The 92,582-nt window shown below is 53.0% G+C and carries 83 protein-coding genes (1 of these 83 running past the window's edge); 28 read left to right on the top strand and 55 right to left on the bottom strand.

What is annotated here, in order from left to right:
• Both AC27K1_RS08600 and AC27K1_RS08595 read right to left on the bottom strand, forming a co-directional pair.
• On the bottom strand, nt 1-4,493 hold a 4,493-nt coding region (locus tag AC27K1_RS08600), incomplete at its 3' end, for an autotransporter domain-containing protein (protein WP_487149819.1).
• Nucleotides 4,477-4,830, bottom strand: a complete 354-nt coding sequence (locus AC27K1_RS08595; RefSeq protein WP_487149818.1) for a hypothetical protein — start codon at nt 4,828-4,830, stop codon at nt 4,477-4,479. The genes AC27K1_RS08600 and AC27K1_RS08595, both read right to left, overlap by 17 nt.
• Nucleotides 4,831-5,202: 372 nt before the next feature.
• Between AC27K1_RS08595 and AC27K1_RS08590 the strand changes: the two genes are divergently transcribed.
• The 4 genes from AC27K1_RS08590 to AC27K1_RS08575 all read left to right on the top strand — a co-directional run bounded on the left by AC27K1_RS08590 (nt 5,203) and on the right by AC27K1_RS08575 (nt 9,881).
• The gene (locus AC27K1_RS08590; RefSeq protein ID WP_487149817.1) at nt 5,203-6,213 is read left to right on the top strand and encodes a methyltransferase; all 1,011 of its coding nucleotides are present in this window, start codon (nt 5,203-5,205) and stop codon (nt 6,211-6,213) included.
• A gap of 227 nt (nt 6,214-6,440) precedes the next feature.
• Nucleotides 6,441-8,195 carry a formate--tetrahydrofolate ligase gene (locus AC27K1_RS08585; protein ID WP_487149815.1) on the top strand — a complete coding sequence of 585 codons (1,755 nt, stop codon included), beginning with the start codon at nt 6,441-6,443 and terminating at the stop codon, nt 8,193-8,195.
• A 291-nt stretch (nt 8,196-8,486) separates the two neighbouring features.
• Nucleotides 8,487-9,566 (top strand): GIY-YIG nuclease family protein, encoded by a 1,080-nt coding sequence (locus AC27K1_RS08580; protein ID WP_487149814.1) that lies wholly within the window; start codon nt 8,487-8,489, stop codon nt 9,564-9,566.
• Between the two features lie 126 nt (nt 9,567-9,692).
• Nucleotides 9,693-9,881, top strand: coding sequence for a hypothetical protein (locus AC27K1_RS08575; RefSeq protein WP_487149813.1), 189 nt, complete (start codon nt 9,693-9,695; stop codon nt 9,879-9,881).
• Nucleotides 9,882-9,942: 61 nt separating this feature from the next.
• On the opposite strand, the gene gorA is transcribed toward AC27K1_RS08575, so the two are convergent.
• Nucleotides 9,943-11,301 carry a glutathione-disulfide reductase gene (gene gorA, locus AC27K1_RS08570; protein ID WP_487149811.1) on the bottom strand — a complete coding sequence of 453 codons (1,359 nt, stop codon included), beginning with the start codon at nt 11,299-11,301 and terminating at the stop codon, nt 9,943-9,945.
• A 141-nt stretch (nt 11,302-11,442) separates the two neighbouring features.
• Between gorA and AC27K1_RS08565 the strand changes: the two genes are divergently transcribed.
• From AC27K1_RS08565 to AC27K1_RS08555, 3 genes are all read left to right on the top strand, one after another.
• Nucleotides 11,443-12,567 carry a methyltransferase gene (locus tag AC27K1_RS08565; RefSeq protein ID WP_487149809.1) on the top strand — a complete coding sequence of 375 codons (1,125 nt, stop codon included), beginning with the start codon at nt 11,443-11,445 and terminating at the stop codon, nt 12,565-12,567.
• 301 nt (nt 12,568-12,868) lie between these two features.
• On the top strand, nt 12,869-13,738 hold the full coding sequence (locus tag AC27K1_RS08560; RefSeq protein ID WP_487149808.1) for a hypothetical protein: 870 nt from the start codon (nt 12,869-12,871) through the stop codon (nt 13,736-13,738).
• A 205-nt stretch (nt 13,739-13,943) separates the two neighbouring features.
• The gene (locus AC27K1_RS08555) at nt 13,944-15,233 is read left to right on the top strand and encodes an NCS2 family permease (RefSeq protein WP_487149806.1); all 1,290 of its coding nucleotides are present in this window, start codon (nt 13,944-13,946) and stop codon (nt 15,231-15,233) included.
• A gap of 90 nt (nt 15,234-15,323) precedes the next feature.
• On the opposite strand, the gene AC27K1_RS08550 is transcribed toward AC27K1_RS08555, so the two are convergent.
• The 15 genes from AC27K1_RS08550 to AC27K1_RS08480 form a co-directional block, all read right to left on the bottom strand.
• Nucleotides 15,324-16,346 carry a tetratricopeptide repeat protein gene (locus AC27K1_RS08550; protein ID WP_487149805.1) on the bottom strand — a complete coding sequence of 341 codons (1,023 nt, stop codon included), beginning with the start codon at nt 16,344-16,346 and terminating at the stop codon, nt 15,324-15,326.
• A gap of 2 nt (nt 16,347-16,348) precedes the next feature.
• Entirely contained in the window at nt 16,349-17,311 is a 963-nt protein-coding gene (locus tag AC27K1_RS08545) for a type II secretion system F family protein (RefSeq protein ID WP_487149804.1), read from the bottom strand.
• Between the two features lie 10 nt (nt 17,312-17,321).
• Nucleotides 17,322-18,281 carry a type II secretion system F family protein gene (locus AC27K1_RS08540; RefSeq protein WP_487149803.1) on the bottom strand — a complete coding sequence of 320 codons (960 nt, stop codon included), beginning with the start codon at nt 18,279-18,281 and terminating at the stop codon, nt 17,322-17,324.
• 48 nt (nt 18,282-18,329) lie between these two features.
• A complete protein-coding gene (locus AC27K1_RS08535) occupies nt 18,330-19,643 on the bottom strand; it encodes a TadA family conjugal transfer-associated ATPase (RefSeq protein WP_487149802.1) in 1,314 nt (437 codons plus the stop codon).
• Nucleotides 19,643-20,818, bottom strand: coding sequence for a CpaE/TadZ family protein (locus AC27K1_RS08530; protein ID WP_487149800.1), 1,176 nt, complete (start codon nt 20,816-20,818; stop codon nt 19,643-19,645). Before AC27K1_RS08530 ends, AC27K1_RS08535 begins: the two co-directional genes overlap by 1 nt.
• A gap of 10 nt (nt 20,819-20,828) precedes the next feature.
• Complete coding sequence (locus AC27K1_RS08525; protein ID WP_487149798.1) at nt 20,829-21,305, bottom strand: TadE/TadG family type IV pilus assembly protein; 477 nt, start codon at nt 21,303-21,305, stop codon at nt 20,829-20,831.
• On the bottom strand, nt 21,302-21,772 hold the full coding sequence (locus AC27K1_RS08520; protein WP_487149796.1) for a TadE/TadG family type IV pilus assembly protein: 471 nt from the start codon (nt 21,770-21,772) through the stop codon (nt 21,302-21,304). Before AC27K1_RS08520 ends, AC27K1_RS08525 begins: the two co-directional genes overlap by 4 nt.
• Before the next feature lie 10 nt (nt 21,773-21,782).
• A complete protein-coding gene (locus tag AC27K1_RS08515) occupies nt 21,783-22,976 on the bottom strand; it encodes a pilus assembly protein TadG-related protein (RefSeq protein WP_487149794.1) in 1,194 nt (397 codons plus the stop codon).
• A 33-nt stretch (nt 22,977-23,009) separates the two neighbouring features.
• Nucleotides 23,010-23,309 carry a hypothetical protein gene (locus tag AC27K1_RS08510; RefSeq protein ID WP_487149793.1) on the bottom strand — a complete coding sequence of 100 codons (300 nt, stop codon included), beginning with the start codon at nt 23,307-23,309 and terminating at the stop codon, nt 23,010-23,012.
• Nucleotides 23,306-24,826 (bottom strand): type II and III secretion system protein family protein, encoded by a 1,521-nt coding sequence (locus AC27K1_RS08505; RefSeq protein ID WP_487149828.1) that lies wholly within the window; start codon nt 24,824-24,826, stop codon nt 23,306-23,308. The genes AC27K1_RS08510 and AC27K1_RS08505 overlap by 4 nt, the downstream gene beginning before the upstream one ends.
• Nucleotides 24,827-24,891: 65 nt before the next feature.
• Entirely contained in the window at nt 24,892-25,629 is a 738-nt protein-coding gene (cpaB, locus tag AC27K1_RS08500) for a Flp pilus assembly protein CpaB (RefSeq protein WP_487149792.1), read from the bottom strand.
• Between the two features lie 38 nt (nt 25,630-25,667).
• Nucleotides 25,668-26,237 carry a prepilin peptidase gene (locus AC27K1_RS08495; protein WP_487149826.1) on the bottom strand — a complete coding sequence of 190 codons (570 nt, stop codon included), beginning with the start codon at nt 26,235-26,237 and terminating at the stop codon, nt 25,668-25,670.
• 53 nt (nt 26,238-26,290) lie between these two features.
• Entirely contained in the window at nt 26,291-26,482 is a 192-nt protein-coding gene (locus AC27K1_RS08490) for a Flp family type IVb pilin (RefSeq protein ID WP_487149791.1), read from the bottom strand.
• Nucleotides 26,483-26,774: 292 nt separating this feature from the next.
• The gene (locus tag AC27K1_RS08485) at nt 26,775-30,587 is read right to left on the bottom strand and encodes a hypothetical protein (protein WP_487149789.1); all 3,813 of its coding nucleotides are present in this window, start codon (nt 30,585-30,587) and stop codon (nt 26,775-26,777) included.
• 267 nt (nt 30,588-30,854) lie between these two features.
• Entirely contained in the window at nt 30,855-31,553 is a 699-nt protein-coding gene (locus AC27K1_RS08480; protein ID WP_487149787.1) for a helix-turn-helix transcriptional regulator, read from the bottom strand.
• Nucleotides 31,554-31,882: 329 nt separating this feature from the next.
• Here AC27K1_RS08480 and trmA point away from each other — a divergent pair, with 329 nt between their 5' ends.
• On the top strand, nt 31,883-32,971 hold the full coding sequence (trmA, locus tag AC27K1_RS08475) for a tRNA (uridine(54)-C5)-methyltransferase TrmA (protein WP_487149786.1): 1,089 nt from the start codon (nt 31,883-31,885) through the stop codon (nt 32,969-32,971).
• A gap of 607 nt (nt 32,972-33,578) precedes the next feature.
• On the opposite strand, the gene AC27K1_RS08470 is transcribed toward trmA, so the two are convergent.
• Together AC27K1_RS08470 and AC27K1_RS08465 are read right to left on the bottom strand one after the other, a co-directional pair.
• A complete protein-coding gene (locus AC27K1_RS08470) occupies nt 33,579-35,855 on the bottom strand; it encodes a hypothetical protein (protein WP_487149785.1) in 2,277 nt (758 codons plus the stop codon).
• A gap of 466 nt (nt 35,856-36,321) precedes the next feature.
• The gene (locus tag AC27K1_RS08465) at nt 36,322-36,519 is read right to left on the bottom strand and encodes a hypothetical protein (RefSeq protein ID WP_487149784.1); all 198 of its coding nucleotides are present in this window, start codon (nt 36,517-36,519) and stop codon (nt 36,322-36,324) included.
• A gap of 125 nt (nt 36,520-36,644) precedes the next feature.
• Between AC27K1_RS08465 and AC27K1_RS08460 the strand changes: the two genes are divergently transcribed.
• The 10 genes from AC27K1_RS08460 to corA all read left to right on the top strand — a co-directional run bounded on the left by AC27K1_RS08460 (nt 36,645) and on the right by corA (nt 47,086).
• Nucleotides 36,645-36,956 carry a hypothetical protein gene (locus tag AC27K1_RS08460; RefSeq protein WP_487149825.1) on the top strand — a complete coding sequence of 104 codons (312 nt, stop codon included), beginning with the start codon at nt 36,645-36,647 and terminating at the stop codon, nt 36,954-36,956.
• Between the two features lie 88 nt (nt 36,957-37,044).
• Entirely contained in the window at nt 37,045-38,280 is a 1,236-nt protein-coding gene (locus AC27K1_RS08455; RefSeq protein WP_487149782.1) for a hypothetical protein, read from the top strand.
• Nucleotides 38,281-38,416: 136 nt separating this feature from the next.
• Complete coding sequence (locus tag AC27K1_RS08450; protein WP_487149780.1) at nt 38,417-39,343, top strand: universal stress protein; 927 nt, start codon at nt 38,417-38,419, stop codon at nt 39,341-39,343.
• A gap of 71 nt (nt 39,344-39,414) precedes the next feature.
• A complete protein-coding gene (locus tag AC27K1_RS08445; RefSeq protein ID WP_487149779.1) occupies nt 39,415-40,155 on the top strand; it encodes a SanA/YdcF family protein in 741 nt (246 codons plus the stop codon).
• 472 nt (nt 40,156-40,627) lie between these two features.
• Complete coding sequence (locus AC27K1_RS08440) at nt 40,628-42,310, top strand: hypothetical protein (RefSeq protein WP_487149777.1); 1,683 nt, start codon at nt 40,628-40,630, stop codon at nt 42,308-42,310.
• Nucleotides 42,311-42,683: 373 nt separating this feature from the next.
• Complete coding sequence (gene frdA / locus AC27K1_RS08435) at nt 42,684-44,462, top strand: fumarate reductase (quinol) flavoprotein subunit (protein ID WP_487149776.1); 1,779 nt, start codon at nt 42,684-42,686, stop codon at nt 44,460-44,462.
• Complete coding sequence (locus AC27K1_RS08430) at nt 44,459-45,211, top strand: succinate dehydrogenase/fumarate reductase iron-sulfur subunit (protein WP_487149775.1); 753 nt, start codon at nt 44,459-44,461, stop codon at nt 45,209-45,211. Before frdA ends, AC27K1_RS08430 begins: the two co-directional genes overlap by 4 nt.
• Nucleotides 45,208-45,600, top strand: coding sequence for a fumarate reductase subunit C (locus AC27K1_RS08425; RefSeq protein ID WP_487149773.1), 393 nt, complete (start codon nt 45,208-45,210; stop codon nt 45,598-45,600). The genes AC27K1_RS08430 and AC27K1_RS08425 overlap by 4 nt, the downstream gene beginning before the upstream one ends.
• Before the next feature lies 1 nt (nt 45,601).
• On the top strand, nt 45,602-45,955 hold the full coding sequence (gene frdD, locus AC27K1_RS08420) for a fumarate reductase subunit FrdD (RefSeq protein ID WP_487149771.1): 354 nt from the start codon (nt 45,602-45,604) through the stop codon (nt 45,953-45,955).
• Nucleotides 45,956-46,126: 171 nt separating this feature from the next.
• Nucleotides 46,127-47,086 (top strand): magnesium/cobalt transporter CorA, encoded by a 960-nt coding sequence (gene corA / locus AC27K1_RS08415; protein WP_487149769.1) that lies wholly within the window; start codon nt 46,127-46,129, stop codon nt 47,084-47,086.
• A 54-nt stretch (nt 47,087-47,140) separates the two neighbouring features.
• Here corA and AC27K1_RS08410 read toward each other — a convergent pair whose 3' ends face one another.
• Genes AC27K1_RS08410 through AC27K1_RS08400 form a run of 3 tightly spaced genes read right to left on the bottom strand, consistent with a single transcriptional unit; the run spans nt 47,141 to nt 50,884 of the window.
• Entirely contained in the window at nt 47,141-49,192 is a 2,052-nt protein-coding gene (locus AC27K1_RS08410; RefSeq protein ID WP_487149768.1) for a GldG family protein, read from the bottom strand.
• 10 nt (nt 49,193-49,202) lie between these two features.
• Nucleotides 49,203-49,937, bottom strand: coding sequence for an ABC transporter permease subunit (locus AC27K1_RS08405; RefSeq protein ID WP_487149767.1), 735 nt, complete (start codon nt 49,935-49,937; stop codon nt 49,203-49,205).
• Nucleotides 49,937-50,884, bottom strand: a complete 948-nt coding sequence (locus tag AC27K1_RS08400) for an ABC transporter ATP-binding protein (protein ID WP_487149766.1) — start codon at nt 50,882-50,884, stop codon at nt 49,937-49,939. The genes AC27K1_RS08405 and AC27K1_RS08400 overlap by 1 nt, the downstream gene beginning before the upstream one ends.
• A 471-nt stretch (nt 50,885-51,355) precedes the next feature.
• Here AC27K1_RS08400 and AC27K1_RS08395 point away from each other — a divergent pair, with 471 nt between their 5' ends.
• Nucleotides 51,356-53,746: a Lon protease family protein gene (locus AC27K1_RS08395; RefSeq protein WP_487149765.1), complete on the top strand. Its 2,391-nt coding sequence runs from the start codon at nt 51,356-51,358 to the stop codon at nt 53,744-53,746.
• Nucleotides 53,747-53,766: 20 nt separating this feature from the next.
• Here AC27K1_RS08395 and amrS read toward each other — a convergent pair whose 3' ends face one another.
• A complete protein-coding gene (gene amrS / locus AC27K1_RS08390) occupies nt 53,767-54,861 on the bottom strand; it encodes an AmmeMemoRadiSam system radical SAM enzyme (protein ID WP_487149764.1) in 1,095 nt (364 codons plus the stop codon).
• Nucleotides 54,862-55,026: 165 nt separating this feature from the next.
• Between amrS and amrB the strand changes: the two genes are divergently transcribed.
• Both amrB and amrA read left to right on the top strand, forming a co-directional pair.
• Nucleotides 55,027-55,806 carry an AmmeMemoRadiSam system protein B gene (gene amrB, locus AC27K1_RS08385; RefSeq protein WP_487149763.1) on the top strand — a complete coding sequence of 260 codons (780 nt, stop codon included), beginning with the start codon at nt 55,027-55,029 and terminating at the stop codon, nt 55,804-55,806.
• A 55-nt stretch (nt 55,807-55,861) separates the two neighbouring features.
• A complete protein-coding gene (gene amrA / locus AC27K1_RS08380) occupies nt 55,862-56,428 on the top strand; it encodes an AmmeMemoRadiSam system protein A (protein ID WP_487149762.1) in 567 nt (188 codons plus the stop codon).
• Between the two features lie 42 nt (nt 56,429-56,470).
• On the opposite strand, the gene AC27K1_RS08375 is transcribed toward amrA, so the two are convergent.
• The 3 genes from AC27K1_RS08375 to AC27K1_RS08365 all read right to left on the bottom strand — a co-directional run bounded on the left by AC27K1_RS08375 (nt 56,471) and on the right by AC27K1_RS08365 (nt 58,173).
• Nucleotides 56,471-57,172: an anti-sigma factor gene (locus tag AC27K1_RS08375; protein WP_487149761.1), complete on the bottom strand. Its 702-nt coding sequence runs from the start codon at nt 57,170-57,172 to the stop codon at nt 56,471-56,473.
• Nucleotides 57,157-57,723: a sigma-70 family RNA polymerase sigma factor gene (locus tag AC27K1_RS08370; RefSeq protein ID WP_487149760.1), complete on the bottom strand. Its 567-nt coding sequence runs from the start codon at nt 57,721-57,723 to the stop codon at nt 57,157-57,159. Before AC27K1_RS08370 ends, AC27K1_RS08375 begins: the two co-directional genes overlap by 16 nt.
• A 129-nt stretch (nt 57,724-57,852) precedes the next feature.
• Complete coding sequence (locus AC27K1_RS08365) at nt 57,853-58,173, bottom strand: Hpt domain-containing protein (RefSeq protein ID WP_487149758.1); 321 nt, start codon at nt 58,171-58,173, stop codon at nt 57,853-57,855.
• A gap of 350 nt (nt 58,174-58,523) precedes the next feature.
• Here AC27K1_RS08365 and AC27K1_RS08360 point away from each other — a divergent pair, with 350 nt between their 5' ends.
• Nucleotides 58,524-58,910 (top strand): acyl-CoA thioesterase, encoded by a 387-nt coding sequence (locus tag AC27K1_RS08360; protein ID WP_487149757.1) that lies wholly within the window; start codon nt 58,524-58,526, stop codon nt 58,908-58,910.
• On the opposite strand, the gene AC27K1_RS08355 is transcribed toward AC27K1_RS08360, so the two are convergent.
• The gene (locus AC27K1_RS08355) at nt 58,911-59,192 is read right to left on the bottom strand and encodes a hypothetical protein (protein ID WP_487149755.1); all 282 of its coding nucleotides are present in this window, start codon (nt 59,190-59,192) and stop codon (nt 58,911-58,913) included.
• A gap of 255 nt (nt 59,193-59,447) precedes the next feature.
• On the opposite strand from AC27K1_RS08355, the gene AC27K1_RS08350 reads away from it, so the two are divergent.
• Nucleotides 59,448-61,055: a peptide ABC transporter substrate-binding protein gene (locus AC27K1_RS08350; RefSeq protein ID WP_487149754.1), complete on the top strand. Its 1,608-nt coding sequence runs from the start codon at nt 59,448-59,450 to the stop codon at nt 61,053-61,055.
• A gap of 48 nt (nt 61,056-61,103) precedes the next feature.
• On the opposite strand, the gene AC27K1_RS08345 is transcribed toward AC27K1_RS08350, so the two are convergent.
• On the bottom strand, nt 61,104-61,439 hold the full coding sequence (locus AC27K1_RS08345) for a hypothetical protein (RefSeq protein WP_487149753.1): 336 nt from the start codon (nt 61,437-61,439) through the stop codon (nt 61,104-61,106).
• Nucleotides 61,440-61,646: 207 nt separating this feature from the next.
• Here AC27K1_RS08345 and AC27K1_RS08340 point away from each other — a divergent pair, with 207 nt between their 5' ends.
• On the top strand, nt 61,647-61,952 hold the full coding sequence (locus AC27K1_RS08340; protein WP_487149752.1) for a hypothetical protein: 306 nt from the start codon (nt 61,647-61,649) through the stop codon (nt 61,950-61,952).
• 191 nt (nt 61,953-62,143) lie between these two features.
• On the top strand, nt 62,144-63,034 hold the full coding sequence (gene mnmL / locus AC27K1_RS08335; RefSeq protein WP_487149751.1) for a tRNA modification radical SAM protein MnmL/YtqA: 891 nt from the start codon (nt 62,144-62,146) through the stop codon (nt 63,032-63,034).
• Between the two features lie 163 nt (nt 63,035-63,197).
• On the opposite strand, the gene AC27K1_RS08330 is transcribed toward mnmL, so the two are convergent.
• The 8 genes from AC27K1_RS08330 to AC27K1_RS08295 form a co-directional block, all read right to left on the bottom strand.
• Complete coding sequence (locus AC27K1_RS08330; RefSeq protein WP_487149749.1) at nt 63,198-63,848, bottom strand: DUF799 domain-containing protein; 651 nt, start codon at nt 63,846-63,848, stop codon at nt 63,198-63,200.
• Entirely contained in the window at nt 63,849-64,217 is a 369-nt protein-coding gene (locus AC27K1_RS08325) for a DUF4810 domain-containing protein (RefSeq protein ID WP_487149748.1), read from the bottom strand.
• The gene (locus tag AC27K1_RS08320; protein ID WP_487149746.1) at nt 64,217-64,537 is read right to left on the bottom strand and encodes a hypothetical protein; all 321 of its coding nucleotides are present in this window, start codon (nt 64,535-64,537) and stop codon (nt 64,217-64,219) included. The genes AC27K1_RS08325 and AC27K1_RS08320 overlap by 1 nt, the downstream gene beginning before the upstream one ends.
• A 17-nt stretch (nt 64,538-64,554) precedes the next feature.
• Nucleotides 64,555-65,514, bottom strand: a complete 960-nt coding sequence (locus AC27K1_RS08315) for a CsgG/HfaB family protein (protein WP_487149744.1) — start codon at nt 65,512-65,514, stop codon at nt 64,555-64,557.
• 394 nt (nt 65,515-65,908) lie between these two features.
• Complete coding sequence (locus AC27K1_RS08310; protein WP_487149743.1) at nt 65,909-67,234, bottom strand: ATP-binding protein; 1,326 nt, start codon at nt 67,232-67,234, stop codon at nt 65,909-65,911.
• Between the two features lie 554 nt (nt 67,235-67,788).
• Complete coding sequence (locus AC27K1_RS08305) at nt 67,789-68,616, bottom strand: hypothetical protein (RefSeq protein WP_487149742.1); 828 nt, start codon at nt 68,614-68,616, stop codon at nt 67,789-67,791.
• Complete coding sequence (locus AC27K1_RS08300; protein WP_487149740.1) at nt 68,613-70,154, bottom strand: hypothetical protein; 1,542 nt, start codon at nt 70,152-70,154, stop codon at nt 68,613-68,615. The genes AC27K1_RS08305 and AC27K1_RS08300 overlap by 4 nt, the downstream gene beginning before the upstream one ends.
• A gap of 72 nt (nt 70,155-70,226) precedes the next feature.
• Nucleotides 70,227-71,612 carry an OmpA family protein gene (locus AC27K1_RS08295; protein ID WP_487149739.1) on the bottom strand — a complete coding sequence of 462 codons (1,386 nt, stop codon included), beginning with the start codon at nt 71,610-71,612 and terminating at the stop codon, nt 70,227-70,229.
• 193 nt (nt 71,613-71,805) lie between these two features.
• On the opposite strand from AC27K1_RS08295, the gene AC27K1_RS08290 reads away from it, so the two are divergent.
• Nucleotides 71,806-72,261: a hypothetical protein gene (locus tag AC27K1_RS08290; protein ID WP_487149738.1), complete on the top strand. Its 456-nt coding sequence runs from the start codon at nt 71,806-71,808 to the stop codon at nt 72,259-72,261.
• A gap of 98 nt (nt 72,262-72,359) precedes the next feature.
• Here AC27K1_RS08290 and AC27K1_RS08285 read toward each other — a convergent pair whose 3' ends face one another.
• The 4 genes from AC27K1_RS08285 to AC27K1_RS08270 form a co-directional block, all read right to left on the bottom strand.
• Nucleotides 72,360-72,506 (bottom strand): hypothetical protein, encoded by a 147-nt coding sequence (locus AC27K1_RS08285; RefSeq protein WP_487149736.1) that lies wholly within the window; start codon nt 72,504-72,506, stop codon nt 72,360-72,362.
• A 51-nt stretch (nt 72,507-72,557) separates the two neighbouring features.
• A complete protein-coding gene (gene nhaD / locus AC27K1_RS08280) occupies nt 72,558-73,952 on the bottom strand; it encodes a sodium:proton antiporter NhaD (RefSeq protein WP_487149735.1) in 1,395 nt (464 codons plus the stop codon).
• 133 nt (nt 73,953-74,085) lie between these two features.
• Entirely contained in the window at nt 74,086-74,520 is a 435-nt protein-coding gene (locus AC27K1_RS08275) for a hypothetical protein (protein ID WP_487149734.1), read from the bottom strand.
• Between the two features lie 260 nt (nt 74,521-74,780).
• Nucleotides 74,781-76,979: a S8 family serine peptidase gene (locus tag AC27K1_RS08270; protein WP_487149733.1), complete on the bottom strand. Its 2,199-nt coding sequence runs from the start codon at nt 76,977-76,979 to the stop codon at nt 74,781-74,783.
• A 232-nt stretch (nt 76,980-77,211) separates the two neighbouring features.
• Between AC27K1_RS08270 and AC27K1_RS08265 the strand changes: the two genes are divergently transcribed.
• Nucleotides 77,212-77,751, top strand: a complete 540-nt coding sequence (locus AC27K1_RS08265) for a GNAT family N-acetyltransferase (protein WP_487149732.1) — start codon at nt 77,212-77,214, stop codon at nt 77,749-77,751.
• Nucleotides 77,752-77,799: 48 nt separating this feature from the next.
• Here AC27K1_RS08265 and sctV read toward each other — a convergent pair whose 3' ends face one another.
• From sctV to AC27K1_RS08250, 3 genes are read right to left on the bottom strand one after another with little or no spacing between them, the layout of a single operon-like run.
• Entirely contained in the window at nt 77,800-79,896 is a 2,097-nt protein-coding gene (gene sctV, locus AC27K1_RS08260; protein WP_487149731.1) for a type III secretion system export apparatus subunit SctV, read from the bottom strand.
• A gap of 26 nt (nt 79,897-79,922) precedes the next feature.
• A complete protein-coding gene (locus AC27K1_RS08255) occupies nt 79,923-80,249 on the bottom strand; it encodes a hypothetical protein (RefSeq protein ID WP_487149729.1) in 327 nt (108 codons plus the stop codon).
• Nucleotides 80,250-80,252: 3 nt separating this feature from the next.
• A complete protein-coding gene (locus AC27K1_RS08250; RefSeq protein ID WP_487149728.1) occupies nt 80,253-80,645 on the bottom strand; it encodes a hypothetical protein in 393 nt (130 codons plus the stop codon).
• A gap of 452 nt (nt 80,646-81,097) precedes the next feature.
• Between AC27K1_RS08250 and sctC the strand changes: the two genes are divergently transcribed.
• Complete coding sequence (gene sctC, locus AC27K1_RS08245) at nt 81,098-83,080, top strand: type III secretion system outer membrane ring subunit SctC (protein WP_487149726.1); 1,983 nt, start codon at nt 81,098-81,100, stop codon at nt 83,078-83,080.
• Nucleotides 83,081-83,157: 77 nt separating this feature from the next.
• On the opposite strand, the gene AC27K1_RS08240 is transcribed toward sctC, so the two are convergent.
• The 11 genes from AC27K1_RS08240 to sctE all read right to left on the bottom strand — a co-directional run.
• Nucleotides 83,158-85,125, bottom strand: a complete 1,968-nt coding sequence (locus AC27K1_RS08240; protein WP_487149725.1) for a ThiF family adenylyltransferase — start codon at nt 85,123-85,125, stop codon at nt 83,158-83,160.
• A gap of 33 nt (nt 85,126-85,158) precedes the next feature.
• Nucleotides 85,159-85,851: a hypothetical protein gene (locus AC27K1_RS08235; RefSeq protein ID WP_487149724.1), complete on the bottom strand. Its 693-nt coding sequence runs from the start codon at nt 85,849-85,851 to the stop codon at nt 85,159-85,161.
• A 180-nt stretch (nt 85,852-86,031) separates the two neighbouring features.
• Nucleotides 86,032-86,688, bottom strand: coding sequence for an HrpE/YscL family type III secretion apparatus protein (locus tag AC27K1_RS08230; RefSeq protein ID WP_487149723.1), 657 nt, complete (start codon nt 86,686-86,688; stop codon nt 86,032-86,034).
• A complete protein-coding gene (locus AC27K1_RS08225) occupies nt 86,685-87,338 on the bottom strand; it encodes a SctK family type III secretion system sorting platform protein (protein WP_487149721.1) in 654 nt (217 codons plus the stop codon). Before AC27K1_RS08225 ends, AC27K1_RS08230 begins: the two co-directional genes overlap by 4 nt.
• A gap of 6 nt (nt 87,339-87,344) precedes the next feature.
• Complete coding sequence (sctJ, locus tag AC27K1_RS08220) at nt 87,345-88,160, bottom strand: type III secretion system inner membrane ring lipoprotein SctJ (protein WP_487149720.1); 816 nt, start codon at nt 88,158-88,160, stop codon at nt 87,345-87,347.
• Between the two features lie 50 nt (nt 88,161-88,210).
• Nucleotides 88,211-88,642, bottom strand: a complete 432-nt coding sequence (gene sctI, locus AC27K1_RS08215) for a type III secretion system inner rod subunit SctI (RefSeq protein WP_487149718.1) — start codon at nt 88,640-88,642, stop codon at nt 88,211-88,213.
• 122 nt (nt 88,643-88,764) lie between these two features.
• Nucleotides 88,765-89,142 (bottom strand): hypothetical protein, encoded by a 378-nt coding sequence (locus AC27K1_RS08210; protein ID WP_487149716.1) that lies wholly within the window; start codon nt 89,140-89,142, stop codon nt 88,765-88,767.
• 12 nt (nt 89,143-89,154) lie between these two features.
• Nucleotides 89,155-89,622: a TyeA family type III secretion system gatekeeper subunit gene (locus tag AC27K1_RS08205; RefSeq protein ID WP_487149715.1), complete on the bottom strand. Its 468-nt coding sequence runs from the start codon at nt 89,620-89,622 to the stop codon at nt 89,155-89,157.
• A gap of 67 nt (nt 89,623-89,689) precedes the next feature.
• Nucleotides 89,690-90,682 carry a hypothetical protein gene (locus tag AC27K1_RS08200; RefSeq protein WP_487149713.1) on the bottom strand — a complete coding sequence of 331 codons (993 nt, stop codon included), beginning with the start codon at nt 90,680-90,682 and terminating at the stop codon, nt 89,690-89,692.
• A 27-nt stretch (nt 90,683-90,709) separates the two neighbouring features.
• The gene (locus AC27K1_RS08195; RefSeq protein WP_487149711.1) at nt 90,710-92,149 is read right to left on the bottom strand and encodes a hypothetical protein; all 1,440 of its coding nucleotides are present in this window, start codon (nt 92,147-92,149) and stop codon (nt 90,710-90,712) included.
• A gap of 25 nt (nt 92,150-92,174) precedes the next feature.
• Nucleotides 92,175-92,582, bottom strand: partial view of a type III secretion system translocon subunit SseC family protein gene (sctE, locus tag AC27K1_RS08190; RefSeq protein ID WP_487149710.1) — the end only. It continues 1,428 nt past the right edge of the window; the window shows 408 of its 1,836 coding nt (coding positions 1,429-1,836); the start codon falls outside the window, past its right edge; the stop codon is at nt 92,175-92,177.

Here is a 92,582-nt window from a genome sequence, read left to right as displayed (position 1 = left end):
GCCATCAGACTGACTTCTGGAATCAACACCCCGCGTCCGGTATCGATACCCGTCATAAAGCGGATACCAGCCCCCAGTTCAACCGCTTCCAGCCGCTGGCCCGCCACTTTCATATCCAGCGGACGCAGCGTGTAGCTGTCGGTGTCAATACGGCTGTAATTGAACGCCAGCTGAGGCTCTACGAGGGTATCACTGTTGTCAAACGTGAAGTCCCGTCCCGCCACCAGCCGCAGGGCATATTGTGTGGCGTCGCTATCCGCGGTTGACTTGATACCGGAGGTATACTGCTTCACATCGGTGCGACTGACACCCACCGCGACACTGCCATCCAGGAAGTAATCCTGTTTGCGCCAGCTGCCGTAGGCGGTGAGCAGGTAACTGTCGGTTTCGCTGCCATTAGCGCTGCCGTCGACATCGGAGCGCGTTACCCCGTAGGTCGCCGCCAGGCCTGCGGTCAGGGTGTCGCTCAAGTCGGCATCCGCACCCAGGGTGAAACCGGTGGTGCGGTAACTGTAGCCATCATAGTCATTCCCCCTGTAACGCACCGCGTCCTGATCCCCCTCAGAGGACAGCGCCTGCAGCCAGAGTGAACCCGGCTCAATCACATCACCGGCGCCGATACCGCTGGTGCTGCTCCGGAATCCGGCGATCCGCTTGAACACCGCACCAAGCGTTTCACTTTGCGCCGCCTGACTGGCGGCAACGATACCGGAGGAATCAGGCGTCATTTCGTCAGCGATCGCCGCCAGCTCTTCAGCGGTTTCCGCCTGCTCCACGGCCTGACAGATGGCGTTGCACTCACCACCAGAGAGATAAACATCCATAAAGGCGTCAATGGTGCTGACCTGGTTGGCATTTCCGCCAGCACTCTCCACCAGCCCGCCAAAATCCCTGGTCGCCACGGAGACATTCAGCTCACTCCCGGACACCTGCCCCAGGGTAGCGGTGATAATCACGGAACCGGATTCTACGGTCACGCCATTGTCGGTCAGGGTGTTACCGGACAGGGCCAGGTAATCGGTCGCTTCCAAACTGATATTGAGATCGTCTGAAGCAGTAACGATCAGACGACTGCCGTCAGCCAGGGTGACATCACCGCCAGCTGTCACGAGGGCGGTTTCCGGATCCGTACTGTTGCTGATGTTAAGCCCCAGCGTACCGTCGATGGCAAGGTCGCCGTCAACGCCGAGGGACTCACCAGACAATGTCAGGCTACCGGCATCGGCGATGCTGAGATCCCCGCCATACACATTACCGGCAAAACTGACGTCGCCTGTCACCCCGATGGCTTCCACATTATGGAAATCACCGGTCACAGCGCCCCCTGAAAGTTCAGCAATATCGCCGTCACTTTCCTCGCTGCCGAAGATGGAACCGATAATCTGTCCGGCTCTCTGCAACAGGCTGAGTGACGAGGAAGAACCGCTGTAATCAATGGCGGTACGGTTGTTTTCCGGGTCTAGGCCACCCTGCAGGGTGCCGTCGTTGACAAGCTGGCCTTCGTGGGTGGCGCCATTAATCATAACTGCCGCGCCGTTATCGGCAACAAGCGCGCCGGTATTGACCAGGTTTCCGGCAAGAGAGGCGTCAGTGTCAAGATAAACCGCACTGTCTGCAGCAGTGATATCACCACTATTAAACAAGTTACCGGCAACCATCGAGCTTTCGTGCAGGCTGATACCATATTGATCAGACGTGATGTCCCCTGTGTTCTCCAGGTTGCCTTCGACATCGGTCGCTATCAGGCCAATACCGGGTTTCAGGGTTTCCCACTCGACCGGCTCAGCGCCACTGATAACAATGCTACCCGAATTACCAACACTGCCAGCCACAGTACTGTCAACCAGACCAATGCCCGCATAGCCAGCAGAGACAGTACCCGTGTTATAGACATCCGTTGTGATCACTGAGCCTTGTGCGCCAAACGCGACATCATCAGCACTGATCGTTCCCGCATTGGTCAGGCTGTTGGCGACAACGTTGTCCAAGTGAATGCCGGCCACAAAATCGACTTCGACTTCGTCCTTCAGGCTGGCCGTGATAACACCGCCTTGATCATTCAAGACGTCGCCAACACTGGCAGGCTCCTTGTAACCTTCCAGCAAAATACCGACAGACGCATTAATAACACCACTGTTACCGACACCTTCGGTTATAGTGCCGCCACCGGCATAGATACCGGCCTCATAGGCGTTGATTTCACCACGGTTCACCAGGGCATTGGTTTCCACCGCCTCAAGCGTGATGCCGTTGTCGCCTTTGGCATTGATAACGCCTTGAGCATCATTGATAACATTGCCAATCGCCATGTTGCCCTGCTCCCTGACGCCAAGCAGCATGCCCTCGGTTCCGTCGATCAGACCTTTGTTGGTGATATCACCCGCAACGCCGAAGCTGTCAACCACAATGCCGACACCACCTACCTCAATACGCCCCAGGTTGGTGATGCTGCCGACAGTGGATACCAGCACATTAATGCCATCATTATCCGCTTTTATACTACCGGTCTCGTCATTCAGGATGGCGCCTTCGACACTGCTTCCTTCAAGGACAATCCCCGATTCCCCGGCAATGATTGAACCGCTGTTGTAAATATCACCGGAAAACGTACTGCTTTCAGCCAGAACACCGTGGCCTGCCGCATTAATGGCGCCCGCGTTGACCAGGCTTTCAGTGGCCACGTAATCCAGGTCGATGCCGTCATCTCCGGTCGCCGTGATAACACCGTTGACATCATTGATGACAACGCCGATTTCCAGCCGTTCACCAGGTTCCAGATCCAGATCATCAGGAGATAGTTCAATGTCTGACGGCGGTTCTACCGGCACCTCCGGGTCAATCTCCGGCGGCAGAAAGATAAACGGCCCCCTATCCCCAGAAAGGACAATACCCTCAGCGGCATTGATGACACCGTCGTTAAGGATCTCGGTAGCCACTTCGCCACCGTCTACATACATCCCGGCTCCGGTCGCCTCAATGGTTCCCTGGTTAACAATGCTGCCAACATAGGCGTTATCGATATCTATGCCATCATCGGTGGCAACAATACGGCCTGTTTCACCATTTACAATGCTGCCAACCGCTGACTTGACGTCAGTGCAGACGACGGCTTCATCGCCGAAATCGCAGACCTCAGTGGCAGCCACGACGATACCGTTGCCATCGACATATTCTGTCGGAGGAACAGGTGGAGCCTCTTCATAGGCCAACCTTGGAGCAGGCGCGTCATCAACGGCATCATAGTAGGCCACTTCAGCGCCATTGGCTTCGATCAGGCCGTCATTACGCAATTCGCCGGTGACTTCAGCAGCTTCCAGGTAAATACCTGAACCGGCAACCGTCGTGATTGTCCCGCTGTTGCTGATGCTTCCTGCTTCTGAATCCTCGACATAAATCCCTTCCGAGTATTCGGTGATACTGATCGTCCCCTCGTTCACGATGCTGCCGACAAAAGACTCGTCCAGCACCACGATGCCATGCCGGGATGACGTGATCGCACTTTTCTCCCCAACATTACCGACAGATCCTTCAACCAGCGCGTTTTCAACCAGGATGCCGAAGGTTTCTCCTTCACTGGTATTAGTCACCGATACGGTAATGTCGCCGGTGTTGATCACGTCACCCTTTACATGGGCGGCAAGTTCGTCCTGGTTTTCACGCTCGACACCGACAAAAATGCCGCCGACCATGTCATCAAGCATGAAGGATTCTTCCGGATCCCGGTCAGTGATGGTGATTACGCCACTGTTGATGACACTGCCCTCAACCACGGACGTTCCGATGATCTCTTCATCCCTTTCGTCAACATCACCGAAAGGTTCAGAATCCGTGACACGAATACCAAACATGCCGTCCTGGCTGTAATTCTCACCACCGGTATACAGGGTGATACCGTCCGAATTGACCACATCGCCCCCCACCGTGGAGCCGCTGACGAAGATACCGGAATTATCGCCGAAGATGTCTCCGTCATTACGGACGTCCACCCCAATGCTGGATGACTCAACCCAGATGGCGTCATAGACCGGCGTCTCCTCACTGCCAATGACGCCGCCGTTGACAACACTGCCTTCAATCTCTGAATTTGCCACTAGCAGGTAATCGTCGATGAGGCTGCCGTCGTTACGGACATCACCGGAAACCACTACGTCGTACATTCCCAGGTAATACGCTGTCCCTTCATTGATGATGTTGACACCCACATCAACATCAGACATCCACAGCTGATTCACGGTTGCCTTATTGACGATGCTGCCAGCGACATCGACATTTTCTATTTCCAGGTACTCCACTGTCCCTTCATTGAGGATGCTGCCCACCTCAACGTCAGATATCCACATGTCACTCACGGTTCCCTTATTAACAATGTCACTCGCCACATCAACATCGTAAATATCCAGGTAATCCACCACCCCTTCATTGATAATGCTACCGTCCACCTGCAGGGTGGTGATTTCTTCGGATTCTCCATACGTACTAACCGGAAATTTCAAAGATTGCGTCTTCAGCCTCATCAACCAGAGTAATCGCGCCCTGGTTTATGATGTCGCCTGACACAAGACGCTCGCCAAACGCCCCGGCCTTAACCCTGAGTGAATCCTGGTCTTGGGTATTAACCAGGTCACCGTCGATGATGCCTTCCACTGTCACAAAATGGGCCTGGTTATCGTCGCTGATGGTAATGGTGTCGCACGTTTGACCCGACTCGACCAGGATTGCGCCTTCAAAAGGAGAGCATGAATCGTCTATGGCATGGGCGGAAGAAGTGTGTAACGCGGCGAGGATCGCTGAACTGAGCAGCGTCATCCTGAAACGGTCATTCCTGTTCATTGGTTTTCTCTTTATTGGACATCCTTAGTCTTAACACCACCCTGCATGTGAGTCCTTTTACTGCGTTCCTGGGCATGCGACAACGGCGGGTCCCGAAAGGGCGAGCCAATGATACTGAACGATCGTACTATTGATCAACAAATCACTTACGGATTACTGACATATTGCTTACGTATAGAGCGGCATTTATTGATGTAGTCTCCAGGGAGTTGCGAATAATCAGAAGCATCATGCTGACGGCACCAGCCAATTAAAAACTCAGTATGTAAAAGTACATGTGTCTATTCTTCGCTGGCAGATGAACGGCTTGACCCTACCCATTCAGTCATTCGACCAGCAATGGGTACCCACAATCCAAAGCGAGCATAAATCATGTCTACACCGCAACCGGATCGTATCCTGCAAACCGGCCTGGCGTTCTGGTCATCAAAAGTCCTGTTAAGCGCCCTTGAACTGGATCTATTTACCGAACTGGCCAGAGCCCCCGGCAATCTGAATGCTCTGATTGGAAGACTCGAATTACACCCACGCGGCGCCCGGGACTTTCTTGATGCCCTGGTTTCCATGGGGTTCCTGGAACGGAATAAGGGCGACTATCGAAACACGGAGGAAACGGCCTGCTATTTAAACCGTGACAGCGAATCCTACATCGGCGGTATCCTGGAGCACGCGAACCTCCAGCTTTACCCGGTTTGGGGACGCCTGACCGAAGCCCTCAAAACCGGGAAACCGCAGAGTGACATCGGTGATACTGACGACGATCTCTTTGAAACCCTCTATGAGAATGAAGACAAGCTCGCACGGTTCATGCGCGCCATGAGCGGTATCAGCCGGGCAGCCAATCAGGCTATAGCACGCCGGTTTCCCTGGTCAGAGTACAGCACGTTCGTCGATGTCGGTACGGCCGAAGGAGCCCTCGCCATTGAGATCGCCCGGGTGCATCCTCATTTGACCGGCGTGGGCTTCGACCTTGAACGTGTCGGCAAGTGCTTTGAGAAAAAAGTCGATCATAACGGTCTTGGTAACAGACTCTCATTTGTAGCCGGTGACTTCTTTGCCGACCCCCTCCCCAGTGCAGACGTTCTCCTCATGGGACATATCCTCCATGACTGGGATCTCAGCAAAAAGCAAATACTGATTCAAAAAGCCTTTGATGCCCTTCCGAAAGGCGGCGCACTGGTGATTTACGAAGCGCTTATTGATGATGAACGCCGTCAAAATACCTATGGATTACTGATGAGCTTGAATATGCTGGTTGAAACTCAGGGCGGCTTCGATTTTACCGGCGCTGATTGCTGTAGCTGGCTGCGAGCGGCCGGTTTTCGTCAAACCCGTATCGAGCATCTGCATGGACCGGATTCGATGGTATTAGCCATCAAGTAGCGTTAAGGCGAACACCAAGGTTCAGGAAAGGGAAATCACCTGATAATTTATCATTACCTTCGCATTACCATCATTAATATCACCACTTATAGGTAGATGTCCTATCCAGCAGCAAATGAGAAACATTTCATGCGTTAGATCAATTCCTGCGCAGTGAACTTCTGTCACCATCGTGCCCCTCTGCAAGGTAGCGAATAACGACCTTAACCTAGGGGGCTCCCGGTTCCATGAAGTCTGATATCGAGATATCTCGTAGTGCACGCCTGTTACCCATCACTGATGTTGCAGCCCAGCTCGGTCTAGAGCACCAGGACATAGAACCCTATGGCCACTATAAGGCCAAGGTGCGTATCGATTCCCTCAACAAATTACAAGACAGACCCGACGGTAAACTGGTGCTCGTCAGCGCCATCACCCCGACACCGTTTGGTGAAGGCAAGACCGTTAACACCATTGGTCTGACCATGGGTCTGTCCATGCTCGGCCGGAAAGCGATCAGCTGTATCCGCCAGCCCAGCATGGGTCCCGTTTTTGGCATCAAGGGCGGTGCAGCCGGTGGCGGTTACGCCCAGGTCGTCCCCATGGAAGATTTCAACCTGCACCTGACCGGTGACATTCACGCCATCACCAGCGCCCATAACCTGGCATCTGCAGCACTCGACAGCCGCCTGTATCACGAAGAACGTGAAGGTTATGAAGCATTCGAACAGCGCAGCGGCCTGAAAGCCCTCAAGATTGATAAGGACCGTATCGTCTGGAAGCGTGTCGTTGACCACAATGACCGTGCCCTGCGTGCCATCACCGTGGGCCTGCCCGGCAATACCACCGGCGAGAACATGAACGGTGTCCCCCGCGAGGAAGGCTTCGACATTACCGTTGCCTCCGAGCTGATGGCTATCCTGGCCCTGACCGACAGCATTCAGGACATGCGTCAGCGGATCGGTAAAGCGATCCTGGCCTATGACCTGGACGGCAAACCGGTTACCGCCGAAGACCTGAAAGTGGCCGGCGCCATGACCGCCATCATGAAAGACGCCATCAACCCCACGCTGATGCAGAACCTGGAAGGCGGCGCCTGCCTGATTCATGCTGGCCCCTTCGCCAACATTGCCCACGGCAACTCCTCCATCCTGGCCGACCGTCTGGCACTGAAGATGGGCGACTATGTGGTCACCGAAGCCGGCTTTGGTTCTGACATGGGTCTGGAGAAATTCTGCAACATCAAGGCGCATTACTCCGGCAAGACCCCTGATGTCGCGGTATTGGTCTGCTCCCTGCGAGGCCTGAAGTCCCACTCTGGCCTGTTTGACCTGAAACCCGGCAAGCCGCTGGACAAGGGCATGATCGAGCCCAACCAGGATGCGCTGGAAAAAGGCGTATGCAACCTGCAGTGGCACATCAACAACGTGAAGCGCTACGGTCTGCCGGTCGTGGTTGCCGTGAACCGCTTCCCGGATGACTCCACCGAAGAGCTGAACTGGCTGCTGGACAAGGCCCGTGAATTCGGCGCCAGCGGTGCCGCCATCAGCGATACCTTCCGATTCGGCGGCGAAGGCGCCATGGCAGTTGCCAGCGAAGTGGAACAGGCCTGCAGCACTCAGCCCACCAACTTCCAGCGTCTGTACCCGCTGGACGCCGGCCTGCAGGACAAGATCACCACCCTGGCAACCAAAGGCTATGGCGCAGCGACTGTGAACTTCTCCGAGAAGGCTGCCCGGCAAATTGCCGAACTGGAAGCCCAGGGCTATGGCAACCTGCCGGTCTGCATGGCAAAGACACCGCTCTCCATCTCCCACGACCCGATGCTGAAAGGCGCGCCGGCAGGCTTCGACTTCCCGGTTCGTGAGGTTCGCGTGTCTGCGGGCGCAGGATTTGTCTACATCCTCTGTGGCCAGATCATGACCATGCCCGGCCTGGGTTCCAACCCCGGCTACATGAATATCGATATTGACGACAACGGCCATATTACCGGCCTGAGTTAATCGCTATTGCCTGCTCAGTGACGCCCACCCGATACCCGGATGCGGGTTGGCGTCACTGAGTCTCTGGCATGCCACGCCATACCGGAATGATCGCCGGAACCCGGTAAGTCAAGCCCGGAAGCGCACGAACTGCTGCGACAATTACTGACCGCCTGAGACTACCATCACCCGCCCCTGCCGTTATAATTGCCGACCTGTTTCACATCCATGAGCGCACCATTGTTAACCGGCACCTTCGGCATGTCGGATACGTGGTAATTTCAAGGTAAAAAGGCTGTAGCGGAGTCCCCGTTGATTATCTTCACCATTACTAACAAAATCACGAACCAGGTCTATGTCGGCAACACCCGCAACGACCTCGAAGACCAATGGCAGAAGATGGTGGCTGCTGCCGAACAGCAGCTCGACTACCCGCTTTACAAAGACATTCGCGTCCACGGCGCCGACAACTTCTCCGTTGACGTGTACGACTATGTCGAAACCCGTGAAGAGCTGGCCGAGGTGGAACAGGATGCCATTGAACTGTTCAACGCCAAGAGCCTGAAAGGGTACAAAACCACCACGGTTTGCATTTCCCCCAAGAAAAAGCCCCGTAAAAGCCGTTCCATCTCCGCCATCGAAAAGGAACTGATGTCCCTGCTTGGCGGTGACGGCGATTTCAGTGACGATGACGATGAAACCCCCGTTCCTGTCACGGCCAAAAAAGTCGTAACGGAAGAAGAGGAGAAACCTCAGGGTCGCATCATCAAGGCCGCTTCCGCAAAGCAGGAAGCCAAAGAACAGCCTCAGGAAACCAGGCCCAGTCCGCTGGAGCGTACGGTTGCGACGATAGAGGTATCACGCCCTTCGCTCGCGAAACCGCAGGCGACTGAAGTACCGACTCAGGCAGCTGCCAAACCAGAAGCACCGAAGCCAGCCGAACCCGCTCAGCCGGTACGCGCTTCCCGCAGCAGCTCCCTGGTTGACCTGGGTGGCTTTGAACTGGATTCAGCCATTTCAGCACAGCTTGCCGCCATCACCGCCGCGGCTGATGCCGTACTGGCCGGTGATATCTCGGCTACCGATTCGCTGACCGACATAGTAGCCAGGCCTACGGTCACCGAGGAGATAGCTGAAGAGGTTACTGCAGCCACTGATGAAGCCCAGGCAGACACTGCTGCGCCGCAGGCTGCCCATCCATCACTGAGCGAAGTCTCGAAAACCATCTGTGGCAAGGAAAAGCGCATTCGCGAGGCCATTGAACGTCATCGTCAGGCTCGCGCCAGTCGCACCAGCGCCCAGATGAATGAAGAAAAAGAAAAGATCAGCCAGATGCTGGCTGAACTGAACGATCGTGCGCATTCCCTGTCTGTCACCATTGCACACCACTGATTCCAGGTACCCTCCTGCCTGCAACTACCGTTGCAGGCAAACCCTTCTTCCGTGTTCTAGACTCTAAACATCCTTTGCATATTGCCGAAACGTCACGGAAGACAAACAGGTAGAGGGAAATTACCCATGATGATTGATGCTGAACAGCTGGAAAAGCTGTCGAGCCTGCGCTCTAACCTGGCTCGTATGGCCGCCAGCATGGCAGAGCTGGAAGACAGAATGGCGTTGGTAAATCACCAGTGCCGCCAGATAGCTGATGAAATGCGCGCCTTGCGCACACAGATCAAAACACTGCCTGATAAAAAGCAGCAGTGATCGATAAAACAACGGGCAGCCAGAAGGATCTGGCTGCCCGTTGTTCGTTTCAGGCTAATACTCAGGCAGGCGTTCGCATAGTCACGAACTCTTCAGCCGCCGTCGGATGAATGCCGATGGTCTGGTCGAAGATCGCCTTGGTCGCACCGGCCTTCAGGGCAATCGCCAGCCCCTGGGTGATCTCACCGGCATCCGGCCCCACCATGTGACAGCCCAGAACACGGTCACTGTCACCATCCACCACCAGTTTCATGAACACGCGCTCATCACGCCCGCTCAGGGTGTGTTTCATGTGGCGGAAACCCGTTTTAAAGATCACGACATTGCTGAACTGATCCCGGGCCTGCTCTTCGGTCAGGCCAACGGTACCAATATTCGGCTGACTGAATACCGCAGTGGCAATATTGGAATAATCCATTGCCACCGGCTGCCCCTTGTACAGGTGACGCACCAGCGCCATCGCCTCGGCCAGTGCGACAGGGGTTAGCTGGAAACGATCAATGACATCACCCAGGGCATAAATATTGGGCACCGATGTCTGGAAATTATCATCCACCTTGATAGCACCGTTGTCCGTCAGCGCCACACCGGCCTGCTCCAGCCCCAGCCCTTTGGTGTTGGGTACACGACCGGTAGCGTACATTACCGTATCCGCGGTTTCTGTCGTGCCATCCTGCCAGGTAACCTGTAACTGTCCGTCGGACAGTTTTTCAATCTGACTGATTGTGCTGTTGAACTTCAGATCGATCTGCTTTTTCAGCATTTCATCACGCAGGGTTTCCCGTACATCGCCATCGAAGCCACGCAGGAACAGGTCACGGCGATAAGACAACACTGTCTCAGCACCCAGGCCGGCAAAAATACCGGCAAACTCAACGGCAATGTAACCGCCACCCACAACGATGACTTTTTTGGGGAACGTGTCCAGGTAGAAGGCGTCATCCGATGTGATCGCATGCTCTGAACCCGGGAAGTCCGGTACAAAAGCCTTTGAGCCCGGTGCGACCAGGATACGTTCAGCGGTGTATCGCTTGTCACCGACAGCAATGGTGTGCTGATCGATCAGCGCCGCATAGCCGGCAATAAGCTCCACACCGGCGTTTTTCAACAGGTTTTCATAAATACCGTTGAGGCGTTCAATTTCCCGGGTTTTATTGTCCCGCAGTGTCGGCCAGTCAAAACTGACACCGTCTACCGTCCAGCCGTAGCCCCTGGCATCCTCAAAATCCTCATGGTAATGGGCGCCATAGACAAACAGTTTCTTGGGCACACAGCCCACATTCACACAGGTGCCTCCCAGGAAACGACCTTCGGCAACGGCGACTTTCACACCTTCGGCCGCTGCCATTCGACTTGCCCTGACACCACCGGAGCCCGCCCCGATGACAAACAGGTCAAAATCATAGGTTCTATTGTTCATTCAGCCTCTCCTGAAGGTAAAATACGCCTTTTTCTCATCATGCTCCTGCGGAGCCTGGGAAAAGCAGTTTCATTCAGTCGTAAAACTTACCGTCGTACGGCTGGTTTCGTCTGTGATGATACGGATTCATGTCCACTTAAGATGCAGCAGTTCAATACCCCGTTCCAATCACTCACCCTGCAACGCCTTCCCCTTCGAAACCGGGAAACCCTGCGGGCCTGGGATGCCGCCGATGAATACCTGTTGGAACACCTCGGGGAAACCGGCGTTGCAGGCCGGGTTCTGATCCTTAACGACAGCTTTGGGGCATTGACCCTGAATCTCGTCACGCATAAACCGGTACTTTACAGTGATTCATGGCTCGCACACCAGAGCGCCATACACAATGCGCCATTGAATGGCATCACCACAGATGACATCCAGTGCCTTGCCAGCACTGAGCCGCTACAGGGTACCTTTGACCTCGTACTGATACGGTTTCCCAAGAATCTCAGCTGGTTTGAAGAACAGCTGTTGCGTTTGCGCCCGCATGTCCATGAAGGTACGCAGATTATTGCTGCGGGCATGGCCAGGTACATCCATACCTCAACACTGTCATTGCTGGAGAAAACGCTCGGCCCTACCCGCACATCACTGGCACGCAAGAAAGCGCGCCTGGCGTTTGTCACGTTCGACCCACAGCTTTCACCTGCCAGCTCCCGTTTTCCCAGGACGCTCCCAATGCCGGGCAACCTGGTGACAGTGAACCACGCCAATGTATTTTCAAGAGAGAAGCTGGACATCGGCACCCGGTTCTTCCTTGACCACCTGCTCGGTGAGAGGCGCTATCAACACATCATTGACCTGGGTTGCGGCAACGGGATTCTCGGCATGACGGCAGCCCGGCAATACCCGGACAGCACGGTAACCTTTGTGGATGAATCCTATATGGCCGTGCAATCAGCACGGGAAGGTTGGGAAGCTAACGGTCTTCCAGTGGAAAAGGGGCGTTTCATCGCCAATGACTGCCTGACCGGTTTTCCTGCCAATAGTGCCGACCTGGTACTGTGTAACCCTCCTTTCCACCAGGGGGAAACCGTGGGCGACCATATTGCACGCCGCATGTTCAAACAGGCTCACCACGTACTCAAACCCGGCGGCGAACTGCGCATAGTCGGCAACCGGCACCTGAATTACCACACAAGGCTCAAGCAGCTGTTTGGTGGTTACCGCCTGATCGCCAGCGACGCAAAGTTCGTGATTCTCAGCAGTACTCGTCACGCCTGACAAACCAGTAGCGCACCAGTAGTGCAAGAACACAGATACCCACAGCACCTGTGGATATCTGTGTGAGCATAATCTGATTAACACCCTGAAACACCTTCACAACCTGCCCCCAATACGATTGATGCTTTTTTAAACACCAGCTCACACGCCAAAACTATCCATTCATCGTTATTCCGTGCAAACACATAGTGCACGTCTAAACTCAGCCGCCGGAATTTAAACCATCTCGCGCCAGCACAGGGGGTTTGGCGTGCGTATCCACTGGATGACGTGATCATCCAAATCATTGTTGAGGTGTGTTGTGAGATATACAGAGCAAAAAGAACCCTCCGTACTGGCAGTGCTCATATTGCTGAGCAGTATGGCTTTTACCTGCTATCCCCCCCGCAGTCTGGCTACTGACCATTTATCCCAAACGAATGAAGATAAAAATTCTCTTGTCTGCCTGGCGACGGTTGGAGAGCAGCAGTCCGAACTCATATTCAATCCCGCCAGTCATGAACTGAGCCATATCGACGAGCAAGACCTGATGACACTCTCCCCCAAACAGGTACTGCTGATTATCAGGGGGAGCCGCCCTGCCCTGTCTGACCTGACCCAAAAGCTGGCATCGACGGATACGCCTGTAACAGCGTCATTGTCTGCATTAATGGATTCAGTGAGTGATATTAAGCGCGAATGTTACCTGTCATCCGCTGAAAATCGCGCCGCAATCGGACACCTCATCGAAACAGAGGGACTTCCCAAGGGGGATGACAACCTGGTCTTTACAGACAGTGAACTGACAGCCATCTATCTGGATAAAGAAAACGCCATCGCTATCAGTAACACTGACCCACTGGATGCAATGCTTGGCCTGCAGCAGCTGGGTTTTGACAAGACATCAGCCAATGTATGGTTTGGCACAAGCCACTCGGAAGAAGCGCTCAGCCGCATGGATCGTGAAGCATTTGCAAGCTATCTGCATTCATTGGATGCCACCACGCCTTGCAGCAATGACAGACCTGGCACATTGCGCTGCGGCTCCTCAGGAAAAAAGGTCGATCGCACCGAGGGGGTTCACGTGAGTTATGAAGATCCTCACCACGAGGCAACCGAAGCCATTCTCTGGACGTCGGTCGCTGTCACTATATTGCTGGCCGTTCTACTGCCTCTGGCCATTTTTTTATGACGCCTTCCTCGACTGGAAGATTGCCCATTTAGACGACAAAAACCGTATTTGGCTTCGATCAACAAGTGTTCCAGGGGGTGTTGACCTTAGACAAGTTTCGTTTAAAAAATCAGTTTCTATGATCAAAATATTTTAACGGTCCAGGGGATTCGTGTAGACTGCGCGCCTTCTTCACCACCCTTTCTGAAGTTGTCGTACGAATCCCATGCTTGAGCGCTTATTTAAACTCCAGGAACACAATACTACGGTCAAAACGGAAGTGATCGCAGGCCTCACCACCTTCCTGACGATGGCCTACATTATTTTCGTAAACCCCAGCCTGTTGGCCGCTGCCGGCATGGATCCCGGCGCCGTGTTCGTCGCCACCTGTCTTGCCGCCGCCATTGGCTGTTTCATTATGGGCTTTTACGCCAACTACCCGGTTGCCATGGCGCCGGGTATGGGCCTGAACGCTTTCTTCAGCTTTACCGTTGTCGGACAGATGGGATACAGCTGGCAGGTTGCCCTGGGCGCGGTCTTCTTCTCCGGTATCTGCTTCTTCCTGCTGAGCGCCTTCCGTATCCGGGAATGGATCATCAACAGTATTCCGCTGTCACTGCGCGGTGGTATCGGCGCCGGTATCGGTTTCTTCCTGGGTTTCCTGGGTCTGCAAAATGCGGGCATTGTCGTCGACAACCCGGCCACCCTGGTTTCCCTGGGCAATATGACCAGCTGGAACGCGATCATGGCCTGTGTCGGTTTTGTCGTGATTGCGGCGCTCTATTTCCGTGGCGTGACCGGTTCCGTGATGATCGGCATCCTGGCCGTGACCCTGCTCAGCATTGCCACCGGCCATGTCGAATTGAACGGTGTTTTCTCCATGCCGCCCAGCCTGGCGCCTACCTTCATGCAGCTTGACCTTGCCGGCGCCCTGGATATCGGCCTGGTGAGTATCGTGTTCTCCTTCCTGTTCGTGGATATGTTCGATACCTCCGGCACCCTGATCGCCGTGGCCCAGAAAGGGAACCTGCTGGATAAAGACGGCAACATGCCCCGCATCAACCGTGCCCTGATGGCGGACAGCACGGCAACTGTCGCAGGCTCCATGCTCGGTACTTCTACTACCACGAGTTATATCGAAAGTGGTGCGGGTATTGCCGCAGGCGGTCGTACGGGTTTAACAGCCGTTGTCGTTGGTTTGCTGTTTGTCGTCAGCCTGTTCCTGTCACCGCTGGCCAGCGCCATTCCCGCCTACGCGACAGCGCCCGCATTGTTCTTTGTCGCCGTACTGATGACCCACAGCCTGGTCAAGATTGACTGGGACGACATTACCGAAGCGGCGCCCGTTGGCGTTGCGGCGATCACCATGCCGCTGACGTATTCCGTGGCCTCCGGTATTGCCCTGGGCATTGTCGCCTGGACCGGCATCAAGCTGATCAGCGGTCGCCAGAAAGAGATCACCCCGGCCATGGTCGTGCTGACCGCGTTATTTATCCTGAAGTTCATGTTCTTCTAAATGCCAATAGCGCCATCTTCTTTAAAGGGGATGGCGCTATTGGTTTACGACTAGCCTGAAACGTTCTTTCTTTCTTTCTTTCTTCCTTCCTTACTGACTGCTCATCCTGTCTTCCAGCTGCGCCAGGTTGTCCCACGCTTCCCTGTAATAGGTTGGAGAAGCATCTATTGCTTTCCTGAACCACTTTTCCGCTTCTTTTGTGTTGTTATCCAGCATCATCAGGTAGCCGACATCATTGCAGGCCTCGGCATAATCCATCACGCCCTTCAATACACGAACCGCCTCGTCGAGTTTATCCTGCCGCGCAAGCACCAGCGCAAGATTACGCCGCGCACGGGTATAATCATTCCGGATGTCCAGCGATTGCCCAAGGTATGTTTCAGCCTGCCTTAACTGCCCTGCCATTGCGTGGGAGTAGCCCAGGTTATTCAGCAACATGGCCTGTCCCGGCGCCATAACGAGCGCCTGCCGGTAATACTTGATTGCAGCCGTATAATCGCGCTCAAGGTCCGCCATCACGCCCAGGCCGTTGGCTGCCAGCCACGGCGCATACAGCGGTTCTGTCGTTGATTGATCCGGTTGTTTTTCCGGATTTGCCTTACCGGGGGCTTCGTCAACAGATCGTTCTTCAGCCTTTAAAACAGCCTGCTTTTCGTCATAGTTTGAAATCGCATCGGTAAGGAATGTCTTTGCCGATGAATAACGACGCTGTTCAAGCCTGAGCAGCCCCATACCTTCCAGGCCTGCGATATTATCCGGCGCTATGGCCAACACCTCATTCCAGGCGCGCTCAGCCAGCACCGCATTATTTCTCTGCTCATGAACCCGGGCGATACGCATGGCCGCTGCAACGGACTTTTCATCCAGCTCCAGGGCGCGAATAAAATACAGCAACGCTCTGTCGCCATCCCCCCGCCGCCAGTGGTTATCCCCCTTGTTCAACGCGTCCGTTGCCGTCAGCGCATCCGCGACGCCCAGCATATCCGCCGCCAGCGCACCGTCGTACAGGTCATCCCGTGAGGCGTCAGCCGTATCCCTGGCCTGCATCCCCGCGCACCCCGTCATCAGAAGCGTCAACGCCAAACACACAACGGGCCTGAATGGGTATCGCATTATCATCCTCCGAACGCCTCCAGCAGGCGCAATATTGCCGGCCCTACCGCCACGACGAAAAATCCCGGCCATATGAAACAGACCATGGGGAACACCAGTCGTGTACTCATTCGGGCCGCCTGCAGCTCCGCCCGGTGCAGCCGCATGGCGCGGAAGTCGCGGGTATAATCCTGCAGGGTGTCGGTCAGGCTGGAGCCGTACCGGTGGGCTTCCACCAGGGTTCCCACCAGGCCACGGACTTCCCGCAGGCCGGTTCGATCCGAAAAATTGTGCAGCGCCGCGTCCATGGCCATGCCGGCGTTCAGCTCGGCGCTGACCTGCGCCAGCTCATCGGCCAGGACCGGGTAGGCCAGCCTGAGCTCCGACTCCACCCGCTTGATGGCAACGGGCAACCCAAGCCCTGAAGAGAGACAGATCAGTAACATGTCCAGCGCCTGGGGAAACCCCTCGATCACCTGCTGCTGCCGCTGCTTCAACCAGGAATCGAGCGCCATGGAAGGAAGCAACAGCCCCAGCGCGGCGCCGACCATCACCGCCAGCCCGGCATAATCCGCCAGCCACCCGGGCAACCAGGGATGAAACAGGAACACCAGCAGCCCCATTAATACGGCAGCCGCCGCCTTGGCGCCATAAAACAACAGCAGCGCCTGTTCATGGCGAAATCCGGCCTGCTCCAGGCGACGACTGACGCTGACACGCTCTTTTTCATCCGCGGGCATCAGGTATCGCCCTGCCGGAGATAGCCAGCCGGACCAGTCAGGCGACGCGCCCGGTTGCGCGACCGCGCCCCCTTCCGTCATTTTCAGCCGTCGGGACGATAAACGCCTGCGACCGGCTATTCGCATGAACAGGAACGACATCAGCCCCACCGCCACCGCCACCAGGGCAAGCCCGGCAAAGCGGGTTACCAACACCGTGTCCATCATCCGGCCCAGGAAGTCCGGCGATAATACTTCAGCAGACATGACAGCCTCCTTAAACCCGGATTCTGACCAGGCGAATCACCCACACCACCCCCACAACCATCAGAACACCGGCGCATATCACCACCTGCCGGCCAATCTCTTCCTCAAGCAGGGGGGCGAGGTAGCCGGGCGAGGACAGGTTGATCACGAACGCCAGCACAAATGGCATCAGCACCAGGATCCACGCGGACATACTTCCCTCGGCGGACAAGGTTTTAAGACGTCGGTCGAACCCGATGCGCTCGCGTATCTGTCCCCGCAGCCCGGTGAGCACGTCGAGCAGGTTGCCCCCGGTTTCCCGCTGCAGCACGATGGCGGTCACCATCATCAGCAGCGCTTCGCTGGGCACCCGCTCCAGCAGGGCGAGGAAAGCGTGCTTCATATCCCGTCCGTAGTGGATATCCTGCACGGTATGCTTCAGCTCGGAACCGACGGGATCATCCAGCTCCCGCGCCGCCAGTTCCATCGCCTCGGTCAGCGGCAGGCCGGCGCGCAGGCCCTTGACCAGCATGTCCAGCAGGTCAGGCAGCTGCTGATCAAACAACTGAAGACGTTTGTTTTTGAGGTATTGCAGGTACGCCAGCGGCGACAGCGCCAGCACCAGCGCGACCATCACGCCGGACAGCAAGGGCATCCCCAGCCAACCGGTGATGACCAGCCCTGCCACCAGCAACCCCAGGCCGTACAAGGCAACCGACAGCGCCCGTGTACTTTTACCCGCCTGCAGCGTCAGCAGGTCCAGCGCTTCCATGGCGGGAAATTTCTCAAGCTGCTGCAACCAGGGAGGAAGCTGGTCCACGTAGCGTTTCCGCAATACCTGGTGTACCGGCTGGTTGCCCCCGAGCTGCTCCAGGTGCCGGTGCAGCCGTTTCTGCAACCGGTGTCGCTGGCTGAGCAGCATCAACCCCGTGCTGACAAGGAAAATCACCAGGAAGATCACGGCCAGCAGTAAACTGAAAGTATCAGACATAACCTATCTCCCACCCGTTAAAAAAACCTGCAGGCGTGCGCGTCCTTATTACAGCACGCCCTCTGTAAACAGCGCTTCGTCAAACGCCAGCCCCCGGCGGGCCAGCTTGTCTAGGAAGGCTGGCCGGTACCCCGTAGCGACAAAGCGCCCCTCCACGTTGCCCGCTTCGGTCAGGTTGATGCGCTCAAAACGACAGATTTCACGCAGTTCAATGCCCTGCCGATCCGCACCGGCCAGTGCCTGAATACTGGTCACCCGACGTACGCCATCCTCCATGCGCTCAAGCTGGATGATCACGTCCAGCGCCGAGGCGATCAGCTGCGTGACAATTGGGGTTTCAAGGCCAAGGGCGCTCATGGCGGCCATGCTCTCCAGGCGACGAACGGCGTCCACTGGCGTATTGGCGTGAAGGGTGGTCAGGGAGCCGTCATGACCTGTGTTCATGGCGGTCAGCATGTCAATGAATTCCACACCCCGCACCTCCCCCACCACGATCCGGTCAGGCCGCATCCGCAGGCTGTTGCGCACCAGGTCCCGCAGGGTGACCTCCCCCCGGTTCTCGATATTCGCCGGCCGGCTTTCCAGGCGTACGACGTGGGTCTGCTGCAGTTGCAGTTCCGCCGCGTCCTCGATGGTAATGATGCGTTCACGGGCCGGGATCGCCGCAGACAGGGCGTTGAGCAGGGTGGTCTTGCCGCTGCCGGTGCCCCCGGAAATCATGATATTTAATCGCCCCGTTACCATGCCCTGCAGCAGGGGCAGCAGCACGGCGGGAAAGGCGCCATGGTTCGCAAGTCCCGCGAGGGTCAGGCGATCGGCCGGAAAACGACGGATACTGAGTACGGGACCATCCAGCGCCAGCGGCCGGATGATCGCATTGACCCGCGAACCGTCGTCCAGTCGCGCGTCCACCATGGGGCTGGATTCATCCAGCCGACGCCCCGCCCGGCTGACCAGCCGCTCGATGGTCTGGTACAGGTGCGCTTCATCCAGGAACCGGACCGGCACCGGTTCCAGCCGACCCTGCCGTTCCACGTAGACATGGTCGGGGCCGTTGACCAGGATATCCGTTACGACCGGGTCGGCCAGCAGCGGCTCAATGGGACCCAGCCCGAGGATATCGTCGCAAATATCGATCAATATCCGCTGCCGTTCCTGCCGGGACAGGGGCGCATGCAGCTGTTCAAACTGGCTGTCCCCTGCCCGGAACACCTGTTCCCGTACCTGGTCCGGCGCCAATGACGCCAGCGCCTGCAAATCCAGGCGGGACAGGATGCGCTGATGCACCTGCTTCTGCCAGTGCTGGCGGGTTTCGCCAAAATCCGCAGAAGCAAGCACATTGTCGTCCAGTGTCAACGCCATCAGCTGACCCTCCTGAATGCCTGCAACCAGTGCGCCATGCGGGTACGGGGGCGTTCGGCAGCCAGCACCCGGTCAGCCAGCGTCGCCACCGCACGGCTGAAGTCGGAACCCGGCGCCTGCCCCACCGGCAACTGGCCGCTCTCCAGCGCCCGATCCACCACCTTGCGGTTTGACGGCACCATCAGCGGTGTTACGCCCAGCGCCTTGCCGATCGTATGTTTGTCGATCGTCGTATGACGGTTGACCCCGTTCACGACAACGGTCAGCCGGTCCCGGTCAACCGCCGCCAGGGGGCCGGCCAGTAACAGCCCCGCGCGCCGGATGGCGTCTATCTGGGGCCGTAATACCAGCACCACCCGGTCAGCCCCTCCTGACAGCGTGTGCAGCAGCGGGCCGTCCCATCCGGGCAGATCCAGAACCGTGACGTCGGCCCGGGCGCGCATCAGGTTCAACAGCGGGTACCCATGCCCGGCCGGTGCTTCGGAGGCGAGCAGGTCCGGCGCCTGGCAAAGCAACTGCAGTCGTTCATTGACCGGTGTCAGGTAACTTTCCAGCACCGTGCTGTCACTGTCTGAACGCGCCATCAGCGCCCGGAAATCATTGCGCGGCCGGACATCGTGCAGTGTCGCCTGTGAGCCATAGCGCCAGTCGCAGTCCGCCAGCAGTACCTGCTGATGCCGCAGGACTGCCTCGTGGGCCAGGCTCGCGCTCAACAGTGATACGCCACAGCCGCCGACGCCCGTGACGGCGATCACCTGGCCGTCCGACGACGCCCTGCCCTGCGAGCGGCAGAAATCGTCATGTATCCGGTCCAGCGCCTGCAATAACTCGCCCTCGTCAAACGGCGGCTTCAGGTAATCACGGGCGCCGGTTCGCAGGATATCGCCCAGTTGCCGACCTTCAATCTGCTGCGATTCACCACCGATCAGCACCAGGGGCGGCAGGCGGTTTTTCAGGCGCTGCAGGGTTCGCAGCTCCGCTTCAGGCGACGGTGACAGCATATGCACCACAACATCCGCAGGTTCCAGCAACCTGGTTTCCAGGTCAGCCTCCCCTTCCAGCAGGCAGACACTGGCGCTGGCCTCGCGGATGGCGCGCAGTAACCGCTGCACCCGTTCCAGGCCAATCCGGTCGTACCCCGTCAGTCGTACACGCATGAACCGGTCCGCATTCATACTGCTTTCCTCATAATGAATGCCTGTGCCTGTGCTTGTCCGCTTCACGACCCAAGCTTTCCGCCACCTGCGTGGTGGTAAATGACGGCGCTACCACGTCGTCCAGCCCCGGGATCGGTATCATCAATGATAAAGAAACACCGGTAATCGAAGCTTTGACAAAATACGGGGTTTCCTCTCTTTCCGCCCTGTTACCGTCAACGGTCAGGTAACTGATCTCCAGGTTTTCCGACTTCAGGTCCGGTATGAACTGCCGGGCGGCATCGAGAATGGGCGGCGCCACCTTGTCAAAATCGGGTTTCGTAACCACGGCCACACGGGCAGCGCTGCGGGCGCTTTCCTGCAGCAGGTGCCAGGTGAACATCATCCGGCCAAATTCCATCACGCTGAACAGCACCAGGAAAAAGACGGATGCCGCGATGCTGAACTCGACGACTGTTGTCCCCTGCTGCCGACGGGGTTGACGGGGGTTGTCACAACGTTTCATAAACGGTCCTCCGGATCAGCCGCCCCGAAAAACGATCGCTGTATCGCCGATGGCGTCACAACAAGGTCGCCGACCGATGCCGGCAGCAGGCCGGTGAAGATAAATTCCGGTGTATAAGTCGCTGAAACCTGCCAGTGTTTATTGTCGTCGGGACAGGTCCGGGTTTTGATGTCCCCCACCCGGACAAAAGGCGTACCGGAACCGTCCGGCATCGCGTAAAGCACCAGGTTTTCCGCGTTTTCGCAGTAATCCACTACCTTGGAGTGAACCGTTTTCCTGCACTGCCCCGCCGCCGTATTCATGGCCAGGTAACGGGCAGCCGCATTGACCCGCCCCTGCAACAGCGCGCCTTCATAAAAAATACGTCCAAAGTCCACTATTGCGGCCAGCAACAGCAGCAGCACCGGCAACACAATCGTCACTTCCACCAGCGCCAGCCCTTTTTGTCGATGCATTTGCGGAATCATGGCTGGCCTCCTAACTGTCTACGCTGCCGGGTCTGTCCAGGAGGACAAGGGGTTTCGCTCCCCTGGCACAGTACGGCTCAAGGTTGTTTTGCGTGATTTCATCGTCGGTGATATGTCGCAGCCAGATACCGTCTTCGTCATCGTCCCGGGCATCTTTCCGGTAAGCAGCGTTCCTGTCGAAATCATCCCACTCGCCCGGATCATCCACTTCCCACAGCAACAGAAAACAACCGAAGTCTTCTACCTGAATCTTTCTTTTCCAGGCGCCAACCCATGAACCAATACCCACATTCACGATGCGCCTGAAATTTTTTGTCGTTTCCAAATATTGCGTCAGGTCAGTTTTGTCGTTGTTGTCAGGGGGAAACAGATCTCTCCGGTAACTGAATTCATCCTCGTCGTCATCGTCGTCTTCCTTGTTGCACCATACCTTGCCATCCTGCGTTCCCCGGTCATCGCACTCGAAACGACTGTTCAAACCGTCCTCGATGGCATCTTCCATTTCATCGTCATCATCGTCGTCCCTGGCGTCATTCTTCCTTTCCTCGTCATCATCATCGTATTCACGGTAAATCGTATAACGGTTGCCCCGAATTAACGGATACCCCGTACCGGCCAGGGCGGCGGCCAGCTTGCCGGTATCGCTGTCTGGCTTATAGTCATCTCTGCCGGGGTATTTGATTTGCTCAAGGTCATCCGGAATCGCCGCCAATGCCCGCACAGGCGATGACAGATCACTTCCTTCCGGTACGATCAAAGGCACCGTTACGACCGGCACGGCCTCACCGGTCATCCCCGCCCTGGCTTCGGCATGCATACTGAACGTATCCAGCCCGTCACCTGCGATACCGGCAATCAGCGTCGGCATCGCGTCAGACCAGACGTCAACATCCACGTACCGTTTTTCCCTGTGGCATGTGAACATGCTGTTCGTTGTTTCCGGGTTGAGGCCATTGGCAGACAGGTTGAACGCCAGGGTTTCCTGCCCGCAGGTTTTGAAGTCTTCTGTCGTTTCATCCTCCAGCAAACAGCATTGGGCGGCGCTGAGCGCCGCCGCGTCCGCCGCGGTCTGGAACTGTGACTGGCGCCACATCATCAACCCGATATCCAGCGTCAGCGCCATGAACCCGAACAGGACAACCATGGCAATCGCCGTCAGCGGCAGGATGGCGCCTGCCTGTCCCGCACCTCGCTTCGTCGCCATGGCTCTCCCCCCCCTTTTCTTTTACATGCCCGGTCAGTTGTTGCCATCCGGGTTGATGTCGTACTCAATGTCTTCGTTCAGGGCGTCATTGTCCGGTTCCCGTTCCCGCCAGGTTTCGAGCACCCGGCGGACGCGCTCACCGTCCTGCCCGGTCACCACCCGGCCCCGGTTCTCTTCGGACGCGTTCGGGTTGTAACGCTGGGCCACGAAAACATCCCTGACACTGTCCCGGCTGTAACTGACCATCTCCGGATCATGATGAGGTTGCTCATAAAAACCGGCGCACCCTGTCAACCCCAGCAGCAGGACGGCGCCTGTCAGGTAACGGATCATAATGCGTTCCCCCCTTCGTCCGGGCGCAGGTCATGGCCATATACGCCTGTTGTCGTTGATTCGGTGGTGGGCAGCGGGAACCGCCTGCCGGTGTTGCCGCTCAGGTAGAAATCCACGTCGGAGGGTTCCACGAAGGTGTCCGTGGGCAGGGGCCGCCGGGCTTCATCCAGTGGTCGCGCCAGCCGCGGGGTCACCAGGATCACCAGCTCGGTCTGCCCTTTCTGGTATTCCTGGCTGCGGAACAGGTGGCCCAGTACCGGCACATCGCCCAAACCCGGGAATTTCTGGATAGCGTCACGCATGTTCTCGCTGATCAGACCGGCGACACCGATCGTCTGCCCGTCCATCAGCTCCACGGTGGAGCGGGTGCTGCGTTTGCTCAGGTAAGGCACCACGTAGGCGGCGTTGGCGTTTTCCCCGTTGCCCAGTACCAGGCTCTGGGAATTGTTGAGTTCACTGACACTGAGATTCAGGCGAAGGTTGATCCGCCCGGAATCCATCACCACCGGCAGGAATTTCAAACCAATACCGTATTCCTTGAATTCCACCGTGACCGCGCTGTTGTCCTGGGGCACCGGCACCGGGAACTCGCCGCCGGAGACAAAGCTGGCGTCTTCACCACTGAGGGTGGTCAGGGTCGGTTCCGCCAGGATTCTCGCGGTGCCGGTATCCTTGCCGGCGTCAATGTAGAGGTTGAACAGGCTGTCGCCGCTGACAAAACTGGCGAACAGGCCGCTGCCGCTAAAGTCAGTGGGATTCGGGGTGAAATCCCCGCCCGGCCAGCCACCGGTGGGCGGCAGCATCGGCAGTGTACTCGGCACATGGCTGCCTCCCCCCGGCCCGACGCCGCCGAAACTCCACTTGCCGCCGTTGGTGATGCCGTTGAAGTTCATATCCAGCCGCTTCATCAGGCTGCGCTGCATCTCCGCGACTTTCACTTCCAGCATCACCTGCTGGGCGCCGCCGACAGTGAGCATGTTGACCACCTGCTCCTTGCTGGCGACAAACCCTTCGGCAATCCGCAGCACGGTATCCAGCCGGACCAGGTTGCTCACCTCGCCGGACAGCACCAGGTGCTGGCCGCTCATGCGCGCCGCCACCGGTTCCCCCGGCATCACTTCGTGGATGCGGCGCTTGAGCAGGTTCAGGTCAGGCGTGACCTCGATATGCAGGCGGGCCAGCAGACGATCCTGCTTGTCCAGGGCCATGACCGCCGTGGTGCCGGTCTGCTTGCCCAGGATAAAGATGCGCTCGGCATCGAGCACATTGATATCGGCGACCTCCGGATTCGCCACCGTGATACGCCCCGGCGCTTCCGCCAGCGTGACAATCCCGGAACCATTGACCATCAGGCCCAGGTCCCGGTCACCGCCGCGGGTGACCGAGCATTCGCCGGTTTCCTCCAGCGCCATGGCCACCGTCCCGGCCAGCAACAGGCAGGCGCAGGCCAGCGTCTGGAACGCCCGCCTCACGCCATCGGGCATCGAACTGTGTTTCATATCATCCCCCCGGATCATTGACCGCAAAGTGCGTTATAAAAATGTTGTGGGTTAACACTGCCCCGCCGGGCCGGTTTAACCGTTTATTGACTCACCTTGATCCAGCGCCCTTCCACCCCGCGCTGGAGGATCAGGCCCGTTGGCACGGCCTGTGGCGTCGGCTCGACAATGGGTTCAAGGGGGTTGCGCAGCGCCAGGTACAGGGAAGCGCCCTCCAGCGCGCCCGCCAGCGTGGTTGCCTGTGCCGGCGTGACCGCCAGGGTGGCGGTGCTGGCCACCACCGGCTCATCGTTTTCCATGGTCGTGGCCTGGTCGATGGCCAGTACACGACGATCAGTCAGCAATACGCGGCTTTCATCCCGGCGGGTGGCGATGACGTCCACCCGGCTGCCGGGCTGGACAAAACCCGCCACCCCGCTGACATCGTTAATTCTCACGGTCATGGCGCGCATGCCGGGTGCCAGGCGGTCGGCCAGCAGCCCCTCGGGCACCCGGTTGCTGACCCGTCCGCCCAGCAGGATTTCGCCGGCGAACAGGTCCACCTGGGCATACTGTCCGGCCAGGCCCGCCGGCTCACGGACAGCCTGTTCCGGCGCCAGCGCCGTCGGCACGTTCACCGTTTTGATCTGATCGGGACTTAACGCGGTCCAGGCCGAAACATCATCCGTCACCATCACCACCGTGACGGACGGTCCGGTATCAAGGGTCTGTGTCGCCGTGGTCGGCGCACTGCCCAGCCACTGGCCGATCAGCCAGGCGCCGGCCAGCCCCAGGAGGGCAGACAGCGCGATCATCACCGAGGTTCTCTGAAGAATCATCATGCCCTCCTGTCAGCCGGGATGGCTGAAAACATCCGTCATCAGGCAAGGAAAAACGCCGCCAGCCGCGACAATTCACCTGACATATAAAGGGTGGATAACACACCGCTGACAATCGCCAGCGCATAAGGAAAGTACAGGCTGGCAGCGTCGTTTTCCTGCGGCGCCATCCAGCTTCGGCTCAGGACGCAAAGCCAGTAACGGCGCAGGGTTTGCACCAGCCCGCCCTTGAATAACAGAAACAGTAACCCGAGCAGCGCGCCGGAGATGAGGGTCAGCCCGATACAGAGCAACCCGTCCTGCACGCCCAGTACCGCGCCAATGGCGGCCATCATCTTCACATCACCGGCGCCCATCCCTTTTTTCCGCAGGTAAAAGGGCAGCATCAGGGCAAGGCCGAGCAGGCCGCCGCCCAGCGCGTCCAGGAAACCACTGAAACCTGAAATAAAGGTATGGGTCATCAGGCCAATGAGGAGAAGACTTAACGTCAAGGCGTTCGGAATTTTACGAAACCGAAGATCAAACCAGAGCAGGAAAGGCATGGATATCAACAACGGTAAAACCAATATCAGTGTGCTGTTATCAATATCCATGGCACTTCCACCTATCACGTCATCCAATCAGCACCAGAAACCTGTCAACTGAAATTAATCGACTTACTCCCTTAAGGACGCGGCCAGCCACCACCCTCACCGCCGAGATCTTTCGTAATGTCTTCAATAACCTCGACAACCTTTTCCCCCAACTCATCAAACGCAGCGATAGCGCCCGCCGCCACCACACCACCTGCCACGGCATACTCAACAGTAGTCAGACCATCTTCTTCCTTCAGGAAGTCTTTGATTTGCTCTTTCATGGACATTCTCCACTCACGCAATGTGTTTTTGATTACCGCAGCGTCAGGATAAGTCCGTACTGGATACGGGTTAACTGGTAAAAATCCCAGTCCAGGGTGGGTTGTCATGACCGGAATCAAGAAACGCGTCGACACAGGACTTGCCGGATAGACACGGACATTTCCTCCCTGTTGGGTAGCGTCTGGCTATGGTCAGGGGGATCGCCCGGGAGCACATGAATAGCATTGGATCAGCGTTTTACATCCCACCCAAGCGGTTGAAAGAATGGAAACTGTTTCACAAGTAGCTGGATTAAAACGTTTTATCTTTCTTCCATCTTGGCCAGCGAGCATTAATTAATGCCATATTCTGTTCGTGACGTTCAATATGCTCCATTACAACCTTGTCATGCAGGTTAAATCTGTAATCACGATCGCTGCCTCTAACTTTAAATTTAGGCAATATACGCTTAATTTTATCTCCTTGATTTTTACAAGTCCTCTGCTCCAGGAGCATCAAAAATTTATCCTTGCCCGATTCGATTTCCCTTTCTTTGCCATAACGGCTCGCCAACTCATCAACGCCGTCGTAATTAATAGTAAATGTGCCACTATCCCCTCTTTTATTCCAACTTACAAAGTTATGATCATCCTTCGCCAACTCCCCCAAAATGAAATCAAACATCGGGCTTATGGTACCCGGGGGCGTAGTTCTCTTTTTTCGAGTGACCATTGGTGTAACGGCGCCTTCGGCTGGCCGTTTTTTTCCCTGGCGTGAAGGTATTTCAACGGTTCCTGCCGCTGTCTGAGCAGGCTGAGCCGAGACTGGACTCTCCAGGCGATGCGTAAAGGGTTTCACCGATGAGGGTTGACAGGAGGGGACGGTTGCTTCGACCCGTACTGGTTCCAAAAGCCCTTGATCCGTTTCAGTATCCGGTGGTTTTGCAACGGTATGAGGGGCACTGGATTTCCTGCTCTCGACAACGGGTATTTGAACGGCAGATGCCTGTTCTCGAAACAGATCTCCCAAAGACGCTCTTAGTTTAGCCGGGTTCATGGGTGAAGGCGTTTGCCGAATAGTATCGCTGTCACAAGACACAGGATTATCAGCTACCACGCTCGTTTTCGGCTTAACGATTGAACTATCGTCACGACTACCACCGGACGATAACGGCAGAGTGATAACAGGCGTACCGGATGTTATGTCAGAGGTCTCAATATTGATGTTTGGATTCAATGGAGCTTCTTCCCTGGCCACATAGGTCGGCCATGTTGCTTGAACCGTTTGTTCACACGCTTCACTAATATGTTGTTGCACACATTCGTTATTCAGAATAAATCTGTACCGATGCCCCCTGCCAGAATCCAGTAAAACTTTCCCTATGCTTTGAAAGCAATCATTATACTTTTTAGCATTCTCTTTCAGCAGACTTACAAAACTACTAGTAAGCATTTTCGGTTTATCCTTCCCGTAATAACGGGTCGCCAACATTTCATTTTTTTGATTTTCAATAGTAAATGTGCCGACCTGCGCTGTTTTATCCCAAGAGACAAGAGCATCCTCTTTATTTGTCAGCTCCTCCAAAAGGAATCTAAAAAGCGGGATAGCTTTGGGAATTTCTTTTATTTTCCTTTCTTCAGTGCCTGGTACCAAGCCAGCTTTTATCTCTTGCTGCTTTCGTAAGTTGTTTAATGCTAATAGTATCTGATTATTTACATCACTTTCCGGTTTGTTTATATACAGACGTTCGGATGATTCACATTTCTGTTTTGCATTATGCAACTGTTGATCAATGTCAGTGCAAACATTGGGCTGTAATAGTGGCATGGGCGGTAGCTGTAATAGTGGCATGGACTGTGGTGGTGACATGGGCTGTGATGGTGGCATGGGCAGTGATGGTGGCATGGGCAGTGATGGTGGCATGGTCTGTAATGGTGGTAATTTCTGTGCCAGTGATGACATCAATTGTTTCGAATCATCAGAAGAAACGGGTTCCTCTAATGGTTGGTTTCCTGTAACCAGATTTTTTTCTTGCTCTACCCTACTACCAGCGTCAATCTCAACCTCCTGTTCTGCCACCATTATAGTGGGCAGGGTTAGTGCAACGGTATCAATCGGTCGACGCTGTTGAGAGGGGGCAGACGATCCTGGTTGTATATAAGAACCCTCTAATTCCAGGACTGGTTCATTATTTTTTATTTGCAAGGCAGCTTGAACGGCCTCTCTTTGCTTTTCTGTCATCGCTTCCATGTAGCTATTGACCTCAGGCAATTGCTCATAATCCATAGCTTTAATCATATTCGACAGGATACCTGTTGCTTCCAGGTCTTTACGAGCACAGGCAATACCAAAGGGCGTCATGTCCTCAATGTTTTTTAATAAAGCGTTGGCGCCATTGGATAGCAACAAATCGGCGATCTTAACCGTCTCACTAATGGGCATATCGCGTTTCAGCAATAATTCATGAAGCACCGTATTGCCAGAAAACCTGGAATCAGGGTGACCTGTCGAAGACTCTTCACCATCATCTTTCCAAAATTTCTTTTTATTAATAATTACATCCAGCAAATCATACGAAGATACGCTAGTTTCTTTTATTTCTTTAACAATCGTTTCAATAATTTTATAAGGGGTAACTGTATTATCTCGCCCCTTGAATTTCAGCGCCATATGCAATGATGTACTGGCTGCTTCACGAAAAGGTGTTGCGCCACCGCGAATTAATAACTCAACAGCAGGCAGCACCCCATAAAGTGCAGCATATTTCAATGGCGAATTATCAAACCTGTCGCTTTGATTCAGCAAAGATATCAGCCTTTTATTCCACTCCTGCGTTTTTTCTTGTTTTTTATCTACGAGTTTTTCCAGGCCAGGAAGCATTTTGGAATACAAAAATTCTTTATAGTAACAGCATTCAAATCCTTCATCGTCAGGCTGTGATCTTATAATATAATCCGAAAGCTTACAGGTTTTATTCAGGTTATGATCGTGGCCCAGAAAATCCAGTTCTACCACCTGCGCAGGCCCCATCGTAGAGGGTAGGGTAAGTGCAATGGAATGAATCGGTTGACAGGCTTGAGAGGGGTCAGAGGGTACTGGTTGTTTGTAAAAATCCTCCAATCCCAAGACTGGCTCAGCATATTTTATTTTCAAGGCATCATCGACTTCCTTTCTTTGCGTTGCTGTCATCACTGACATATAGCGATAGACTTCAGGCAATTGCTCATAGTCCATACTTTTAATCATATTCGACAGGATATCTGTTTTTTCCAAGTCTTTACGATCACATGCAAGACCAAAAGGCGTCACGCCTTCCCTGTTTCCTGATAAAGTGTTAGCGCCATTTGAGAGCAACAAAGCGGCGATCTGAACCGTCTCATCAATGGGCATATCGCTTTTCAGCAATAAATCATGAAGCACCGTATTGCCAGACAACCCGGAAAAAGGGCAATCTATCGATGTCACTCTATTTCCATCGTTTTCCCATACCCTTTTCTTGTTAATAATGACATCCAGCAAATCATACGACGACCCGTTAGTTTCTTTTATTTTTCCAATTATCGTCTCAAGAATTATATAAGGGGTAACTTTCTCATCTCGTCTCTGGCATTCCAGAGCCATATGCAGTGATGTCCTGACTGTTTCACGCAACGGTGTTGCGCCACCGCAAATTAATAACTCAACCGCATCCAGCACCCCATGGATGACGGCATATTTCAATGGCGTATTTCCAAACCTGTCGCTTTGATTCAGCAAAGACACCAGCCTTTCATTCCACTCTCGCGTTTTTTCTTTTTTTATTTCTACGAGTTTTCTCAGGCGAGGAAGTAAATTTGCATACAAATATTCTTCAAATTTTGAATATTCAACACTCTCACTGGAAGGCTGTGATCTTATAATATAATACGAAAGGGCACAGGTTTTATCTGTGTCCTTATCTTGACCCAGAAAATCCGGCGCAGGAATTCGTTTACGCGGTCGTATGGATACTTCACGTGTCGTTTCCACAACAGACAGGGTTCGACCATATGCACTGGCGTCTATTTGCGATGGAACCGTCACTGGCGCTGCCGATGAATCACCAACAGATTGATTGATGCTAATATTGCCCGGGGCTGTTGCCATTGCATGACTCTCCTTTACTGTATTGGCTTCACTACCCCCTGCAGTCATAAAATATGTCTATCCAATAATGAGATAGCATTTCCCTAGACGAAAGTAATATAAAAAAGAACCACCATAGCAATGCCAGTTTGGGTTTATTGATAACCAGCCAGTTATTATTAACAACAAACGATTATTCCAGTCATGCATTGAGCCAGCGACCGGCGCTGATGACCGTTTTCCTGGTTGTGAGAATGCCGTCATCCAGCAACATGCTTCTCACAGGCCTCAAATGAGCTTCTCGTCCTTGGCACGGGCCACCAGGCTGACCCGGTTCCTGGCGCCAAGCACATCCCGAAGATGTTCCAGGTGATAATTGACTCCTTTCTCACTGAGCCCCGTTTCCTGAGCCACCACCTTGCTGGACAACCCCTCACTGGTCAATTCCAGCACCTGGAGCGATCGGTCAGACAACACACCGGAAGCCAGCCAGGGGTTAAAATAATCCCGATACCCCAGCATCAACAACATGTGATAAAAGAAGCAGGTCTGAAGCAGCGCCTGACTACGCCCTGCCACCACCGTCTCCAGCCGCTTCCGGGCCAACCGGCTGTTGAGCAGGTACAGACAGTGCCAGCCATCCCCTGTCATTTCCACCATATTGACCAGCACCTGGCCATGGATATGGTTATCATCCCAGAACGCCTGGATCCGGGCCTGCTGTCGATCACAGGTTGTGTATGCCGGGCGCAGGAACAACCGACGACCTGACAGGATATCCGGCCAGATCCGGCGATCCGGCCCCACGGAATCGAAATATTCCCGAAACAGGGCCGGATTCATGGTGGTCAGACGATCCGGTTTCTCTGCCCAATGCCGCACGGGAAACAGCGCCCCCGAGCCCGTGTCGCGATCAATGGAGGTTTGGTCCGACACACCGTCATAGCTGTAGCTGTCAAAGCCCAATACCCCGAAGTCTTCCTGCATCTGTTCCCTGAGTTTCGCCAGGGGGGGGAATGGCCATATTGAGACAATGATCAAAACCAATAGCCGGAGAAATAATCATGGTGGCGGCTCTCAATCAGATGGTCAGTTGTCGTAGACAGCTCAATCGAAAAAACCACAAAGAATGCGTCAACATCACACCAGTTTCAGGCCGATGTAAATAGCAGGCCGACGAGCAATCCCGACACGATCCTGCCTACAGGGACACCGCAGGCGCGTCCGGTGATCCCCGACTTTTCTTTATGCCCTGCTGAGGTATCATGCCCGCCCTATACGTTTTACCCCCTGTTTCCTATTCCAGGCGAGGCCCGATGTCGACGGATACCGTACAACCTGAACGCTATGATGACCTGCTCCGGGAGAAAGCTGACCGGATCGAGGCGATGTTTGCTCCCTTTGCGCCGCCCGCACTGGAAGTCTTCCACTCATCCCCGTCCCACTACCGCATGCGGGCGGAGTTCCATATCTGGCACCAGGATGACCGGGCCCATTACGCCATGTTTGCGCCGGGCAACAAGTCGGAACCGTTTTTCCTGACCGATTTCCCGGTCGCCTCTGAGCGTATCAACAGCCTGATGCAGCCACTGCTGGATGCATTGTGCGAACAGGACATCCTGCGTCGCAAACTGTTCCAGGTGGAATTCCTCACCACCCAGACCGGTGAAGCCCTGGTCAGCCTGATCTACCACAAGAAACTGGATGAACAATGGCTGGAGGCCGTTCGCCCCCTGCGCGAACAGTTCAATATCCATATCATTGGCCGCGCCCGTAAACAGAAGCTGGTGCTGGACCAGGACTATGTCACGGAAACCCTCGCGGTCAATGGCAAGCAATGGCGCTATCAGCAGGTGGAAAACAGCTTCACCCAGCCGAATGCCGGTATTAATGAAAAAATGCTGGGATGGGCAGCCAATATTGCCCGGGATAGTTCAGGCGATCTGCTGGAACTCTACTGCGGCAATGCCAATTTCACCTGTGTGCTGTCCGAACAGTTCCGCCGTGTACTGGCGACCGAGATCTCCAAATCCTCGGTCAAATCAGCGCAGCATAATTTTTCCCTGAATGGCGTCGAGAATGCTGACATCGTGCGCATGTCCAGTGAAGAATTCACCCAGGCAATGAACAAGGAACGCCCCTTCCGGCGCCTTCAGGACATCGACCTGGACAGCTACGATTTCTCCACCGTGCTGGTCGATCCGCCCCGTGCCGGCCTGGACAAAGGAACCGAGGCACTGGTCCAGCGATTCGAGCGTATCATTTATATCTCCTGCAACCCTGAAACCCTGCAGGCCAACCTGGACACCCTGGGCCAGACCCACCGGATCGAACGTTTCGCCCTGTTTGACCAGTTCCCCTATACCCATCATGCGGAATGTGGTGTTTACCTGGTGCGCAAATAACATCCGCTGATAACGCAAACCGATGAAACCATCCCCTTCTGGCACAGTCTGATTCTATAATCAGGATTCTGTAGCCGGGGGGGACCACTTCAGAAAGGCGCTTTTGTCTCATTTATCCGCTTATCGTCCTGCCGTAAGCAGATCACTTTATACCCATAAAATTTCCTGGCTACGGTATCCCCCCGACCGGGCACGGCTATCAGGCGATCATGGTCAGAAAACGAAAGCACTCTCGGTCTTACAGCCCCTTCATACTGTCTTCAAGCTGAGCCAAATTGCGCCTGACCTGTTCATAATTACCTGGCTGTAGATATGATCGTCCAGGAACGCCTGGATCCGAGCTGCCGGGCTGACAGACTATCCCGCCAGATCAGGACGTCCGGCCCCTCGGTGTGGAAATAGTCACGGATTAGCGCGGGGTTGATCGTTGTATTAATCCAGACTCTAAAAACTGTCCAACGTATTGATAGACTGCCCTCGGCACTAAGTGCCTATACAAGACTAACCGCCTGTTTTGTTTGCTACAGCCCGCTTTAAGTGGGTTGAGCATCGGATATAACATCAGTCGATGCACTTAAACGGGTAGTAACCAAAATTATCCTGTCTATCATTTATCCAGGCTCATAAACGCTTTCTTATCTATTTGTTCTCTGCAACCCGGGCATGCAACCAATCTTACACCTCTCGAAAAAAACCTATTGACGCACGGCTCACAAATCAGCATGGTTGCATGCCCGTGTAACATCATAAGTTGATCTTGCTGCTTAGGCCTCGGTACAAAGCAGCAGACGAAACACTCAAAGTCTGAATTATTCTGCATATCACGAAACTGTTCTTCGGATTGACCCTGTCGCGCAATGCAATCCGACAGTTCGTAAAACACAATTGGTTGCCTTGAATCCGGATCGGCAGGAGGCATAGCCTGCGCGCCTGCTGGCTCGTCTACGCTTTTTTCCGGGAACGCCGCTTCAACAATGTCCCGGATGTATTTGGAGCGATTATGACACCCCCTTTTCACTTTGCTTCTTACTGGCATATCAAGCACTGCGCTTTGCCTTGACGACGTCTGAATGCTACGACACATATCCAGTTCCTCAAGGGCTTTTTGCAGATCTTCAAGGGTGATTTGGCCGTGATTAAGCTGCCGCTCCATGATATGTCGTGTCAGGGTATGCGCCCGGCGCCTAGAGATCAGCCTCGTATTATCATCCTGGGACCGGACTTCAAGTTCATCACACATCTGTCGCAAGGACGCCCATTCCCGAGCCAGGCTCAGCCTGCCAACTTCTGTATAAAGCGCGCCTATAAAAACCGGACTACCACATTTTACGGGGGCTTCTTCTACCTTATTCTCATTTTCATATCTAGCAATAAAACTATTAAGCCCTGATGTACTGGAAGACGGGTCGTGACCTCCGGAAGCGCCCCGCGATGTACCACGTGAAGAATCGGAAGGGAGCAATGCCTGACGTCTCTTATCCATCTGGGCAACATTGGCGTCAACACACGACTTCAGCGCTGCAGGCTCGTAAGATTGCATGAAAATCTCTACGGGAATCACCATTCTTTTTTTGTCTTCGGAACGCATGCCTTTTAGCAATGCCTCAGCTAAAGACTTATCGAATTCAGGAATGTTCACTGCTTCGGGAAGAAGCCCGATGATCAGTGAGGTAATACCTTTGGCCTCTTCAGCCATCCATAGGAGTTTCCGTGTATTTTTATCATGTGACGCCAGCGTCATACCGGGTTTTGCGAGTATCTTGTCGAGCATTAATTTCTGGAAATAGGCCTGCCGCAAGTGATGCTCGACGACGTTTCCTGCCTCTGTGTGCATGGCTTTTGTTGCCTCATCAAGGCTGGTTATACCCTCCAGTGAAATAGTCGGTATGTGCCTCACTGCCTGCTTGAATTTGCGACATACCCAGTAAGGAATGAAGCCGAGGATGTCTTCATTGTTTTCAAGAAGCAGACTGAAGAAAATCAGGTCGCCGTCATAAAAAACGGTTTCATGATACAGGCTGGATGATTTCAATGGCTGCTCCTGATTATCAAGCACCGGATCTCCTGACTCGTAGTCCAGAACTTCGATTTTGTCAGAGGCAATCAGACGCATTGCTGTGAAAAATACTGAAGGCGGTAGCGTCTTTACCAGGTTCTTCCATTCCATGTCTGCCTCACTGTTGCAATCACGAATGCGTAACAGTTTGGCCATATCAGTGGCAACATTTTCTACCGTTTTTCCGGGGGGCAATGTCTTGCCCTTATAGTCAGGACTATTTATCAAATTGGTGAAGGAATCTCTGACTAAATAGAGTGTTTTTATTGCAGCACTTAATATTTCAGGATCACCCTTGCATGAAAAGATTTCAAAGATTAAATCATTCATTACCGTCATATACTGGGATACTCTATAGATCATTGGCGAGTCAATGATCCTGACCTGGTCATTAGTGCAGATACTAAAAACAGTCTTCCCTTCAATATTTTCTTTATGTGGATACATCAGCCTCGAATATAGCCAGTCATGATAATCCGGCATATAGAGACTCGCTTCATAGTCATCCTCAAAAATAGGAAATGGAAAGGTCATTACCTGTGCAACGGTCGTATCGCCGGAGACTGTAACACAACGCCATCCCTTTCCGCTGAATGTCATTGCTCCCGAATGTGCAAAGGTTTGCAGATTTTTAAGATCGCCTGTGGCAAAGACTTTGTGGGAATTCCAGGCATATAGCGTTAAAGCTTTTTTTACTTTTTTATTAGTTTTGCCGAGTTCATTGAGACTGCGAACACCTTCATGGATATTCGCATTCCTTGCACCTTTTTCAGGCTGCGCCTGTAAGTAACTCTGACTGGCTTGACGTCTTGTATTTGTGGATTGCATTATTTTCCTCCTTTGGGGTACAGGCAGAGTGATTTCGTATTAATCGCCCTGTTAAAAAAAATCTCATGATTTGCCCTGTAATTTGCAGTTCAAAAGATATTTCACGGTAATAACCTTCGCTTCTTTCCAGTTATCTTGGTTTCTGTCCAGTTATATAGAGTGAGATGTTATTTTTCTGGATTCGTTTCCAGAAAGTTAGATGCATTGACATTCATGTTGTGACAGTCCTGTTTTCCACAGCATCTGAAGCTGGCATTATCCTGAGTCAGTTTTTTTAGTGTTTGGTTTGAGCACTCATTCCAGACCGACATTGCAGCGTGTGACAACTTCGAAATTTACCAACAGCTGTCTCTCTGATTAAATTTCAGCCTGTTGCACTTATTTGCATTAATCCAGCGCCCATCATTGTTAACCGGTTTTCTGGCTATAAGACTGCCGTCATCTAACGACTCGCTCCACACAGGGATCAAATGCGTTTCACATCCCTGGCCCGGGCGATCAGGCTGAGCCTGTTACTGCCGCCAAGCAGCCTGCGAAGAGGGTCCAGGTGATAGTTCACCCCTTTCCCACTGTGAGGCCGGTCTCGCGGGCCACCGCCTTGCTGGTCCGTCCTTCCGCCGTCAGGGCCAGCACCCGGAGCGCCTTGTGCGACAGAGGTAATCATGACAGAGGCCTCAGTCCGGTTGTCAGAAAGACGTGACGACAATGCGAGGAAAACAACCTGAACCCCACGATTGCTAATCCACTCTCACGCCGACTGTGCGTATTGGAAATAACACCCTGTGACTAATCCACTGTACCCCGTCCCACTACCGCATGCGGGCAGAGTTCCATATCTGGCACCAGGATGACCGGGCCCATTACGCCATGTTTGCGCCGGGCAACAAGTCGGAACCGTTTTTCCTGACCGATTTCCCGGTCGCCTCTGAACGCATCAACAGCCTGATGCAGCCTCTGCTGGATGCATTGTGCGAACAGGACATCCTGCGTCGCAAACTGTTCCAGGTGGAATTCCTCACCACCCAGACAGGTGAAGCCCTGTTTGACCAGTTCCCCTATACCCATCATGCGGAATGTGGCGTTTACCTGGTGCGCAAATAACATCCGCTGATCACGTAAACCGATGAAACCATCCCCTTCTGGCACAGTCTGATTCTATAATCAGGATTCTGTTGCCGGGGGGTGGCCAATGAAAACACGATTATCGGTCTCATTTTTCGTATTCCTGTCATTTCTGCTGGTGACGGGCTGTAGTTCACTCGCACAGAAAACCGAATCCGACCCGGCTCCCATCGGTGACACCGTCGATATCTTATTGATTGCCAATGACCTGGGAGAAAGCCAGGTATTCAACCTGCTTTTACCTGAACTGTCCCGCCGAAACCTTAGCGCACAGGTACTGACCATGGGGCAGGCAGATACCGTCTTTGCCAATCAGAAAGAGGCCGTCCGACTCAACACCCCCGTTTTTTTGTCAGAAAACGCGACCGACGACAGAACACAACAACTCGATAAAAAAACACTCGAACGTATCGCCACACAATTGCGTCCGGCCATCGTCGTTACTGGCATGTCCCATGCCATACAGGCGCAGCTTGCCAACCGTTTCAAAACCTCTGGCGCAACCACGATGGCGTTTTATGACAATTTCGACCTGATCAGCCAGTCGCACTATGTGGCCCCCTGGCTGGGAACAACGACAGGCGTGGATGAACTGCTCCTGCCCGGCCACTACCAGGCCGTGGATGCCGGGAAACTTCCCGCCTTCATTAACAGCCGAATCTCGATCAGCGGTAATCCAGCCCTGGAACAATGGGACATCGTTTTCCTGGTCACGAATGCCGTACAGGAGAAACAGCGCCTTGCCCTTGACCCAAAGCGCCCGGTGATTCTTTTTACCGGTGGCTATGGCGACGGGTATGAACAATGGTTGCAGCTTTTCCTTCAGGCCATGGCTGAACGCCCCGACCTGCAGGTTCTGATTGCCCCGCATCCCAAAACCGATGGTCAGCCTGAACGGAATGCCGTAGCAGCCCTGAAGCTGACCAACGCCAGCGTCAGGGATGGCGCCACTTCCACCGCACAGCTGGCAACTGTGGCGAACCTGGTTGTCACCCATAAGTCCACCACGGGTTTCCAGGCTGCCTGGCAGGGATTGCCGGTTCTTTTTGTCGCACCGGATGATTACACCAATATTCTGATAGATGCAGGGCTCGCCAGCCGGGCTTCCAGCTGGCAGCAGATTCTCAATAACGTCCATCGCTATATTGACCAGCCCAAACGACGCGAAACCGTCTCATTCAAAATGCTGGGGGTACCGGAACAATCCCTGCAACGGATTGCCGACCATCTGCAAACTACGCGATACGAGGTTGTCGGGGCAGGCTCCCCGATCCTGGAACAGTTACAGGTTGAAGACAATTAACCACCGCCTGTGACCGGATGTAGTCCCTCTTCTGCTGCTGGTCTGAATCTTCCGGCTGGCAGCGGCACACTGGTCTATGTTTATTCCCAAAAAACGTATTGCTATCCCAATCCGTCATCGTGGGAGAAACATTGCCATGCAGCAGATATCAGAAATACTGGTGCCCATTATTCGTGCCGAAGCCGTCTGCGATCCACGCCAGCTGAGTCTTTCGCTGCAACTGGCCAAGGCCTGCAACGCACATTTGACCTTCATGGTGTTTGAAGAAAACATCCCTCAGCTTGTTGGCCCCATCCCTTTTGATACCGGCCTGTTGAAAAAAAGCCGTGCGCAGGAATGCCAGGTCGTGCTCGATGCGTGTCTGGAACAGGCCGAAGAAGCAGGTCTGAATGCAACGGCTGACCTGGTCTGGGGAAACCCTGTCGACTGTCTTATCCGTGAAATACAGCATCGCAAGGTCGACCTGGTGGTAAAATCCGCGGAATACCACCACTTTCTCGGACAACGTCGTTTATCAGGCAATGACCTCAATGTCCTGCGCCTTTCCGTCGCCCCGGTATTGCTGCTGGCAGAGGAACAACCGGATCATCCAGTCACACTCAAAACCCTGCTGGTCGCCGTGGATACCGCCCAGGACAACGAGGCACTGAACATCCGCCTGCTGGAACTGGGCCGGCAACTGGCCGAACTCCAGCAGGCCCAGCTTCATGCGGTGCACACCTGGCGCCTGATCGGTGAAGATTACATGACCCGCGCCCGGCACCATGCGCCCCCGAATCTGCATACCAAGCTGGAAAATGTCCTGAAAGAAGACCATATGAAGCTGTTCCAGCACCTGTTATCAGCGGCGGGCCTGATGCATGGAGAGAACGTGACCGCCCACCTGATCCGCGGTCGCGCATCGGAAGAAATCTGCCGGCTGGATGAAGAACTGGGCGTCGATTTAATGGTCATGGGCACCCATGCCCGTCGCGGGCTGGAAAAATTCATGATCGGCAATACCGCTGAAAATGTTGCAACCAGTGTCAAAAGCTCACTGTTAATTGCAAGGCCCGATCACTAACCCTCAAAAAGTCGCCGCAGGCTCAAGATTCAGGCTTTACGCGCACTAACCGCTTCAAGTAGGCTAACTCCATGGAAGCAGTCAATACCATAAACGCCTCGCAGTCCCTGACAGGGCAAGGATCACAAGCCAAGATGGCGGGTAACGGGAAAAGGACATGGCCGGTCACGCTCTTTGCAGTCGCGGTACTGCTGGGTGTTATTGCCGGCGTTGTTCTTTACGCCTGTGGTCGGCTGGTGTCAGACCGTGCAACCGGTTATCTCTACAGTGATATCAATCGATTACCCGTCAACCAGGTCGGCGTAGTGCTCGGCACCAGTCGCTATACCCGTGACGGCATGCCCAATGGCCATTATCTCCGTCGCCTGGAAGCGGTCACCGCACTGCTGAACGCGGGAAAAATACGCTACATCCTTGTCAGCGGGGACAACGCGACCCGCTACTACGATGAACCCACCCGCATGCGGGCAGACCTGATGGCCATGGGCGTACCGGCTGACCGTATCTACCGGGATTATGCGGGATTCAGAACGCTGGACTCTATCGTGCGTGCCCACAAAGTCTTTGGGCTGGAGCCGTTCACCATTATTTCCCAGTCATACCAGAATGAACGGGCGATCTTCATTGCCCGTGAACAGGGTATTGACGCCATTGCCTACAACGCTCACGGGAAGTTCCCGACTTCGGACTACAGCAACCGGATCAGGGAAACCCTGGCCCGCCTTCTGGCTGTTCTGGAAGCCCGGCTGCTGAAAACGCAGCCCCGGTTCCTCGGTGAACCGATTATCATTGGAGAAACACCACCCACCTAACGCTCTATTGTAACGACGTACTGTCAGGCACTTTCCTGAGCCCTTTCACAAGTCGCACCAGGATAAAGCATGATTTCAGTACGTTGTCACTTAGCGTGTTATCCCCATCGCTCGATCTTATTCCGATAAAAAACGCCTGATGACAAGATTTGGCACAGGTGTAAACCTGCCATTAGAAATCACTTGGAATTAAAGCCCAATTTCTCTATACGCAGTGGACAGCATTCATGACAATTTCAGCTTCAGAGGGGAATTAATGCTATCAGAAAGTTTCGAAAGGTAAGAATTTCACAGCATAACGTTAAGACGTTTCAGGTGTTTTACTGTCCAGTGTTGTGACTTTCATATCCAAATTTGCCAGAAGCCTTCAACACAAAGCACACCGAAACTTTGATAAAGGTGGAAATTTAAATGGAACAGGAGTGAATCGACCTGCCACCCCGGCATACAATCATTCATGGAGACCTTGACTATGCACGTATTTCTTACATTTAATAACACCACCCCCGGCACAAAATTCCACTACCCACCCGAATACTTAATACAGGGTGAAAAAGCCATCTCCTCCTCCAAACGAAAGCCCGAACAAAAAATATGGCAATATAGAATTGAAGAAGGTAATACATACGCCCTCGCTCCATTTAAAGACCGCGGAGGAAGAAATCTAGACATAAACGAAACTACATACTACAAATTGAGAAATGAGAACTTCGTTAAGTTATTCCCCTTAAATAAAGACATCAGGTTTATATCTGCAGAGTCGTTTTCCGATTATCCGACAATACCCTATGATGAACTAGCCAAAAGAAAAATTGCCGTTTTATACAGAGAAACCGAATGCAGAACTATCGGGGACGCTGGCCTGGAACGTCGAAAAGCATCTTTCTGCAATGAGCACGGGGTTCCTGACCTCAAAAACATTCCGACTTTAAGCGCGATTGCTTCCTTGGCAGAACAAGGCTTTTATTATGACCATCCTGATAAAGAAGACTACCCACATAACATGAAACAATACAAAGATGCCGCGGCAACCATAATGGGTCCGCGAGCTTATGTACATACATGGCAATTTACCAAAGATCAAGAAAAGCATGATACTGACATGGCAGTAAAACGTCGCAGCAAAAAAAAATTAGAACCTGAATATTACCGTAAGCTTAAAGAAATCCTGCGACACCCCCTGATTAAAAAAGAAAATAGCGATGGTACTATTTGCACAGTAAAAGCCATCATCTCAGAAATAGCATCCCCGTATTATAAAGACCACCGACTTTGCAGCGTTTACAGAAGTCATGAAATCGATATTCCCACCGTATTAATAAGAGCAAAAGGCTGTACGCTTAACATGCTATCGACTGATGAAGCAAAGCGGATCAAGGGAGAGGTCATCATGGAACATTTGCAAAACTTTCCGGGAAACATTTTGAATTTAGCGCATGAAGATGGGGCAACGGATGCCATGATGCAAACCCCTACCCATTTAGATGAATTATTCACGGAAGCTTGCCAATTTACCGAAACAGCCATCAATGATCTAACGACCATCTTGCGTCCTGCCTACAACGAACAATCCAAAAATCTCACTCAAACAATTGAATCAATCGAACTCCTTACCATAAGACTAAAATTCCTTAAATATTTTCTGGAAAACAAAGACATATTAAGGTTTCGGAAAGAATTAGACTGCTATAAAGCAACAAGAGATGAGATGAGAAAATTAACAGCAAACCCCTCAAAAAAATGCCAGGAGATCCTTTCACTCACGGTGACCGATACGGAACATAACCTTTGTCAACAAATCATCGAAAAAGAAAAAGAATTTACTCAAGCAGCAAGGAAATCAAAGCATTTAAAAGACATCAAAAAAATCAAAATAACCCATAAATCACTATACACAATATTTAAAAGCATCACTCTGGAAAAAACAGAAGAAACAGGTGGCAATGAAATTTTGAAAGCTTTAAATAACAAAATTGAAGAATATATTATTCAGGCCAATAGCCTTATTGAAAAAATAGAACAATCGGAACCCAAGGCATTACAATTACTTCGCACCCAATCTTATGATACAGAACCAGAGTTTCCGGAGCCTGAAGCAAAGCGCATGAAGATGGATCCAGAACCTTCCAGCTCTCAACAAGCCATGTCTGAATAAACTGACTTACTTATCAAACGGATATGCCCTGAAATGACCCGGGGCAGAATCCATCCTGTACTGTCTTGACAAGACAGGATCACCTTACAGAAGCCCATAGTCAGCATTGGGCCATACCGAGCCATGGAAATGACTGTAGAGCATGAAATAACGCTATATTCATCGAAAAAAGAACAAGTCGTCCCCTGACACAACCTGCAAGGCTGATACCTGCTCACCACCAACTATACACACCCACGACCTTGCGCTATATCAACATTCGTCACCGTATTACCTGATAGCCTTTGGGGTTTTTTGCCCTATTTCCATTAACAAAAGCCTGACGGCTGCCCTGCAGCACGACAGGCCATAGAAGAGACAGGTTGGCGTTACTATGGAGGTCATCAAGACCGACGTTGCCATTGTTGGCGCAGGCGGCGCCGGACTGCGCTCAGCCATTGCCGTGGCCGAGAGCAACCCGGCACTCAAGATCGCCCTTATCTCCAAGGTATACCCCATGCGCAGCCATACGGTCGCGGCGGAAGGTGGATCCGCCGGTGTCGTACAGGCCCATGACTCCCTTGAACATCATTTCAACGATACCGTCTCCGGCGGCGATTGGTTATGTGACCAGGATGTGGTCGACTACTTTGTGGCCAATGCCACGGAAGAGATGGTCCGCCTGGAACACTGGGGCTGCCCCTGGTCCCGCAAGGATGATGGCTCCGTGAACGTCCGCCGTTTCGGCGGCATGAAAATCGAGCGTACCTGGTTTGCCGCCGACAAGACCGGCTTCCACATGCTCCATACGCTGTTCCAGACTTCCACGAAATATCCTTCCATCGAACGATTTGATGAATATTTCGCCACGGAACTGGTTGTTGAAGACGGCCGCTGCCAGGGGCTGGTTGCGATTGAAGTCAAAACCGGTGAAGCCAAACTCTTTCTGGCCAAATCCGTCATTCTCGCAACAGGTGGTGCCGGACGGATATTCCGTTTCAATACCAACGGCGCGATTGTTACCGGTGATGGTATGGCCATGGCTTACCGGGCCGGTGTGCCGCTGCGCGACATGGAATTCGTCCAGTATCATCCCACCGGCCTGCCCGGTTCCGGCATCCTGATGACCGAAGGCTGTCGCGGAGAAGGCGGGATTCTGCTGAACAAAGACGGTTATCGCTACCTGCAGGATTATGGCCTCGGACCGGAAACGCCGATTGGAGAACCCCAGAACAAAACCATGGAGCTGGGTCCACGCGACAAGCTGAGCCAGGCCTTCTGGCATGAGCAGCGCAAGGGTCGCACCATCAAGACCCCGCTGGGCGATGCCGTTCACCTTGACCTTCGCCACCTGGGCGAAAAGAAACTCAAGGAACGTCTGCCGCTGATCTGCTCCCTGGCCAAAAATTACCTGGGTGTGGACGCTGTGCATGAACCGGTTCCGGTGCGCCCTGCCGTTCATTACACCATGGGCGGTATCCGCACAGATATGACGGCCTGCGCGCTGCCGGGTCTTTTTGCGGTCGGCGAATGTTCCAGCGTGGGCATGCATGGTGCCAACCGGCTGGGTTCCAACTCGCTGGCAGAATTGGTTGTCTTCGGCAAAGTTGCCGGTGAAAAAGCCGCAGAATTTGCCTCACAGACTGACTTCAGCGCTGAAAATACGCTTAAGGAGCAGGGTCGCCACCATATTGGTGCCATCGACTACCTTCGTACGGCCAAGGGTACAGAGAAGGTCTCCCATATTCGCCACGAGATGGTGAAAACCATGGAAGACTGCTTTGGCATCTACCGGCTGGGTGAGGAGATGCAGCAGGGTGTCGACACCATTGCTGTACTGCGTGATCGCTTCAATCACATCACCATGGAAGACCAAAGCCGCGTATTCAACACCGAGCTGTTGATGGCCCTTGAACTGAAGTCATCCCTGGAAATCGCCCACACGATTGCGCTTTCAGCGTTGCTGCGAAAAGAGTCCCGTGGTGCCCACCAGCGACTTGACGGGTATGAGACGCGCGACGACCAGAACTTCCTGAAACACACGCTGGCCACCAGCAATGGTGATGGCGCACCGCGCATCGACTACGAAAACGTCAACATTACCCGGTACCAGCCGGAAGAACGCCTCTACGGCGCCGCCGCCGAGCAGCCCCGTGCGGAGAAGACCCCATGACCGGACCAACCATTACCCTTGAGGTACTCCGATACAATCCGGAAACCGATAACGAACCCAGCTTCGGCACCTTTGAGATTCCCTACCGGGATGACTGGTCTCTGCTCGATGCACTGGGCCACATCAAGGATGAGCTGGATGCCACGCTGGCCTATCGCTGGTCCTGCCGGATGGCGGTATGCGGCAGCTGCGGCATGGTGATCAACGGCACACCGAAACTGGGTTGTGAAACCTTCCTGCGGGATTACTACCCGGGCACCGTTCGGGTAGAACCGCTGGCGAATTTCCCGATTGAGCGGGACCTCATCGTCGATGCAGCCGATTTCATCGAGAAACTGGAAGCCGTCAAACCCTACATCATTAACGCGGCAGAAAAGCCGGTTTCCGAAGGCGCCTACAAGCAGACGCCCGCAGAGCTGGCCCGTTACAAGCAGTTCTCCATGTGCATCAACTGCATGCTGTGCTATTCCGCCTGCCCGCAGTTTGGCCTGAATCCGTTGTTCACCGGCCCGGCCGTCATTGCCCTTGGCCATCGCTACAACCTGGACAGCCGGGATGATGGTCAGGCCATGCGCACAGAAGTCCTGCAGGACAAGAACGGCGTCTGGAGCTGTACCTTTGTTGGTGTCTGCTCCGAGGTCTGCCCGAAATCCGTCGACCCGGCCGGCGCCATCCAGCAGGAAAAAGCAATGGGCGCCCAGGACTGGGCCCTCTCATTCCTGATGCCTCGCAAGGGAGCCAAGTCATGAGCCGACGTCCCTACAAACCCGTCATGTCCAAAACCTGGTATCTGAAACAAACCAGTTACCGCAACTACATGATCCGGGAAATGAGCAGTGTATTCATCGGGCTGTGGACACTGAACCTGCTGGTCGGCCTGGGCAAGCTGATCCAGGGACCCGGGACCTGGTCACAATGGCTGGCGCTGCAGGCTCATCCCCTGATGGTCCTGTTCAGTGCTGTCACGCTGGCACTGGCACTCTATCATTCGCTGACCTGGTTCCGTGCGGTGCCACAGGTCATGCGGATTCAGATCGGCACATCCTTTGTGCCCGCCAAACTGATTACCAACGCCCACATCGGCGCCATGGCCGGATTCTCCGCCATTGTGCTGGTTGCAACACTCTGGGGGGTATGAGATGAACGGTAAACGGCATTTTGAGCCCTTGTTCTGGAGTCTGTTTGGCGCCGGCGGCATCGTCACTGCCATGGCCACACCGGTGCTGGTGCTGATCGTCGGGCTCTGCGTACCACTGGGAATTATTCCCGCAGAAGCACTCTCCTATGACCGGATGGCGGCCTTTGCCGGTTCCTGGATCGGGCGACTGGCGCTGGCCGGTGTAATTATCCTGAGCCTGTGGCACTGCGTGCACCGCATCTACCACAGCCTGCATGACTTTGGTTTTCACCCCGGCATTGCCGTGAAAATCCTGTTCTATGGCAGTGCACTGGTGTTTTCCATCGCGACGGTCACCATGGTGTTGCTGGTCTGATACCAGTCACCATTAGCTGACCTTCGGCTGAAGATCAGGCCGGTCACTCCTGACTGGCCTTTTTCCTGTCATTTCGTCGTGACGAGTGTTATCTGGCCTGATTGGCTGTGATAAGATTCGATCCTTTTTTCACGCATTCTCGTACTACTCGTAAAGGGAGCAGGCATTCGTATGATTACCGCTTACCGCCTTCTGGATAACAAGCTGAAGATTGATCACCTGACCCTGCAGGATGAACTGCCCGGTGATACAGTCTGGCTGGACCTGGTAGAACCTACCGATCAGGAGCGGGAGTGGCTGCATACGTATTGTGTGGAAGAAGTGCCGGACCGGGAAGACCTGAACGAGATCGAGGCGTCCTCCCGTTTCTACCAGGACAAGGACGGCACCCACATCCACAGTTTCTTTCCCCACCGTTCCGGTAAAGAACTGCGGACTATCAGTGTGTCATTCAACCTGCGTCCCCATATGCTGATCACCCTGCGTGATGAAGATGTGGGCCTGTTTCGACTGGTGCGGAATTACTTCAAGCGCCACCAGATCGAGATCGATTCGCCCATGGTGGTGCTCAACGCCCTGTTTACCGCCAAGGTTGACTACCTCGCCGACCTGCTGGAAGAGGTCTATGAGACCCTCGAAGAAACCGGCCACATGGCGCTGAGCGAAGACACCAACGATGAACAGCGCGATGATATTCTGAAAAATATCACCCTGCAGGAAGACATCAACGGGAAAATCCGCCTGAGCCTGCTCGACAGCCAGCGCTCGCTGCGTTACCTGGTGCGGAACCGCCGGATTCGTCTGTCGGATATTCATCAGCAGGAAATCATGGATATGCTGCGCGACATTGACTCACTGCTGCCGCATACCGCGTTCCTGTTCGACAAGATCAACTTCCTGCTCGATGCGGTGATGGGTTTCATCAACCTGGAACAGAACAAGATCATCAAGATCTTCTCGGTCGCCGCCACCATCTTCATGCCGCCCACGCTGATTGCCAGCAGCTATGGTATGAACTTCGACGTGATGCCGGAACTGCAGTGGACGTATGGTTATCCGGTGGCCATTGGCATCATGATCGCCAGCGGTCTGAGCACCTACCTGTTCTTTAAGCGGAAAGGCTGGCTCTAAACAACATTTCAGGCAATAAAAAAGAACCCGGATTATTCCGGGTTCTTTTTTACCTCAATGCTGACGTCGGGTTTGTCGAATCCGCAGCCCCATCACAATAATGGTCAGCAGCAGTGGCACCGAAAAAATATTGATCAGTTTCAGGCGTGTGCCCAGGTTTTCAATATCCTGATTCAGCTGATGCTGCACGTCCCGAAGCTCTTTACGAATCTTCAGTTTTTCCTGCTGGAAACGCGCCAGTTCCTTTTGTTGATCGTCACTCAGGATCAATGTGTCTTGCCCCTGTTTGCCCGCCTGCAACTCCAACAGCTTGTTTTCCGTTTCCTGCAACTTTTGTGTCAGCGCTTCTTCCTTATTCATGAAGCTGGCCTGGGCCTCCCGCTCCAGCATATCAACCCGGGTGAACGGTCGTGAATACTGCCCGCGACTACGAATACTGATCAGATCCGCATTGCCGATGAGGTTATCCACCATGTTCACCACCATGTCGCCATTATTGGCAAACGGGGTCGCCATCTGCTGGCCAAAGAAGTTGTTCACCTGAACCCACAGGCGGTTGGACAATACATCGGTATCCGCCACCAATATCAGGTTGACCGGTTTCTGAGAAGTCATGACCTGAGGTGTTTCTTCAGCGGTTTCAACAGACGCCTCCTCAACAACCTCTTCCTCCTCTTCCTCGGAAACAGAGGTCTTCGTGGGCAACGGTTGATCTTCAACGATTGGTTCTGACATCACATCCAACGGCGTATTCTCTTCATCCGGCGCCTCAGCTTTTGGCTGTGGGCGTCCATCAGGAAAAGCGGTTTTAACATCCCCGGTGATCCTTGCTGCCAGCACATAGTGCTCACCGGCAGGCTGGTAATCCTTATAGAGCACCTTGGGATCGTAAAGCATGGCCAGCTGCGCGGAATCCAGTAATGCCGAGTTAATGCCGGACTGAATCAGGGGCTCCATCGTGACCGGTGCGTTGTCCTTCAACTTGAGGGCACCGGCACTGGCGAAATTGACGGTTTTGAGATTCGCCGTCACCACGTCATCAGAGGCAAAGCCGTCTTCTCCGAGGCCAAGAATACCCAAATGACGCACCGGACGTCCGGTGCGCCCACCAACGGCCAGGGCATGGTCTTCATCTGCCACAAACCGTTCCGGCACCATTTCAACGCCCCAGGCACTCAGCAAAGTTTCCAGGTAAGCGGAACGCGGGCCACTACCGCCGCCCATCATGCCACCGCCCTGGGCAGACTCTTCAGCATAGGGATCCAGGAATACCAGGGCATGGCCGCCCTTAAGGACATACTGGTCAATGGCATACAGCGTATCGTCAGACACTTCATCCGGCAGGATCAGCACCAGTAAACCTACATCGTCAGGAATGGTTTTTACCGTATTCCCCAGATACTGAACGTCATATAACTGCTCCAGCTGGGTAATACTCATCCATGATTGCCCGGGACGTTGGGCCATGTAATCGTAACCACCGTTAACCGGTACACCACTGATCACTGCGACCTTGGGACGGGTTTTCTGGCCAACCGAGTAAATCAGGTTGCTGATGTCATACTCCAGGAATCGCTCCTTGTCCGGGTGGAAAAAGCCAATAATTTCCTGACGGCCTTTATCCGTCATCGGAATGTCTGTTTGCGTTTCCGCCACAGCAACCTTTTCACCCTTCTTAGCGCCACCGCTCAAAGCAACCAGTCCAAAGTAAACCTCTTTGTTGCCCATGGAGAGCGGCACAGCCTGAAGCCCATACCCGGCAGCCTCATCTTCCTGTTCAGAGAAGGGTTCAGGATCAATCACTTCCAGTGTGACCTTCCCGCCGGATGCCTGAACGTATTCGCGTAAAAGCTCCTCGACCCGGTTGGCATAGTTGCGTAACTGGGGAATGCCTTCCGTCGCCTTGCGGGAATAAAACAGCTTCAAGGTCACCGGTCCCTGCAGGTCTTGCATCAGGTTCCGGGTTCCCTGAGACAGGGTATAGAGATGATCTTCCGTCAGGTCGATCCGGGCGCTGCGGAACGCCATCTGGATCACAACCGTCGCCAGCAGCACCAGAACAGCCAGCGCCACGAGCCCTGTTTTTGAAAACAGTTTGTTCGTCATCGCCAGCTCCTCAGTCTGCCTTTTTCATATCAATGACAATGGCTGTGGCCAGAAGCCATGCCGCCATCATGATCAGGAAATACATCACATCCCGCAGATCCAGCACCCCTTTGCTGATTGCTTCAAAGTGCGTCAGGAAACTGAGTGCGCCGATGGCATCAACAACCGGCGCCGGCGCCCAGGACTGGAAGGCATCCAGCACGATCGGATAGCCAGCAACAACCAGCAGGAAGCAGACAACCACACTGAGGATAAAGGCAATGACCTGGTTACTGGTCGATGCCGACATACACGAACCGACAGCAATAAATCCACCGGCCATCAACCAGCTACCCAGGTAACTGGCAAAAATAACGCCGTTATCCGGACTGCCGAGGTAATTGACCGTCAGCCACATGGGGAAAGTCAGCAACAGCGCCAGACCGGTAAAGACCCAGGCCGCCAGGAACTTGCCCAACACCGCCTGCCCCAGGCTGACGGGCAGGGTCAGTAGCAGCTCCAACGTGCCGGTCTTACGTTCTTCGGCCCATAGCCGCATACTTACGGCCGGTATTAGAAAAAGGTACAACCAGGGGTGGAACATGAAAAACGGCATCAGGTCAGCCTGGCGGCGTTCGAAAAAATTTCCCAGGTAAAAAGTGAAGGCACCGGTCATCATCAGGAAAATCACGATATAGACATAGGCGAGCGGCGTGGCGAAATAGCTGCTCAGTTCGCGCCGGAAAATCACATTAACGCTGTGCATCAGGCCACCTCCCTCTGCAGCTCTCTACGGGTCAGCATCCGGAACACGTCATCCAGACGACCACGTTCCACATACAGTTCGTCCACTGACCATCCTTTTTCCTGCAGCAGCTGGTTCACGACAGGGAACAGGTCAGCGTCGGCCTCTGGCAGCAGCGTGTAACGCGCAACCTGATCAATCCCCACTTCAACACCCGCAACGCCGGGCAGCTGACCAAGACAGACCTTCGCCTCTTCCGGCGCCACTGCCGGCAGGATCAAGGTGAGAGCACGGTGGTAGCGGGAACGACGTTCCAGCTCATCCGGCGAGGCATCTGCCAGAACACGCCCACCCGCTATCACAATGGCGCGTGTACACACAGCGGTAACCTCTTCAAGAATATGGGTGGATATGATGACAATCTTTTCTTCTGACAGGCTGCGGATCAGTTCCCGAACCTGGTGCTTCTGGTTTGGGTCGAGCCCATCCGTAGGTTCATCAAGGATCAATACGGCCGGGTCATGGAGGATAGCCTGGGCAATACCGACCCGGCGCCGGAACCCCTTGGAAAGGGTGTCAATGGATTGATGCATCACTGATTCGAGCGCCAGCTGTGTAACTACGTGCTGGACACGGACAGTCTTGTCATCGCCTTTCAACCCACGGATATCGGCAATGAAATCCAGGAAACGGGCCGGGGTCATTTCACCGTAGGCAGGTGCCCCTTCCGGCAGATAACCCAGCATTCGCTTGGCACCTACCGGATCCCGGAGCACATCATGTCCACAGACGCTTACCGCGCCGGAGGTGGGCTTGATAAAGCCGCTGATCATCTTCATGGTGGTGGATTTACCGGCCCCGTTGGGGCCCAGAAAGCCAAGCACTTCGCCAGGCCCGACAGAAAAGGTAATTCCATCGACGGCCGTGAACCGGCCAAAGGTCTTTTTGAGGTTGTCGATTGTTATCATCGCTGCCTGATCCAGTCTCCACAGGTTCAACACAGTTCTGGTTCGCCCTGACGGTTTCCGGAGCATGAAGATTATCCGGGAGGTATACGCCAGCATCACATCCCTGGCCTGTTGGATATCCCGTTAACCCTGCCCCACGCGATAACACCGCGGGCACACATTCAAAGCGAACGAAGCATAGACAACTTTTTGGTCAAAAAGCGCCCAATTTCATGATATTTTGGGCAGAAAATTACCATAGACAAAACAGGGATTTAGCAATCAGGCAATCCGGGTTTGTCAGGCCGTTGCAACCCGACAATAATTAACCTCAGACTATCTGTAATATCCCCGTCTCAAGCCGTACCGGAACCTGCAGCCCTTCACCAGGTTCTGCCCGATCCGGAAACCCGGGTTAACCGCCAAGACAGTCCTGCTATTGGACGGATTAAGGTATTATTGAAGAGAAACAGCTCAGGGAAAATGATCTTAATGTCAACCGCAGTGAACAAGCTAAAAGTCGCCGCCAACCAGCTTTCTGCCCGCCAGACACCGGCAGACCTGGGTTTCAAGGACACCGACGAGCTGGAACCGTTTGTCGGCACGCTGGGCCAGGAGCGGGCTGTCGGCGCCATCCAGTTCGGCGTCGCCATGCAGCGTTCCGGCTATAACATCTATGTTATGGGAGAATCAGGCACCGGTCGGACCTCCTACGTACGGCACTACCTGAAAAGTGAAGCCAAGCGGATGGAAGAGCCCTCGGACTGGGCCTACGTCAACAATTTTGATAATTCCCGCGCCCCGTCTGTACTGCAGTTGCCTGCTGGCACCGGCCAGGTACTTCAGGCAGATTTCGACACATTGATTGACGGTTTGCTGGACACCTTCCCGGCCGCCTTCGAACACCCGACCTATCAGCAGCACAAAAGCATTATTGAGCGCAACTTCAACAAGAGTTACGACCTGGCCATCGACCGTGTGGAACAGGAGGCGCTGCGCCGCAACATCGCCCTGTTCCGGGAAGCCGGCTCCCTGACTTTCGCGCCCATGAGCGAAGGCAAGGCCATGGATGAAACTGAATTCGCCAGGCTGCCCGATGAAGACCGGGAACGTTTCAACAATGACATCACCGAACTCGAAACCCTGCTCAACGACGGGCTGGCTGAACTGCCCCAGTGGAAGCGGGAATCCAGCGAGGAACTGCGCAAACTCAACCACAGCACTATCGACAAGGCGCTGGAGCCGCTGATCAAGCCGCTCAAGAAAAAGTACAGCAAACACAAAGATGTCCTGAACTACCTGGCCGCCATGAAGCAGGACCTGCACAAGGTTGTGGTGGAAATCCTGGCGGAAGAACGGGCGATCGAATCCCGTGATGACGGTAGCAAACGCGTCCAGCTGGAAGAACAGTATTCTCCCAATATCGTAGTAGGACACAAAAAGAAATCACCGGCGCCGGTGGTATTTGAATCCCATCCTAACTACAAGAACCTGTTTGGCCGGGTGGAATATGCCGCCGAAATGGGTGCCCTGATCACCAGTTACCGGCAGATCTGCCCCGGTAGCCTGCACAAAGCCAATGGCGGTTACCTGGTGATTGAAGCCGCCAAATTGCTGGATGAGCCGTTTGTCTGGGAAGCGCTGAAACGTGCACTGAAAGAAGAACAACTGAAAATCGAATCACCCGCTGCTGAGCTGGGACTGGTGAACACCATCACCCTGACGCCGGACGATATTCCCCTGGACGTCAAGGTCATCCTGATTGGTTCCCGTCAGATCTATTACCTCTTGCAGGAACTGGATCCGGACTTCCACGAAATGTTCCGGGTCCTGGTGGATTTCGACGGCTACCTGGAGCGCACACCAGACACCACCCACGCCTTTGCCCGCCTGCTGAAAACCCGTGCCGATGACGAAGGCTATCCGGCACTGACCTCCCAGGCCGTTGCCCGTATGGTGGAACATAGCTCGCGTCTCGCAGAACACCGTGGTCACCTGTCGGCGCACATCGGTAACCTGTTCGACCTGCTGGCGGAAGCGGATTTCATCCGTCGCATGGCCAAGGGGCGGAAGATCACCCATCACCACATCAACAAGGCGCTGGAAGCCAAGGCGGAACGCACCAGCCGGGTCAGCAAGGAAATCCAGAAGGAGATGCTGGAAGGCAGCATCCTGATCGATACCGAGGGAACGGCCATCGGCAAGATTAACGGATTGACTGTCCTCGCTGTCGGCGATACCAGTTTTGGCTCACCAGCCCGCATTACTGCAGCGGTGTATCCTGGTTCCCAGGGTATTGTCGATATCGAACGGGAAGTTCAGCTGGGGCAGGCTATCCACTCCAAAGGGGTCATGATCCTGACCGGTTACCTGGGCGCCCGCTATGCTCAACATTTCCCACTTGCCATCTCTGCCAGCCTGGCGATGGAGCAATCCTATGGCTACATCGACGGTGACAGTGCGTCACTGGCCGAACTCTGCTGTCTGATTTCTGCACTGACCGAAATCCCGATTAACCAGGGACTGGCGATTACCGGCTCCATCAACCAGCATGGTCAGGTACAGGCCATCGGCGGTGTGAATGAGAAGATTGAAGGGTTCTTTGATCTCTGCAAGGCCCGTGGACTGAAGGAAAACCAGGGGGTAATCATTCCTTCCTCCAACGTCCGCAACCTGATGCTCAAACCCGAGATTCAGGATGCCGTCCGTGCCAAGCAGTTTACGGTTTATGCCGTATCAGAGGTTGAGGAAGCACTGGAAATTCTCTGCGGCATGAAACCCGGTAAACTCAACAGTCGTGGCAAATACCCAAAAGGCACCATCAATTACCGGGTGCTGGAACGGCTCAAGGAGATTGCAGAACTCGCCAAGGATGCCCACTGATACTGCGCATTTGATGCAATTCAGCTTGTCATCCTGACCGGAATGCGCCGACGGCCCCAGCCGCCGGCGCCCGGCTCAAAAATCCCGGGTAACGCAGTACCACAATGGCCACAGCAGCCTTTATCATCCAACTGCCAGTCGCCCAACTGATACCAGTCCCGTTCAATCAACCGTTCCCCGCAGCCATGACAGTAGGTACTGCTTCCGGAAGGATCATGTACATTGCCGGTGTAGCAGTAACGAATGCCATTTTGCATCGCTATCTTTCTTGCACGAGTCAGGGTTGCGGCCGGGGTGTTGGGCTTGTCAGTCATTTTCCAGTCCGGATGGAATGCTGAAAAATGTAATGGCACATCAGGCCCCAGGTGCTCAACGATCCAGCCGGTCATGGCGTCCAGTTCAGCATCGGAGTCATTTTCATCCGGAATCAACAAGGTTGTTATCTCGAACCAGACATTGGTTTCCTGACGGAGGTAAATCAGTGTCTCCAATACCGGCGCCAGTTCACCGCCACAGATTTTCTTGTAAAAACGTTCCGTAAATGCCTTAAGATCGATATTGGCTGCGTCCATGTGACGGAAAAAATCGATTCTTGGCTCATCACAGATATAACCAGCCGTGACCGCTACCGAACGTACGCCGACCTCATGCCCGGCCTGGGCCACATCATTCGCATACTCAAGAAAAATAATGGGGTCATTGTAGGTGAATGCCATACTGCGACATTTCAGCTGAACCGCTGCGGCAGCCAGCCTTTCCGGCATGGCGCTGTCCGCCAGGGAGTCAATCTCCCGGGATTTACTGATGTCCCAATTCTGGCAGAACTTGCAGGCCAGGTTGCAACCGGCAGTACCAAAGGACAATACCGGCGTACCCGGCAGAAAGTGATTGAGGGGTTTCTTTTCAATGGGGTCAATGCAGAAACCGCTGGAGCGGCCATAACTGGTTAATACGATCGTGTCATCCCGACGCTCCCGCACAAAACAGAGCCCCTGCTGCCCCTCTCGCAGCTTGCAGCCCCGGGGACAAAGATCACACTGTATTCGCCCGTCTTCCAGCTCATGCCAGTAACGGGTCGGAAATGCCGATGGCGGTATGGTAGATGCTTGAACCATGGCCATTCCCTCCTTAGATTTTCCTGCCACTAAGCATTAGGCAAAATGCCCGAAGATGCAAAAACCAATTGCCGCGATCAATAACAATGTTGATCAGTAAATATTCTGATGCGTCTGCCAGGTCGTGGTTATACTTAACTATGCTCGACAGACCGGGGGCCTGCTATGAAAACACGACAACCTGCCGTGGCGGGGAGCTTCTATCCTGCCAACACCGAAAAGCTGGATGCTGCTATTGCCACCTTCCTTGCCAATGCACCGAAGCGGGATTTGTCGCCCAAGATACTGGTGGTGCCCCATGCCGGTTACATCTATTCAGGGCAAACGGCCGCCACAGCCTATCGCCTGCTGCAGGAACAGGCTGATACGATTCGTCGGGTGATTCTGCTGGGACCCAGCCATCGGGTACCCTTCCGTGGACTGGCACTGCCGGACTGTGAAACCTTTACCACGCCATTGGGTGAGGTGCCTCTGGATACCCAGGCCATGCAGGCCCTGCTCAGCCTGGGCCAGGTACAGGTTCTGGACGCCGCCCATGCCATGGAACATTCACTGGAAGTCCAGGTTCCCTTTCTGCAGCGTTGTCTGACAGATTTCCACCTGGTGCCGCTGGTCGTGGGTGATGCCTCCACCATGGCCGTAGCGGAAGTGCTGGAAGCCATCTGGGGCGGTGATGAAACCCTGATTGTGATCAGCACCGACCTCAGCCATTACCACACCTATGACGAAGCCCGAGCCCGGGATGCCGCTACCGTCAAAGCGATTGAACAACTGACACCCAACCTGACCGGCGGCCAGGCCTGTGGTTGCCGACCACTGAATGGTTTGCTGGAAGTTGCCAGACAGAAAGGCATGCAGGTGTCTACGCTGGAAGTCTGTAATTCCGGTGATACGGCGGGGGACAAAAACCGGGTCGTGGGTTACGCCGCATTTGCCCTGCAATAATTGACGCTATCCAAAACTAAACATAAAAGTCCCACTGGCCTGAAAGGAACACACCATGTGGACAGAAGAAGACCAGGCTCAATTACTGGCCATTGCAAGGAAGAGTATCGAACACGGCCTCCAGTCTGGGAAGCCCCTGGTGCCGGAAACTGAAACAACGTCCAATCCGCTACAGGCAATCAGGGCCAGCTTTGTGACGCTGACTCTTAACCAATATCTTCGCGGCTGTATTGGTTCCCTGGAAGCCTATCGCCCTCTCATCAACGATGTCGCCGTCAATGCGTTTTCCAGTGCTTTCAAGGATCCACGCTTTCCCCCAGTCTCGGCCGCAGAACTGGCACAGATTACTGTAGAAATTTCGATCTTATCGCCCATGGAACCGATGCAGGTCAACGATGAACAGGATTTGCTCGCACAATTACAACCCGGCATTGACGGTCTGCTGATTGATGACGGCAAGCATCGTGCGACATTCCTTCCACAGGTCTGGTCACAATTGCCCGAACCCACACTGTTTCTTAACCACCTGAAACGCAAAGCCGGCATGTCACTGGAAAGCTGGCCTGACACCATGAAATGCTATCGCTATCACTGTGATAAGTTTCGGGAGCAGGCGGGTTAAGATAGCCAGTCTGCTCCAAAGCCGTAAATAGAGAATCCGTCATTAAATACTCTTGTTAACGGGCACCCATTCCCCCTGATTCACTACCGGTCCCATCTGATAACCACTGGGTGCCCCCTGTGGTGATTCAACCGTAATCACCAATGGCGTTTCCGCCAGCTGATCGCGCCAGGATTTTTCGAGTTCAACCGTCTTCACACCCTGTTTCGGCAGGATGCCCAGGGAAACCGGCTCCTGCCCCTTGAGCATCAGCCAGAGTTCACAGACTTGTCCATTCGGCAGATCCACTGGCTGGATGGCATTCATGCTGACAGTATTGGTCGACAGTGACGCATTCACAATCCACTCTGGCTGTGCCGTATTGCCCTGAACAACATAGACATAATCACCCTCAACGGCCGGATAAGGATTACGCAGAAACAGTAAGCCCACTACCAGCAGCGTGGCGAACAATCCCGCGGCAGCACTTTTCCAGATCAGCAGGTTATCCCACCAGCGTCCAGCCTGACGGGTTTGAGCACACACAGCTTTCCATACACGATCGGGAGGCGTCACAGGGGTTAATGATTGATTCAGGATATCCAGACGCTCCCGCCACCGGGCAACTTCCCTCTGAGCATCATGGCTGACTGACAGCAGGGCTTCGAATGCCGCTTTCTCATGCTGATCCAACAACCCCAGTACATAATCTGCCGCTGCCTGGTTTCGCTGTTCCGGATCACTCAGATTCAGATATTCAGACATTCTTTCAACCTCAGCAGTCCACGTCGAATCCAGGTCTTTACGCTACCCAGAGGCGCACTCAGCTGTTCCGATAATTCCTGGTGCGTCATGCCCTCGAAATACGCCAGTTCAATGCACTGGCGCTGCTGCCCGGACAGCGTTTCCAGACAATGGTGAATCTGACCACCACTTTGCCTGCGGAAGACCTCTTCTTCCTGTGAGGGTGACTCATCCACCAGCACGGCGGCCTGCTCATCACTGTCGCTGACTTCCACAACCCGGCGGCGTCTCAGCATATCCAGCGCCTGGTTCCTGACAATGGTATTCATCCAGGTCATGGGCCGGGCTTTACTGTGGTCATAACGTCCCGCGTTTTGCCAGATTTTGAGATACGCCTGCTGAAGACAGTCCTCTGCCTGTTGCCGGTCATTCAATATACGCAGGGCCACCGCAAACAGATTCGCGGAAGTACGCTGATAGAGTTTCTTGAGGGAAGGGTGATGTCCCCGGGCACAGCCAGACAACCAGGTCTGCAGCTCTGTCTCAGCCTGCCCGACAGGGGCTGAATTCATACTACGTCCACCGCTTATTGTGATAGTACCGGTTGGGGTTATGAAAAAAGCATCTATGAATGCTTCAACAACATTCGAGGTGTTCTAATGCAGGCGATCATACCACGATCATTTGGCAGGCGGGATGCGTCAGAGATTGCGTATTTCTTCACTGACATGGCGATAGGTTTCGGCCAGTTCCGCGTAAAGTTCGTCGAAACAGTGGTCATCATGGGTTCTGGCATCGGCTTCCAGTTCACCCACAGCCCGAACCAGATCTGCCGCACCAATCACCTGGCTGGCACCCTTGATCCTGTGGGCCAGTTCAGCGACCTGACCGATATCCCGCTCCCCTATGGCTTGCTCAAGCTGCAGGATATCGCTGTCCGTGGTTTCGACAAACTGGGCGAGAATCTCACGAATCTCTCCCTCGTCTCCAAAAAAGTCCCGAAGCATTTCCATATTCAGCATAACGTACTCCCTGTACCGCCAGAAAACTGATCCTTATGCTGTAAGGTCTAGTTACACTATAGCGCCCAGACATTGATGCTTCGGGAAGAAAAAATGGCTTATTGCCAATCACCCTAAAACCGGCTTGAAGACCATCGAAAAGAAGATACCCCGCATGCAGACAAAAGCTGCCCAGCCCTGGCGTACCAGTAGCGCATCCGACACCGGTGGGGATAGTTGAAACCCGCAATTTCTGCACTGGCGCGTTATTTTTTCGGGCAGGTCTTTTTCAGGTACGCATACATCACCATTGTTCACCCGGCAGCCAGTGATTAGGATTCCCCGCCTCACACCGAACCCGGAGCTCCACCATGACCGAACCTCGAGGCGAACTTTCCCTGCGCACCCTGGCCATGCCGGCTGACACCAACCCCAATGGCGACATCTTCGGCGGCTGGTTGCTGTCCCAGATGGATATCGCGGGTGGTCTGGCCGCCAAGGGGCGCAGTCATAGCCGGATTGCGACCGTGGCCATTGAATCCATGAGTTTCCACCAGGCCGTTCGGGTCGGTGAGATCGTTTGCTGTTATACCGATATTCTGAAGGTGGGAAGAACCTCAATGCGGATTCGCATTGAAGTCTGGACCATGGGCATGCCCTATAACCAGACCCGGGCCAAAGTGACGGAAGGGATCTTTACCTATGTGGCCATTGATGAAAATGGCAAGGCACAACCGGTGGATCGCGAAGAAATCTGATCAGCCCTCACTGTTCTTTTTCGCTTCATCCACCAGCTTCTTGGATTGTTCCATGAACTGCTGGAAAGAATTACGGCGAAACAGCTCTTCGAATTCTTCCCGCGTGGTTTCTTCTGTGCCTTCGCCCGCCTGGGTCGCGTCAGCGGTGTCATCGCCGTCCATCATATTGGCGAAGGCATCCGCATCTGTCTGATCGACCTGACCGGTGGGTTTCCCGGTCGATCCGGGTTGTCCGGAGGGATCAATCGGCCCTATCGGGCCATTATTATTTACCTGCGACATTGCCCCATTCCTCCTGATTCACAAAACAATCCGTTCTTTTCCCTTGAGCTTTGGCGTGTGAGCAGTATTTTTAAAGGTTAATAAACTGCTTAAAAACTATAGGAAAAGCACGTGTATTTTTATCTGCCGTTCCTATAAGAATAGTTGTCAGCCAGTCGGATCCGTGAATCAGGCATCGCCTCGTTATCCACAATCCGCATAAAAAAGACGATAGTTAAAACCTGTTAAGCGATCACAGTAAGGGGAAACACAGGCATGTCACACAGCCATTCACTTCGCAAGTCGCTTTGCCTTCTGCTCTGCATTGCTGTCTCCCTGGCGAGCGTCGGTAGTGTTTTTGCCAAACTCTCGGGCAGCCACCTGGTTCGGGGCAATGCGGCAGAACCTGAATCGCTTGATCCTCAACAGATACACAGTCTGCCAGCCATCAACATTGCCAATGACCTGTTTGATGGCCTGGTAACCCGTGACCGAAGCTGGGATATTATGCCCGCGCAGGCTTCCCGCTGGGAGGTTAGCCAAAATGGCCGTGTCTGGACCTTTCATCTCCGAAACAGTGAATGGTCAAACGGCACCCCGGTCACCGCGGAAGACTTTGTTTATGCCTGGCAGCGCGCCGTGGATCCCAAAACAGCCTCCCCTTATGCCTGGTACCTCGAAATGCTGGGCATCACCCATGCGAGCGCCATTATTCGGGGGGAACGCCCACCTTCGCACCTGGGCGTCGCCGCCCTGTCACCAGACACGTTTGAGGTGACGCTGGATCGCCCCCTGGCCTGGTTTCTGGAAACACTGACCCACCCGGTGCTATTCCCTGTGCCTCAGAAAATCGTCAGGCAACATGGTGATAACTGGATCGACAAAAACAATTTCGTCAGCAACGGGACTTATACCCTGACAGACTGGGTCGTCAATGAACATATCGAGTTGACAGCGAATAAACGTCACCCTTCTCACAGGCATCTGCAAATTCTAACCGTCTCCTATCTGCCGCTGACATCCCCTTCTGCCGAATATCATCGCTACCAGGCCGGCGAACTCGATATTACCAGTGGCCTTCCTGCCAATTACTATGCCCATATCAGGAAAAAACAGGCCGCAGAGATACACCTGTCCCGCCTGCTGGGCACAGAGTATTACGCCTTTAATACCCGCAAGGGTGCGTTCAAGGATGTCAATCTGCGCAAGGCGCTATCCTACGCCATTGACCGGCAGGCATTGACGGAAAAAGTGCTGGGCGAAGGGCAGATCCCGGCTTATACCTTCACGCCGTCTTACACCACGTCCATGCCGGACTACACACCGGATTACCAGCTGATGTCACAGGAAGAGCGGCTGGCCGCAGCCCGGGCGTTTTATCGGCAGGCAGGCTATTCGTCGGCAAATCCCCTGAAAGTGAGCATCCTCTATAACACCAGCGAGTCACGCAAGAAAATTGCCATTGCTATCGCCCAGATGTGGAAACAGGCATTAGGCGCCGATGTAGAGCTGGTCAACCAGGAATGGAAAGCGGCCGTTGAATCCATCAAACTGGGACAATTTGACCTGGCGCGTGCCAGCTGGATTGCAGATTTTGATGAGACATCCAGCATGCTGTCAATTTTTGTCAGCGATCACAGCAGCAATAAAGCCCGGTTCCATCATCCCGAATATGATCGGTTAATGGCAATGGCGCTGACAACGCTGGATATTCACAAGCGAGAAAAAATCTACGAGAAACTGGAAGGGATTCTGAATCAGGAGATGCCGGTGATTCCCTTGTATCACTATGTGACAGCACGCCTGGTATCACCCAGGGTGGGCAACTACTATTCAAGCCCGCAGGATCAGGTCTATACCCGGCATTTATACCTTAAGCAATAATCACTTGTGTGCAGCGGAGTCAGCGGCAGACTCTGACTCCGCGGAGAATTACCAGGTCAAAGCCGCAATGACAGCCAATACGGCCACAACCAGCACGCCATGAATGACATCCTTGCGATCTTCAGTCTGAACCTCCTGGAGAAACGCTCTGCCCGCATCCATTTCAAGCCGTTGCATATCACTCAGGTCCAGCGCCAGGCTGCCTGTTGTGTTTGAAAAAAGGTAGTGCTCTTCATGGGTTTTCTCATCTTCCACCCGCTCCAGCGTGGAGAGAATCGCATTATCAATCGCCTGATCCTTTGGCATTCTTCCGTGCAGCACCGCCATAGTGGCATGATGGGCAATCCGCTGAACCAGCGACTGCATCTGGATATCAGTAATCATGACAACTCCCCCCTGAATGATTGGGAAAATGTGCAAAACTGAAACACCGCAGAACACAGTCTGAACTTCGCCGCCAACAGATAAATGGCATCCCGAACAGAAAAATACCGCCCAGGCATGCAAAGGCAACATTGCATGAAATAAGACCGTAAAGCCGGTCATGCCCCTGCCGACAATCAGGGTATAACAGTCTGGAGATGGATAGTCATGAGCGGCGAACAGTTTACTTTGACCATCAGTCAGAGCGCGTCCGATAACGGGGATTTTGCTATCCATTTCTCTGAGCAGGGCAAGAAAAAGAAGGAAACTCAGCTGGTCCAGATCCAGTTCAGCGACATGCCCTGGTTCGACGAAGCGTTCATGGATGAACTGGTGGCGTCCGTGGCCCGCAAGCTGGCAACCCGCATCATCGACAGCAAAAGCCAGTCAGAAAACAAGAACAGCAAGGCCACCGAGGCCAATGCCCGCCGCATCGTCAAGGATGTCCTCGAGAAGATGCGAAAGTATCAGTAAGCACCTGCTTTCACGCCAGTGCCGGCCACAGGCCGGCAGCCATCTCCCAAAGCCTCCAATAAACTGATCAGCAAAAACACGGATAGTGGCAGGCACGCTGATCACGTATTGTGCCAACCATCCAGTCTCCCCCTTTCCAATCACTGCAGAGGCCAACCGACAGGTTTCTGACAACCCGTCATCACGCGCTTATGGATCTGACCCGTTACGTCAACACCTTTGGCAATTATCTCCGGCAAAAATACGGAGAACCGATTCACAAACTGTCCGTCAACGCTGACTTCACCTGCCCCAACCGTGACGGCACCAAAGGCATTGGCGGCTGCAGTTTCTGTAACAACAACTCGTTCAGCCCGGCTTCGACCAAAGCGGGTTCCGTGACTGCACAATTGAATGCTGCAAGAACACGTGTGGAACAGGTGCGAAAGGCGCGCCGCTTCATCGCCTATTTCCAGTCTTATTCGAACACCTACGGCGAGATTGAGCGCCTGAAAGCGCTCTACGATGAAGCACTGGCGGCTGACGAGATTATCGGTCTGGCCATCGGCACCCGTCCCGATTGCGTCCCTGACCCTGTGCTGGCTCTGCTTGCTGACTATCAACAACAGGGCCACGAAATCTGGCTGGAACTCGGTCTGCAATCCAGCTTTGATGCCTCGCTGGAACGCATCAACCGCGGCCATACATTCGCCGATTACGAGGATGCCGTACAGCGTGTGCACCAATTCGGCCTGAACCTGTGCACCCACCTGATCATGGGTATTCCGGGGGAAACCGCAAAAGACACCCTGACCAGTTACCAGCGTGTGCTGGACCTGGGCGTAAAAGCCATCAAGATTCACCCCCTCCACATAGTAAAAGGCACACAATTGGCCCGGGAGTGGAAACAAGGCCTGGTACCAGAGCTGACCATGAACGATTATGTGGATACTGTGGTCGAAATCATCAGAACCGCTCCGAAAGAGCTGCTTTTCCATCGACTGACCGGCTCTGGCGCCCATCAGTACCTTCTCGCACCTGAGTGGGTGAAATTTAAATGGGATATACTTGGCGGGATTTATGAGCTGCTTGAAAAACAGTGATAGAAAATTAAGTAGGGTATTTATATTGATAATTGATCAGGACTTTGACCCCTCCCTGATTTTTAAGTGCAATATATCTCTGCCCCAAAACTAGTATTTTTGGAAAGTTAATGGCTCTCACCTGCTAGGAAGAGCCATTACCAATAACAACATTTCAGTCCGATCAGGACTTTTTCGGCAGGTAGGGGCCGTTAGGCAGCTTGGTAGGATCAATATAGAGAACCTGGTAATTCGCCTGCCGAGTCAATGGCAAGTAGTTCGGTGCTGCACGGGTAATTGCCGCAGAAACAGCCATAGCCACAAGGTCTACCATAGGATTTCCGGAAGAATTATTCTGTTGAGGTGTGTACTGCATAACCTTGTTCGCTGTCCACAGCTGCTCACCGGTCTTACCACTTACGATTTTATACGTAAATCCAACTGTTACAGTGGTACTCAGTAAGATATATTGTGCATCCCACTTATTGATGGTGACATAAAGAATCGAGTCCGCGCCAAACATTTCACCCAGTTTCGTTGGGTCTGCAGAATGCACAAGGTTCGCATCATATAACCCCTCACCTTCCAACACTGTTTTTACTGTGTTGACAGGAAAGACATAGTAGCCCTTCTCTGCCAAGGGTGTAGAAATGGTGGAAAGGAAGTAATTGGGTGCATCAACATCAACAGACTCATTAACCACAGGAACTACGAGTATTGAAGTTGGGCTCTCCTGTTGAAAAGCTGTAAAATCAACCTGAGGTGCCTGAGTTGCACAGCCGGTCAGAAGACTAATCCCAAAAGCAATCAGCCATAGTTTCGTTTTGCGAATCATTTATACATCCTTTTGGCTGTCAGATTTTTGTTTGCGTTTCAGGTTACTGATCATGGCATCCATCAACTGTCGACTCTCAGGCCAAAGCTCTCTTTCCTTGGTGTAGTAAATGATTGCCTCGTCTGTTTTGCCCTGATGCAACATCAGCGTTGCATATTCAGCATACATACCCGGAGCCACTCGCCCATTTGCTTCATCTATTGCCAGCCGAATCTGCTCAGACAAGGCACTCAACTCTGCCGGGTCTTTGTAGTAACTATAAAGTCCTGACTCGTAGTCACCCCAGTAATAGAGTCCCTGGTTTGTTTGACACCCAGACAAAAGGATTGAGACTGCAACAAAGGTCAGTGCAACAAACTTTCTCATCATTATTCAGCACCAATTGCAAAGGTTTTACTTACGCCATCAGCAACATAAAACTTCTGATTTAGGACGTTGACACCTTCTCTTTGGATTTGCAGATAGTGCGTACCTGGTTCAATGCGAAGGGCTGTATCCCCGTCTTTGAAATCGGAGGCACTGCCCATTTGTATTCCATCTATAACCACCACGTCATCGGACTTAGCGCCAGTGAACATAATCAAAGGTCTGTCATCTTTCGCTTGTACCTTTGCAGTGGGCGTGTTTACACACCCTGAAAGGGTGAAAAAAGCCAAAACAAGTGCTGCAAGAGCCGGGATTTTAAGCATAATATTCGATCCTTGATTTATTCGACAATTTCCAGCTGATCTAAGCTATGGCCTTTAATTGCCCCACTGGTCACCTTTACTAGGCTACCTTCATTGCTTTCACTGTCACCGAAGGTAGAGACGACTTCAACCTTGGCAACCTCTCTTCCTGGCAGAGTGACCATGAAACCAGTTTGTTTTGATTTCACCGTTTTACCTTTGGTCATCACGCTAAGCTGCTTGCCCGCAGTCAGTCCTTGACTCTGCCCACCACTAATGAATATTTGCCCATCAACAACGTCCAGGATAGAAGTCTTCCATGGACGCTCCATCATTTTCTGTATCATTTCATCAATCACATCGCTGATGGCAGCTGCAATCGCCTTGTCGGTCAGCGTACCGTCATATGCAGCCCTGGAACCAAAACCTGCTACAGAAGCACTCTCCTGCGTGGCTTCACCAGCTCCGCTGGCAGAAAAAAATGCTTGACCGGTTTTGACATCCACAAGTCTCAGCTCAACTTTCGCATGCGCTAATTGTGTTTTTGTACTGCTCAGAAAGCCACTTTCACCAGTAACGCTTCGGCCAAATTCAGTGAGAGAGCCTACGATCAGAGTGTCCACTCCAACCAGTTCGCCATTAACTCCAAAAGCCTGCCGTTCCTGCTTTATGCGGGAAATATCCGGGCGCTCAAAAACCAGAAAATTTCCTGAGTTGATCAGACGGGCGGAAAGCATATCGCTCACCTGCTTACCCAAAGGATCCAAATGCTCGTCACGAAGAAGGGAGCGTCCATAAGTGGTTTCATTTGTCATTCTACCTATGGCGATCTTTCGCTTGAGAGATAAGGCCTGCTCGCGCGCATTTTTGATAGCATCATTTTGTGCAGATCTTTGCTCACTTTGGCTTACAGGTGCGTCCTGTATTGCAATATGAGGTGACTGTGTTGCACAACCCGTAAGCATCACAGCCATGGCCATGGATGTTAGTTTTTTCATATCAGAATTATTTACAAAGGCGAAATTATGTATAACTAAACGTCAAGAATCATACACAAAACTCAGAAGCTGTTACACTGGCAATCTCGCTCATCCAACTACAACATTGTCGAAAATCAAACTTAGTGAGCAGGGTGTCCCGCTGTGGCAGGATAGATGTCGCCTCTTTTGATTCATAACTCTCAAAGTTGGGTCGTGTATCACATCTGTTGATAGTGAAGCCACCTTTAACATCTCATCTGTTACTACTCCCTCGGTATTGGATATCCTCTCCAGTCTCTGTCAACGGTTTGAAACATCACCCAAAATTGAGAGCTGCTGAAATAGGGTTCTAATAGCTCGTGCTCTGAACTGATCCCCACTCTTCATGCAGCCTGATTGGCAAATCCGATTATTACAGTTCCATCATACGTTCAAGATCTGACATTGAATATCCCTTTAATTCAACGGAATAACCTTTCAACTTCTGGCGTAGCCGAAAGGACTTTTCCTCCAGTCTGGATAGGCGGATATTGGCAGGATTTCGTTTGACCTCTGCAATTATGGCGCTTTTATCCAGCTCATTCAGCGCAACGATATCAATCTCGTTCTGGTTACCACGCTCCCAGTAGCTACCAATAACATTGAAATTGCCACTATCAGCCAGGCATTCACGGATAATTTGTTCCAGCCATGCACCGCTCCAGGTCGAGTAGTCGCGCTCAATCGCCTGACAGATAAACGCATAATTACCAATTTCAACCGCGCTTCGATAGCGATAAATAAACCGGAACCAGAAGGCCAGAAACGCATCCCGAATCCGGTAACGCACCAGCCTGGTCCCCGGATTGGACAATACGGGTGTATGACGACTGAGGATATCGAATTCGTTTTCCAGCCGCTCAAGATGAGGTCCAACCGATGCTTCCAGAACCGACTCAATCTCAGGCCGACTGGTCTTGCCGGCTGCAATAGCGCCCATGATGGAAAAATAGATGCCGTGTTCAGGACCAAATTCTTCCGCAAGCCGGTAATGCCCTTCTTCCAGAATCAGGCTGTGCTCGTTAATCAGGCTGGGCCAGAGTTCGGTGCCTTTATCTGATTGAGACAACCATTCCAGGTACTTTGGCACACCGCCGCTAAGCATGTACCAGCTCAGCAGCCGTTCCGGAGAGAAGCGCCCGGTATCCCGGAGTAATTCAGCAATGTACCGGGGATTTAATGGCTGAAGGTTAATCCGGTGATCTGCTCGACCAAATAACGGTTCACGTTGATCCTGGAAAATACGTGTCATCAGGCTGTAGAGTGAACCGCAGCAAATCAAGTGCATGCGGGATTTTGGTTTGTAGCGATCCCAAAGATCCTGCAACTCAGAAAAAAATCCCTTGTTTACCCGGTAGAGATCCTGGAATTCATCCAAAATTACTGTCAGCGGCGTTGACTGACTGTACTGGAGCAGGATTTCCATGATCTCCCGTAACCGGGTAGGCTTTCCAAACACGGGAATATCGAGTGCGGCCCGTATTTGATCGGTAAATTCTTCGCATAGCAGGGATTCCTGTTTGCGAGAAACAAACAGATACAAGCAGGGCGCGCCACTGAACGCCCGGTTTAGCAGAGCAGTCTTTCCTACCCGCCGCCGACCTACTACCAGTGACATATGCCCTGTATTTTGACTGGCGGCCGCCTCGCTCCAATCTCGTAACAGAGAAATTTCGCTTTCACGTTTATAAAATTTCATATTATTACTGTAGCCCAAATTACAGTAACACTTTAGCAATTACTGGTTTTCAAATACGGCGTAGTAGACTTATTTACACTGTCATCCACAAAAATGGGATACGGCGTGTAAAAGAAGCCATCCATGACTCCTTTACGCACCCTATTCTAAGCAGGGCTACCTTACTATCCAGCCTGATGCTGTCAGTCCTGGCAACAAGGGGATTTCCCTCATTGCATCTAATTCTCAACCATTGCACGACTGGTTTATGAGATCAGGAAATCTATTTACCGACTTAATTATTACCATGCAATTCAAACACATATTTGAATTCCATATCTTTCAGCATGTTATAGACAGGCTCGTTTACCGACACAATTGCCTATGTCACACAGCCTCACAGTTAGGCAACAGAGCCGGCAAACAGGTTCCAGAAAATTAACGGCACTGCCTGGCCGTACTATGATCAGGCAGTGTTTTATTCAGCCTCCAGACTTGGACTTTATCAGCCAGCAAGCCCACGCACCGTGGGCTCCGGGTGGCAAAATATGCGATGAATTCTGCCCAGGCACTCACTAAAGCTCCATCAGGAGCGCAGGCTGACCAAAACCCACCAGGTCCGCATTGGATTCGGCAAAATAGAGACGCCAGAAGTGTTTGATTTGCCTCATGGTTTTCCCGCCCCTGTAGCCACGGGAATCATCCGCCAGCCATCCTGCGCCAATGATATAGACACTGGCTCCGGAAAAGTCGGCCAGCATCTGGGCCTGGACCACCTTGGCCAGCTCACTGTCAGGGTTCAGCTCCCTGACCCCACCGGCTTTGTAAAAACTGGTGATGTCTGAGTTTTCCAGCATGTCCGAGACCAGCAGCAACTTTTTATCAGACGCCGGATCTGCAGCCACGATCGGGGCAACAAGGTCGGATATGTTGCTGATCAACTCTGTTTTGGGGACAGACACGTCATCGGATTTGAACGATGACTTGATCGCCTCATCAATCTTTTTCCGAACAAAGGCACGCTGCTTACCGATGCAGGCATCGAACTTCTGCAGTGCTTTTTTGCTGATACTGTCCCGGTCGGCAATGCGTCCATCCAGTTGGCCACTGAACTTGATCTCCGTGTAGTTGTCGCCAACATAGGCGGAAAAGCCAAGGACAGTAATCCGGTCGCCGGGTTTCAGGTAGTCATGCACTTTTTCATGGACAGATCGCTTGAGCTTTACATCCGGAGAAAAAGTGCCATCGACAGCGACCGTCAGGCTGCGGGACGCATCAGCCTGGGCGAGCTTTCTGTCCACGCCGGCATATTCATAACAGCCGGGGATATCATTGCGCTCGGCGGCATGACCAAACGATGAAAGCAAAATGGCAGCGAACGCGGTTACCGTGTGAAATCTCATGCCTGCTGTTCCTCCTGTATCTCGCGCTCCAGGCGTGCTCTCATTTCTTCTTCGGTTTCCCGTTTGGCATCCTGCGCCTTTTTCTTTGCCATTTTTTCCAGTATTTCAGCCTTTATCCGCGCCTCCATCTCTTCAGGTGTCTCTTCCCTGGTCTCGGATTGGGAAAGCGGATCAACAGGCTGCTGGGCGATAGACTCTATACGGGAATCCCGCTCAATATCCTTGGCGGCACTTTGCACATAATGTTCGGATTCCTGTTGTTCCGCATGGTCGATATAGGCGAGGAAAGTACGCTTGCCCGAATCATTGAGAACCCGGGTCTGTTCAGCGTCACAGCTTTCGTTCTCGGCCCGGGCATACATTTTCTGCTGCAGGTCCGTCAGCTGTTTCTGCGCTGTTCGGGCAAGCTGCTGCTTCAGCCGGGTGTAATGGTTTTTAAACTCCCTTTCACTTTTAAAGTTGCCTATTTCCTTTCTGGCTTTTTTGGATTCTTTACCAGCAAACCCTGTTTTGTAACCGATCAGGACACCAAAAATCTGCAGAAACACAAACAAAAATGCCAGGAAGATAAAGGTTCCCCAGCCGCCTTTTTTCTCCCGCTCCCAGGCATCCTCTTTCGCCTTTGTATCCGCTTCAGACTGTTCAGCCAGCAAATCTGCGGGTATTGCATCGGCATAAGGGTCATCGGACAGCGTCTGTGAAGCAGTGGCCTGCCCCATCATGGCAACTTCTTCTATGTGCTGTTTTTCCAGCACCTGTCCCCGTACAAACGTTGCCAGCACAGCAATAACCAGAATGGCGATGGCTGTTATCGTGGTAACGGTATAATTCGCATTGACAGTATGATTTGTCGTCAGACGATTCACCAGCTGTTGCCACTGGGGCGCGGCGTCGTCATTCAATGTCTTATCCAGCGTAATCTTGGTATCCGGCCTGAGCGGCGCGATATTCTTGTCCCGCTGACGATCCTGTTTCCACCAGGATTTGGCCTTTTTGACCAGAGAGTTGAAATGAAGTTCGTGCCCGGTCCAGTGGGTCAGTCCCACCAGAAGCACGGATATGATAAAGGCAATGCCCAGCGCCCCTTGTTTCTGCAGGTTTTCAGAGGCGCCCGGGATGGTATATCCGGAAAGGACATAACTGAAACCCATGGCCTCGACAAACACCAGCGCGGCAATCAGTAGCCACCCCATAAAGTGGAGATTGTTCCGTCCGATCTCATCGGCCTTGGCAAGGTAGTCCTGACTTTTCCTGAAAAGCTCTTCGTCCTTGTCGATCTTGCTGTAGTGTTTGGCAAAATCGGCACACAGGGTATCCTCACTGGCGAGCCAGTCTGCGCCATCGCGGGCAGTAGACGACTGGTAATCACGGGAAAGCCGTTTTGTCTTGCCGATCAGCGGGAATTTGTACCAGGTGTTCAACCACCAGAAAGAAACCTTGTCCCACCACAGCATGATCATTACCGCAGTGGTCATGATGCTTAGCAGCAAACCAACCAGCAGCCGGTACTCGTTAAGCATTGAAAAAATAGCGTCCATGAAAATCCTTATTGTTCTGGGTATTGTCCTGAAAAGCTCACAGTAAAAATGTGAACGTCCGTTTATTGTTTTTTATTTGATGCGTTTTGGCTGGTAAGAGGCTACCAGCGTTTCCTGGCCGCTTGAATAGAACAGCTCCCCGGCCCTGGCAACCGTCTGCCCTGATTTTGGCAATACAATATCCATACACTGGAAAGGCGCCTTGTTGTCTTTGGCAAAGACCCGGTAGAGCAGGGCATCTTCACCGTCATAGACATTGACACGGGTTGGGACCTGGTAATCCGGCTTACTGTTAGTCCCATAACCGCTTTTATACAATTTCACCCTGGGCGATTGACTCACGCTGGAGGCATCCGCAAGCACGGCAACAGGAGACAACGCAACCATGTGGCCATTGACTTTGTTAAACCAGACAGCGTTATTCATCCCCCGCATGTAATCGCCTGTGGAATAGTGGATGGCGGAATCATCCGTCAAACGCTTGAGGTTACCACTGATTCTTGGCTCATCCTGCAGGCAGTTACCGCGACGCCGCAGGTCCTCATCGGCGTACGCCGTTTCAAACAGGCTGAAGCTGAGTCCCTTTTTGGGTTCACCCAGCAGCGCGTAAAGACTGGAATTCCGGTCAGCCGGCTTGCCGCCAAAGTCGACCGCCGCCTTGCCAGAGGCAGCCGGTTTTGTTGCTGAGGTCGCCGGTTTGCCATAGGCGATAATGTTTCTCTGGTCAGCCTTCTGTTTCCGGCTATAGCTGGCCAGCATCTGCTCCTGTTGAACCGGTGTGGCTTTATCACCGGCCTTGAGTTCGACGATCTCAACGCGGCGGTTAAGCGTGCGTCCATGGGCCGTACTGTTGTCAGCCACCGGCCGCGATTCACCGGCGCCCTGGTAGTACAGCCGGTCTTCAGCAATCCCTTCAGACATGAGGAATCCGGCAACGGATTTCGCCCTTTTTTCAGAAAGTCGCTGGTTATAGGTGGCGGAGCCGGACGCGTCAGCATGGCCAATAATCAGCAGCTTGTTACCATCCGCCTGGTAGGTTTTTGCCAATTCCCGATAGAATTTTTTCCCTTTTTGAGTCAACCGGGCTGATGAAGAGGCAAACACTTCTTCTTTGGCGTAGCTCGCAGACATGACTTCAGCCTTTAACGGGGTGTTATCCCCGGAGGCTGATGTTATCGAAACCTTGTCAATCTCCGTGGCCTGGGCGGCTTCATGGGCCGCCGCGATTTCCCGAATCTTTGCCTGCCGCTTATCCCAGAGGAAACCGGCAGCACAACCAACAGCCGCACCGACGTAGGCGCCTTTTTCACCATCGGCGAGATAGCCAAGGGCTGCGCCGCTCAGGCAACCGGTTATTGTGCCGCTATAGTTCGTATAATTTTCAAGAGACGCACAACCAGACAAGCCAACTGCAGCCGCTATAGAAAGCGACAGCACTGTTTTCTTTTTATTCAACATCAACCTTTTCCCTGGGTATTGCAATTAAACGAGCCATGTCGTCCAACCGCAACTTTTACAGTAAATGCCCTTCCCATTCAAGGCAGGTTCAGGTTCATGTCATCCCGGAAGAGACGGCTATTAGCGTTTTTCATAAAAGCCACTACGCTTGTTGTCACCGGTAAAATGCTTCAACAACGCGACGGTAAGGATTATGGCGAAAAATCTCTTCAACGAACTCACGCGCCTCGGCATTGATGCGGAACTGGCAAACCAGCTCGACAAAAGTCTCTCCCCCGAGCATGTCGCCACAAAATCAGACCTGCTGGTGATGCAGGAAACCCTGCTTCAGATGCAGTTTCGCACCGAGGCCGCCATCACGGGCCTGGGGGAAGAAGTGCGGAAGGATATCCATTCCATGAAAAAGGAAATTCAGGAAACCCGGGGAGAGATTCAGGAGGTCAAGGGTGAGGTCAATGACATCAGGGGCGAAATCAAGGACATCAGGGGAGAAATCAAGGACATCAGGGGGGAGATCAAGCTGGTGGAAGCAGGCCTGAAACTGGAGTTATCCACTTTCTCCCGCCAGTTCTGGATCACGTTCGGTGGGATTATTGTGACGTTCCTGAGTGTCTGGGGAGTGAACTGGTATTTACATGCGCTGGGTTAGGCGTAAACCCGACCCACACAAGCGTCATATCAGCCCACGTTGGCAAATGCCTCAACCTTCTTCGGAAACATTCATCATCCGGACTTGGTTTCCACACATTAGCGGCAGGTGTTGTTCACTGACTTCATCAGCGCCAGCACCCCGGATACCATGACCACATCCATGCTGGTGCCGGTTCGATAGACATAGCTATCGAACCGGCCACCGAAGCGTATACGTTTGCCCGATAAGCTCGGGACATTCACTAATCTTCTTGCGATCACATTGGATAGCAGTCGTTGCTTGTTAAGTCCGGCTTAGCCATTCACCAGGAAATGCATACCAATGCTGGCAGCATAACCAAGGGCAATCGCCCACGACCAGCGCAGATGCCCCATGAAGGTATAGTTGCCCCTGGCTGCCCCCATCAAGGCCACACCCGCAGCAGAGCCGATCGACAACATGCTGCCGCCGACACCGGCCGTCAAGGTGACCAGCAACCACTGGAATTCACTCATTTCCGGACTCATGCTGATAATGGCGAACATGACCGGAATGTTATCCACCACCGCAGACACCACACCCGCCAGGATATTCGTGATCGAAGGTCCCAGATCGGTATACATGGTAGCGGAGGCAAGCTCCAGGTAACCCAGGTATCCCAGACCGCCCACGGAAAAAAGGATACCGAAGAAGAACAACAGGGTATCCCATTCCGCCCTGGCGACTTTCAGGAAGAAATCCAGCTCGCCCCGTATCGCATCTTTGGCGACTCTCTTTCCCCACAACCGGTGGCCGTTCTTCAGCATCCAGGTATAAAACATCAGTAATGACATGCCGGTCATCATGCCCATGAAGGGCGGTAACCCAAGCAGTTTCTCAAAGCTCACCGCCAGGATGATCGTCAACATAAACAGGCCACAGATCACTAATCCGCCCTGCTTGATTTCCGTATTGTCATCCACACTGACCGGTTTTTCTGCCGGTATGAACAGGCTCATGATTAACGCAGGCACCAAAAACGTCGTCAGCGACGGAAGGAACAGTGCGAAGAAACCGAAGAAATCGACTTTTCCGGCCTGCCAGACCATCAGGGTAGTGATATCACCGAAGGGACTGAATGCGCCACCCGCGTTGGCCGCTACCACGACATTGATCATCGCCATGGTGATAAAGCGACTATTGCCAGCGCCCACGGCCATGATGACTGAGCCCATCAGCAATGCAGTGGTCAGGTTATCCGCCACCGGGGATATGCAGAATGCCAGTCCGCCGGTTACCCAGAACAGTTGCCGGAAGCTCAATCCCCGCTGAATCAGTTTTGCGCGTAATGCAGCAAATACCTGCCGCTCTTCCATGGTGTTGATATAAGTCATCGCCACCAGTAGGAACAGGAACAGGGCACTGTATTCCACCAATACATGGATCAATGCCGCATGAACTTCATCCTTACTGACACCATGATCCCGGGCGATAATGGCGATCAGCGCCCAGATGATCCCAGCCGCCATAATCACAGGCTTGGACTTCCGCAGATGCAACACTTCCTCACCAATGACGGCAATATAAGCCACCACAAAAACCGCGATACACAGGTACGCCAACGGTTCCCCCGTGGCGCCAAGCACCGCACCATTGCCGCCAGCGGCCTGTGCCAGCCCTGCTCCCGTCAGCAGGAATAAAGACATTAACGCTTTTACCCAAATACTCATGATATGGACTCATCCAATCCGGCCCGAAGCAGGCCATGTCAAACCACGAACACATTAAAAGGTCACCGCATAGCCAATGTGGCCATACGATGAAAATCTCTGCCCGTTAACAGGCAAATCAGGGGGGTTGGAATCAAGCGCCGGACAATTGATCCTCAACCGGCGCCTGTCTGTCGTTCATCCCTTTCATCAGGATGTTGCCATTGACGTGATAATGAGGCTTGTGCAGGCCGACAATCGCAGAATGATTCTGTCCTGAAAAGACTCGCTCTCTGGTTGTTTCGTTCCTGGACAGGGCTTCATTAATAAAGCTACGGGGATCTCCCTTAATCTTCATCGCCAGCGGATTGAGATTGGCCGTCCCTCTGGTGGTGAATTTTGTGACCGGAAAAACCGCTGTCTCATGGATAAACACGGCATCGGTAATGCCTACGTTGCAGTGCCCCCCAAGACTCAACCTTTCCAGTTTGCTGGTTCCCCTTGCCGTCACTTGTACTTTCTTAAAGCCAGATTCCGAATAGTTGGACATAAAGTAACGCCACACACTGACCTGTTGTTCGATGGTCATTCTGTTCACTCTACAATCGAAAAGGCGGCTCCCTCTGAGCCGCCTTGTTGACTGCCTGCTTATCCCGCGACAGGGCGCAGATTGTAAGCTAATTGTGTTGTTTTTTGTTGCTGAATGTCATGAAATCCAGCAGGGATGCGATTACTGTGACAAGAACCAGCAGACGCGTCAGCGCCACGGAAGAACAGGTCGAGAATAACTTTCCTTTAAGCAAATCAGCTTGATAGCCGTCTGATTTTCTCCCCTGCCTGTTTTTTGAATCAGCGGAATGTCAGCTGCCAGTGATTCAATGTCCCTTCCTCGCCAAAGGGGCTAGCGACCTGCAACTTCCAGACGCCCTGGATTGTTTCGGGTTGAAGCGCTACCGGCCCCGCATAATGAAGATTGGCGCCGACGTCCTGCGAATCAACATCCCTGACCCGCCAGGATTGACCATCCGGACTGACCAGGGTCACCTGAAGATCCCCACGGTGCGGATGCGTGATGTCCAGTCCCAGCTCCGGCGCGCCCCTGCCCTCACCGGCAATATAGAGGCTGCCAGTCACACCGCGGGGGGTGTGGCCGGGAATCGTCATCCGGACCTGGTTGCCAACGATTAACGGCGGGTGCTGCTCTTCCCCATCGTAATCAGCCACCAGGGATAACCCTCTCACCGACCCGTGCTGACCATAAGGCATCACCATGACATGCCATATCCCTGCGCCCGCCTCATCGAACCGGCACTGTAATTTCAGGGTCTTGCAGTCAAAATCATTCACTGTTGGCCGCTGGCCATGACGTACGTACAGTTCGGGCTCATACTCGGTATCAAACGTCTTTGCCAGGCTGACAGTCAGGTTGGTGACCGGCTCAATCAGCTCAAGCGTGAAATACCTCGGTTCACGCGCGGTCACCACGATATCACGCTGCGCTTCTCCTTTACGTAATGTATCCCTGTGACCGGTATAGGCTCCGTATGCGGCGTTGACAGCTTTTTCAGCCTGCAAAATACCAGCACCGCACACACCGACTCTGCACTCGTTTAAATAATAAATCCTGCCTTCGGGGTAAAGGTGAACTGACCCGGTGAGCAGACTGGTCAGTTCATCGGGCGTCAGGGTGGTGTTCACGGACTTCATCAGCGCCAGTACACCGGATACTTCAGCTGCCGCCATACTGGTGCCGGTTCGATAGGCATAGCTATCGATTCCCGGGCGCAAGGTACCGGCATTCGAGGTGGAATAGATGCCGCGCGCCTGCGGCGGAGGGTCATCCTCTCGGGGCACGGATATTTCACCAGCGGGCGCGGACAAATCAACAGCCGTGCCAAAATTGGAATACGATGCCCGAATCAGGGTTGATTCTTGCATAGCAGCAACCGTTATCACCCCGTCACAGGCTGCCGGAATCACCTGACTGGCATCCTGTCCCTGGTTGCCTGCGGCAGTCACGATAATCGCCCCAGTCTCCCGAACCTTTTCGATTGTCTCGGCCAATACTCCCGAGCAGGCACCAACCCCTGCCAGCCCGAGGTTCAGTATGTCTGCCGGCGTGGTGCTGCCGGGTAGATCCGCCACAGGGAGCCCCACTGACCACAGCATGGCGTCTGTCACATCCGAGGTATAGCCGCCACAGGCGCCCAGCACCCGCACCGGCAGTATGCGGCTCTTCCAGCCGATACCGGCAATCCCGTTTCCACGTCCATCGCCCGCCGAGCCAATGATGCCGGCCACATGGGTGCCATGCCAGCTGCTGGTACGGTCTTCCGGCGGAACAGGCCTTCCCTGGAGATCCTCACCGCAGAGGCCTGATCGGGCGTAATCACCGGGATCATAGGCACGGCTGAAATCGTTATCCCGCTTTGACGGGGAATAACGGCTGGCTCCGGCAGACTCCGGGACGACTGGCAGTCCTGGCGGATTGCGGATGAAATCATGGCCAGGCAACAGGTTTGGCACCAGGTCCTGATGAGGCATCACTCCGGTATCAATGACGGCAACAGTCACGCCCTGCCCCTGTGTCATAAACCAGGACAGGTTAATACCACTCTCCCACTCCCAGTTATAATGCCACTGCTGGCTGACCCGAATCGGCAATTGTTCATCGTCTGACCAGGACTGATGCTGCAAGATATAATCCGGTTCAGCGGACAGGATGCCTGGCTGCCGCTCAAGCTCACGGCACAGCGCCTCCGCTTCAGACACCGGTAACCGTTCGGACAGCTGCACAACACTGGCCCCTGCAGCCGTTGTCCGATGGGCGCTGGCTGACGCCAGTAACTGCGCATCCGCACCGGGATACTGTGGTAGCGCCCCGACGCCTCCATCCACCTGGTAAAGGACAGGGCTGGCATATCGCACAATCAACCTGTCGGTTCCGATATTCTGCTGTCGGGCAAACAGTATCACGGGCCAGAGAACCAGGATCCCGAACCTGCATAACCACAACACCTTCCCTACCCGCCCTTTGACTGACAACATGGCTGAAACCTCTTTCTGACAGGTCGTGAAACGTACGACCTAACGCGTCCCCCTTGCCTTTATGACGCAATAAAAATAGGCGATTTCTCCTGACCAGCCCAACAACATGAATGACATTACGACGCAAGGCAGTACAACCACTGCAGAATCACAGCATCCGGCCATAAACTGAATCCAGCGACTGCCGATATTCCCCTTGATAACGATTCTGTATCCAGGAGGTATCAGCTGTATGGACATCCAGCTCACCGACGACGTCTCACTCCGCAGCCTGCTGTATGGCGATGCATCCGGACTGGCCAAACACGGGGACAATCCCAATATCGCGGTCAACCAGCGCGAAAGTTTCCCGGTGCCCTACACCATTGAGCATGCCCGTCACTGGATTCAACACGCCAAGGAGCATGAAGCAGAAAGCCGCTTTGCCATTGCCACCCAAAAAGAGGCTATCGGAGAAATTGGCTTCCTTGTGCAGGGCGATGTGCACCGGAACAGCGCCGAGATAAGCTTCTGGATCAGTGAGGAATACTGGGGACAGGGCATCGTCACCAGGGCGGTTAACAGTGTGGCGGAATATGCGTTCAAAAAGCGTGGCATCAAGCGGCTGTTCGCAGATGTTATTGAATACAACATCGGTTCCCAGAAAGTGCTGGTGAAATGTGGTTTTCAGCTGGAAGGCGTATTGCGTAAAAACATCTGCAAGAATGGCAAATATTACGACCAGTATGTCTATGCACGGTTGGATGAGGACAACTATCCAACGATTCACTAGAAAAGCCTGAACCCCCACTCCACGAACTCTGAATGACGCCAGACCTGATCAGGTCAGGGAAATTCTGCCCAGTGGTTGTACCGTCACTTCTTCCGTCAATTCCTGGTGGGACAGAACCGCCAGTTCATAGACTTCCGCTTCCAGCAGCTTTCTCACATAACGACGGATATCCATGGAAGTAATCAGCACCGGCTTGTTGTCCAGGTGGCCGATACGGCCAATGGTCTGCTTTACCACTTCCACAAAGCGTGCTGTTACCGTTGGATCGAGAGCCAGGTAGGCGCCGGCTGATGTCTGCCGGATACCGCTGCGAATGGTATCTTCCAGATCCTGATCCAGCAGATAGACGGGCAGAATATTCTGTCCATTGCTGTACTTGAAACTGATATAGCGTTTCAGGCTACCCCGGACATACTCCGTCAACTGCACGACTTCTTTTTCCTTATGCCCCCAGACCACCAGCGATTGCAGGATGGTTCGAAGGTTCCGGATGGAAATATCCTCGGAAACCAGTCGCTGGAAGATTTCCGCGATCTTATTGACCGGGATGAGACGCTGCACTTCCTTGATCAATTCGCCAAAGGTATCTTCCATTTTTTCCAGCAGGTAGCGGGTTTCCTGGATTCCAATAAAGTCTTCCGCATATTTCTTGAGGACGAAGGCCAGGTGATGGGTGAGGATCTTCGAATCACTCATGTAATTAACGCCAGCGTTATCCAGCGCGTCTATTTTAGAGTCAGGTACCCAGAGACTATCCAGTAACGGAATAAAAGGTTCACCCATTTCATAGGGAATTTTGAGCATATCCAGATGTTCAGCCTGCTCCCGGGCAAACACAAAGCCCTGCCGGAAATGGCCGTTGGCAACCGGTACTTCGTTGAGCAGAATCTTGTAATGCTCATCCTCGATGGCATCATTGAAGCGAAGGTGAATACCCGGGAAAGGCACGCCCAGATCCATATAAAGTGCCTTCCGGACCTTCAGCAGTTCTTCGTTGAGCTCTGACGTATTGAGGCGATTCTGCAACGACGTCGGCACATCAATAATCAAAGGCAGGGTTTGAGAAAATTCTTCCTGCTTGTCCAGACGCTGCTTTTTGTCAGGCTTGCCATCCGCCGCCGCGGCCATGGCGGGAATACCGCCCTCATCTTCCTGGAGCTCTTCACGGCGCAACTTGCGCAGTTTCATCAATCCGCCACCGCCTACCAGCGCCGCAAGGAACAAAAACGTCAGCGTAGGAAAACCGGGTACCGTGGCAAAACCCAGCAGCAGGCCGCCACCTACCAGCAGCGCCTTGGGTTTGTTCATCAGCTGGCTGCCGATCTCGTTACCCAGATCCGTGGCATCTTCATTGGCCACCCGGGTGACGATAATACCGGCCGTTATCGAGATCAGCAGTGCTGGAATCTGTGCGATCAGTCCGTCCCCGATGGTCAGGATCGAGAATAGCTGCAGGGCTTCACCGGAGGTCATGCCCATCTGGAACACACCGATGCTGACGCCCGCACCGATGTTGATAAAGATAATGATCAGGCCGGCAATGGCGTCACCCTTGACGAACTTCATGGCACCGTCCATGGAGCCGTAAAGCTGGGATTCTTTCTCTACCCTGCCACGACGCGCCTGGGCTTCATCCATATCGATGGAACCGGCACGCATGTCAGCGTCGATACTCATCTGCTTTCCGGGCATACCATCGAGAGAGAAACGGGCGCTGACTTCCGCCACCCGTTCAGACCCCTTGGTGATAACCAGAAACTGGACAATGGTAATAATCAGGAAGATAACCATCCCGACAATGAGGTTCCCCCCGACCACGAAATTACCGAAGGTGTATACAATCTGGCCGGCATCCGCCTGCAGCAGGATCAGACGGGTGGTGGTAATGGACAGCGCCAGTCGGAACAGCGTCGTTACAAGCAAAACCGATGGGAAGGTCGAAAACTCAAGCGGAGACTTCAGGTAAATCGCCGTCATCAACAGGATGGCGGATATGCCCATATTGGTGGCAATCAGCACATCCACCAGCACCGTCGGCACGGGCAGGATAATCAGGACGATAATGGATACCAGCAGAATCGCCAGCATCACATCCTTGCGGGCACCTATACCCTGTAGAATTGAATTGATCCTGAGGCTGCTCATGGTCCCCTGCCGGTCGACTACGGCGGTTAATCGGAAGTTTCGCCTTGCTGGGCTCCGTTCGCAGTTTTATCCAGCCGCAACCTGGCTCTGGCCTCTATCCAGCGGATCTCTTCATCGTCCGCAGCTGAAGGCAGATATTGCAGGTATTTATCGACCATCTGCAGGCATTCTTCAGGCTGGTCCGCCTGCAGGAGGGTGTAGGACAACATACGGTAAACTTCAGGATGATCCGGCGCCAGAACGCGCAATCCCTGGAGCAGCGCCAGGCTGCTTTTATACTGACGGTGACGCATCTTGGTGTAGGCCTGGGTCAACAGCCAGTCGATCTTCGCCTGATCAATCTCTGTCGCCATGCGTTACACCGCTATCAGCACAAGACCGCGCATCTGTGCATCCTGGAAGAGCAGTTCATCCTGTTCGATTTCCGTCAGCATTGCCTTGAGCACAGCCTTGTCATCATCAGGAATATCGCTGTTCAACACATCGCTAATGAATTCTTTTGTCGCCTTCAGGTTGTCCTTATGCTCAGACACATTGTATTGGTGCCTCACCGCATTACGGGCGAAATCTGCGAGCTTTTTATCCTGGTTGTCATAGCCCAGGGCATCACCCACGTTATCGGCGACGGAATAACTGTTGGCAGTGGAAACGGTGGTTTTTCGGGAAGCACCAAGTTCAGGCAGTTCAGACGTATCCGTCAGGTAGCTGATCCCGGTCAGACCGCGGTTGATGTCCAGATTCATTGCCATCCGTAGCGTCGTCCTGCATCCATACAAGAAACGGGCAGTTATGCCTTCTTAAAAGTTTAGAAGCCCCGTGAAAATCCCCGCTGTCCGGAACCGCTGAAATCCAGCCTTTTTGCTATTTGCGATCAACAATCTGGCGGAGAAACCCCATAAGCGATCAACCGTCCCGCCAAATGACAGTTAATTGTGCAGACTGGCTATTCGTTGTATAAACTTGTGATATTGAAGTCGTTTTTTATTGCATAAATGAATCAGTAGTCAAAGCAATAAGACATCTAAGGGGGATACCCTGAAGGTTTCCCAAGGTTATAAAACCGTACTAAAGTTGTCCGATTCTTTTTAACACCTGTCATACGGACATGATCAACGGAATGAGGCCGTATCCTGTGCTCAGACCTTAGCGGCGGGGTTCTGTTGGAGTTTTGGCCAGACTTCAGCAAGGAGGCGTTAAAGCAATGCGAATTGTGACGGCACTGTCACTCGCCGGTTCGATACTCATGTTCAGCCTGTCGCCAGTGAGTCTGGCACAGCAGGGCTATGGGTACGACAACGGTTATTCCTCAGCCAACCACACTCAGAAGCATATCGTCCAGCCAGGGGAATCCCTCTCCCAGATTGCCCAGATGTATGGCTACCCGGTCGCCCTCCTGTCCCATCACAACAGCATCAGTGATCCCGATGAAGTGATGGTCGGCCAGATCATCTACATGCCAGGCAATGAATACCCTGAAGAGTTGCTCCTGCCGGAAGACGCACCGGCGACCGGGAAGGAAGCTGCAGGGGTTCCGATGGATAACCGTTTCTACCAGTCCGAAATCAACCAGAATCAGGCCATTACCTCGCCACCACAGCCCCGGAACAACCCTGCCCCTTATCCGGCCCATCAAACCAATGCAAACCAGGCGAATATAAGTGAGCCGTTTCCCTCGCAACAACCACGGCAAGCCTTTAATACCACCAAACCTTACGCCTATTTCGGTAACGGAGAACCCGTCGCCGATGTGCTACGAAACTTCGCCAGTAATTATGGTATTCCGATTGTACTCAGCGAATTTGTCGAAGGTGTCGTCAATGGCCGTTTCGGGCCACTGACCCCGGTCGAATTCCTCGACAAGATGGCCCACATCAATAACCTGATCTGGTACTTCGACGGCAATACCCTTTACATCTACAACAGCCAGGAAATTGAAAAAGAAATTATCAGCCTGCAATACATGAGTGCCGAGGAATTCCGTCAGACGCTGATTGATATCGGTATCTGGGATAACCGTTTCTACTGGCGCGCCAAACCAGCCGAAGGGATTATTTACCTGTCGGGTCCTCCCCGGTACATGGAACTGGTCACCCAAACTGCGTCACTTCTTGATTCCAAGGCTGGCACCCGGCAAAAGAGCCAGATGACCGTCAAGGTATTTCCCCTGAAGTACGCGTGGGCCGACGACCGAACGTTTAATTTCAGAAGTCAGCAGGTCACGATTCCCGGTGTTGCCAGTATTCTTCGTGAGATTGTACAGGGTGGCGGTATGTCCATGAGTGGCGGTGTCACCCACCAGGCCATGCAGAGTGTGCAGAAAGCGACGCCTGCCGGTGGCGGTGCACAACAATCGTCGGATCCCAACCCGAATGTGAAAGCAGAGAATGTCTATATCAACGCCGATCGTCGTTTGAATGCCGTCATCGTGCATGACCTCACCACCAAAATGGCGATGTACGCCAGCCTGATCAATACACTCGACAAACCGCTTGCCCAGGTTGAAATCAACGTTTCCATTATTGATATCAACACCGATAGCCTGGATCGCCTCGGCGTGAACTGGAAACTGGATCTCAACAGCAGCGGCAGCGATTTTATTGAGTTCAATCCTTTCAGCAGCGATACCAATACCAGTGACACCTTCAGTACGATCATCCAGAACACCAGTGGCCGGCTGTTCACGCAAGTCAATCTCCTTTCATCAGAAGGTAAAGCCAAGGTTCTGGCCCGCCCCTCTGTACTGACGCTGGACAACATGGAAGCCGTATTGGACAACAGTCAGACATTCTATGTGGAAGTGGCCAGCACCGAAGATGCCCAGCTGTTTCCTGTCACCTACGGCTCAGTGCTCAAGGTAACCCCCCGCATCGTGGAAGAAGTCACTGGTCGTAAGATTCATCTCAGTGTGAACATTCAGGATGGCGCACGGGGGGATACCACAGAGAATGTCAAAGAGCTGCCCACCATCAAGAACAGCACCATCAGCACACAGGCGGTCATCGATGAAAATGAGAGTCTGTTGATTGGTGGTTATTATTACGAATCCAATAACCAAAGTGTCAGCAAGGTACCGGTACTGGGCGATATTCCACTTGTCGGCGCTATGTTCCGGTCGAAGTCTGATACTTACGTCAAAACCGTCCGGTTATTTCTTATAACACCGCGTATTGTGAATGTGATGTAACAGTCGATATAAGCTGCATAAAAAAGGGTACTGCAAGTACCCTTTTTTATTGCCTGTGACTTCACACGTGCAAAGAACTACTGCGTCACAGGTTCAACTAACAGCTCAGACCCATTTTTTCGGATGGAGCGAGAAACGGGAATTTTACTGCGCCCCAAGCGCCCCATAAATACCACCCGTTCAGCTTTATCACTGAATAATTGATCAAATCGGTGCTTTACCTTTATGGCATGATTCAAGACATGCTTACTGTCCGTAAACTTTATAGATAAGTTGAGATAGCGATTGAATATGACTGGCGTCTGTTCAGGTTGAAAACCCAAATTCAGCTTTGATGCCGTTAACCAGAAACGTTGCATTGCACGTCCTGCTGACAGGTAGTCATTGTGGTTTTCAGGCACCTTCCCGGCAAGCAAAGCAAAATGCGCTGCGCTATTCTTTGCTGGCAGCCAGTCCAACTGGATACGTGGCAACCAGGTACCGGCCAAAAAGGTATTCATGAAGTTAACTCTTCGCCAACTGGCCATTGTCCACTTGAAGACTGCTGCCGTAAATGGATCGACCCCAACCGCTTTAATGGGAATTTTATTGGGACTTTTAACAGGGTTTTCCCAATCAATGACGTCCCTGTGTGTCGGGTAGGCTTCTTTCATGGTCAGCCGGGTTTTGCCATTGGCAAACAACAACCTTGCCACTTTGTTTTTTTGCGGCTGAGATTCCAGCCATATGACTTCCACCCCCTCAGGTAACGCACGCTCCATCATCGACTTTTCATGCGCAGCCAGTGGTCGCGTACCCATACTGCGTCGTTGAACAGTACGATGCTTAATGTAAGGCGCCAAAGGCGACTCTTTAGCAGTATCATCTGGAATCAGTTTGACATGAAAAACAGGACTGCGCGTTTTATCAGGCCTCAACTGCGCAATGGTTGCCCGATGGGTAAACAGCGTTGCCGCAATTTCTATGGTTTCCAGTAACCCGCCAATGGCCAAGAGCGTCGACCAGCCATTCAGATCATAAACAACCGTATCACCCGTATCGGCGATATGTATGGTGAATGCAGTGTCACCTTTAAGTTCAAACCTCCAGGGCTGGGCGTTATCGCCACTGGGCGCCCAACGCGCGTGATCAATCACTTTTTGCGCAACCGTTTCGGGTTCATCAAACCGTTTTACGGGTATTTTCTGGCTAAGAAATGCTTTTCTACCAAAGTGGATTGCTAATCGCTGTAATGGATTCCGGTTCCCCCATGGACGCCAGGTGACTTTTAATTGATTGGTATAGCCATCCATTTGCAAGCCTCGTGGCGCCGCAATGACATCACCGCGGTTTAACAGGAGTTTCACCACCTGTGAGGCCGCCAGCGCGCCGGCCATTTCGCAACCAATAATGGTTGATGGACCGCGTTTTTCCGACAGATTGATGGTAGTTGGATCCACCAGATAACCGGTATGTAAACGCGCCGGTGCCAGCCCCACCAGAAAGCGCAAATACTGCTCTTGCTCCGAATGGCCTTCAAAACAGAAATAATCCTCAAATGACATATGGCCCGGAAGAAAATTCAACACGGCAGCGCCCATGCCCAAAGGTGCAACCGTTGTCGCAGGAATACCTCGTTCTGCACACCGTTTGAAAAGTGAGCGTCGTATATTCAGCACAAAAAAATCCAGTGCATCGAGATAGCAATCCACATCTTCCAAAAAAGCATCCAGATTGTTTTCGTTGATTCCCTCAGGAAAGAGTTTTATATCGGCATCCGGGTTGATTTTTTTCAGCTGGTCAACCATGACCTGCAATTTACTGCTGCCCAGGGTCGACATATCGGCCCCCACCTGGCGATTCATATTTTCCATTTCAAACGTATCAAAATCTGACAAATGGAATTGACTAATACCAAGGCGAGCCAGGGTTAGAATATGAATACCACCGACACCACCCGCGCCAGCAATCGCCACACGTTTGTATTTTAATAACGCTTGTTCCTCTTGAGTAAACCAGCCAATATTTCTGGAAAATGCACGACCGTAGTCAAAGGAAACATTCATAACCACACCCTTCAGAAAAATTCATTATTATTTTTACACGCAGGCAATTGATGAATTACTCTTCGCATTAACACTGGAAAAATTCACCATACGAATCTTGGACTGTGACATTGACCGTATCAAATTAAAGGTTGCCACCATCGTCTTTGCATCTGAGGTTTTCATATAATAAATTTCCGGGCAAGTACCAGATTGCCAATAACCATCATTCGGTATCTTTTCCGACTTATAGAATGAGGCGGTAGCATTGTGTACAAAATGATACCGGTATTTATTTTCGAGCTTATCAACAAGTCGTCTTCGTTGTATGGTTGAAACCAGCGATATTCCCCTATCCATAGCAGCCATAAGCGCAAACGATATAATGCCCGCAATAATATATTCACGATCCTCACCCCTGACCTCCGAATCAACCGATAAACCCGTCAATTCGCAGAGCGTATCAGACGCAGAAAAACCGGCATTGAGCCAATGCTCCGGATAATAAAAATATTCACTGGGTAACCGTGTCTGTGGTTTCCTGATAACAACATTCACATTACCAATCGTAGCGCCATCACTATTGAGAGCAACAACCCCAAGATCAACATCATCATTAAATTGCGATGTTCCCCAGGTATCTGAATAGACCTTACGGACTAGCCCTCTACCCTGATCAAAGATATCATTACCCTTTTCACAGATATAAAACACATATCCTTCCAAGGCATCACTTTTCATTGGCATGCTATTTTACTCCCTGTTTAAAACGACAACGGGTTACATAGAACAACCCTGAAAAAGAGAGTATCGGGACGAGGAATATATTTTAATCGCCGGGGTAATAAAAATTTAAATCACCCGGCGATTACAAACAGAAAGAAAAAACAATAAGAGAAAAACAACACAGGTGTGAATACGCAAAGATCAGAGATCAGCTTCAGAACGTTTAATAGCGCCCATAGTTTCTGCCGAAATACTTTCAAACCGTCGTTTCAGGGCTTCAAGTTGAATATCAATACTGGCATCCACCACACCAATCTGACTTTCCAAAATACAACTGCCTGAATCCAGTCGTGGATCAGACACCGGATTAATGAAACCTACGCCTTTATAATCCGCGAGAATCTCGGCAATGCGCTCTTTGACAAACGTATAATGCCCCGGCGGAATGCGAACACTAACCTGCCGTTCATTTCTGACATGCTGAAGCGCACTGCGTATCAACCCAACCGTCAACTCCCGATCATCAAAACCGTCAATGATCTTCTTGACCGCATTCATCAGGATATCCGCCATTTCACCTTCGACTTCCGCCAGGTAGTTGATGCTGCGACCCACCATTTTCAGCATTTGTTCAGACTGCTCGATCTTGCTTTCCATAATGCCTTCATCAAAACCGCGCAGTTTTTCCTGTTCGAAGGTTTTTCGGGCCTGCTCAATGATGGAATCAGCCCTTTCCCTGGCAATATCCAGCATGGATGCCAACTGGGCAATGGTCTGGTATTCCGCTGCCTTGAGTACCTTGGTTCCCGGCGGCAACTGAATCGCATTGTGGTTAATGCCAACGACACGAATAGTCATCCTGAAAACTCTTTCATCAGTTTTTTCAACATGATGCCGCCCTGGCGGATCACCTCATCACTGCTTTGCATGGCAGATGCCGAATAAAAATATTCCTTACTCGCCACGGGAAACTTGAATAACAAACGACGTTTAAAACATTCCGGTTCTTTCTTCAGCACGGTGCCCAGAAGTTTTACGCCGGAACGGAACAGGTGTTTTTTCATTTCATCCGGATTATTCCAGTCAATCTGGAAATCGCAGGGAAAGTTTTCCGGCAAGGCGCCTGCGATGTAGGGCGCTTTCTTGATCGCAAACATAAAGGCATCCGCACCGATACAGGCCTCTATGGCGCTACGCTCCTGTCGTTTGACAATCCCTCGCAGCATGGCTGAATTTAACGACAATCCGGCATGGTAAACGGTTTGGGCCAACTGGGGACGTTCCAGCAGTGCAATTCGCTTCACTTCATTTTCAAAGTTGAAGTCCACATCATCGGCCAGGTTGAACGTGCGAAGGATAAACTTCGACATCCAGGGCTGAGCAACAGGATTACCCAATATGGCAGCCGCTACATCACCATGGTCAAGCGGTTGCAACCAGCTGGCATCGATATACGTCGCCGGGGCGTAATTGAAATCCAGTAACTGCACCAGCTGCTGCATGCCCATGACAGGTTAGGGTTCCCGATCCAGCTCAACGGGCGTCATGAAGCTCCCATCATCTTCATCGCCGCCCTGACGTTTGCGCTGCATTTTTTGCCAGATGATCCAGCCGCAGAAGGCAGAAACCCCCACCAGCAATATCAAGAGGCTGCCCAGCAACAGGTAGAGACGAGACTTGCTTTCCGGGCTGACCCGAATGGAAAGAAACGTCGATAATTCCGGACTGACGACTTCCGTCGGTTTCCCCTCGATACGTGCGGACGGGAACAGTGACACCGTGATTTTATCCAGGCTCAGTCCTTCGATACTGTTTGCAACCAGTGTTTTGACCTTGGGCACAAATCCACCCAGTTCAAGCTCCGGGGTGTATTTGATAAATACCGAGGCAGACGACGGGAAAGCATCCTCAGGCATACCAGCGGAATCCTGGGGCAAGACGACATGCACCCGGGCTGTCAGTACGCCATCAATCATCGACAACGTGGCGGCCAGTTCCTGTGACATGGCATAGGTATAACGGGCGCGCTCCTCGGTAGGCGACGAGATCAGACCATCTTTGGGGAAAATATCTCTGACAGACGAGAATCGATCCTTCGGGAAGCCATTGTTCCGAAGCATCCGGATGGCCCGGGAGACCTGGTCCTGCCCCACATAGAGCGTCAGGTTCTTATCCTTATCCAATTCCTTGCGGGCGTTGATACCGCCTTCCAGCAGGATGGCCAGCATGTCATTGCCTTCCCGCTCGGTCAGCCCCGTATACAGTTTCACCTCACATCCCGACAACAGCAGTATAAATGCCAGGCAGGCTAGTATTCTGGATTTTTGCACCGCTCTGTACCTGTAAAAGCGTCCTTGTTTTTACCGGTCGCCCTGCTGGTTTACTGCTGTTTCATCAGGGTATCGATATTCTGGGTGGCTTTACCCACAATCTTGGCGATCAGGTCTTCTGTCATGGTCAGGTTGGTGATCGCCCGCTGGGAATTGATCATATCCTTCATGGACATAAACCCTTCGCCGCCCAGCATTTTATTAATATCACTGTGCCGTGTTTCGATATTGTCCTTCATGCCCATGAAAGCATTAAGGATCTTGTCGCCGGCATTGGCAGGCGCTTCCTTGAAAACAACCGGTTCACCTGCCACATTCGTTTCACTTTCACTCTTGATACCGCCTTCATTCATCAAGGCATCGAATTGCGCAGTATCCTCAGAATCCGCCTGTTCCTGGAGTTTCTCAAGATCCTGTTCGTCGGACTTCTGTAAGCCTTTCTCAGTAACGCCGCCAACGCCATTAATATTATTGGTTGCCATAACCACTGCCTCGACTTTTAATGGCTACTGTTACTAGGAAAGTTTAGTCAATAAGACTTACGTCCAGAAAAAATATCCGACTCACTGCCTGATTCGAAATAAAAAAACGACGATAATCGCATTCAACCCTGAATACGATCATGCATCTGAACAAGATGCTGCAAAACGGCCTCTACTTCGGGTCCCGTGACCTGTTCCTGCGCCAGATAAGCCAGCAGAATCATCTGATTGCCATCCTTGATCGCCATCTGGGTGTCATATTTCCGGCTGTTTTTGTAATGACAGAGTTGAAAGGCGCTGGCGGCCTTCTCGGCCGCATCATACTCCGGGACTTCCCTGGCAAGACACAGATAAAGACCCAGATCGTCGTATTCAATGAAAAACTGTCCGGCAGCGTCAAAGGCAAAACAGACGGCATCGCCATTATCTGGCAGATCCAGGTTATCCACATCCATGGTGCGGGCAAAATCTGCGACAGCACTGGCCACAATATCCTTCATGACGCCTCCTGGTCAGAAATCAAAATCCAGATCATCATCGTCGTCTTCATCATCATCATCGTAATCATCACCAATCTCTTCGGCTTCTTCCTGTTCGATCAGGTCGTCCAAAGCTTCCTGGACGGCTTCAAGCACATTTTCGCGGTGATCACTTTCCTTGAAATATTGATCCGGAATCTTTCGGTAGGCTTCCAGCACCTGGTTGAGCACATAGATACGAATGGCAAGCAGATCTTCCGGTACGCCCATTTTTTCAGGAATCACTTCCGTATCAGCCACAGACACCCAACGCTGATCCAGCAACTTCAGCACTTCCTGGGCTATTACACCTTCCTTCAGCTGTGGCCTGGGCAGTGTGTCAGATTCCTTCAGGAATTTATCAACAACCTGCTCTTCATCCTGAAACCTGCGGATAAAGGTGTTTAAGCCAAACAGGACTTCCAGCCGTTTTCTGATATGTATTAACTGTGTGGCATCCATGGCTGGTTAGCAGATCTCCTTTCGTAGAAATAACTGCAATAGCAGTCCAGGTATCAACAATTTGCTTTTAACCTTTTCGGGCTGAGCGTCCCGAAGAGTCCTTGTCTTTATCCGGCTGTAGCAGATTCAGCCGTTTCTCGATCAATGTCTGAACGGTTGACAGGTGCGGAGTATTAGGTGACACCTGCTTGATTTTATCCTGCAACTGCAGCAACTCACCCTTGTCAGACATTCTGTGAATAACGGATAACGCACCATCGGTATTTCCTGAAAGATAGAGTTTTTCAGCAGCCTGAGCGGTCGCTTTACCGGAATCACTACTCGATGCTGCGGCCCCTGCCCCCTCCATCATGGCCATTTCAACCACCAGCCCGGAGCGAAGCCAGTCGATACCGGCCAGCACTGTCTCATAAAAGCCACCGGACGTTTTCATTTCTTCATGAATGTAGGACATGGCTTCCGCCAAAGTCGTGAAATCGGCCACACGGCTCATCGAGCCCTGTAAACCATTACGCATTTCAGAGAAGGTGACCGACTGTCCGTTATGATCGATGACGGGCGTATTGGCCAGATGATTAGCCAACGCTTCACTGTCCGACTCCCGGAGAGTTTCGATGATCAATCCCAGGGCTTCGTACTGATCCTGCCCTGACATTCCGCCAAGTGCCCGCTTGATGGCACTTTCGTTAAGTTCACCGCTCTCATGCAGGGTCTGAAGTTGCTTCAGCAACGCACCCAGCTGTTCCGGATCCAGATGTGACTGTCCGGTTTCCTGAACCTTTTTGAGGGCTTGCAGCTTTTTATGGAGTGTTTCAAGGAAGTCGTCGCCAGTGTCTTCCGTTTTCTTCGACGTCGCCATCAGTTTTTTCAGGTTTGCCCCACCTTCCAGGGCATCCTGAATATCACTGGCATCCACAAAAAGACTTGGGTTAAGAAGCACTTTTCCGCTGCCCAACTGGGAATGGCTGAAGGGGCTGACCGGACGGCCTGCCCCTGCTTTATCAGAACCATCCAGGCCCGCCGTATTGACCGAACCACTGTTCAGCGCATCGATAGACATGTCGCGTATCCATTCCGCTATCGGTGATCAGATATTCCCACTGATCTTTAACTGTGCCTGCAGGAACGAGTTCCAGACCTGCATAAAGGTGTCCCGGGCCTTGCTGGTCAGTTCCTTCGCGACTTCCATCTGATCCTGCTCGGTCTGTTTGGTGAACCGGGCCTGTTCTTCCTCGGCGCGCAACAGGGTGATTTCTGACTCCGTGATACCGGCCTGGTAACGGGCCACGGAAGCGCCCGCTTCGCCCAATCCATCAAACAGTCCGGAAATACCGCGATAACGTGTGGATATCGCTTCTGCCATACCACCATCACCCCGTCGCGCCGCTGCCATGGCCTTCGTCGCACCACCCATCTGGATCAAGCCGGACGCCACCTTGGTTGACGCACTGACCATACCCGCGACAAACTGCTGCATGGCGGCCTTACGTTGCTTTTCAGCCTGCATCTGGATCTTTTCGACCACCATTTCCTGGGACGCATTGCGACCTTCCCGGTGCATTCTGCGCATCGCCACGCCCATCTCATGGAACAGGGACATGATCTGGAAAAAATCGGTCATGATCCGGGTTTCATGCAGGTCAAATTCCACGGCCTTGCCATCAATGGTGGCTCGGAACGTATCCTTCGGACCAAAGCTGTATTCCACTTTGCGACCATCCATATTGATCGCCATCTTGCCATTGGTGAAATCCGTTGAGACGGATGTCTTCTTATCGATATTGGCGCTGAAACCCTGGTCCGTGGTCTTCAGGTTGATTTCTTTCGCACTGGGCGGGGTAAAGGGGTCTAACTGCTTCATGAGACGATCCAGGTGCGCTCGCTTGGATGCATCAAAGGTAAAGCCATCCTCCAGGCTTTGTTGAATATTTTTTAACAACTCCGCCGCTTCCCCAACCTCCAGCTGACCATTCGCCAATGCCTGCTGGAATCGCGCAATCGCATTTTTGGTTTGCTGAAAGGCTTCAGGACTGGCGGACTTGACCGTATTGAGTTCCCGCTCAATATTGCGCAGCTGGTTCGCCAGGTCCCTGGCCTGCTCAGGCGTCGTATTTTTCAAACGGACTTCCCGGGCCAACACATTCTGCCGACGCACGCGCCCCCCTTTATGGCCAATCAGGACACCTCCTTCACCATCATCCCCACCGGCCTCCATCTCTTCCGCCAAAGCCGCCATCACGCCTGCCAGCTGTTCAGCTTCCAGCTGCATCGCGACGCTGTTGAACACCGTCATGGTATTCTGGTAAGTCTTCATGGAAGGTTCAGCGGAAGGACTCTGCAACAACGGCTTGGGAAGTCCCGTTGACACCTTGGCCTGGGAAGTGACAGGCTCGCCAAACTGCAGGTTATCGCCTTTCAGGTTGCCAGAAGTCACCGATTTGCCTGCCTGCAGATTCTCAAGATCAACCGGTGCTTTTTCGGGAGGGATTCCCCCCTGCCCTGGTGTGACGCCGTCAATACTACTCATCCCTGAACTCCTTCAACTGATCAAATCAGATATGACTGATAATGGAACTTTTGGTATCCAGTGCCGATTTCAGGGTGTTTGAGGCAATTTCCTGACCCGACGTCAACTGCTCATAAATCTCCCTGATATTTTCCATTAACGTCTCCATGAAAAACTGCAACCGCGTCAGGCGCGCCATATCCTCTTTGGCATCGGCGGCAAAATCTGCCGCTTCCTTTTTCACGACGGTCGATTTAACCTCGACGCCTCCCTGAGCCGTCATCGTTGCTCCCTGAACAAACTGGGCAGTGTGACGACCGTAAATGGCAATCTTGTTCATCGCCCCCAACTTGACCTCACGGAGTGCCTCCTGGGAGGCCGTCTTGGCCATTTTATCAATTGCCGAGGGCTTCAGCGTTTTTTCAGCCCCATTGGCAATATTGGTTGCGATATC

The sequence above is a fragment of the Kistimonas ophiarachnellae genome (assembly GCF_057552235.1).
The sequence above is the reverse complement of the archived record's forward strand: the minus strand, read 5'-3'. Positions and strand labels throughout refer to the sequence as shown.

What these genes read in the sequence shown, in the direction of transcription:
- AC27K1_RS08230 (WP_487149723.1), bottom strand. Translation starts at nt 86,688, where the DNA reads ATGACTATTCGTGTCGTTGGCATTAACCACAATGCGATTCAGTTGCCG.
- amrB (WP_487149763.1), top strand. Translation starts at nt 55,027, where the DNA reads ATGAAAACACGACAACCTGCCGTGGCGGGGAGCTTCTATCCTGCCAAC.
- AC27K1_RS08565 (WP_487149809.1), top strand. Translation starts at nt 11,443, where the DNA reads ATGCAGCAGTTCAATACCCCGTTCCAATCACTCACCCTGCAACGCCTT.
- AC27K1_RS08295 (WP_487149739.1), bottom strand. Translation starts at nt 71,612, where the DNA reads ATGTTGAATAAAAAGAAAACAGTGCTGTCGCTTTCTATAGCGGCTGCA.
- AC27K1_RS08590 (WP_487149817.1), top strand. Translation starts at nt 5,203, where the DNA reads ATGTCTACACCGCAACCGGATCGTATCCTGCAAACCGGCCTGGCGTTC.
- AC27K1_RS08255 (WP_487149729.1), bottom strand. Translation starts at nt 80,249, where the DNA reads ATGGCGACAGAGATTGATCAGGCGAAGATCGACTGGCTGTTGACCCAG.
- AC27K1_RS08355 (WP_487149755.1), bottom strand. Translation starts at nt 59,192, where the DNA reads ATGTCGCAGGTAAATAATAATGGCCCGATAGGGCCGATTGATCCCTCC.
- AC27K1_RS08470 (WP_487149785.1), bottom strand. Translation starts at nt 35,855, where the DNA reads ATGCAATCCACAAATACAAGACGTCAAGCCAGTCAGAGTTACTTACAG.
- AC27K1_RS08455 (WP_487149782.1), top strand. Translation starts at nt 37,045, where the DNA reads ATGAAAACACGATTATCGGTCTCATTTTTCGTATTCCTGTCATTTCTG.
- AC27K1_RS08305 (WP_487149742.1), bottom strand. Translation starts at nt 68,616, where the DNA reads ATGAGATTTCACACGGTAACCGCGTTCGCTGCCATTTTGCTTTCATCG.
- AC27K1_RS08585 (WP_487149815.1), top strand. Translation starts at nt 6,441, where the DNA reads ATGAAGTCTGATATCGAGATATCTCGTAGTGCACGCCTGTTACCCATC.
- AC27K1_RS08210 (WP_487149716.1), bottom strand. Translation starts at nt 89,142, where the DNA reads ATGAAGGATATTGTGGCCAGTGCTGTCGCAGATTTTGCCCGCACCATG.
- AC27K1_RS08515 (WP_487149794.1), bottom strand. Translation starts at nt 22,976, where the DNA reads ATGGCGACGAAGCGAGGTGCGGGACAGGCAGGCGCCATCCTGCCGCTG.
- AC27K1_RS08330 (WP_487149749.1), bottom strand. Translation starts at nt 63,848, where the DNA reads ATGATTCGCAAAACGAAACTATGGCTGATTGCTTTTGGGATTAGTCTT.
- AC27K1_RS08365 (WP_487149758.1), bottom strand. Translation starts at nt 58,173, where the DNA reads ATGCTGAATATGGAAATGCTTCGGGACTTTTTTGGAGACGAGGGAGAG.
- AC27K1_RS08445 (WP_487149779.1), top strand. Translation starts at nt 39,415, where the DNA reads ATGGAAGCAGTCAATACCATAAACGCCTCGCAGTCCCTGACAGGGCAA.
- cpaB (WP_487149792.1), bottom strand. Translation starts at nt 25,629, where the DNA reads ATGATGATTCTTCAGAGAACCTCGGTGATGATCGCGCTGTCTGCCCTC.
- AC27K1_RS08235 (WP_487149724.1), bottom strand. Translation starts at nt 85,851, where the DNA reads ATGCCAATGAAAAGTGATGCCTTGGAAGGATATGTGTTTTATATCTGT.
- trmA (WP_487149786.1), top strand. Translation starts at nt 31,883, where the DNA reads ATGTCGACGGATACCGTACAACCTGAACGCTATGATGACCTGCTCCGG.
- AC27K1_RS08480 (WP_487149787.1), bottom strand. Translation starts at nt 31,553, where the DNA reads ATGCAGGAAGACTTCGGGGTATTGGGCTTTGACAGCTACAGCTATGAC.
- AC27K1_RS08270 (WP_487149733.1), bottom strand. Translation starts at nt 76,979, where the DNA reads ATGTTGTCAGTCAAAGGGCGGGTAGGGAAGGTGTTGTGGTTATGCAGG.
- AC27K1_RS08505 (WP_487149828.1), bottom strand. Translation starts at nt 24,826, where the DNA reads ATGATCCGGGGGGATGATATGAAACACAGTTCGATGCCCGATGGCGTG.
- AC27K1_RS08340 (WP_487149752.1), top strand. Translation starts at nt 61,647, where the DNA reads ATGAGCGGCGAACAGTTTACTTTGACCATCAGTCAGAGCGCGTCCGAT.
- AC27K1_RS08290 (WP_487149738.1), top strand. Translation starts at nt 71,806, where the DNA reads ATGGCGAAAAATCTCTTCAACGAACTCACGCGCCTCGGCATTGATGCG.
- AC27K1_RS08320 (WP_487149746.1), bottom strand. Translation starts at nt 64,537, where the DNA reads ATGCTTAAAATCCCGGCTCTTGCAGCACTTGTTTTGGCTTTTTTCACC.
- AC27K1_RS08325 (WP_487149748.1), bottom strand. Translation starts at nt 64,217, where the DNA reads ATGATGAGAAAGTTTGTTGCACTGACCTTTGTTGCAGTCTCAATCCTT.
- sctC (WP_487149726.1), top strand. Translation starts at nt 81,098, where the DNA reads ATGCGAATTGTGACGGCACTGTCACTCGCCGGTTCGATACTCATGTTC.
- sctI (WP_487149718.1), bottom strand. Translation starts at nt 88,642, where the DNA reads ATGGCAACCAATAATATTAATGGCGTTGGCGGCGTTACTGAGAAAGGC.
- AC27K1_RS08275 (WP_487149734.1), bottom strand. Translation starts at nt 74,520, where the DNA reads ATGACCATCGAACAACAGGTCAGTGTGTGGCGTTACTTTATGTCCAAC.
- AC27K1_RS08310 (WP_487149743.1), bottom strand. Translation starts at nt 67,234, where the DNA reads ATGAAATTTTATAAACGTGAAAGCGAAATTTCTCTGTTACGAGATTGG.
- AC27K1_RS08195 (WP_487149711.1), bottom strand. Translation starts at nt 92,149, where the DNA reads ATGAGTAGTATTGACGGCGTCACACCAGGGCAGGGGGGAATCCCTCCC.
- mnmL (WP_487149751.1), top strand. Translation starts at nt 62,144, where the DNA reads ATGGATCTGACCCGTTACGTCAACACCTTTGGCAATTATCTCCGGCAA.
- AC27K1_RS08205 (WP_487149715.1), bottom strand. Translation starts at nt 89,622, where the DNA reads ATGGATGCCACACAGTTAATACATATCAGAAAACGGCTGGAAGTCCTG.
- AC27K1_RS08360 (WP_487149757.1), top strand. Translation starts at nt 58,524, where the DNA reads ATGACCGAACCTCGAGGCGAACTTTCCCTGCGCACCCTGGCCATGCCG.
- AC27K1_RS08520 (WP_487149796.1), bottom strand. Translation starts at nt 21,772, where the DNA reads ATGATTCCGCAAATGCATCGACAAAAAGGGCTGGCGCTGGTGGAAGTG.
- AC27K1_RS08370 (WP_487149760.1), bottom strand. Translation starts at nt 57,723, where the DNA reads ATGAATTCAGCCCCTGTCGGGCAGGCTGAGACAGAGCTGCAGACCTGG.
- AC27K1_RS08525 (WP_487149798.1), bottom strand. Translation starts at nt 21,305, where the DNA reads ATGAAACGTTGTGACAACCCCCGTCAACCCCGTCGGCAGCAGGGGACA.
- AC27K1_RS08440 (WP_487149777.1), top strand. Translation starts at nt 40,628, where the DNA reads ATGCACGTATTTCTTACATTTAATAACACCACCCCCGGCACAAAATTC.
- AC27K1_RS08345 (WP_487149753.1), bottom strand. Translation starts at nt 61,439, where the DNA reads ATGATTACTGATATCCAGATGCAGTCGCTGGTTCAGCGGATTGCCCAT.
- AC27K1_RS08545 (WP_487149804.1), bottom strand. Translation starts at nt 17,311, where the DNA reads ATGTCTGCTGAAGTATTATCGCCGGACTTCCTGGGCCGGATGATGGAC.
- AC27K1_RS08315 (WP_487149744.1), bottom strand. Translation starts at nt 65,514, where the DNA reads ATGAAAAAACTAACATCCATGGCCATGGCTGTGATGCTTACGGGTTGT.
- AC27K1_RS08575 (WP_487149813.1), top strand. Translation starts at nt 9,693, where the DNA reads ATGATGATTGATGCTGAACAGCTGGAAAAGCTGTCGAGCCTGCGCTCT.
- AC27K1_RS08375 (WP_487149761.1), bottom strand. Translation starts at nt 57,172, where the DNA reads ATGTCTGAATATCTGAATCTGAGTGATCCGGAACAGCGAAACCAGGCA.
- AC27K1_RS08530 (WP_487149800.1), bottom strand. Translation starts at nt 20,818, where the DNA reads ATGAATGCGGACCGGTTCATGCGTGTACGACTGACGGGGTACGACCGG.
- AC27K1_RS08265 (WP_487149732.1), top strand. Translation starts at nt 77,212, where the DNA reads ATGGACATCCAGCTCACCGACGACGTCTCACTCCGCAGCCTGCTGTAT.
- amrS (WP_487149764.1), bottom strand. Translation starts at nt 54,861, where the DNA reads ATGGTTCAAGCATCTACCATACCGCCATCGGCATTTCCGACCCGTTAC.
- frdD (WP_487149771.1), top strand. Translation starts at nt 45,602, where the DNA reads ATGAACGGTAAACGGCATTTTGAGCCCTTGTTCTGGAGTCTGTTTGGC.
- AC27K1_RS08555 (WP_487149806.1), top strand. Translation starts at nt 13,944, where the DNA reads ATGCTTGAGCGCTTATTTAAACTCCAGGAACACAATACTACGGTCAAA.
- AC27K1_RS08225 (WP_487149721.1), bottom strand. Translation starts at nt 87,338, where the DNA reads ATGGGCATGCAGCAGCTGGTGCAGTTACTGGATTTCAATTACGCCCCG.
- AC27K1_RS08465 (WP_487149784.1), bottom strand. Translation starts at nt 36,519, where the DNA reads ATGATTACCTCTGTCGCACAAGGCGCTCCGGGTGCTGGCCCTGACGGC.
- AC27K1_RS08550 (WP_487149805.1), bottom strand. Translation starts at nt 16,346, where the DNA reads ATGCGATACCCATTCAGGCCCGTTGTGTGTTTGGCGTTGACGCTTCTG.
- AC27K1_RS08485 (WP_487149789.1), bottom strand. Translation starts at nt 30,587, where the DNA reads ATGGCAACAGCCCCGGGCAATATTAGCATCAATCAATCTGTTGGTGAT.
- AC27K1_RS08450 (WP_487149780.1), top strand. Translation starts at nt 38,417, where the DNA reads ATGCAGCAGATATCAGAAATACTGGTGCCCATTATTCGTGCCGAAGCC.
- AC27K1_RS08400 (WP_487149766.1), bottom strand. Translation starts at nt 50,884, where the DNA reads ATGATAACAATCGACAACCTCAAAAAGACCTTTGGCCGGTTCACGGCC.
- AC27K1_RS08510 (WP_487149793.1), bottom strand. Translation starts at nt 23,309, where the DNA reads ATGATCCGTTACCTGACAGGCGCCGTCCTGCTGCTGGGGTTGACAGGG.
- amrA (WP_487149762.1), top strand. Translation starts at nt 55,862, where the DNA reads ATGTGGACAGAAGAAGACCAGGCTCAATTACTGGCCATTGCAAGGAAG.
- AC27K1_RS08410 (WP_487149768.1), bottom strand. Translation starts at nt 49,192, where the DNA reads ATGACGAACAAACTGTTTTCAAAAACAGGGCTCGTGGCGCTGGCTGTT.
- AC27K1_RS08490 (WP_487149791.1), bottom strand. Translation starts at nt 26,482, where the DNA reads ATGAAAGAGCAAATCAAAGACTTCCTGAAGGAAGAAGATGGTCTGACT.
- AC27K1_RS08425 (WP_487149773.1), top strand. Translation starts at nt 45,208, where the DNA reads ATGAGCCGACGTCCCTACAAACCCGTCATGTCCAAAACCTGGTATCTG.
- sctV (WP_487149731.1), bottom strand. Translation starts at nt 79,896, where the DNA reads ATGAGCAGCCTCAGGATCAATTCAATTCTACAGGGTATAGGTGCCCGC.
- AC27K1_RS08395 (WP_487149765.1), top strand. Translation starts at nt 51,356, where the DNA reads ATGTCAACCGCAGTGAACAAGCTAAAAGTCGCCGCCAACCAGCTTTCT.
- AC27K1_RS08350 (WP_487149754.1), top strand. Translation starts at nt 59,448, where the DNA reads ATGTCACACAGCCATTCACTTCGCAAGTCGCTTTGCCTTCTGCTCTGC.
- AC27K1_RS08300 (WP_487149740.1), bottom strand. Translation starts at nt 70,154, where the DNA reads ATGGACGCTATTTTTTCAATGCTTAACGAGTACCGGCTGCTGGTTGGT.
- corA (WP_487149769.1), top strand. Translation starts at nt 46,127, where the DNA reads ATGATTACCGCTTACCGCCTTCTGGATAACAAGCTGAAGATTGATCAC.
- gorA (WP_487149811.1), bottom strand. Translation starts at nt 11,301, where the DNA reads ATGAACAATAGAACCTATGATTTTGACCTGTTTGTCATCGGGGCGGGC.
- AC27K1_RS08595 (WP_487149818.1), bottom strand. Translation starts at nt 4,830, where the DNA reads ATGAACAGGAATGACCGTTTCAGGATGACGCTGCTCAGTTCAGCGATC.
- AC27K1_RS08405 (WP_487149767.1), bottom strand. Translation starts at nt 49,937, where the DNA reads ATGCACAGCGTTAATGTGATTTTCCGGCGCGAACTGAGCAGCTATTTC.
- AC27K1_RS08250 (WP_487149728.1), bottom strand. Translation starts at nt 80,645, where the DNA reads ATGGCAATGAATCTGGACATCAACCGCGGTCTGACCGGGATCAGCTAC.
- AC27K1_RS08430 (WP_487149775.1), top strand. Translation starts at nt 44,459, where the DNA reads ATGACCGGACCAACCATTACCCTTGAGGTACTCCGATACAATCCGGAA.
- frdA (WP_487149776.1), top strand. Translation starts at nt 42,684, where the DNA reads ATGGAGGTCATCAAGACCGACGTTGCCATTGTTGGCGCAGGCGGCGCC.
- AC27K1_RS08535 (WP_487149802.1), bottom strand. Translation starts at nt 19,643, where the DNA reads ATGGCGTTGACACTGGACGACAATGTGCTTGCTTCTGCGGATTTTGGC.
- nhaD (WP_487149735.1), bottom strand. Translation starts at nt 73,952, where the DNA reads ATGAGTATTTGGGTAAAAGCGTTAATGTCTTTATTCCTGCTGACGGGA.
- AC27K1_RS08240 (WP_487149725.1), bottom strand. Translation starts at nt 85,125, where the DNA reads ATGAATGTTTCCTTTGACTACGGTCGTGCATTTTCCAGAAATATTGGC.
- AC27K1_RS08540 (WP_487149803.1), bottom strand. Translation starts at nt 18,281, where the DNA reads ATGTCTGATACTTTCAGTTTACTGCTGGCCGTGATCTTCCTGGTGATT.
- AC27K1_RS08200 (WP_487149713.1), bottom strand. Translation starts at nt 90,682, where the DNA reads ATGTCTATCGATGCGCTGAACAGTGGTTCGGTCAATACGGCGGGCCTG.